This is a genomic window from Bacillus sp. z14 (2026), from assembly GCF_058313575.1.
The window spans coordinates 57,672-173,014 of sequence record NZ_JBZFQK010000005.1 but is presented as its reverse complement, the minus strand read 5'-3'; the positions used below and the strand labels follow the sequence as shown (position 1 = coordinate 173,014).

Here is a 115,343-nt window from a genome sequence, read left to right as displayed (position 1 = left end):
AAGGCAACGAGACCCTCATGAAATTCAAGATTTTCTAATTGATCTCGAGATACCGGGCCCTCGATAACTAACGGCCCACATGGGGTTTGCAATTCCTTCAAATTATACGTTTTTTTATGCTCCATCCATACACCACCCAGGTCACATTTTAAAGCTATTATACAGCACTTTAAATCCATAAATGCTTCATGATATGAACTTTTTAAGTCATATGTAGTGGAAATTAAGAAGCTTACTAGCATAATTATCTTAAACACTTAATGGGGATGTTATCTTAAAAACACTACAATTATAAAAATTGTAACATATTAGTGTAACTTATTAAATATTTTAAAAATTGAGATAAAATGGATTTTGTACTATACTATCAATATATTATCTTTGATCAGGGGGGAATAATTATGAAACTGGAAGCGCTTTCTGTTGTGCAAGGGGATTATAATTTAGCAAACTATGAGGAAATCTACAGATCATTTGACTGGAAGGATGTAGAGCAGGAATTCTCTTGGAATGAAACGGGTAAAGTGAATGCGGCATACGAATGTATTGACAGGCATACTGAAAATTTCAGGCGCAATAAGGTAGCATTATATTATAAGGACCCTAATCGCTATGAGAAGTATACATATAGTGATATGAAAGATTTATCGAATAAAGCAGGAAATGTTCTGAAGGAATATGGGAATGTAACAAAAGGTGACAGGGTATTTATTTTTATGCCGAGATCACCGGAATTGTATTTCACAGTGCTGGGTGCGATAAAATTGGGAGCTATTGTCGGCCCGTTATTTGAGGCATTTATGGAAGGGGCGGTTAAGGATCGATTGGAAGATAGTGAAGCCAGTGTAATCGTCACTACCCCTGAATTATTGTCTAGAATTCCTGCAGATGACCTGCCAGCATTGAAACATATTTTTGTAGTAGGAGATAATGTAGAGGAAACTGGTAAATATATAGATTTTAACAGCAAATATGAAAATGCATCTAAAAAATTAGATATAGAATGGGTAGATCGGGAAGACGGTCTGATTCTACATTATACTTCCGGTTCAACCGGTAAGCCAAAGGGTGTTCTGCATGCGCATAATTCAATGATTCAGCATCTGAAAACCGGACAATGGGTACTCGACCTAAAAGAAGAGGATGTATATTGGTGTACAGCGGATCCAGGCTGGGTCACAGGAACGTCTTATGGGATATTTGCTCCGTGGCTAAATGGAGCCTCTTCTGTGGTCACAGGTGGACGATTTAGCCCGGAAGCTTGGTATCAAACCATTGAAGATTTCCATGTAACCGTGTGGTACAGTGCCCCTACTGCATTCCGTATGCTGATGGGTGCAGGGGATGAGGTAGTAAAACAATTTGATTTATCCAGCCTTCGCCACTTACTAAGTGTAGGTGAACCTTTAAATCCTGAAGTTATTAAATGGGGACAAAAAGTATTCTCCAAACGTATCCATGATACATGGTGGATGACAGAGACCGGTGCACAACTAATCTGTAACTATCCAAGTATGGAGATTAAACCGGGTTCTATGGGTAAGCCAATTCCTGGAGTCGAGGCTGCCATCGTAGATGACCAAGGGAATGAAGTACCGCCTTATCGTATGGGCAATTTAGCAATTAAAAAAGGATGGCCATCCATGATGAGGCAAATCTGGAATAATCCACAAAAGTATGAATCCTATTTTATGCCATCAGGATGGTATGTTTCAGGCGATTCAGCTTATATGGATGAAGATGGGTACTTCTGGTTCCAGGGCAGAATTGATGATGTTATTATGACATCCGGAGAACGGGTAGGACCTTTTGAGGTTGAAAGCAAGCTGGTAGAACATCCGGCGGTTGCTGAAGCGGGTGTAATAGGCAAACCGGATCCTGTACGGGGTGAAATCATTAAAGCATTTATTGCCCTCAGGTCTGGATACGAGCCTTCGGATGAGCTGAAAGAGGATATCAGGCTATTTGTTAAACAAGGGCTTGCTGCACATGCTTCACCAAGAGAGATTGAGTTCAAGGATAAACTGCCGAAAACACGCAGTGGTAAAATTATGCGCAGGGTATTAAAAGCTTGGGAGCTTGAATTGCCAACAGGCGACTTATCAACGATGGAAGATTAAAACAGGGGTGTTTATAAGGTGATTTAACCCTTATAAACACCCCTTTTTTTGGTTTTTACAAAGGATATGAGCAAATGGAATACATATCATTCCATTTAGCAGGAAGAGTGGGGGAAATGAAGAATATTAACCTAATGAAGTTTCAAGAAACCGATTTTAAGGATTATTATAGTTTGGTAAGTAATGAGAAGGTTATGGCCCAAATAACAGAACGGGCTCTGCCTTTAGAGGAGGCAAGGTTGAACTATCAAAAGATATTGCAACGTAATAAGAAACATGAAAACTTTGGGACTTTTAAAATTTTTGATGCTTCCGTTCAGAGATTCATTGGACTCGGATCTTTAATTTTAAATGAAAAACTTACTGACGAAGCTGAAATTGGCTATATGATTCTACCTGAACATTGGGGGCAACGGTATGGGACAGATATTGCCGAAGTATTAATTGGAAAAGTGAGGAAATCGGAATTGAAGAAATTAGTGGCGATAATAGACCCTAATAATATTCCTTCGAGAAAAATATTAGCTAATCTTGGATTCAAATCTGAAAAGGTCTGTGCGATAGATGGGTTACCAGGGGAAATTATGAGTAAACTTTTATAAAAAATCATTTACCAATTACATAAGTTTTTTAATTTTAATAGGATAGTAAAAATAGATAAATTGATAATTGATTAGCCAGAAAAGAAATGGAGTGATGCCGATGAAACTATTGAACAAATTACCTAAAAGCAATTGCATATAAATTGTTGAGTTATCTTTATTAAATGATGAAGAAAAGTAACATCATTTTGCTATATAGAAATTAAAGATTGTAGTTTAAAAGGGGCTTGATAAAGTGAAAGAATGGTTTGGTTCTTCAGGTCTATGTATCAATGACAATGGTCAATTTTTAATGGTTCTGCAGGGGAAACCTGAAGAGAAAAAATTATGGTCTATTCCATCGGGCGGTAAAGAAGTAGATGAAAGTTTTGAACAGTGCTGTATTAGAGAGATGGAAGAAGAAACGGGATATTTAACAGAAATTGTTGAAGAAGTTAAGGTAAAAAGGGTAATATATGAAACACACAATATTACTGCTGAAGTTCGCTACTATATAGTGAGGATTATGGGTGGTGAAAGAAATATTCGGGATCCGGACGGTCTTATTTATGATATTGCCTGGAAAGACCTTGAGGAATTAAAAACACTGAAGTTAACATATCCTGAGGACAGAGATTTTCTTATTCAATATATAAAAAGGGATTCAAGTAATCCTATATATATTGGGGATTGCAAAAAATAGTTGTTTGATAGATATAGAGAAAGGCTGTTCCGATAGTCGAGTGTGATACCGACCTGGAACAGCCTCTTTTTTATTCCTCTGTATTTTCATCATGCTCTTGTTCTTCGGCATGAACTGGTTTTTCATCTTCTTTTGGATCTTTCTTCTCTTCTTTTTTATCTTCTATGTCTTCTTTTTTATCTTCTGCCTTCTCTTTTTTTACTTCTTTAGGCTTAGGTTCCGGCTTAGGAGCTGGTTTATATTCGATAATAGAGGATGGAGCAGATTCATTACCAGCTATATCCACTGCAGTAATGTAGTACTTTCCATTTCCATCTGTTTTAAAGCTGAGTGTATTGTCAGCTTTGATACTGGCTACTTTAGCACCATTTCTATAAACACGATATCCAACTATGTCAGAGTCACCAGAAGATTTCCAGTTGATGACTTTCTCCTTTGAAGTAACTGCCGGTGCTCCAGGTACTTTCCCGTTATCATTCATTTTCGAAGCTCCGATAGCTGCCCCTTCAAATTCAGAGCCTTTTGGCGTAATAGATGATTTATCAATAAGGTATTTTGCTCCTGTAATGTTAGAAAAGTCGGCATTAATCACAAGACCGGTTTCTGTGAATTCCTCTGGAGTAGACCCCAGTGCCACATATTTCTTACCATTTATGAACACATATCTTTCGCTTGATGTTGCCAAATTGCCGTTCTCAGATGAAGGAAGATATTTGGCATTGAAATAATCGGATTTTGCGAGTCCTGCATCTATACATGATTTGGATGCCAGGGAACCGGTCAATGTGCAATAGGATCTGGATACAATACCACCTGGCATTTGGTGTCGCTTCGAAGTCCCGACTAAGTTTGGTGCAACATCATAAGCTGAATTAATTAATTGTGCCCATAATGTTTGATTTCGCTGTGAATAACTCATTCCATATGTATCCACAGATGCATTTGAATCATATCCCATCCAAACTCCAAATGTGACATTTGGATTGGTCGCGACCATCCAGGCATCATGAAAGTTCTGGCTAGTGCCGGTTTTGCCGGCCCAGTCGGCTGAAAACTTCAATTTACTGTTTAAACCTGCTGCTGTTCCAGAGGTGATGACATCCCTCATCATATCAATTGTTAAATAAGCTGTTTGTGGACTGAATACTTCCGTCTTCGCTTTTTTATGTTGGTAAATGGTCTTTCCATTAGAATCTACTATTTTTTCGATCATATAGCTATCTACGAATTGTCCACCATTTGCAAATGTTGCATAGGCATTCGTATTCTCTTCTACGGTTACGCCTCTGGCTAATGCACCCAAAGACGTGGAAAGGTTTGTATAATCTTGCTTTTCTAAAGAGGTGAAGCCCATTTTTTCAAGATATTTTACTGGGTTGCGATTTATAATTTCCGCATATTGAACCGCTGCCGGTATATTATAGGATCTCTTTAATGCTTCACGTGCAGAGGTTATACCGGTAATTCCGCCGCCAGCATAGTTTCCTGGACTCCAACCGCGAATGTTCACAGGTGCATTGATCAAAGTTTTGCCTGGATAGGAAACTCCGTACTCCATTGCTGGTGCATATACAAGTAGTGGCTTCATTGTTGAACCATTTGAACGTACAGCTGATGTAGCATGATTAAGCTGCTCACGTTTAAAATCACGGCCTCCAACGAAGCTGAGTATTTTTCCGGTAGAGTTTTCAATTAGCATGGCGCCAACTTCAATTGGTTCATTCTCTATATAGGTTTCTCCTGTATCCGGATTCTTTTTCTCCACCTGTCGGGTACCCTGATAATAAGGGTAATTTTTAGTGACTTTTTGCATATTGTCATACATTTTTTTGTTGATGGTTGTATGAATTTGATAGCCATTTTGTCGGATGGCCTGATCAGCCAGAGTATAGTATTGCTTATATAGGTCGTCGTCTTTTTCTAAATCCTTGCTTGAAAGCCCATCGTTCTTTGCCAATATTGGCATCATGATTTCAATTGCTCTTTTTTCTACTTCATATGTTAAGTATGGATACTTTTCAGTAGGATATGTTTGTTTCTTTGCAAGGTCTTTCTTAATATCATATTTTAATGCTTTATCATATTCTTCCTTTGTAATGGCATCGTTGGTATACATTCTTTTAAGAACTGTTTTCATACGATTGATACCTGGGGAAAGGTCCTCCTTCACTTCACCGGATTGTGTAAATGGTGTATAAAGGTATGGATTCTTTGGTAATCCCGCAATAAAGGCAGCCTGTGGCAGAGTTAAATCTTTGGCATCTACCCCGAAAATGCCATCCGCTGCAGCCTGGACACCGGCAATATTACGGCCGGAGGAATTTCTGCCAAACGGTGAGACATTCAGATAAGCTTCTAAAATCTCATCTTTTTTCATGAATTTTTCAAGGCGTAATGCCAGCAGGATTTCCTTCGCCTTACGATCAAAGGAAACCTCATTCGTTAAGATTTGTTGTTTTATTAATTGTTGTGTCAGTGTGCTTCCTCCTGATTGGACAGAAGAATTTGTCACTTCCTGAAGTAAAGCTCGAATGATGGCTTTTGGTACAACACCCTTATGCTCATAAAAATAGGAATCTTCTGTGGAAATTAATGCTGTCTTAACGTAATCCGAAACATTTTCCAGTTTCACTGCTTTACGTTCAAGATCAGAACGCATTTTCCCCATATATACATTGCTTGCAAAATAAATCTCAGATGTTTCTTCATAACTGGACACACTTGATTTAAGCTGTTCCTTGCTCCTGATTGGTTCGTCTTTTACCATAGATGCAAAGTAACCAGCTCCAACTCCGCCAGCAAATGCCATCCCGATGACAGATACAATTAAGAAGATTAATAGATTATTCCAGATAACCTGATAGGAAATACGTGCTCTTCGCTGTACAACGGGTTTGTTTACAAAGTCCCACAATGGCGCAAGCCTTTCTTTAAGTTTTATAAAAATATCTTTCATTCATTCACTCCCCCAACAAATCACATACATTATAGCATAAGCAAGTGTTTCAGGTAGGTATAGTTTCTCTATATTAGCGAAACAATACAATTATTGGGTTTGACAAACAGTTTGTTATTATGGTAAAAAAAGCATAACCAATATTATATATTTGATGCGATAACAGGATTTCAGTAGTTAGTTCGCCAATGTTTAAGAGAGCCGGTGGGTGGTGTAAACCGGTACAAGCGGAATGACGAATTACCTCCTCGAGCAGCATTCGGGAATGCTTTATGTAAAGCTGTGTAGCGAATGCCGGAACCTTTCCGTTAAAAGGATAAGCGGCGAGACAGTTATATGTTTCGCAAGTTGGGTGGTACCGCGATAGTAATCGTCCCTTCATTTAGATGAAGGGGCGTTTTTTATTTTAATCTAATCTAAACAGTAAGAGGTGGAGAAGGATGAATATTTTAGATGATTTACGTTTTAGAGGTCTCGTGAATCAATTTACAGATGAAGAGGGATTGGAAAAATTATTACAGGAAGAAAGCGTGAAACTATATGCTGGCTTCGATCCGACTGCCGATAGCTTGCATATTGGTCACTTGTTACCTATTTTAATCCTGAAACGATTCCAGTTAGCAGGACATCAGCCAATCCCATTAGTCGGCGGAGCGACAGGTATGATAGGAGACCCAAGTGGTAAAAAAGCTGAGCGTACGTTAAATACAGAGGATGTTGTTCACCAATGGACTGCACGTATTAAAGATCAGCTTTCCCGTTTCCTCGACTTCGAAACTGGTGAGAATAAAGCAATCATGGCTAATAACTATGACTGGATTGGCAACATGAACTTAATTACGTTCCTTCGGGATATTGGGAAACATTTTGGACTCAACTACATGCTTGCTAAAGATTCTGTACAATCCCGTATTGAGTCTGGTATCTCGTTTACTGAATTCAGTTACATGATCATGCAATCTCTTGATTTCCTGAAGTTATACGAAACTCAAGGCTGCCGTTTACAAATCGGCGGAAGTGATCAATGGGGAAATATTACCGCAGGTCTGGAATTAATTCGTAAAACGAAGGAAGATGCAAAAGCCTTTGGTTTAACGGTTCCATTAGTTACAAAATCAGATGGAACTAAGTTTGGTAAAACAGAAGGCGGAGCGGTATGGTTAGATCGTGAAAAAACGTCTCCATATGAGTTCTACCAGTTCTGGATTAATACAGATGACCGTGATGTTATTAAATACATTAAATACTTTACATTCTTAAGCAAAGAAGAAATCGAAGCGCTTGAGAAAGAGGTTGCTGAAGCTCCGGAAAAACGGGCAGCTCAGAAGGCGCTTGCTGAGGAAGTAACGAAACTTGTTCATGGTAAAGAAGCTTTACAACAAGCAATCAATATTTCTAAAGCTTTATTCAGCGGTGATATTAAGCAATTATCTGTAGAAGAAATTCGCCAGGGCTTCAAGGATGTACCAAGCTTTGAAGTGGGCAGCAATGAGGAACTGCTCTTGGTAGATTTACTAGTAAATGCAAAAATTTCTCCTTCTAAACGTCAGGCGCGTGAGGATATCACAAATGGTGCGATCTACATCAACGGTGAAAGGGTCACAGACCTCGCTCATACGATGACAGAGGATGATAAGCTAGAAGGACAATTCACGGTAATTCGCCGCGGTAAAAAGAAATACACGCTTATTAAGTACGCATGATAGAAAGAAGAAAGGGCTGTCTCGGTTAGGCAGCCCTTTTAATGTATAGTAAGATATTTTTCTTATTGTGCTTTATTATAAATGGTTGAAAGAAATAAAATTGAAATGAATATTAAGTATTTTTACTTACTGTTTTAAAAATAATTGTGTCCAATAATGTTTCCATGAACCACCTTCGGCATACCCAATTCCGATATGGGTATAACGTGCATCGAGAATATTCGCTTTGTGCCCTGGGCTATTCATCCAACTGTTCACTACAGATGCAGGAGTAATTTGTCCAGCTGCAATATTTTCACCAAGCATCGTGAAAGAAATATTGAATTTTTTTACCATTTCTCCCGGAGACCCGTATGTGGGGCTTGTATGATTGAAATAATTGTTATCACGCATATCTTTTGATTTAACTTCGGCAACTTTCGAAAGACTATTTAAATTTTTCAAAGGTGCTATATTTACTTTTGCGCGTTCTTGGTTAACCAATCGAAGAACCTCGGTTGCATAATTAGATGCTTTAGTTTCTTTAGTACCTACTTTAATAATTTGATTCACTGCTTTTTTTGTTACTTTAGACGATATTTTTTTTGTGCTAATTAGCTTTCCATTTTTAAACGTTTTCTTGTATATGATCGTTTGATTTCCGTTGCTTCCTTTTTGGACGACTTTCGTAGTGCCTTTTGCTAAAGTATTGTCATTTTGTTTAATTGTTTTATATTTTATTGCTGCTTTTGAAGTTGTTGTAACTGTCTTCGAATCTTTCACTTTAGATTTTAAAATCCATCCCGTTTTTCCACCGTACTTTGCTTTGGCATATTTATCGGAAGTAGTTGAATAAACAATTATTGTTGCCTCTTTGTTAATCGTTTTCAGCGTGCCGGAGTTATTTTTTGCTAGCTTTTTCAGGGTTGTTTTTTCAGTAGTGTACATTGTTTTATTTGTTACGGGAGCCTTGGATGTTAAATAATTTATTGATACCCATCCATTTTTTTTGTTAACTTTGACATATCCCCAGTTACCGCTCTTTTTAGTTACAATCAATTTTGTATTTTTCTTTACGGCCGTAATAATTTTTGACGATGATGATGCTTTCTCCCTCACATTTAAATTGTCTGCAGTTACGTACATCGTTTTGGAAGCAGCCTCAACCTGATTACTATTCGTTAAAAATAGTACAGTAAAACTTAAGAAAACAGTTAAAATTCCAGCAATATATTTTTTCATCTTAGTTGTTGGTATTCCTCATTAAAATTAAGAAGCCAACAAATTCCCCTCCTCTTTGTTAGTAATAATTTACACAATTAACTATATTATCACAATTTTTGATTAGTTTGTTAATAAAATATTAAATAAACTATTATATTTTTTCTGATTTTTATTTTTTTCATTTTTCATTTTCTCGCCTACTACAATATGTATAGATTGGTATAAGTATCAGTTACTCTAATAGTTGGGATAGTCTTGAAATGAAGGAGGTAACAAACCGTTATTCTACTGTACTGTCTAATAAGTGAATGATAAATTTGATCCACAATATAGTTCTTTTATAATACATCTGAAGAGGTGACTAATTTCTATTTGTAGATAAAGTTAGAGGGGATTTAATTTCCGATTTTTAGTGAGTTTGATGCTGGCTTTTACTTTATGTGATTAAAAAGTATTCCAAAAGAAATTGATTTAATAGATATGTCCACAGCTATGTTAAGTACACCAAAACAGATCTTGTTAGGATGAAAAACCTAAGATCCGTTTTAGGTTTGGAGTCCCGTTTAATGGTGTTTACAGATGATGTCATGGTAAATTTTTAAGGTATTGCCTGGTCTTCGTTTTTCCAAAAACAAAGAGAGAATTAAGTGTCATTTGCTTCATAATTCCTATAAATAATATTTCGAATCTGATTATAAGTTTAGTAATTATATTTTCTACACAAATAAAAACCCTGGAAACAAGGTTTCCAGGGTTTTTGAATACGCTATTTACAAAGCGTATTAATTAACGAGAGTAGAACTCAACGATAAGAGCTTCGTTAATTTCAGCTGGTAATTCAGAACGCTCAGGTAAGCGAGTGAATGTACCTTCTAACTTGTCAGCATCGAAAGTTAGGTAGTCAGGTACGAAGTTGTTTACTTCCATAGCTTCCTTGATGATATCAAGGTTACGGGATTTTTCACGTACTCCGATTACTTGACCAGGAGCTAAACGGTAAGATGGGATGTCAACGCGACGTCCATCAACCAAGATGTGTCCGTGGTTTACAAGCTGACGAGCTTGACGACGAGTACGAGCTAAACCTAAACGGTAAACAATGTTATCAAGGCGAGAATCAAGAAGAATCATGAAGTTTTCACCTTGTTTACCAGGCATTTTAGCAGCACGATCGAACATTGTGCGGAATTGACGTTCGTTCACACCGTACATGTGACGAAGTTTTTGTTTTTCTTGCAATTGCAAACCGTATTCGGAAAGCTTTTTGCGTTGGTTAGGACCGTGTTGTCCTGGTGCGTAAGGACGCTTTTCTAATTCTTTACCTGTACCGCTTAGGGAAATTCCTAAACGACGGGATAGTTTCCAGCTTGGACCTGTATAACGAGCCATAAGAAGACTCCTCCTTGAATGTTTTTATTTTTGTAAAATAAAAACTGATGTTTACAAACATTACTGCCATTTCATTTTCATGTACCTTCGCCCTAGCAGCAGCGGGTTACAAGATACACCTCATGGTAGAGGAATGAAATGAACGAATAAAGATGTGAACATAAGCTGCGATATTTTACACAAAGAATATTGTATAATTTATTGTTACATAAGTCAAGGGATTCTCTTAAATGGAATCGTTACAATATGATGCTTCCTTCACAGGTTTAAATAAAAAATGTAATTATATTGAAAGAAAGTAATGATTATTTTAGCATATATTGGTAAAATGCAGGTATAAAGTATTATTTTTTTAAAAATCAATCTAAATTTATAAAAAATACGAAATAAAATATGACAACAGGTGTTGATTAATGTGATGGTAGATAATCAATTAAATCTGAGCTGGGAAACAAATTTAAAAAGTCTATTTGTTGAATGTATGATTAAAGATGATAATGAACTCTTTTTAGATAGATTTACAGATAAAATGGTCGACTTCTTATTGGAATTATTAAGGGTGGATGAGATTGCCTGTTATTATAATGATCCTTGGAAACAAAAGCTCTATCTGGAAAAAGCGGCTTCGAAAACAGAACTCCAAAATCAGTTTGCTAGCACCATTTCACTTGATGCTTTACTAAACTCCTCAATGAAAGATTTATGTACGGAAGCCTGTGTATCATTAACTGATACATTATACCCCTTGGGAATTCCTTTATATCATGAAGGAGAATTACTGGGACTATTTGTAGTTCTTTCTGAAAATAAAGAGTTGAAAAATGATAATAGAATTGATTTATCTGAATTGAGGACAGTGATAGGAGAATTACTGCACAAGGCAATTGCAATTTCAGAACGAAAAAAGGAAGAGAAACGATATAAACTATTGCAACGGATTACGACAGAGTTTCATTCCTCTATGAATATGCATTCCGTTTTGGCGGAGGTAATAGAAACCCTGCGTGAAGTATATCCGTCCTTTGTTTACTATTTGCTAATGTCTCAGGATAGCGATAACACATTAAATCTTCCAATTAAAAGTTTGGAAATGGATGGGGAAAATTTATCTGCCATGCAGGCATATGTTTCCGGTCGTGTTCAATTTGAGGATTCAATGGAAGTGAAAAATTCTGTGTTGTATGCGCCTTTATTAGGCAAGCAGGGTGTTTATGGGGTTTTACAAGTTATTGCACCTGAAGCAGTCATATTTCCTGATACGGAAATCGAATTCATCTCTCTCCTCGCGAATACGGCAGGCGGGGCACTGGAGAATGCCCAATTATATGAACAATCCAAACGCTTAATTGCGGATTTACGTCTGATTAATGAAACATCGCATCGTCTAAATTCTACCTTGAGGCTTAGTGAAACAGTTAGTTATATGAAGCAACAAATAAATAAATCATTCCTCGCAGACGAAGTAGGCTTTTTTATGATTAGGAATGGACAGACAAAACTTGTCCCGGGAAGTTCACCTTTTTTCACTGAAGAGACATCTAAACACTACATCCAATATGTCAAAGGCAGCTTAGAGCAGGATCGGGAGGCTTTATATATTGGGGATATGGATTCGGATAAAGTCGGGCAGGATGGCCCTTATAAATCCCTTATGGCTTTCCCTATGATACATAGTGGAAAGATGGATGGTTTTTGTATTGTTCTTCATCGAGTACCGTATCATTTTACATTTGATATGTTTAAATTAATGCAGTCTCTTATTCATCATTCTTCGATGGCATTTGTGAACTCAATATTAAGAGAAGAGCTTGAAAAGATGGTCATAACTGATTATTTAACAGGTCTATATTCGAGAAATTATCTTGAAGGAAGAATGCTTGAACTGATAAATTCTGAAACTGAGGGAACGTTTATATTAATAGATATAGATAATTTCAAGCTGACAAATGATACATATGGGCACCAAAAGGGAGACGAGGTCCTTATTCAGGTAGCTGATTTAATTAAAAATAGTATTAGAGACACCGATATAGGTACAAGGTGGGGCGGGGAAGAACTGGCTATTTTCCTTCCAAAGGCACCGATAGAGGCTGGTAAAGCAGTTGCGGAAAGACTTGTTGAAAAAGTAAGAAAAGAAACAAATCCTCCGGTTACCATTTCTTGCGGTGTATCGTATTGGGAATCCAATCAGAAAAATAACAATACGATTAAAAACCTTTTCAAGCGGGCAGATGATGCCCTGTATACAGCTAAGCGATCAGGTAAAAATAAGGTGATTGTATCCTGTTAATACAAAAGGGCTAAGCTCATTTTTGGCTTAGCCTTTTGTTTTTTAAATTGATTGGACAAGTATATCAACAAATTGTTTTAATCCATGTTCATCTTCTTTGTCAAAACGATTCTTTGATGGACTGTCTATATCAAGTACACCAATCAGACGGCCATCCTTCAGAATCGGCAAAACGATTTCTGATTGAGTGGCAGCATCACAGGCGATGTGTCCAGGGAATTGATGTACGTCCATTACCCTGATTATTTCTCTTTTTTCTGCCGCTGTTCCGCATACTCCCTTGCCTAAAGGAATTCGAATGCAGGCTGGGAGACCTTGAAATGGTCCAAGTATCAGTTGCTCCTCTTCATATAGGTAGAATCCTACCCAGTTCACGTCGTCCAAAAATTGATTTAAAAGGGCAGAAGCATTGCTCAAATTGGCAATTAAATTTGTTTCACCATCTATTAGGGCTTCCAGCTGTTTGCTAACCATTTGATAGTTTTCTGGTTTCGTTTTTTTATATTTTCCGACTTGAAACATCATCATTCTCCTTTCATTGTTACCCTCAATAGAGAATAACCTCTAACCATAGTCAGTACTGTCTTTTTTGTCGAGAAGTTATAGAAGGATAAGTCTCTAAAAAGAAGAACTACTTCATGTATAAGAGAAAATCCATGTGAACGCACAGCTTATGCTAGAACGGCTTTTATTCCTTTCAAATTAGCACGAAGACTTCACTTCTATTACGGTTCTGTGTAGGTCTTAGTGCAATATCCCCGATTGGTTCAACGAATACTCGGTGTTGGATGAAAGAACTCCCCGCCGAGCAAGGTTTCACTTTGTCATCTGACATTCCTAGAGAATGTTAATCATAAAGGGGGGAAGATAAATTTATGGATAAACTATCGAATAAAAAAGATGATATTTTTGAAGCTGCTGTCTATTTATTCTATATGAAAGGTTATTCAGCAACTTCAATCAGAGATATCGCTGGCCGTGCCGGAGGTAATTCAGCAAATATAGCTTATCACTTTCAGCATAAGCAAGGTCTCCTTGAATATTGTTTTACAGATTTCTTCGAAGGTTATATAAGCGGTATTGAAAATATCGCTGAACAACTCCCACTCATTGGTCCCAAAGAATGTGTCTTAAAGTATACCAAATTTTGCTTGCATTATTACAGAGAAAAGTTCCTGTTAACACGTCTTGTATTAAGAGAAATATCAGTTGACTCAAGCCTGAACAGAGAAATCTATACAACCTATTTATCGAAAGAAAAATTTTATATTAATTTATTCCTTGATGCTGGTATGGATTGCGGTGAATTAAAAAAGATTAATCCATCTATGTTTGTCATGAAGCTAAAAGCATTACTGAATGAACCCTTTATTCAGGCCCAATACTTCAGTGAGGTTTGGCAATTATTTACGAACGAATTGTATTTTATAAACAAGTATCAGTTAGAGATTGAACGATTTCTTAATGACTGCTTATTTGAGGAGCGTGTTTGCCCTGTCCCCATCTGACTGGATGCTAAGTGATTATTCGTTTGTTAAGATTTTCGTTTTTAGTACATCTAATCCTCTCCCAAGATCTGCCGGATGATGAGCATCAGATCCATAACAGAGAGGGATCCCCATTTTTATGGCTGCCTGAATAAAGGGGATGGGAGGGTAAGTCTCAGCGCACAAGGGTTTAAAAAGGCCGGCCGTGTTTAAATCCAGTTCATACCCACGTTCTTTTATTAATGAAAGTATTGGTAGTAAATAGGATTCTAATGGGGCATTGCTTGGATACTTTTTCTGGAATTTTGTAATTAGAGAAATATGGCCTACCCGTTTGGGCTTAAATGTCCCCAAATCACTTATAATCGATTTTTGAAGGGTATGGTAATAAGCCTTATATAGTTGATCAACAGATTGGTATTGTTCTATCATATGACCGAAATTTGTTTCACTATAATCCAGGCAATACCAGTCGTTTTGATTCTTTAAAAAGTGAACAGACAGAATCGAGTCATCCAAATAAGGGCCAATTTCATTCAGGAATTCTGTTGTTTCCTGTTCCCAGCCATCTATATAATCCACTTCCAAACCAATATTAATAGCAATCTTCGCCTTATACTTCTCTTTACAACACCTTATTTCCTCTATATATGTGAATAACTGATCCATTTGTATGGAACTATCCCGTGTTGGAGCCGGATCAATAAACCCTTTTGGTAAAGGAGCGTGTTCGGTAAAGGTGATTTCTTCGTATCCCAGCGCTATCGCTTTTTCAATATAAGCAAAAACGGGTTCATCCGTTCCGTGCGGACAATATGGGGTATGTACATGTCCGTCCTTGAATTTCATCGAGAAAGCCTCCTTTTCGACAAATATTTTAAATAAAATATATTTTCTGGACTTTAAAAGAGGGCATTGAATAATTTTTTGTAGAAAAAGTAGATTTTATTAGTTAAAAATACTTTATACCATGTTATCATTAAATCATTGATATTGAACTTATTTATATATATTATCTGTCTCGTTTTGAATAGGAGGCTTCATATGGAGTATGTAATAGGGATATTGGTGATTATCTTTATTGCCTTTATTATTGGAATATTGGCAAGGAAGAAACACTACAAAGAAATAGATAGACTTGCAGAGAAAAAAATTGACATCATGAACAGGCCGATAGCAGAAGAATTAGCCAAGGTAAAAAGTTTGAATATGACTGGTCAAACAGAGAGAATGTTTGAAAGATGGCGTAATGAATGGGATACAATCCAGACGGATCGCCTTGCCGATGTTGAGACCCTGCTGTTTGATGCAGAAGAATATGCTGACAAGTACCGATTTAATAAATCAGTGCAGGTTCAAAAGAAGATTGAGCATATTATTGAAGAAATCGAAATTACACTTTCAGCGATGCTGCATGAATTAAATGAATTGGTGGGCAGCGAGGAGCAAAATAAAAAATTAGTTGAAGAGCTTTTATTAGCTTATCGTGAACAGAAGAAACGTTTATTGGCACACCGTCATTCATTTGGTGAAGCTGCGGGTAAATTGGAAGAGGAATTTGATAAGCTTGCTCTGGATTTTGACACATTCAATAACCAAACAGAATCAGGTGATTACTTAGAGGCTAGAGAGCAAGTACTGGGCATCCAGGCTAAATTGCAAAACCTGAAAGAAAAATTGGATTTGATTCCTGATTTAATTGGGCATTGCCAAATACATATACCGGGACTTTTGCATGAACTTAAAATGGGATATGCGGAAATGTGTGAGCAAGGATATCCGTTAAGTCATATGTTTTTTGAAAATGAAATTGAAAAAATGGAAGAAAATCTAGAAAAATATAAGGAATATATTGTTGACATAAACACCGAAGAAGCTGCAAAAGGAATCGAGGAATTAAACGAATCCATTCAATCCTATTATGATTTGTTGGAAAAAGAGGTTGTGGCACGTCAGTATGTTTTATCAGTTAAGGATTTGTATCAGCAAAAGCTAGATAAATCAATTGATCAGCTTGAGAGACTAGATGAAGAGACAGAATTGGTGAAACAAATCTATCAAATGCCGGAGAAGGAACTTGATGCACGTTCTAATCTTGATAAAACACTGATTACATTGAAATCAAAATGGGAAATGCTTAAAGAGAAAATATACGAAAGAGAGACAGCTTATACGGTATTAAAAGAGGACATCGTTGAGCTTGAATCCAAATTGGATGAACTGAAAGACTTACAAAAAGAATTTGAAGAGAAATTAAATACTCTGCGTAAGGATGAATTGGAATCAAGAGAAACGATAAGGAAGTTGCATCAAAGCATGACGGAATCCTTACGAATCATCAAAGGAAGCAATTTACCGGGTCTTCCAACTTCTTATGAATTAATGGTTATACAAGCAAAAGAAAGCATTGAAGAAGTAAAAGAGAAATTGGAAGAAAAACCATTGAATATGAATGCAGTCATGCACCATCTGGATATTGCAAGTGTTGCGGTTAGTCGTGTTCAGGAGGCTACTGTTGAATTGACTGAACAAGTAATGATGGCCGAGAAGGTTATTCAATACGGCAATCGATATAGAAGCAAATTCCCTTCAGTTGCTATTGCCCTGACCGAAGCAGAAAAGCAATTCCGCAATTATCAATACCAAGATGCTTTAGAGCATGCAGCTGAGGCAATTGAAAAAGTTGAACCGGGTTCGTTAAAAAAAATCCAAGAGTATCTTGAACATAGCAATGTATAGACCAGTCTGGACTTACCAGTCTGGTTTTTTTCTTTGTTTAATCCAGCATAAGATAGAGGCATAAGAGAAAATTACTTTATAAACAGGACAGGATATGCTACATTTTCTTATTGATAGGAAGGGGAAAAAGCATGATTTATTTAGATAATAGCGCGACAACAAAACCCTATAAGGAAGTGATTGATTCCTTCACAAAGGTTACTGCCGATTTCTGGGGGAATCCATCCTCTTTACATGGCTTCGGAGGGAAGTCAGAAAAACTGTTAGCACAGGCTAGAGAACAGGTCGCGGGTCTTCTGGGAGTAAAGGCTACAGAGATTATCTTTACTTCAGGAGGGTCTGAAAGCAATAATCTGGCCATAAAAGGAATAGCAGAAAATTATCGAAACAGAGGGAAGCATATTATTACCACCTCAATCGAGCATCCTTCCGTAAAAAGACCGTTTGAACAGCTAAAGGAACTTGGCTATGACGTAACCTACTTGCCTGTTAATCAAGATGGCAGAGTTGAAATTGAGCAAGTTAAGGAAGCAATCCGAGAAGATACAATATTGGTGTCAGTTATGCATGTTAATAACGAAGTGGGAACTGTACAACCAATTTATGAAATAGGACATTTTTTGAAGAGTTATCCTAAAATACATTTTCATGTAGATGGGGTTCAGGGCTTTGGTAAAGTCGAACTCTCTTTACGTGATGCTCATATCGATTTATATTCTTTATCAGGACATAAATTCCATGGATTAAAAGGCACCGGAATTCTATTTGCCAGAGAGGGAATTACACTTTCACCGTTAATTGCCGGGGGAAACCAAGAAAGAGGCATGCGCAGTGGGACGGAAAGCTTGGCTGGGGCCGTATCTTTGGCAAAAGCAATGAGATTGGCAATCGAAAAGAGCAGGGACGGCAGTAGAAGAATGAACGAGTACCGTACTCTGATACGTCAAGAGCTATCCAAAATGGAGAATGTTGTCATCAATTCACCTATAGAACATGCAGCTCCACATATTATTAATTTTTCAATTCCGGGACTTAAATCAGAAACATTCGTTCATACTTTGGGTGAGTTTGGAATCTATGTCTCAACAAACAGTGCTTGTTCATCAAAGAAAAAAACGGTTAGCCAAACACTTCTCGCTATGGGAAAAAATGAGCAAATAGCCGGCAGTTCCATACGAATAAGCTTAGATTATGATCATTCGAAGGAAGAAATAGAGCAGGCACTTAAGGAAATTGAAAGAGCAATCCAAATGTTAAGTGAGGTAAGAAAGAAATGATAAGATTTGATCATATCGTAATCCGCTATGGTGAGATTACATTGAAGAAAAGGAATCGTAAAGGCTTTATTGTTCAATTACGTAAAAATATAAAAAAAGCATTGTCAGATTATCCGGAGGTTCGTATTGAGGCGCAGCATGAGAGAATGTATGTTCACTTACAAGGTGCAGATTACAAGCCGATTATGGATATTCTCAAAAAAATATATGGCATTTCTTCGATAAGTCCGGCTTTAAAGGTTGATAAAGAAATCTCAGCCATTCAGGAATCAGCTTTGTTTTATATAAATCATTTAACAACAAAAATTCGTACGTTTAAAATTGATGCTAAGCGTGCTGATAAAACCTATCCCTATTCAACATATGATTTAAATGGCTTGGTAGGGGGATATTGCTTGCAGCATGTAGACGGTTTAACGGTCGATGTTCACAATCCAGATTTGAAATTGAGAGTCGAAGTACGCCAGGATGCTGCTTATATTACGGGTGAAAAAATTATTGGAGCTGGCGGATTGCCAATAGGAAGCAGCGGCTCAGCAATGCTCATGCTTTCTGGAGGGATTGATAGCCCGGTTGCGGGATATTTAACGATGAAAAGGGGAGTAGAGATTGAATGTGTACATTTCTACAGTCCTCCCTTCACAAGCGAACGCTCGAAACAAAAGGTAATTGATTTAGCGAATAAGCTGGCAGAAGTCAATGGACGTATGGTACTGCATGTTGTGCCATTTACCGAAATTCAAAAATTGATTCAAAAGCAAATACCTGATAACTACACAATGACAACCACACGCAGATTGATGCTGCGAATTACTGATGCAATCAGAGAAAAACAAAATGCGCTCGCGATTGTGACTGGTGAAAGTTTAGGCCAAGTAGCCAGCCAGACGATGGAAAGCATGTTTACAATTAATGAGGTTACAAATACACCAATTCTGAGGCCGCTTATAGCAATGGATAAAACAGATATTATTGAAATTGCAGAGAAAATTGATACTCATGAGATATCCATACGTCCTTTTGAGGATTGCTGTACGGTGTTTACACCAGCTAATCCCAAAACTAAGCCAAAAAGAGAAAAAGTCGGTCATTATGAGAGCTATGTCGATTTTGAACCTTTAATTAAAGAGGCATTGGATAAAACAGAAATGTTAGTTTTCACAGGTAAGGAGAAAGAATCGGAAACAGAGGATTTATTCTAAATTTATTTGTGAACAATTACCATTTTAAATCCGGAATGAAGATATGTGTTTTTACACACTCTATTATCACAAGGAGGTGAAAAACACATGTCAAATAACTCAAACAATCTTTTGGTACCAGGAGTTGAACAAGCTCTTGACCAAATGAAATATGAAATCGCTTCTGAGTTCGGTGTACAACTTGGAGCAGAAACAACTTCTCGTGCTAACGGTTCTGTTGGAGGAGAGATTACTAAGCGTCTTGTTCAAATGGCTGAACAACAATTGGGTGGAGGATTCTCCAGATAATTAAATAACATGGCTACAAGAAAGCGGATTTTTAGTCCGCTTTCTTTTTTTTGTATGTTGAAAGCCATTGTAAGAGCTAATCTTTTTCCACTCTCTTAATCCATTATTTGTAAAACAATGTATAATAGAGTTTGATTAACATTATTTGTTTTAAGGGAGGAGAAGGATATGAATCAACAGAACCTGATCGCACCAGAACAATATAATCTAGTCAGCGAGGTAGAAAATAACAGTAAGAACGAAACCAAAATCGCTTTGATTTGGGAAAATGAATACGGGGAAACACAAAAAATTACGTATGGAGAATTGATTAAAAGGGTGAATAGAGTTGGCAATATTTTGTTAGAGGAAGGGTTGAGGGAGGGGGATAAAATTCTCGTCATGATTCCTCGCTTTATTGAAGCGTATGTGATTTACTTAGCTGCTTTAAAAATAGGTACAGTGGTCATACCATGTTCTGAAATGCTTCGAGAAAAAGATCTTGTTTATCGAAGCAAGCATGCAGAAGCAAAAGCGGTAATTGTTCATAAGCCTCATACCTCTTTATTTACAGAAATTATATCGGAGTATTCACTGAAATCATTTGTTATAAATGGAAATGAAGATGGGTGGATTCAACTGGATGAACGAATGAAAGACGCTTCAGAAGAGTTACAAATGGTGAAAACCATGGGAGATGATATGGCCTTTTTATCCTATACTTCAGGTACAACAGGGCAACCAAAGGGAGTTGTCCACACTCATAGCTGGGCCTATGCACATCTCAGAACAGCTGCCTCAAACTGGTTATCAATAGGTGAAGATGATGTTGTATGGGCTACAGCCGGACCTGGATGGCAAAAGTGGATTTGGAGTCCCTTTTTATCTGTTCTTGGATCGGGAGCTACTGGGTTTGTATATCACGGAAAGTTTGAAGCAGAGAAATATTTAAAATTAATTGATCAGCATTCAATTACTGTTTTATGCTGTACCCCTACGGAATATCGATTGATGGCGAAGGTAGACAGCCTCGATCAATATAGCCTGGGAAGCCTACATAGTGCCGTTTCAGCAGGTGAGCCGCTTAATAGAGAAGTGATCGATACGTTTCAAAACTATTTTGGGGTCACCGTTCGTGATGGATACGGGCAAACAGAAAATACCCTTCTGGTCGGTATCATGAAGGGGATGGATGTGAAGCCGGGTTCCATGGGGAAACCAACCCCTGGAAATAACGTAGAAATTATTAATGAGGAGGGGCAGATTTGCCAACCTGGCGAAGTAGGCGATATAGCTGTCCACATTAAAACTCCCGCGTTGTTTAAAAATTACTATAAGGATCCGGAACGGACAGCAATGCAGTTTAGAGGCGATTTTTATATTACAGGAGATAAAGCTAAAAAAGATGAGGACGGGTATTTTTGGTTTGAAGGACGCGGTGACGATATTATTATCAGTTCGGGTTATACCATTGGGCCATTTGAAGTGGAGGATGCACTTGTTAAACATCCATATGTGAAGGAGTGCGCTGTAGTAGGGAGTCCGGATGAGGTAAGAGGGCAAATCGTAAAAGCGTTCGTAGTCTTACAAGATAGCGTTGATGCCAATGATCCTCAATTGGTGCAAACCTTGCAGAACCATGTTAAAGAGCTTACAGCCCCTTATAAATATCCAAGAAAAATTACTTTTGTGGAAGATTTGCCGAAAACAATCAGCGGCAAAATAATGCGTGTCGAATTAAGAAATAAGGAGAAAGAAGTATATAAGGCGTAAACAAAATCCTCTTTCGTCAAAAAAAGATGATTCCGACCAGCGGAATCATCTTTTTTGTTTCCTTCGTATGAAAATTTAAAGGAATGTCCTGTGGACTTTTTCCCAAAAAGAATTATTACGTAACTTTACCGTCTTGATATATCTTCCGCTCAGTTTAATATCCAATCGTTCGGTAAGATGAATACTCATCGCTTCATTATCCATCCCGATAATCGGGTAATCGTTTTCATTATCTAATACTTGAAGAGAAAGAGTACGATCTGGAGCCAAAATAAATGAAGCACCAAGCGTACGATAATGATTATTATTCATCGATGCTATTTCGCTCACCTGCATACAGTCAAGCAAAGGGTCTACAACTGCACCGTTGACCGATTTGTTGTAGGCAGTACTTCCAGTAGGTGTAGAAATTATCATCCCATCCCCACGGAATGTTTCAAATAATATGTCATCAATGTGAACATCGATAGCCATTGTTTTAATTAAAGCAGAACGGAATGTGCATTCATTTAAGCAATCAAAACTTATTTGGTTATCAACCGTTACTTCAATTGTAGGATATTTTCTTACTTCAATGACGGGCTTTGTGACTGCTTCCACCATATTTTCCGTATCATTTATGTAGAAATCACAATACATATTTAATTGCTTGTTTAATGAAATGCCTGCATACAGGCAATCCTCTCTGAAGCCTGTCTTACGTACTGCCTGAAGAAATGTTCCGTCATCTCCTACACTAACGATAATATTAGCATCTTTATGTTCATCTACAAGTTCGAATCCGTAGTTGCTTGCATTATCCTTTAATTTATTGACCTGATCCACCATTTCTTGACCTTGCTTGTAATAAAAAAAGATATTTCTGCGTTCCCCCATTTTGTTCCCTCCTTGTAGGTTAGTATTGGTACTCCTGATTATAGGTTTACCAAAATAAGGTGCTATAATAATTCTATCATGAATAATAAGAACATTAAAACTACTTAAAGCATGATTGGGGGACAATTTGTATGAGTAAAAAAAGATGGTTGGCACTTGGAATAGCAGCGGTGATATTTTTTGTATCCGTTCTTATGAATGCTATCTCAACATTTTCAAGTGAAGAGTCTGCTATGACAAATTTGTTTGAGGATACATTATTTGAGGAGGATATCATTGAAGAAGGGGATGTGAACAGTCAAATTGTTGTCATGGATGTAGAAGGAGTCATTCAGGACACAGGTGAGGAAGAAAGTTATTTTACGGCTGAAGCCTATAATCACCGATCCTTTATGGAAAGATTGAATGCCATTAAGGACAATGATACGGTCAAAGGAATTATTTTACGCGTCAACAGCCCAGGTGGCGGTGTCGTGGAAAGTGCGGAAATACATAATAAGTTAATGCAAATTAAAAAGGAAACAAAGAAACCAATATATGTATCAATGGGTTCACAGGCTGCATCTGGAGGTTATTATATTTCAACACCGGCCGACAAGATATTTGCCAGTCCGGAAACAATGACAGGGTCACTCGGAGTCATTATGCAAAGCTATAACTTTGAAGGGTTAGCTGAAAAGTATGGAATCGACATGGTCACTATTAAAAGCGGTAAATTTAAGGATCTTATGAATCCATTTAGAGAAGTGACAGAGGATGAAAAGGAAATTCTTCAATCGATGGTTACCAGCTCCTATGATCAATTCGTGAAGGTCATTGCGGAAGGGCGCAGTATGCCTGAGGATGAAGTAAGAAAAATTGCTGATGGACGTATCTACGATGGCCGTCAAGCAAAGGAGATTAATTTAATTGATGAGCTTGGTTATTTAGAGGATGTAATTGCCGATATGAAAAAAAGTGAAAATTTAAAAGGTGCACAAGTGGTTCGTTTAGTTGGATCAGATAGCCTAAGCTCATTATTTTCGATGAAAATGCAGCAATGGGCAGGCGTGAATGATGAGGTAAGCACGATCAAAAGCCTAATGACTGAAAATCAATCGCCACGGATGATGTATCTATATTCTGCGAATTAAGGAGGGTGGAAAATGGAAGATTATCAAGAAGAACTGACTTTAGACGAACAGATACAGCCTCCTGACTCTATTCCAAACCATCTGCGTGCAGGATTTTGGATGAGATTCTGGGCTTATCTCATCGATCTTATAGTAATTGGCAGCATAAGTCGATTATTTATCAATCCGATATTCAGACTGTTTGATATTTCTATGGATAATACGGGTATCTTCTCAGCTTATACCATAGTTGATTCGATAGTATTTTTCGGGTATTTCATTCTTACTTCCAAATTTTTAGCCCAATCTCTAGGAAAAATGATTATGGGTCTTAGAGTGGTATCATTGGATGGAACGCCTTTGGATTGGAAAACAGTAATTTTTAGAGAATGGATTGGCCGATATATCTCCGCTGTACTTATGCTCGGTTATATCGTTATTGCATTTAATCCAAAGAAACAGGGCTTTCATGATATGTTCAGTGATACAGTTGTTGTGTTGGAAGAGCGCGGTAAATAAATACAGGTTATAAAGGACTCCTTCTGTTAGAAGGGGTCTTTTTGCTATCTCGACGTTAAAAAAGTCAATGAGAAGTTTAGATTCAGTTATGATTGACCATACTGTTTGTTTGATGACGTACTCGGGAGGATATAAACGATGAAGCTTTTATTACTGATTTGTATAGTTGTGCTAATCCTTATATCCGTCTTTTTGCTTTCGAAAGTAACGATACATATTGAATATCATCACACTCAGGAAAAGAATAAGGCAATTATAAAGGTTCAATTATGGAGAGGCCTTATCCACTATTCTAAAGTAGTACAGCTGTCTGACGAAAAATATCAGCCTTCTTCTTATCGAGAAAGTACATATCGACAACAAAATCAATCAAACCAAAGTGAATCCTCTGCTGATGAATCTTTATCTATGGATGGTGTTCAAGCTGCCTTTCAGAATCTGAAGGAAATGCTTTCACAATTGAGGAGTTATCAAGAAACTGTAAAAAAATTCACCTCTAAAATACAAATGACAGATTTGCAAATGGAAATTCATTACGGTACAGGTGAAGCATCAACAACAGCAGTGGCAACCGGAGCATTATGGGGGTTAACTGGCGGAGCTATTGGTATCATCAGTCAGTATTTTTCATTAATGATACCTCCTAAAATCGATATTATCCCATATTTCTCAGTCAAGAAACCATTTGAAACGAAAATCGAATGCATAGCCCGTGTCCGAATGGCAAAAACTATAGTTGCAGGTTGGAAGCTGGCACGTTTAATGCTAAGGGAATAGGAAATGAAAATTTGAATAAAGCAAAACTATGCAGGAGGTTATAAAATGTCCAATCATCCAATTGAAGGTCTTATGAATTCAGCAATGGAAAACTTAAAAAGTATGATTGATGTTAATACGATTATTGGTGATCCCGTAGAAACTCCTGATGGCAGTGTGATAATGACTGTGTCAAAGGTTGGATTTGGCTATGCAGCTGGAGGCAGTGACTATCAAATTAGCCGTGGAGGAAGCCAGGGTACTGGCGAGGAGAAGCGTCATCCATTCGGCGGAGGAGCTGCAGGTGGTGTTTCAATCACACCGATTGCGTTTCTAATTGTTAATGCACATGGTGTAAAAATGCTTCATCTTAATGAGAGTACACATCTAATCGAAAAAATTCTTGATTCAGCTCCGATTGCTATGGATAAGGTAGAATCAATGATTTCGAAGGTAGGGAAAAACAATAAAAAAAATAACTCTAATTCTCAGGATGCTTCAGATTCCTCTTCCAATGAATCAGGGAATAGCTTTATGTGATTGTTAGTAAAGTTTTATCATAACCACATTCCATGCGAATGTGGTTATTTTTTTACAAAGAGTATGTATATCTCTATACTTAAGAATGTAGAGAATATATCGGAATATAAGGAGGAATTGGTGTGGCAACAGTAACATTTAAAGGTAATCCGGTTACATTGATTGGTAAGGAAGTAAAAGTAGGTGACACTGCACCTGATTTTACAGTGTTGGCTAATGATTTATCCCCAGTAACATTGAAAGATACAGATGGAAAAGTAAGAATTATTAGTGTCGTACCTTCTTTGGATACAGGCGTTTGTGATACTCAAACAAGAAAATTCAATGAAGAGGCAGCAAAAGCAGCAGGGGATGTTGTTGTAATGACAGTAAGTATGGATCTTCCTTTTGCTCAAAAACGCTGGTGTGCAGCAGCAGGTTTAGAAAACGTCATAACGGTTTCTGATCACCGAGACGCTTCTTTTGGAGAGGCTTACGGAGTACTAATGAAAGAATTACGTTTATTGGCACGTGCTGTTTTTGTAGTTGACAGCAATAATAAAGTGACATATGTGGAATATGTACCGGAAGGCACTACGCATCCGCAATATGAAGCAGCGCTTGAAGCAGCAAAAGCTGCAAAGTAAAAAGCTCTATATAAAGTTTCTGCCCCTTAAAGTTAGACAGGCTTTTCTAACGTTTAAGGGGCGTTTTTAATGAACGTATTTTTTTGAATGATTAGACTTGTCCTTTATGAAACGTAATACTACAATGGGGAAGGTAAAATGCACAAAAGCTGGAGGAACTTAAAATGATCACAACAAATGTTGAATCTATATACGAATTGATAACATCTACCGCAACTATAATACAGGACGAACTAGGGATTACAGAGTTGGAAGCCATCGCTGAAACAGGAGAAAATTGGTTCCATAATGCCGTGCTTCAGGAAGAATTGAGTGAACTGGCAGTCAAACGTTTGAAAAACAGCTATCAGGATAAACCTTTGGAGCAGTTTAGTAAAGAAGATATCCGTAAAGGTTGGCAATTGGCAGTATTGAAATCCAGCAGATCTAATGTTCAGGCAAATCATCAAATGACTCCGGATGCCTTGGGATTTCTATTTGCTTATCTGCTCGAAAAATTCACCAAAAATCAAGATACGTTAACGATTACTGATTTGGCAGTCGGAACAGGTAACCTTCTGTTTTCTATTTTAAATTCACTGGATAAAAAGGAGCTAGATGCTACAGGTGTTGAGGTCGATGAAACTTTAATTCGACTCGCCTATTGTGGAGCTAATCTCATCGGCCATCCTATCCAATTTTTACATCAGGATAGCCTGCAGCCGTTGTTTATTAACCCTGCAGATGCAGTAGTTTGTGATTTACCGGTAGGCTATTATCCAAACGATCAGAGAGCAGCCGATTTTAAAGTGAAATCTGAAAATGGTATGTCATATGCCCATCATTTATTAATTGAACAAAGCTTCACGTATTCAAAAGAAGGGGCATATCTATTTTTCCTGATTCCTAATGATCTTTTCAACACAGTTGAAGCAAAGGCTCTTCATCAATTTATTAACGAAGAGGGATATATTCAGGGGATGATTCAGCTGCCTGAAAGTTTATTCCAATCGAAGCAATCGGCTAAAAGTATTCTTATCCTGCAGAAAAAAGGGAAAGATATAAAAGCACCAAAGCAGGTTTTGCTCGTCAATATGCCGAAGCTATCTGACAGGGCAGCTACAGCTTCCATGTTAAGTAAAATTGATGCATGGATAGAAGAAGAAAAGTAAAAGAAAGTTTTATTACCGTTATATAAATTTTTTGACAAGTTAGAATTGTTTAAATAAAATAATATTATTGTGAAAACGGTAACAAAGTAATTTCGGCTTGCGAGAACGCTTGTTCAATGTTTTAATTGGAATCGAGAACATATAAAATAAGCAGTTACCGTGTAACATCGATGCTATTCATAAATGTAAGGAGCAGAGAATATATGTCAAAAATAATCGCGATTAATGCTGGGAGTTCCTCTTTGAAATTTCAATTATTTGAGATGCCTGAGGAAACTGTAATCACTAAAGGGATTGTAGAAAGAATCGGACTTCAAGACTCCATTTTTACAATTACAGTAAATGGAGAAAAGAAAACGATGGTTACAGAAATACCTGACCATTCCGTTGCTGTAAAGCTTTTGCTTGAAAAGCTTACTGAATATAAAATCATCAATTCCCTTGAAGAAATTGAAGGAATTGGACACAGAATCGTACATGGCGGAGAAATCTTTAAGGATTCTGCTGTTATTACGGATGAAGTATTGGAGCAAATTGAAGACTTGGCTGAATTAGCGCCGCTTCACAATCGTGCGAACGCAACTGGTATCAGAGCTTTTCGTGAAGTATTGCCAAACGTACCAGCGGTTGCTGTTTTCGATACAGCATTCCACCAAACAATGCCTGAAAGCTCTTATCTGTACAGCTTGCCATACGACTATTATAAAGAATACGGAATCCGTAAATATGGTTTCCACGGAACTTCTCATAAATATGTATCCGAGCGTGCAGCTGAGCTATTAAAACGTCCTCTTGAGCAATTGCGTTTAATCTCCTGCCACTTAGGTAATGGAGCAAGTATTACCGCAATTGAAGGCGGAAAATCTATCGATACAACTATGGGATTCACTCCATTGGAAGGTTTAACAATGGGAACAAGATCCGGAAGCTTAGACCCTGCCTTAATCCCATTCTTAATGGCTAAAACAGGTAAAACAGCTGATGATGTAATCAATATTCTTAATAAAAAATCCGGTATGCTTGGTGTTTCCGGTTTCTCCAGCGACTTACGTGATATTGAACAAGCGGCTGAAGAAGGTAACGAGCGCGCTGAATTGGCTATCTCTAAATTTGCTGATGGTATTCACAAATATATTGGATCCTACGCAGCGAAAATGAACGGGGTAGATGCAATTATCTTCACAGCTGGTATTGGTGAAAATAGTTCTGAAATCCGTGCGCGTGTATTAAAAGGTTTAGAATTCATGGGCGTATATTGGGATCCAGCTTTAAACAATGTACGTGGAAAAGAGCAATTTGTGAACCATCCATATTCACCAGTTAAAGTTATCATTATCCCAACTGATGAAGAAGTAATGATTGCCCGTGATGTGGTACGTTTAACACATTAATAACTTGCATAATTTTAGTTTAATGATAAAAGGAATTCGGACTAGAGCTTTATAGCTCCTAGTCTGAATTCCTTTTTTGTGTTTAGTGCTATTAAATTCACTCAGGAGTATTCAAATGGATGATGTTATCTTGCGTTATTCTTATATCTGTTCATTCATAGGACTTCTGTACAGCTATTTTCGAGAATATAGGAATTGGTACGATATGTGATATACTTTTTGTATCAGACCATTTAAAGAGGTGATCATTATATGGCGTTGACGAAACGGGATCAGGAAATTTGGATGGAAATAAAAGAGTGGGAAGCGGAGATGAAGGCAAGTGAGCCAACCGATTTTGAAACATATTATGATCGGTGGATAGAGAATATGTTCACGCTGTTGCCGGAGAGTACACAACAGGAGTTTTTCTCGAAAATGGATAATTGGTTATTTCACCTGCACTCCATGATTCATGAGTCTCAATTCCAACTTGATGCAAGGAATCGTATACTTACAAATGCCCGCGTTTTTGATGAAAATATATCAACACTAAAAGACTTAAAAGAGCTTTCCATTGATCAGTTGGCCTATATCGCTGAACAGCAAGTGGCCAGACATCGGATGTATTCTCTCGTTCAGGGAGGTATTTCGGCTGTAAATGGAGGGGTGGCTTTAGCAGCGGATTTGCCGGCTCAAATGGTGATCAATTTAAGGAGTATTCAGCTGATTGGAATTTCATATGGTTTTGAAATGAACACCCCATATGAAATTATGATTTCACTAAAGGTATTCCATGCTGGTACAATGCCAGAACGTATGCAAAAGTATTTCTGGGAGACCTTAATGGAGGATTTGGATCATTCACCTTCTTATTTCTATGAAGGGGAAGATGAGTTGAGCAATGTTTTTTGGTTTGATCAGCCTATTAAACAAATGATGAAGGTGATGGCTATATATTTCTTTAGGAAAAAGGTATTTAAGGGAATACCAATTCTAAGCATGGCTATCGGTTCAGGTGCTAATTATCGTCTAACAAAAAAAGTTACGGATTTTGCAGATAAATTTTATAAATATCGTTACTTAAGTGAAAAAGAGAACCTTTGATAGATGTATCAACCGTGTGTAGCTACATATAGGGAGTAAGCTCTCGAATGGATATGGTTGTAACTGATATAGGTCTTCAGCAGATTTCAACTGATTTATTTAAAATACCCGGATCTAAAAAAGTTTGTAAATTAGTATTGGAGAAATTAACTTTCCAGAGCATGGACATTTCATCGGGAAGTAAGGGAAGATTAAATTGCATAATTTATGAATATTATCAAAAAAACCGCCCACAATAATGGGCGGTTTTTTTGATAATAGACCACAAATTATAAATGTTTTTTTCCTGTTAAATCCTGTTCAGTTCTGTACCAAATCCATAAATCATTTATGATTGAGGCATGTTCAGCAATTTCGTAATTTAGAGTACATGAAACCTCAAAATCATCTTCATCATTTAACTGATTTAATTTATGATTAATAATCCGTTCAATATCCTGTATACGCTCTGGGATCTCCCCTCTAATTTGTTCCCAACGGTTTAGGATGGCTTTTTGTACAATAGGAGGGTAGACAGCAAAGTCCAATTTCAGGTGAGGAATCGGTATACCCAGACGTTCATCGTATATGAAAAAATCCTCCATTTTAATTCACTCCCAATGTTCATTCATACAAATAGTTTACACAATCTGGCTAATATATACGAATTTCTTTTGTAATTTATAATAGCGGAAAGTTACAATGATTCGGCATAAAATAAATTTTCAGGAAATACTTGAAAAAGTCACATAATGTTGGTAAAGTGAATAACATATTCTAATTGCATAAAAACATTTTTATTTGAATAAATATACATCGGAGGGGAACGTTCATGAATAAAAATAAAGTAGTACTTGCCTATTCAGGAGGATTAGATACATCAGTTGCTATTTCCTGGTTAAAACAAAAGGGGTATGACGTGGTAGCATGCTGCCTGGATGTAGGCGAAGGCAAAGATTTAGATTTTATAAAAGAGAAGGCTATTAAGGTTGGTGCCTGTTCTTCCTATGTTATAGATGCCAGAGAAGAATTTGCTAATGATTATGCGTTAGTAGCTCTTCAGGCGCATGCAATGTATGAGGGGAAATATCCATTGATTTCTGCTTTATCCCGACCATTGATTGCAAAAAAACTTGTTGAAGTAGCGGAAAAAGAAAATGCTGTTGCTGTGGCACATGGCTGTACAGGAAAAGGGAATGATCAAGTACGTTTTGAAGTATCAATTCAAGCTTTGAACCCTAACTTGAAGGTACTTGCACCGGTTAGAGACTGGAGCTGGTCTCGCGAAGAAGAGATTGAATATGCAAAACAAAATAATATTCCTGTACCGATTAATTTAGATAGCCCATACTCAATTGACCAAAATTTATGGGGACGCAGTAATGAATGCGGAGTTCTTGAGGATCCCTGGGCAGCCCCTCCGGAGGGAGCGTATGATTTAACAACAGCTCTTGAACATACTCCTGATACACCAGATATTATTGAGATTACGTTTAAAGAAGGAGTACCTGTTGCATTAAATGGAGTTGAATCTCCTTTAGCCGCATTAATCCAGAATCTTAATAATCTTGCTGGTAAACATGGTGTTGGCAGAATTGATCATGTGGAGAACCGTTTGGTTGGAATTAAGTCAAGGGAAGTATACGAGTGTCCTGGTGCATTAACTTTAATTAAAGCGCACAAAGAACTGGAAGACCTAACAATGGTTAAAGAATTGGCACATTTTAAGCCTGTAATTGAGAAGAAATTAACTGAACTCATTTATGAGGGCCTATGGTTTTCACCGCTGAAAGATGCTTTGATTGCCTTTTTGAAACAATCTCAAAGCTTCGTGACTGGCGTAGTACGTGTGAAATTATTTAAAGGTCATGCTATTGTGGAAGGTAGAAAGTCTGAATACTCTCTTTATAATGAAAATCTGGCAACCTATACTTCAGCTGACGAATTTGACCATGCGAGTGCGGTTGGATTTATCAATCTATGGGGACTGCCTACAAAAGTAAACAGTCAGGTTCACAATCAAAAGAAGGTGACAGTGTGAAAAAACTGTGGGGAGGCAGATTTACGAAAACTGCCGAAGAATGGATTGATTCCTTTGGCGCCTCCATCGCGTTTGATCAAGAATTAGTGATGGAAGACCTCGAAGGAAGCCTTGCTCATGTGACAATGCTTGGAGCCTGTGAGATTCTCTCGAAAGAGGAAGTCGAGTTAATTAAGAATGGATTGTACTCTTTAAAAGAAAAGGCGGAAAAAGGAGAGCTCTCTTTTTCTGTAGATTTTGAAGATATCCATTTAAATTTGGAAAAATTACTTATTGATGAAATTGGGCCGGTTGGAGGTAAATTGCATACTGCCAGAAGCCGTAATGATCAGGTGGCAACGGACATGCATTTATATTTACGTTCCCAGGTCAATGAAATCATCGGCGGAATTACAGAATTCCAAAACACGCTGATTCAGGTGGCCGAAAGGCATATCGAGACAGTTGTTCCGGGATATACTCATTTACAAAGAGCCCAGCCTATTTCATTAGGGCATCACTTTATGGCCTATTTTTGGATGCTTCAGCGAGATAAAGAACGTTTACAGGACAGCCTGAAAAGGATTAATCTCTCGCCTCTTGGAGCAGGCGCGTTGGCTGGTACAACATTCCCAATTAATCGGGAATTGACTGCTCAGCTGATGGGGTTTGATGGAATCTATGAAAATAGCTTAGATGCTGTAAGTGATCGTGACTTCATCGCAGAGTTTTTGAATAATGCATCATTGATCATGATGCATCTATCCAGATTCAGTGAAGAAATTATTTTGTGGTCCAGCCAAGAGTATCGGTTTATCGAATTGGATGATACGTTTTCAACAGGATCAAGTATTATGCCACAAAAGAAAAATCCGGATATGGCAGAGTTGATTCGCGGTAAAACCGGACGTGTGTATGGAAATGCCTTTGGGTTATTAACTCTCTTAAAGGGCTTGCCACTGGCTTACAATAAAGACATGCAAGAGGACAAAGAAGGCATGTTTGACACGGTTATCACACTAAAAGGATCTTTGAAAATTTTTAATGGAATGATAGAGACTATGAAGGTTCATACAAATGTGATGAAGGAAGCAGTTTATAACGATTTTTCAAATGCGACCGAGTTGGCTGATTACTTGGCAGCTAAGGGAATCCCTTTTCGTGAAGCGCATGAAATTGTCGGTAAATTAGTTCTATATTGTATACAAAAGGGGTACTATCTACTCGATCTTCCATTAGAAAAATTAAAAGAAGCATCCAATCTAATTGAGGAAGATATCTATGAAGCTTTGAAACCGGAAGAGGCTGTGAGAAGAAGAAACAGCTCTGGTGGTACTGGCTTTAATCAGGTAAGACTGGCTATTGATAAAGCAAAGAGTTTAGTGGAATAAGAGCCTCATACAATAAAAATCCCATGTGCGCGGCGCATGGGATTTTTATTGTTAATTACGTGTATACTTACTTTGCTGCAGCTTGATCCACAGGTTTATCATCGGAACGAATAACCATTACGTCGCATTTTGCATAACGAATAATATGTTCAGATACGCTTCCGATAAAGAAACGCTCAACAGCATTTAAACCGGTTGCGCCACAAATAATTAAGTCAACATTAAAAGATTTAGCGATATCTTTAGGAATTTTTACTTTTGGAGATCCAAACTCAATAGATAGAGCTACATCTCTAACACCAGCATCAAGAGCAATTTGTTTATATTCCTCTAAAAGGTCTTTTGCATATTGCTCAGCGCTCTCAGAAATAGAAATGCTGTATGCCTCAACTGCAGCAAATGTACGGTTGTCGACAACATGAGCTAAAACTAACCTAGCGTCATTTCTTTTTGCTACGTCAATAGCTTTTTTGAAAGCCCATTCTGCCTCCTGTGAACCGTCAACTGCCACAAGGATATTATTATAGGTTAATGCCATATTAATCTCCTCCTTTAAGTATATTTATATTATACTATAAATTACACGAAAAGTCGGAATATTATATGAACATATTTTGAAATGAATTATAAATATTATAAATAATACAATAACGAATATCTTAATTTATTGAATATTATTTTGAAATACTGAATGATTCAAGAAAGATAATGTCTCTCAATCCGATTAGTATTCTTTTTTAATACATAATAAAAACAGCGAGTTATCCCCGCTGTCTGTTGGTTTATTATATAGTGCTCTTAAATAGTTACTAGTTCTTTCGGGAATTTAGTAAGAATTTCTACCCCGTTTTCAGTCACATATAGATCATCCTCTATGCGAACGCCGGCTTTGCCAGGAACATAAATACCCGGCTCAATCGTAAAGACCATTCCTTCCTGAAGAGACAGTGTATTGATTTCGGTCAAGGAAGGATATTCGTGAACGCTAATTCCAAGGCCATGACCAAGACGATGAGGGAAATAGTCACCATATCCCTTATTTCTAATAATATTACGTGCTGTTAAATCTATTTCGGCACAAGTTTTTCCAGGTCGGCATGCTTCAACTGCAGCAATTTGAGCCTCAAGAACAGTGTTGTAAATTTCCCTTTGTTCTTCATTAATTTGTCCGAAAGCAACTGTACGTGTAATATCAGAACAATATCCATCTACCACAACACCTAAGTCGAATAGAACCAGGTCACCTTTTTTGACTTTCGTTTGTCCAGGAACTCCATGAGGGGAAGCGGCGTTTTCACCAGTTAGCACCATTGTTGCAAAGGACATTTCGGATACGCCTTCTCTTTTCAATTGATACTCCAAAGCAGCCAGGATTTCCATTTCTGTTTTACCCTCTGCAATTTCTTCAGTTCCGATTTTTATGGCATAGTCAGCAAGACGGCAAGCTTCTTTAATGATTTTTAATTCAGATGGACTTTTAATCATACGCAGTTGACGCATTTTTTCTTCCGCCGATATATATGTCGGCTGGTTTAAAATTGAATTAAGTCCTTCAAGTCGTTCCATAGTTAAATGTTCTTTTTCCACTGCCAGAGTTTGAATAGAAATGTTTCTTTTTTTCAGTGTTTCTTTAATAACTTCCCATGGATTTTGGGTATCAGAAATGCCAAGCACTTCATACCCCCAGCCAGCCTGTTTTGCGTCTGAAACCTCCATTTGCGGGCAAATTAAAATAGGTTCTTCAGTAGGGAAAGTAATTACTGCCAATAAGCGTTCATGAGGATCGCTATAGAACCCACTAAGGTAAAAAACATTTTCTGTAGACGTGATAAAAGCAGCATCAGCCTGTTTTTCGGTAAGCCAATTTGCCAAGTGATTTAAGTTACTCATATTGGACCTCCATAATATTTTATGTAAATGTTACTATGAAAGTAGAGTATCAATTATGCAGGATAATGTAAATTGTTAGAAAACTTAATTTAACGGGTATTTATTGAAAAAACAATGAAAGGACTGAAGGAGATGAAAGTATCTTTTCATGGCCATTCCGTAGTGAAAATCGAAACAGAGGGGAAACAATTGCTGATTGATCCATTTATTACGGGAAATGAATTGACAGATTTAACAGTGGAGGATGTAAATCCGGATTATATTTTAATTACACATGGACATGATGATCATTTGGGTGATACGGTTCAGTTGGCCAAAAAACATGATGCGTTGGTAATCTGTAATTTTGAATTAAGTACATACTTGGGATGGAAAGGTGTAAAAACACATGGCATGTCCATCGGTGGAGCTTATGAGTTTGATTTTGGAAAAGTGAAATTAACCCAAGCTTTTCACGGAACGGGGTTTGAGGATAATGGCCAATTAATATATGGAGGGATGCCTGCAGGGTTGTTGATTACAGCGGAAGGTAAAACGATTTACCATGCCGGAGATACAGGCTTATTCTCAGATATGAAGTTGATTGGTGACCGTCATCCGATTGATTTAGCATTCCTGCCGATTGGAGATAATTTCACGATGGGGCCAGAAGATGCTGCGCTGGCTGCAGAATTCCTGCACCCTAAACAAGTTGTTCCAATTCACTATAATACGTTCCCACCGATTAAGCAGGATCCATATTATTTTGCTTCCTTATGTGATTCAGAACTCGTTCGGGTTCTGAATCCGGGAGAATCTATTGAATTATAAAAATAGAGTTTTATGTGAACGGATTGTTTTTTAAGTAGAAAATGCTAAATATCAGAATAATTAATACTAGAATTAGCATTAAAATCTAACCATTTTTCATAGTGTAACCAAGAAAAGCATCGGTACTATGCCGATGCTTTTTAACTTGATTTATTTTAACTAGCGGATTTCTATTACAAAAGCATAACTTGAGTCGCCCTTTTCCCATCTTGCCGATACATCGTAACCATATACGCCTTTTTCTTTTGGCAATACGATCTTATTATCCCTAATATGTACATTCGCTGTTTTTTCATTGGTAAGCCATTGATTTACATTTAATGTATTTTCTTGCGGTGTGTTTTTGAATTCTATGTTCAATTCAGATTCAGGTGATGCAACCACAGGTTTAAATTCGTGATCTTTAATAATTTCTGGAGGAGAAGTCATATCAACACAACCAGCATTTATGAGTCCATTCCAGCAATACGAGCCTTGTGCGACCTCTACATTTTTATCTTCAACAGTTATGGTTGGTGAAGGTGGTGTTACGTTTAATAGTCCAATAACAAAATAGCCACCCATACTTAAAGTAATCAATACAATCAATGTAACCAAGTACTTTTTCATACGCTTCCCTCTTAATGGAATAATTTACTAATCAATCACTAAAATAGTTTAACATAAATTTCTAAAACACTTAGAATTCAACTGAAAAAATCCTTTATTGCACGCAAAAATGAGCAAATTCAATGTGAATTGAATTAACTTCTGCATGTATCCATAATTAATTTTGTTCTTAAAACCGAACCTGTTAGTTTTATGTGTACTTCTTTTTTTTTCGTTTATTCATATATTTATCTTATAGGAGGGATAAATCTATGAAAATTCGTTGTGGTATCAGTTTGGTAATTGGCCTGGCGATGTTATTATGGGCACTTCCATATCTATCATTTGAAGGTAATATGGAAGAAACCATTTTTTCATTCGCATGGCTTGCGCTCGCATTTAGTGTTTTGGGAGGGAACCTTTCAGCTATTTTGTACAGTGTGGGTAATAAACGAACAATTGCGCAGTCAAAAGGTACAAAAAATCCCCATATTTCCAGACAATATAAAAGGTCACATTGATTGATTGGAACGTTTCCCATTATAATAGTAATAATGGATAACGAAAAAGGGTGAATAGTTTGGCTACTAAGCATGAACAAATATTGGCATATATTGATGAACTACCGATTGGCCAAAAAATCTCTGTACGGCAAATTGCAAAAGCACTGACCGTCAGTGAGGGAACCGCCTATCGAGCAATTAAAGAAGCTGAAAATAAAGGGTATGTCAGTACGATTGAAAGAGTTGGAACCATTCGTATTGAACGGAAGAAAAAAGAAAACATAGAAAAACTGACATTTGCTGAGGTTGTTAATATCGTTGATGGACAGGTCCTCGGTGGTAGATCAGGGCTTCATAAAACTCTGAATAAATTTGTCATAGGGGCTATGGAGCTTGAGGCGATGATGCGTTACACAGAGGCAGGCAATCTTTTGATTGTCGGGAACCGTGTGAAAGCACATGAACTTGCATTAACCACAGGGGCAGCTGTGCTCATCACCGGTGGATTTGATACAGCGGATTCAGTTAAAAAACTTGCGGATGAATTGCAAATGCCTGTGATCTCTACGTCTTACGATACCTTTACTGTTGCAACAATGATTAATAGAGCAATCTATGATCAGCTGATTAAAAAAGAGATTTTACTTGTCGAAGATATTCTTATTCCAATTGAGAAAACAGAAGTACTGAAAGCAGGAAATACAGTTGAACGTTGGACTGAACTGAATAAAGCGACAAAGCATAGCCGTTTTCCGGTGGTAGATGATAATTTGCGCCTGCAGGGAATGGTTACATCTAGGGATATTCTTGGGGTTGATGCTTCCGTACAGATTGATAAAGTTATGACTAAAAATCCTATCTTTGTAGGTGAAAAGACGAGTGTAGCATCTGCCGCTCATATGATGGTTTGGGAGGGTATTGAGCTCTTGCCAGTCATTGATAACCGCAATCTTTTAATCGGAATTATAAGCAGACAAGATGTTTTAAAGGCATTGCAAATGAGCCAGCGGCAACCACAGGTCGGTGAGACGATTGATGATGTCATCGCCAATCAAATGACGGCTGTTCAGGGTAATGATAGTTATCAGTGTGAGGTGACACCTCAGATGACTAATTACTTGGGAACGATCTCGTATGGTGTATTTACAGCTATGGTAATTGAAGCAACGAATAGAGTGCTGCGAGGATATAAACGCGGTGATTTAGTTGTAGAGAATATGACGATCTATTTCTTAAAGCCTGTTCAGCTTGAGAGCAAACTCGAAATTGTACCAAAGGTACTGGAAATTGGACGGAAGTTTGGAAAAGTAGATATAGAAGTCTTCAATGAAGGAAAATTGGTCGGTAAGGCCATGATGACCTGCCAGTTATTGGAGCGTAGTTAACGATAAAAAATTGCCTTTATAGGAGCTATAAAGGCAATTTTGCATATTCACGTAATGATTATGATACGATTATTTTAGTGCCGCCTGATATTCTTCCTCAGCAAGGGGAGCATAATATTTATACATTCTTACACCGCCATATATACTCCATCCGCCAACTATGATAAAAATAGCAGCGACGATATAGGTGACAGTTGTATGAAAAAGGAATAGCTGATTAAGACCGAAAAAAGCAACAAATACACCTAAAGAGATGGATGATTTACCGGACAGATATGCTCTTTGCATAGGTAACTTGGTTCTGAAGTATTTTGTCTTATAGTAAATAAAAAACGAAAAAGACATTACAATTAAAAATACAAATATTATCATGCACTGTGCCTCCAATTGGGTTGTATGCCTATATTGTACAAGATATTGAAATATTGTACCAATTTGGAATTCGATTCCTTATCGTTGGTTGCGGGTATCATATGCATGACCATACATAAAAAATACAAAAGATAAAGGGAGAAAAGTGATGAAGGAACAGATTATAGATGCAATCAAAAAATACAATACGATTATTCTGCACAGACATGTTCGGCCAGACCCTGATGCATATGGATCACAATGTGGATTGGGAGAAATCATTAAATATTCCTTTCCAGAAAAACAAGTATTCATGGTTGGTCAAGAAGAGGAATCTTTACATTTTCTAAAGCGACTTGATGTGATTCCGGATGAAGCATATGAAGGAGCATTAGTGATTGTTTGTGATACAGCCAATCAGGAAAGGGTCTGTGATCAACGGTATACGAGGGGGGATCTTTTGATTAAAATAGATCATCATCCAAATGAGGATCCTTACGGAGATTTTTTGTGGGTTGATACATCAGCAAGCTCCTGCAGTGAAATGATTTATGAATTATATGAGTACGGTAAGGATAAAGGTTTACGAATGAATCAGGAGGCAGCGCGGTTATTATATGCAGGAATCGTTGGTGATACGGGTAGATTTCTATATCCAAGTACTACCGATAAAACATTTCTGTATGCCGGCGAGCTTATTCAGTACGGATTTAATCGCTCGGATATATACGATGGTATGTATGATGTTGATGAAGCGGTCGTTCGTTTGAATGGCTATGTTTTTGAAAACTTTAAAATAATTGATTCAGGAGTTGGGGTAGTCGTAATTACGAAGGAAGTCATAGAACGGTTTGGTGTAAAATCCTCCGGAGCATCTTCACTTGTCAGTACTTTGGGATCTGTAAAGGGAATCAAGGCATGGGTATTTTTCATTGAAGAAAATGATGAAATTCGAGTTCGTCTCAGATCAAAAGGCCCCGTTATTAATGGTGTAGCTATGAAATATAATGGAGGCGGGCATCCCTTAGCATCTGGCGCAACCATTTACAATTGGGAGGACATGAATAATGTCCTTGCAGATCTCGTACAGGTTTGTTCCAACTATGGATCCAAATAATTAAGTGGAACAGCCAGGTACCGAGAGGAGTACCCGGCTGTTCTTAAATTTGTTTAAGCGACAATGAAATTTCGATATGCGTGTATAGAATTAATTCCTGGACTTCCAATTGATAGTGCCTGCCGTTTAATTTGATATTCTTATTAATAATTGCTCTTTTAAGGAGTTCTTTTCCATGACTCACACTTTCCAAATCCTTACCTAATAAGCTTTCGAAATCTTTCTTAATACTTTGCTCTACCTCAAAAATACTGAGTGGATCCAATCTGTATTTTTTATAGTTTGTAATATGAACGGTTACTTCCTGTACGAGTAATTTACTCTCATTTTTTTTATTTAAAATTTCGTATTCATTTTGCCATATTTCAAGCTCATCGTGTAAATCTTTAATAGCATCCTGCTGTGTTTCTATTAACTGAATTTGCTTTTCCTGCAGATCACCGAACATATACAAAAAAAGCCCCCAGCTTATGATCGCCCCTATAATAACTCCTGCGAAAAAGCGTTGCCATAAGGGATTTCGATAATATGGAGGGATTCTCATGGATTTAACTGCTCCTGTGTCAGCCATTGGATAATGAGAGCACCGGCTTGAGCTCCTCCAAGGGCTGAAATAATAATCAGGATTTGTTTGAATAAATCTTTTGTCGCACCATGAAAGATTCCTCGTTCAAATGAATAGACCGCATCGAAAGTTCCGCCAATAGCTGCCACAATAGCCCAAATTCTTAAACCCTCGGATAGGCGAAACACTTGAGTTAATGGGGGTTGACCTGTTATGAAAGCAGCCAGTCCACCGATCAAAGATCCGCCAAGCAGTACGCCAAATGAAATGAAGAAACTGTTTATAAATGCTGGTAAGAAAGCCTGGTTCATTTACCTCGTCCTTTTTGTTTTTTTACATATATATGAGGGAGGGATGAGTAATATGTAATTAGGCTAAAAAGTTTTTCAACTTGCATCGAACATATTTTCTTTTTGAGCATTGGACTTCTATAATAGAGAATAAGAGAGAATTTCTCCTAAATACAAAAATGATAACAAGGATGTGACGAAAGAATGTCATTAATCCATCTTCATGTATATAGCGCGTATAGTCTTCTGGAGAGTACGTTATCAATCAGGGATATCGTTACCTCGGCAAAGAATAATGGTTTCAGCAGTATCGCATTAACAGATCGAAATGTTATGTATGGGGCTGTGTCTTTTTACAAGGAATGCATGGAACAGGGAATCAAGCCAATCATAGGTTTGACTGCAGATATATTTGATGATGAAGAGCATAAAAGTTATCCTCTTATTTTGCTGGCTAAAAATAATGAAGGATATCATAACCTAATGAAGATATCGAGTGCAATTCAAACGAAGTCTCCTGATGGTTTGCCATTCAGATGGTTGAAAGGATATGCAAGAGGCCTCATTGCCATTACACCGGGAATAGAAGGTGAAATTGAAAGTACACTTTTCCACAATGAGCAAGCTGCAGAAAAAGTCCTCTTGAAATATAAAACCTTGTTTGGTAATCAATCTTTTTATCTTTCATTGCCTAAACCGTCTACGGAAGGAATGGAGAGGGCGAAGATCAAACAACTGGCTGACAAAACGAACACCCAGCTTGTTGCAGCTCACCATATTTGTTATTTGAAGCCAGAAGATTCACTGGCTTATCAAGCATTGACTTGTTTAAAAGATAATATAAAGATAGAAGAATTGGATAAAATCGAGTTGTCTGAGAATGAAAGGAAGCATTTTGCGAGCCGTTCTGAAATGATGGAGTGGTACTCATCCGATGTGGCTGCTCTTGAAAATACGATTCAAATAGCCAAAGAATGCTGTGTAAACTTAGAGTTTAATCAAAAATTACTTCCAAAGTATCCCGTTCCCAATGATTTGTCCGCACATCAATATTTGATAGAGATTTGCAAAAAAGGATTTGCCAAGCGTTATCCAACTCCCGATAAAAAGCACTTTGAACGATTGGAATATGAATTAACTGTAATTGCTGATATGGGGTTCAGTGACTATTTCCTGATTGTCTGGGACTTTATGAATCATGCTAATAAACAAGGGATATTAACAGGTCCTGGACGTGGATCTGCTGCAGGTTCGATGGTTGCTTATGTGCTTGGAATTACCAATGTCGATCCTATTGAATACAATCTATTGTTTGAAAGGTTTCTGAATCCGGAAAGGATTACGATGCCTGATATAGATATCGACTTTCCAGACAATCGCAGAGAAGAAATGATACGGTACGTAGCAAAGAAATATGGACCCATTCATGTGGCACAAATTATAACCTTTGGTACATTTGGAGCAAAGGCCGCTTTGCGGGATGCGGGCAGAGTTTGTGGATTGAACACGAAGGAGTTGGACCAGCTATCTCGTTCGCTTCCTCCTATTAACGGACTGACCATACAATTGGCGCAATCTGAATCCAGCCGTTTCCGTACATGGATTGCAGAATCTGCACTTCATAAGCGGATTTTTGAAATCGCCAAGAAGTGGGAAGGGCTTCCAAGACATACATCCATACATGCCGCAGGGGTAATTATTACCGATCAACCGCTGACCGATTTAATTCCGATTCAGGAAGGGCATGAGGGTGTTTATTTGACCCAGTTCCCGATGGAAATTTTAGAAGAAATTGGTCTTTTGAAAATGGATTTTCTCGGACTCCGAAATTTAACTTTGCTTGATCAGATTGTGAGACAGGTAAATCGTTCATCGGGTAAGAAGATTCAGTTAAGTCAGATTCCATTGGATGACACGGCCACATTTGAGTTATTAAGTAAGGGACTAACCTCGGGGATTTTTCAGTTTGAATCAGCTGGCATGCAAAATGTCCTTAAAAAGCTAAAACCCACTGTTTTTGAGGATTTGGTAGCGGTCAATGCCCTGTATAGGCCGGGCCCTATGGATAATATCCCGACATTCATAAATCGTAAACATGGAATTGAACCTATTACTTTTCCTATTACTGAATTGGAAACAATTCTGAAGCCTACCTACGGGATCATTGTGTATCAGGAACAAATTATCCAGATTGCTTCGACAATGGCCGGTTTCAGCTTAGGAGAAGCTGATTTGCTGAGAAGAGCTGTAAGTAAGAAGAAAAAAGACGTTCTCGATGAACAAAGAGCTCATTTTGTAAAAGGGGCTATGGCTAGAGGGCACGAACAGCATACGGCAAATGAAGTATATGACTTAATCGTCCGGTTCGCAAATTATGGGTTTAATAGGAGTCATGCAGTCGCTTACAGCCTAATTGCATATCAGTTAGCCTATTTAAAGGCAAATTATTTGCGCAGCTTTATGGCAGGGTTGATGACATCTGTAATTGGCAACGATGATAAAATAGCTCAATACGTTCAGGAATTAAAGTCAAAAGATTATATAGTCTATCCGCCATCAATCAATAAAAGTCATTTCCCGTTTATTCTTGAAGGAGATAAAGGGGTGCGTTACAGTCTGGCAGCTGTGAAGGGCATTGGAGCTTCCGTCTTAAAAGAACTGGTTGCAGCTCGTAAGAATGGCCCATTTGAAGATCTATTTGATGTTTGTATACGTATTCCTTCCCGTATCATAAATAGAAAAGTATTGGAAAATTTATGTTACGCGGGTGCATTTGACGAGTTTAAAATGGATCGTGCAAGTATTTTGGCAAGCATAGATGTGGCACTGGAGCATGCTGAATTGGTTCGTCCTGATTCAGGAGAAGTTGGTTTTTTTGATGCTGATGATATGTTCATTAAACCGAAATATGTAGTAGTCGACCCGATGCCAACGGACAAAAAGTTACAAAAAGAAAAAGAAGTTCTCGGCTTATATTTATCCGACCACCCAATCAGCGGTTCAAGACCTTTATTAAAACATGCAGGAGCACTTCCTCTGTCCAATTTTCCACTGAATTCAACAGGATTTGTTGGTGCTTATATTCAATCTGTTAAACTGATCCGTACAAAGAAAGGCGAAAATATGGCTTTTCTGCTTCTAAGTGATGAAACGGGTGATATGGAAGGGGTTACTTTTCCAAATGTGTACAAGCAATATTCATCCATTTTAAAAGAAGGAAATTTAGTTTTAATAGAAGGAAAGCTGGAGGAGCGCAATGGGAAGAAACAATTTATCACACAAAATCTTTATGATTTAGAGAATGATATACCGAAAATAAAGGAACTTTTTAAATCCGTCTATATTAAGGTTGCTCCAAATGTTCAAACCAATAAAACCTTAACAGCTATTCGTAATGTTTTGATTCAATATCGTGGGAACACAAAGGTGTATATATATTACGAAAAAGATACAAAAACTATTCAATTATCCAAGGAAAACTGGGTGAACCCTACTCCCGCCCTACTGAAGGATTTAGAAAGAATTATAGGAGAAGGAAATGTCCTGATTAAAGAAGATTAACTATGTACAAGACAGAATATTGTGATATATTTACAGTATAATTTTGGTCATACCAGAAGTGGGATAAAATGTATCGTATGATAAAAAGTGGGGTGTGGGTAATTGACTTTAAGAGAAGAAGCGTTGCATATGCACCGTTTAAATAAGGGGAAATTGGAAACAGTGGCCAAGGTACCTCTGCGGAATGCACACGATTTAAGCCTGGCATATTCTCCAGGTGTAGCTGAACCGTGTAAAGCTATACATGATAAACCGGAAACAGTATATGAATATACTTTCAAGGGCAATATGGTAGCCGTAGTATCAGATGGTACAGCAGTGCTTGGACTCGGCAATATTGGTCCGGAAGCTGCCCTCCCTGTGATGGAAGGAAAAGCATTATTATTTAAGGGGTTTGCAGGAGTCGATGCTTTTCCAATCTGTCTAAATACGAACGACGTAGATAAAATTGTGGAGACAGTAAAATTACTTGAACCAACTTTTGGCGGAATTAATTTAGAAGATATTGCGGCTCCAAATTGTTTTGTCATTGAAGAAAGATTGAAAAAAGAAACGAATATCCCTGTTTTCCATGACGATCAGCACGGTACAGCAATTGTAACGGTTGCAGGTCTTGTTAATGCCTTGAAGCTTTCCAATAAGAAAATGTCTGAGATTAAAGTGGTTGCAAATGGCGCTGGTGCTGCCGGTATTGCCATTATTAAGCTACTATATCACTTTGGTGTACGCGATTTAATTATGTGTGATAGCAAGGGTGCGATTTATGAAGAACGCCCATATGGTATGAATGCTGTAAAAGCAGAGGTGGCTAAATATACAAATCGTGATCATTTGGAAGGCAGTCTTGAGGACGTCATTAAAGATGCAGATGTTTTTATCGGTGTTTCGGTTGCAGGCGCGCTAACTCCTGAAATGATTAAATCAATGGCCTCAGATCCAGTCATTTTTGCGATGGCCAATCCAGTTCCCGAAATTATGCCGGAATTGGCTAAAGAAGCAGGTGCGGCAGTCGTAGGAACTGGTAGATCCGATTTCCCCAACCAGGTAAACAATGTTTTAGCCTTTCCGGGAATTTTTCGAGGGGCTCTGGATGTAAGAGCAACTCATATTAATGAGAAAATGAAAGTTGCAGCCGTTGAGGCGATTGCAAATCTAATTACAGATGAAGAGCTGCAAACGGATTATGTAATCCCTGCTCCTTTTGACCCGCGAGTTGCTCCGGCAGTAGCTGCTGCAGTAGCAAAAGCGGCGATGGAAACAGGGGTTGCAAGATTAAAAGTTGATCCGGAAGAAATCAGAAAGAAGACAGAATTACTATCATCCATTGGAAAAAGTGAGTGATGACAGATGGAATTACAAACTGAAGGACAGCCAAAAGTATATTTAGAAATAGTTCGCAAGCTGCAAAGAATGATTGAAGAGGATCATCTTGTTCCAGGTGATAAAATCCCCTCTGAACGGGAGCTGTCTGACCGCTTAAATGTTGGCCGTTCCTCAGTCAGAGAAGCTTTAAGAGCGTTGGAGCTTTTGGGATTGATTGAAACAAGAAGAGGAGAAGGAACATTCATTCATGATTTTCAAGAGCATAAGCTTGTTGAATTACTTGGCTCATTTTTCATTTTAGAAGGTAAAACAAAAGAAGATTTGATTGAAGTGAAATTGTTGTTAGAAAAAGATTGTATACGTATAATGTCCGAATACAACCGTAAAAATCCTGAGACTATTAAAGATCTATATAATTGGGCTAGAACCAACTCATTTACGGACGAGGCTTACTTCTCTCAATTAGCCAGTTTGACTGACAATCGATTGATGGAAAGAATTTGGAAAACGGTAAACAGTTACTGTAAAGCATCTGGCTATGAATTCTCCATTCAAGACCGAAAGCAATATATTATTTTAGCTGCTTTAATGGAAAACGGGGAAAAAGATCAAGCACTTGAAATATATGATACAAAAATCAGAGCTACTGCGAAAAGTGAATAATAGATATCTGTAGTATATTGGCCTTATATAGGTACGTTTTGTAAACTATATAAGGCCAATTTTATAAACTTTCCATTGCTTGCAATTAAGGTTTATAGATTTACTAAGACATAAGGGTTAATGAAGATGCATATGATTTGTCCTATTGGTCGGTAAGGATATGATTTTTCAAAGATGTGTTTCTTGTATGTAGATAAGATAGGACTTCAATAATGTGCAAGTAGTTTGTCCTATTACCATAGTCTGTATATATCTGATGGGATGGCAGGTATAATGGACAAGGTGGTTTCAGTAATCACTGGCTGATGAGAAAATCAGTAAGGTTTATTTATGAACCATTGATGTACTGTATTACGAAAGGGGATCGAGAGTTTTGTTGAAAGACATGTTTTCTCGTACAAAAAAGAAAAAGTATGCAACCATTCCTTCTGATAAAGCAAATCAAGATGTGCCTGAAGGAATTATGATGAAATGTCCGTCTTGTAAAACTATTAAATACTCTAAAGAAATATTAAAAAATGATAAAGTTTGTCCTAAATGTGGTTATCACCACCCGATGAGTGCAGTTGAACGTTTAAGCAATTTAATGGATAAAGGGTCTTTTGAGGAGTACGATCGGGGGATGATATCGGAAAATCCACTGAACTTTCCCGATTATACAGAAAAGCTCGATAGAGATCGAAATAAGACAAAACAAAATGAAGCTGTAGTAACAGGAATAGGTCGAATTAGTGGTCATACCACTGTGATTGCTGTAATGGACTCTACATTTCGTATGGGCAGTATGGGCTCTGTAGTTGGTGAAAAGATAACCCGGGCCATTGAAAAAGCTGATGAATTAAAGGTACCTTTTATTATATTTACCGCATCCGGAGGAGCCAGAATGCAAGAGGGAGTTATAAGTCTCATGCAAATGGCAAAAACAAGTGCAGCCTTAAAACGTTTCAGTGAGCATAGCGGTTTGATTATATCGGTTATGACTCATCCAACTACCGGTGGGGTATCAGCGAGTTTTGCTTCTCTCGGAGATTATAACCTTGCAGAACCTAAAGCTTTAATTGGATTTGCCGGCCGTCGAATAATCGAGCAAACAATCCATGAAAAGTTACCGGAAGATTTTCAAACTGCTGAATTCCTTCTAAAACATGGTCAACTGGATGCAGTAGTGCCGAGAAATAAAATGAAAGATACACTGGCTGCAATTATCGATATTCATACATCAGGGGGGAGTAAATAATGCCGGGTGAATTGTCATTTGAAAAACCAATACAGGATTTACAAAAAAAAATAGATGAATTAAAGAAAATGACTTCACACTCTGATGGAGAGTTTACAGAGGAAATTAATAAGCTGGAGGAACGCTTGGGCCAATTGGAAAAAGAGCTGTATCTAGATATTAAGCCTTGGGATCGAGTTGAAATAGCCCGGCACTCATTACGCCCTACAACCTGCGATTACATAGAACACTTATTTACATCGTTCTTTGAATGTCATGGGGATCGACTTTTTGGTGATGATGAAGCAATAGTGGGCGGCATAGCTAAGTATCATGGGATGCCGGTGACTGTTATTGGTCATCAGCGAGGTAAGGATACAAAGGATAATATACGACGGAATTTTGGCATGCCTCATCCAGAAGGATATAGAAAAGCTTTACGACTCATGAAGCAAGCGGAAAAATTCAGGAGGCCAATTATTTGTTTTATTGATACAAAGGGAGCCTATCCTGGTAAAGCGGCAGAAGAAAGAGGTCAAAGTGAAGCTATTGCTAGAAATTTATTCGAAATGGCCGGTTTAAAGGTGCCAATCGTTTGTATAGTAATTGGAGAAGGAGGAAGTGGCGGAGCTTTAGCACTTGGTGTGGGAGACCATATTCATATGCTTGAAAATTCAACTTACTCAGTTATTTCTCCTGAAGGAGCTGCATCCATCCTCTGGAAAGATGCATCCATGGCAAAGAAGGCAGCGGAATCCATGAAAATTACGGCACCAGATTTAAAAGAGTTAGGCATTATAGATCAAATTATTCCTGAAGTACTTGGCGGTGCTCATCGCTCGGTTAAAGATCAGGCTGAAGAGATTGATAAAATATTAAAAAATTCGCTTGATACATTAAAAAATATGAGTGAGGAAGAGCTAGTCAATAAAAGATATGAAAAATATAAAAATATTGGCAAGTACGGATTTTCGACTCAATTTGTAAAGAATCATTAAACGTACATGAAAATGTACGTTTCTTTTTTGTTCAATAGGGAAAAATACACACGATGTACAATTTTTTTTAATCCCTTGATAATAATGAGAATCTCTCAATGTGATAGCGTTTTCATATAAAATTCCTTGGTACAAAGGGCTTTACGAAAGGATTTTGTTATCATAGAATAAGGATGCGATTATGAATAAACGGAAACAACTATATTTCGTGATTGTGTTTCTGTCTGTCTATATACAGATGCTATAAACAGATGTGTACTCAATGAAGATAATACTAAACTTGGGGTGATATCATGAAAAGAATAGGTGTATTAACAAGTGGGGGAGATTCACCAGGCATGAATGCCGCAGTACGTGCCGTTGTAAGAAAAGCGATTTACCATAATATTGAGGTTTATGGGATTTACAACGGATACCAAGGTCTTTTAAATGGGAACATAAAAAAGCTTGAGATCGGATCTGTAGGAGATATTATACATAGAGGCGGAACGATGCTGTATACGGCTCGTTGTCCGGAATTCAAGGAAAGAGATGTTCAATTGCAAGGTATAGAACAATTGAAGAAATTTGGAATTGAAGGACTTGTTGTTATAGGTGGAGATGGTTCTTATCGTGGAGCCAAAGCTTTAACAGAACATGGATTTCCATGTATAGGTGTACCGGGCACGATTGATAATGATATTCCAGGAACCGAATTCACAATTGGATTCGATACTGCCTTGAATACCGTTATTGATTCTATTGATAAAATCAGAGATACAGCTACTTCACACGAAAGAACATACGTTATTGAGGTAATGGGAAGAAATGCCGGAGATCTTGCACTATGGGCAGGACTTGCAGGCGGAGCGGAATCTATTCTTATCCCCGAAGAAAACTATGATATGAATGATATCATTAATAAGCTGAAGCGTGGGCATGATAGAGGAAAGAAACATAGTATTATTATTGTTGCTGAAGGTGTTGGCAGTGGTATGGAAATCGGTGAAGATATCCAGAAACGCACTGGCTTCGAAACGCGTGTGACAGTTCTAGGACATGTTCAGCGCGGTGGATCACCAACAGCGACAGATCGCGTATTAGCCAGTCGATTGGCTGCTAATGCAGTTGAATTGCTCCTTGATGGAAAAGGCGGCCGCGCAGTAGGGATCGTTAACAATAAATTGGTTGATTATGACATTATTGAGGCATTAAAGATACCTCATGTGGTTGACAAAAAAATGTATGAATTATCTCAGGAGCTTTCAATTTAATTAAGAAATAGTAAATAGGAGGATACAACGTGCGTAAAACAAAAATCGTATGTACAATTGGACCAGCCAGTGAATCATTAGAAAAGTTAAAAGCATTAATGGAAGCAGGAATGAATGTTGCCCGTCTAAACTTTTCTCATGGTAGCCATGAAGAGCACCGTGCAAGAATTCAAACTATTCGCCAGGCTGCAGAAGAAACTGGTAAAACAGTTGGGATTTTACTTGATACAAAAGGACCGGAAATTCGCACTCACAACATGGAAAATGGTGGGTTCGAATTAGTAGCAGGTCAAGATGTTACCATTTCTATGACTGAAGTACTTGGTACTCCGGAGAAATTCTCAATCACTTATGAAGGCTTAATTGATGATGTTCATGAAGGATCCAGAATCCTTGTTGATGATGGTTTAATTGGTCTTGAAGTAACTGGTTTAGATAAAGATAAAAAAGAAATCTATACAAAAGTTCTTAACACAGGAATGATTAAGAATAAAAAAGGTGTTAACGTACCAGGAGTTTCTGTCAAATTACCAGGAATTACACAAAAAGATGCGGAAGATATCGTATTCGGTATTCAAGAAGATGTTGATTTCATTGCAGCTTCCTTTGTAAGAAGAGGAGCGGACGTTCTTGAAATCAGAGAATTGCTTGAAAATCATAATGCAGGTCATATCCAAATCATCCCGAAAATCGAAAACCACGAAGGTGTAGAAAATATTGAAGAGATCTTAGCGGTTTCTGATGGTTTAATGGTTGCGCGTGGGGACCTTGGCGTTGAAATTCCTGCCGAAGATGTACCTCTTGTTCAAAAAGATTTAATTAAACGCTGCAATACAGTGGGTAAACCGGTTATTACAGCAACGCAAATGTTAGATTCAATGCAACGTAATCCTCGTCCAACTCGTGCGGAAGCAAGTGACGTAGCGAATGCAATTTTTGATGGAACAGATGCAATCATGCTTTCAGGTGAAACAGCAGCTGGCCAATATCCAGTTGAAGCTGTTCAAACTATGCACAACATTGCTAGTAAAGCAGAAACAGCTTTAAATTATAAAGCAATTCTTTCTGCCCGCAGTAAAGATCATGATTATAATGTAACTGATGCAATTGGGCAATCTGTAGCACATACAGCATTAAACTTAAATGTTTCAGCTATTATTACACCGACACAAAGTGGATCAACAGCACGTGTAATTTCCCGTTACCGTCCTAAAACACCTATCATCGCAATCACATCTGATGAAAGAGTGATGAGAAGATTAGCGTTGGTATCTGGTGTATATCCAATTCTAGGAACTAGTACTACTACTACAGATGATATGCTTGAAAATGCAGTTCAAGCAGCAACTGAGAAAAACTTAGTAAAACCTGGTGAATTGGTTATTATCACAGCGGGTGTACCAGTGAATGAATCAGGCACAACTAATATTATGAAAATCCACTTGATTGGTTCTGTTTTAGCAAGTGCTCAAGGAATTGGAAGAAAGTCTGCTTCAGGCCGTGTAGTTATTGCTAACAACGCTGAAGAAGCGATTGCTAAAGCAAAAGAAGGTTGTATTTTAGTTACAAATGCAACGGACAAAGATATGATGCCAGCGATTGAAAAATGCGCAGCATTGGTAACTGTAGAAGGCGGTTTAACAAGCCATGCTGCAGTAGTTGGTTTAAGCCAGGGTATTCCGGTTATTGTTGGATTTGAAAATGCTACAACAGTGTTACAGGACAACCAGGTTATTACTGTAGATAGCCGAAGCGGCCGTATTTACGAAGGTAATACAGGAATTCTGTAATAAACATGATGGAGCTGTTTGCTTAGCTGTTTGCTAATTTAAACAGCTCTTTTTTCTATCCACTTCTATCAATTATGCTAAACTAAAGGAAAATGCCAGACACTTTGCAATAAGGAGGTTCCTAATGAAGCTCTCAACCATATTTTTCATTCTGATACCAATTATTGAAATTATTGTTTTGTTGGTGTCGGGTTCTTATTTGGGTATTGGCTGGACGGTTTTCCTCATCTTTTTTACTGGGATCATCGGAGTATTCTTGGCCAAGAAACAAGGCTTGCAGGTCATCCAGCGCGCAAAGGACCAGATGAGTAAAGGATTTATGCCCGGTGAAGAAGTATACAGCGGGATCTGTATTCTAATTGGAGGCTTCCTGTTATTACTGCCTGGTTTTATCAGTGATATAGTGGGGTTCCTGCTGCTAATGCCATTTACAAGGAAAGCCTTTAAGCCAATCCTCTATGCACTGCTTACAAAGTATATGAGTAAATCACGCAAAACGATTACGATTATTCGATAAATGAGGGGCTGCTTCTGACGATGGAAAAATCGTTGGATGCAGCCTCCTCCTTTTATTTAGGAGGAGGGGGCTGAATTCCCATAATATAATCTTTTAAATCATGAAGGATATGCAATTTATATAATGTACTCAATATCACTAAGATAATGGGACCTAAAATAAAACCTAAAAACCCAATTAGCTTAAATCCGACAAAGATAGCAACTAAAGTAGCCAATGGATCCAGACCGATGCTTGAGGAAAGGATTTTCGGTTCCATGAATTGCCTTTGAACAATCACTACCGTATATAAAATACCAAGACCAAGTGCAAATCCGAAGTTGCCGATAATCAACTCGTATATAATCCATGGAACGAAAACTAAACCTGTACCCAGATAGGGCAATAAATCAACAAATCCAATTATAAGGGCGATTGTAATGGCATAATCAACCCGCAGAATTAATAAACCAACCAGAACAATTAAGGCTGTTATTGATATTAACGTCAGCTGTGCTCTTATAAAACCGAATAATGCTTTCTCCAACTCTTTCATGACGTTCTTAAGATTGTACATGGTTTTATTCGGTAGCATTTTTTTACTGTAATTAATAAATCTATCCCATTCCTTCGCAATAAAAAATGTGGCCAGTAAAGTAAAGATAGCCCCTGTTCCTACACTTGGAAGCCAGCCAATAACAACAGGCAAAAAAGCTAAAAACGATTGTAGAATCGACACAATGGTATTACCAGCTTCTTTCCCTAGCTGTTCTATATTTGACAAAATGGTATCCTGTTGCCCTGTATCAAGAGTATTAAAGAAGGATATGATTTTCTCGTAGAATGGGATGAAGTGATTTGTAATGTAATTTTGTGTATATACTACCATCGTATTTAAATGTTCAGGCAATGCTTCTGACAGATAGGTTATCCCGGCAACCATTTCAGCTACAAGAAAGGTAATCAAACCAGCAATAAGCGCAACCGTAACAAGCATAGAGAGAATAACAGATAAACTTTTTGGTATTTTAAGTTTATTCGTTAAGAACGTAACAAAAGGTTTAAGCAAGTAGGCAAACGAAAAACCTATGATAAATGGGTATGTATATTTAGCTATGATAAGCAGTAAATAAACGGATAGATAAATCCCGATAATAACGACTAAGAAGCGTAAAACTCTATAAAGGTGTTCAAGGTTCATATAAGCCTCCTTTATTTGGCTTTCTGAATTTAATTATATTCTTTAAGATCATTAAAAGAAAGTTCATATATTAACCACAAGTGGTATTTTTTGAAATTATCAGTCTTTTTATACTTGATATACATTTTCAACAGGAAGGATGAAACATCATGTATGGTCCATACATATTTTTAGTTATTCTTTTGGCGATAGGGATATTTGCGAAAAACAGTTCCCTTACATTTGCAGTTCTTTTTTTGCTTGTATTTAAAATTGTCGGTTTAGATGGAAAAATGTTCAGTTATATTCAGTCTAAGGGGATTAATTGGGGTGTTACGATTATTACCATTGCTGTATTAGTGCCGATTGCCACAGGCCATATAGGGTTTAAGCAACTGACGGAAGCAATGAAATCGCCGTATGCCTGGATTGCTATGTTATCTGGAATAGCCGTTGCATTAATTGCGAAGAATGGTGTGCAGCTTTTGGTAAGTGATCCTCATATTACGGTGGCACTCGTTTTTGGAACGATCCTAGCTGTCGGTCTTTTTAATGGGGTAGCAGTAGGTCCATTAATCGGAGCTGGGATTGCATATCTTGCCATGCAGCTTATTGATTTTTTCAGATAATTATTAAGATAAAATACTTTTGGATTTTTATAAGGTGTTTTTGTTTCACAAATTTTAAATAATTGTTTATAATTGAAAACAGGGCATAGATTTCACAGATTTGTAAAAAATTTCTTGTGAAATCTATTGTTATTCTGAGCAATCGTTCAACGAGGGAGATGCTGGGTGAAATTTACGCTCTTATGATAACGCTTACTTACAAGTAAGAGATATAAATGTGATGAAAGCATATAGGCAATACATACATTACAGTGAAGCGGTAACCCAATTCGTCAACCAAAATCAGGAACATAGGGGAGATTTCTAGCAAAGGAGAGAAAAACCATGTCTGTTACAAAGGGTCTTGAAGGAGTAGTGGCTACATCATCTTCAATCAGTTCTATTATCGATGACACATTGACATATGTCGGTTATGATATCGATGATTTGGCTGAAAACGCAAGTTTCGAAGAGGTTATTTATTTGTTATGGCATCGCAGATTACCCAACAAGCTAGAATTGGAAGATTTGAAGAATCAACTTGCTGCAAATGCAGGACTTCCTAATGAAATGATTGAACATTTCAAAATGTATCCGATTGATACGATTCATCCAATGGGAGCATTAAGAACAGCTGTATCTTTATTGGGGTTATATGATGAGGAAGCCGATATTATGGATGAAGAAGCAAATTTCAGAAAAGCAATACGTTTGCAAGCTAAAATCCTATCCATTGTGACGGCTTTTTCACGCATTCGTAAAGGCGAAGAACCTATTGCGCCACGTAAAGATTTTGGCTATGCACAGAATTTTCTTTATATGCTGAATGGCAAAGAACCTGAACAGATTGAAATTGAGGCATTTAACAAAGCATTAGTTTTACATGCGGACCATGAATTAAATGCATCTACATTTACTGCGCGTGTATGTGTAGCTACATTGTCGGATATTTATTCGGGTGTCACAGCAGCAATTGGTGCCTTAAAGGGACCATTGCATGGCGGGGCTAATGAAGCAGTTATGAAAATGCTATCTGAAATAGGCTCTGTTGAAAATGTTGATAGCTATATAAGTAATAAATTAGCAAATAAAGAAAAGATAATGGGCTTTGGACATCGTGTCTACAGAAAAGGAGATCCACGTGCAAAGCATCTTCGTGAAATGTCCCAAAGACTCACGAACTTAACGGGTGAACCGAAGTGGTATGAAATATCTTCCAAAATTGAAGAGCTAGTTACTTCAAAAAAACCGCTTCCTCCAAATGTAGATTTTTATTCTGCTTCTGTATACCACAGTCTGGGGATTGATCATGATTTATTTACACCTATCTTTGCGGTTAGCCGTATGTCAGGATGGATTGCCCATATTCTGGAGCAATATGAAAACAACCGATTGATTCGCCCGCGTGCTGAATATGTGGGACCAGGAATGCAAAAATATATACCAGTTAATAATCGTTAATAAGAGGTCAAATTATCTGAAAATTAATAGTAGGATGATTTGTTAATTAACTTCTGGATAGTTATACTTAAATTTATAGATTTAGAGAAAAGGTTAGCTGAAACGGACTGTTTCACTAACCTTGTATATTGATGTTGGAGGGGATTTGAATGAGTATGGGAGAAAAAATCACAGTTGTCGATGGAGTACTGCAAGTGCCAAACCAGGCGATTATACCATTTATTGAAGGGGATGGAACAGGTCCTGATATTTGGGCAGCTGCATCAAGAGTGTTGGAAGCGGCAGTAAACAAAGCATACAATGGGGAAAAAGAAATAGTTTGGAAAGAAGTACTTGCTGGTGAGAAAGCATTTAATCAAACAGGAGAATGGCTTCCTAAAGAAACGCTTGACGTTATTAAAGAATATTTAATCGCGATTAAAGGACCGCTTACAACACCGGTTGGCGGAGGTATTCGTTCTTTAAATGTAGCTTTGCGCCAAGAACTTGATTTATATACTTGCTTGCGCCCGGTTCGTTATTTTAATGGAGTTCCATCACCGGTTAAAAGACCACAGGACACGGATATGGTTATCTTCCGTGAAAATACAGAAGACATTTATGCAGGAATTGAATATGCAAAAGGATCTGATGACGTTAAAAAATTATTAACCTTCCTGCGTGAAGAAATGGGTGTTTCCAAAATCCGTTTCCCTGAGACTTCCGGACTTGGAATCAAGCCGATTTCTGAAGAAGGCACAAAACGTCTTGTCAGAGCTGCACTTAATTATATAATTAAAGAAGGACGTAAATCCCTCACGCTTGTTCATAAAGGAAATATCATGAAGTTTACAGAGGGAGCCTTCAAAAACTGGGGTTATGAAGTTGCTGAAGAAGAATTCGGTGATCAAGTATTCACTTGGGCACAGTATGACCGCATTAAAGAAGCAGAAGGTACAGAGGCTGCAAACAAAGCACAGGCAGATGCAGAGGCAGCTGGTAAAATTATTGTTAAAGATTCCATTGCAGATATCTTCCTGCAGCAAATCTTAACAAGACCAAGAGAATTTGATGTAGTTGCAACCATGAATCTAAATGGAGATTATATCTCTGACGCTCTTGCAGCACAGGTTGGTGGAATAGGTATTGCGCCTGGTGCCAATATCAACTATGTTACAGGCCATGCAATTTTTGAAGCAACACACGGAACAGCACCTAAATATGCTGGTCTTGATAAGGTGAATCCTTCATCAGTAATCCTATCAGGTGTATTGATGCTTGAGCATCTGGGCTGGACTGAAGCTGCTAATTTGATTACACAATCAATGGAAAAAACGATAGAAACAAAAGTGGTTACATATGACTTCGCCCGTTTAATGGATGGAGCGAGTGAAGTGAAATGTTCTGAATTTGCTGATGAGCTCATAAAAAATATGGATTAATAATTCACGAAAGGGGTAATCTCGAAAAAGGTTACCCCTTTTAAAAACTGGGGGTAAATTCGAATGGTATTTAACCGAAAAAAAATATCTGTCATTGGCAGTGGTTTTACAGGAGCAACGACCGCGTTTCTTTTAGCTCAAAAAGAACTTGGGGATGTAGTGTTGGTTGATATTCCGCAATTGGAAAATCCCACAAAGGGCAAAGCTTTAGATATGGCAGAAGCAGGCCCTGTAATGGGATTTGATGCATCCATTACTGGAACATCAAATTACGAGGATACAAAGGATTCTGATCTGGTTATTATTACTGCAGGAATTGCGCGTAAGCCAGGGATGAGCCGGGATGATCTAGTTCAAACGAACCAAAACATTATGCGCTCAGTAGCTAAAGAGATTGTAAAATATTCTCCTGACAGTTATATTATTGTTCTTACTAATCCAGTTGATGCAATGACCTATACGGTATTTAAGGAAACCGGATTCCCCAAAAATCGTGTGATCGGTCAATCGGGTGTATTGGATACGGCTAGATTCCGTACATTTATCGCTCAGGAATTAAATTTGTCAGTTAAGGATATAACAGGTTTTGTGTTGGGTGGACACGGCGATGATATGGTACCACTTGTTCGATATTCATATGCTGGCGGCATTCCTTTAGAAGCTCTTCTGCCAAAGGAACGTCTAGAGCAAATAGTCGAACGGACGAGAAAAGGCGGCGGAGAAATTGTTAGTCTTCTTGGTAATGGAAGTGCATATTATGCCCCTGCTGCTTCACTTGTAGAAATGGCAGAAGCTGTATTAAAGGATCAGCGGAGAGTGATTCCTGCAATAGCCTATTTGGAAGGTGAATATGGATATAGCGGAATATACTTAGGTGTTCCAACTATTTTGGGGGCAAATGGCATAGAGAAAGTAATTGAGCTTGAATTACTTGATGAAGAAAAAGCAGCATTGGATCAATCTGCTGAAGCAGTTCGAAACGTTATGTCTGTACTTGCTTAATAGTCTTATTATATAAATCGGAGAGTATTACTTTCCGATTTTTTTTTGCATTTTCCAGGAGAGACTATATGGGGGTATCCCAAATAATGCAATCGGTTAGTGACGTATCCTAGACTACCCAAAAGCGTATGTTCATATATAATGGTTAGTATAGTGAAAAAATAGCAGGAGGGGCCAATGAGTAAAAAAGTCCTTGTAGTGGAAGACGAACAATCAATTATTACCTTACTAACCTATAATCTGGAACAAGCCGGCTATCAGGTTATTAAAGCAATGGATGGTGAGACAGGTAAAAGAATGGCTATAGCTGAGTCACCAGATATCATTATTCTAGATTTGATGCTGCCTAAACTGGATGGCATTGAGGTATGTAAAATCTTGAGACAAAATAAAATTATGACTCCAATTCTTATGTTAACAGCAAAGGATGAGGAATTTGATAAAGTGCTTGGGCTAGAATTGGGAGCAGATGATTATATGACAAAGCCATTTAGCCCGAGAGAAGTTGTGGCCAGAGTGAAGGCTCTCCTTAGGAGAGCTGGGATGGGAAATTCCGGGCAGGATACTTCTTTAGAAAAACAAGAAACAAGCAATTTGAGAATTGGAGAGTTACAAATATATCCGGACAGATATGAAGCATATATGAGAGAGGAGTTACTTGAGCTAACTCCGAAGGAATTTGAGCTGTTAGAGTATCTTGCGAGGAATAAATCCAGAGTTCTGACAAGAGATCAGCTCCTTAATGTGATATGGAACTATGATTTTGCCGGAGATACTCGAATTGTCGATGTCCATATTAGTCACTTGCGTGAAAAAATTGAACAAGATACGAAAAAGCCTGATTATATTAAAACCGTACGCGGGTTGGGATATAAACTTGAGGAACCAAGGCAATGAAAAAGTTCAAGCTTAAAATAACTGCAGAGATAGCAGCCATCACTATTATTATACTTCTATGCTTTGGTTTGTTAATTGGGAAATTACTTCTTTATTATTATGATAAGTCTGTAATGAATCACCTTAAGGAAGAAGGGCAATTGGTAACTCTATACCTGGGTGATGCTGATAACGGCAATGATTTAGAGATGAAGTCTAATAAGTTGAACAATCATTTGCGCTCATCCTTTCTAATCATGAATAAGGAAGGGCGTATCCTGTATAAAACAGACAAGCCTTCGGGCTGGAAAAACTGGGATGATTCAGCATCCCTTACAGAATATATGGGAGATATAAGAACGGACAAGCAAATAGGAAAGAAATCCGATATCAGAACAGGGCCATCCTATTACTATATGGACGATTATTCGTTGGATACTGGGGAAACAGGCCATTTCATATTGGTTTCAAATGAAGATTCCTCTCTATATACAAAAGTATGGTTTATACTCTTGGGCTGTTTGGGATTCGCCTGTGTGATGATCGTCCTGTTTGTATTTCAGTTAATCAAGAAGTTTGCGATTCCTATAGAAAGTGCTACAAAAGCTGCTCTGGAATTAACGAGAGGTAACTATCGGGCCCGTTCTTATGTCGGTAGAAATAATGAAAATGGAATTCTTAATCATTCTATTAATACTGTTGCCCGAAATTTGCAGGAAATGAAAATTGCTCATGAAATCCAAAAAGACAGATTGAGTACACTGATTGAAAATATGGGTAGCGCCCTGTTATTAATCGATGATAAAGGGTTTATCAGTATGATTAACCATGCCTATATTGATCTTTTCAAGGTAGAGGAAGAAGAATATTTATCTGAACTCTATTATAAAGTGATCAAACATGAAGAAATTAATGCGATTATTGAAGAAATCTTTATGGCTGAACAAAAATTAAAGAAACAAATCGTATTGACGATTGGAATTGAGCGGAAGAATTTTGAGGTATACGGTGCACCAATTATGGGACCTAAGGGAGAATGGAAGGGTATTCTACTTGTTTTCCATGATATCACTGAGCTAAAGAAATTAGAGTCAGTAAGGAAACAATTTGTTGCCAATGTGTCTCATGAACTGAATACACCGGTTACATCTATTAAGGGATTTTCGGAAACGCTCCTTGATGGAGCCATGCATGATCCGCAGGCATTAGAGCACTTCTTATCTATTATTTTAAAGGAAAGCGACAGGCTGCAGGCTTTAATAAAGGAATTACTGGAGCTTTCAAAAGTGGAGCAACAAGGCTTCCGGCTCGATATACAGGAAATTGATATTGTTCCTGTTTTATCCGATACGTATGCCATGCTTGAGAAAAAAGCATCGAAGAAACATATTCAGTTCGAGATCCAGGATTTTAAAAAGCCTATTATGTGTGAAGCAGATACATTCAGGCTTAAACAAGTATGCCTTAATCTTGTTAGTAACGCGATTTCCTATACCCCGTCATATGGGAAAGTACAAATAACTGCAAAAGAAGAATCTGATAAAATTTATATTGCTATCGAGGATACCGGAATTGGCATAGAGGAAAAGGAGTTTCCTCGTATATTTGAAAGATTTTATCGAGTGGATAAAGACCGTAGCCGGGAATCAGGAGGAACGGGATTGGGACTTGCAATAGCTAAGCATATTATGGAGGCACATGAGGGAGAAATAACGGTAGAAAGCCAAAAGAATGTAGGAACCACTTTTACAATCATACTTCCTAAATACCAGGCCAAGCATACATAGGCCTGATGACTTCCAGCTTAAAAGAGTCCTATGACAAATCCAAACCGGTGTAATTGAATAAATAGAACTGAACCGTCATTTTTCTTTCAAACTCTAGTCATGATAAAATAGAGTGGATAAGTGAAGTGACGGTTTTTATCAGGCCTGAATCAGTAAAATGTCTCAAATCCTGATAAAAGCATTTATAAGGCACACCTGTTATGATGAATGATTCGGTGGCCGTATTTAAATTATGCTATATGTTAATGAAAATATATATATGGATACTGGAGGTAACCATGAAGAAAAAATTGATTTTAATCGATGGAAACAGCATTGCCTATCGGGCGTTTTTTGCATTGCCATTACTGAATAACGAGAAGGGTGTACACACAAATGCCATCTATGGTTTTGCGATGATGCTCAACAAAATCATTTCAGAGGAAAATCCTACTCATATATTAGTTGCTTTTGATGCCGGGAAAACAACGTTCAGACACAGTACATATAAAGAATACAAAGGCGGACGTCAAAAGACGCCACCTGAATTATCAGAGCAATTTCCTTTTATTCGAGAATTACTGGATGCATACGGAATCTCTCGCTATGAGTTAACGAATTATGAAGCCGACGATATTATCGGAACACTTGCTCTTGAAGCTGAAAAAGGGGATTATGAAGTACAAATTATCTCCGGCGATAAAGATTTAACCCAGCTTGCTACGGATAAAACGACTGTACGTATTACCCGTAAAGGGATTACGGATATGGAGGATTATACACCGGAGCATATTCGTGAAAAGTATAACTTAACGCCGAATCAAATAATTGATTTAAAAGGATTAATGGGGGATGCTTCAGATAATATTCCTGGAATCCCGGGTGTAGGTGAGAAAACTGCCTTAAAATTGTTGAATCAATTTGGAACAGTTGAGAAGGTAGTGGCTTCCCCTGATGAAATCAGCGGAAAAAAACTAAAAGAAAAAGTGGAAGAATTCAAGGACCAAGCTATTTTAAGTAAGCAGTTGGCAACAATTGAAACAAATGCTCCAATTGAGGTAGAGCTTGAATCAATTGATTATGCGGGTGCAGACCAGGAAAAGCTGCTGTCTATCTATAGGGAGCTTGGATTTGCAACCTTAATTGAAAAAATGGAACCAGCTGCAAAAGAAGAGATGGCCGTCCTTGAAGAGATTGACTATAAGGCAGTGGAAGAAGTGACGGAAGATATGCTGACAGCAGAGTCCTCACTCTATCTAGAACTGCTTGATCCGAATTATCATACTGCAAAAGTAATTGGCATAGCTATTTCAAATGAAAATGGAACATTCTTTATCGATAAGGACAAGGCTGCAGGATCCCCTCTTTTCAAAGAGTGGGCAGAGAATCCTGAATATAAAAAAACAGTGTATGATGCCAAACAAAGTATTGTGGCATTAAGCCATGATGGGATTGCTTTAAAAGGAATTGAATTTGATGTTTATCTGGCATCCTATGTTTTAAATCCAGCTGAACCGGATGTTGATATGGCGGATCTTGCTAAAAAACATAATGCCGGACATATTCAAACAGATGAGAGTTTTTATGGAAAAGGAGCGAAACGTTCAATTCCGCCGGTTGCTGAATTGGGTGAGCATATTGCCCGGAAAGCTTTATCGTTAACACTGATTAAGGAAAGCCTGGAAAGACAGCTGGAGGAATTCAATCAAATAGGATTGCTGCAGGATCTAGAACTGCCGCTTGCTCTTATCCTGGCTGAAATGGAAATTACGGGTGTGAAGGTCGATGAGAACCGTTTGAAAGAAATGGGAGCTGAACTTGCAGGCAGATTAAAGGACATCGAAGCTAAAATTTATGAAATGGCCGGTGAATCCTTTAATATTAATTCACCGAAGCAGCTTGGAGTTATCCTGTTTGAAAAATTAAATTTACCTATTATTAAAAAGACGAAGACAGGCTATTCCACATCAGCAGATATACTTGAAAAATTAGAGAGCAAGCATAGTATTGTCCGGGAAATTCTTCATTATAGACAGCTGGGGAAATTGCAATCAACCTATATTGAGGGACTTTTAAAAGTTATACATGATGATCAGAAGGTTCATACGAGGTTCAATCAGGCATTAACTCAAACTGGACGACTTAGTTCAACAGACCCTAACCTGCAAAATATTCCGATCAGACTTGAAGAAGGCAAAAAAATCAGACAGGCTTTCGTTCCATCTGAAGAAGGCTGGGTCATTTTTGCGGCTGATTATTCTCAAATTGAACTGCGTGTTCTGGCCCATATAGCGGGAGATGAAAACCTGATAGATGCCTTTAACTCAGATATGGACATCCACACAAGAACGGCTATGGATGTATTTCATGTGGATGCTGATCAGGTGACATCAAATATGAGAAGACAGGCTAAAGCGGTGAACTTTGGAATTGTGTATGGTATCAGTGATTATGGACTATCGCAAAGTCTTGGAATTACCAGAAAAGAAGCTGGAATCTTTATTGATCGCTATTTAGAGAGCTTCCCTGGTGTTCAGCAATACATGAAGGATATTGTAGAAGAGGCGAAGGAAAATGGATATGTAAGTACTTTATTGCAGCGCCGAAGATATATACCTGAAATTAATAATCGGAACTTCAATGTTCGTGGTTTTGCAGAAAGAACAGCTATGAATACACCAATTCAGGGCAGTGCTGCAGATATTATCAAATTGGCGATGATTCGAATGAATGCCAGATTAAAGAAAGAAAATTTACAGACTAGAATGCTGCTTCAGGTGCACGATGAATTGATTTTTGAGGCGCCACCTGAAGAGTTGGATATATTAAAGAAAATTGTTCCGGAAGAAATGGAAAATGCAATTGAATTAGCGGTTCCATTAAAAGTGGACTATTCTTTTGGCAACACCTGGTATGATGCTAAATAGGAATAAAAGGGGTGAAAAGGTATGCCTGAATTACCTGAGGTCGAAACAATCAGAAGGACCCTCGAAGTTTTGGTACTTGGAAAAACAATTGATGATGTGGATATACGCTGGGCAAAAATTATAAAAGAGCCGGATGATGCTGAACTGTTTCGTATGCTTTTAAAAGGGCAAACCATTCATGAGATTGGGAGGCGAGGTAAATTCCTGATTTTCCATTTAGATGATTACAGTCTTGTTTCCCATTTACGGATGGAAGGGAAATACGGTCTTTATGATGAAACGGAACCGGCAGATAAGCATACGCATGTTATATTCAAATTTACGGATCAAACGGAATTGAGATACAGAGATGTCCGTAAGTTTGGCACGATGCATCTGCATACAAAGGGGACAGAATTGGAAGTATTGCCACTTTCAAAAGTAGGACCTGAGCCTTTTTCAGATGAATTTACACCAGATTACTTAAGCACAGCACTCAGTAAGACAAATCGTTTTATAAAAACGGTATTATTGGATCAAAGAGTAGTTGCAGGTCTTGGTAATATCTATGTGGATGAAGCATTGTTCCATTCCGGTATCCATCCTGAACGGCCGGCATCCACATTGACAAAAGAGGAAATAGAAAAACTATATACATCCATTAAGGAAACTCTTGCTACCGCCATTGAAAAAGGTGGAAGTACAGTACGATCCTATGTGAATTCACAGGGCCAAATCGGCATGTTTCAGCTCGAGCTGTTTGCATATTCGAGAAAAGGACAGCCTTGTAAAATTTGCGGAACAAACATGGAAAGAATTATTGTTGGAGGCAGAGGGACCATCTACTGTCCTGAATGTCAGCCATTAGCCTAACTGAATATGAACATAAGATGGGCTCCTTTCATATAGTAGGGTATTGATTATGGAAAGGAGTCCCTATGAAATGGAGCACATAGCATCAATAGTATTATTGGCATTGGCAGTGAGTCTGGATAGTTGCGGTGTGGGAATAACCTATGGAATGCGAAAAGTAAGTATACCGATTCGCTCCATCATCATCATTGCCGGTTGCTCTGCATTAAGCCTAGCATTCGGTATGTTAATGGGATCGTTAAGCGAGCATTTGATGGCACATTCCTGGACCGGTAAGCTAGGAGGATTTATCTTGCTGGTGCTTGGAATTTGGACACTTTCAAGTTACTTCAAGCGAAATGAAGATAATTGTCCCTATGTGGATGAAAGAACCTTATTCCAATTAGAAATAAAGTCTATTGGGCTGGTTATTCATATACTTAAAAAGCCATTAAGTGCAGACTTTGACCGTTCCGGGACCATTACTGGATTAGAGGCTTTCTTTCTAGGATTAGCCTTATCATTAGATGGATTTGGAGCTGGAATAGGTGCTGGTATACTTCATTATCCCCTGTTTATTCAGGTGACTCTCTGTTTTGGTATGAGTGCTTTATTAATGACTGTGGGTATAAAAGCGGGAAAATATCTGCAGGATTCCATTATGGCAAAGGTCTTTTCATTTATTCCGGGTTTAGTACTTATTTTTCTTGGGTTAACCAAAATAATTTAATAGGGAATGGAATGCTATGGGGAAAATATTCGGAGTTACAGGAGGGATTGCCAGTGGAAAGAGCAGCGTCAGCAAATGGCTCATTTCCAAGGGTTACCCTGTTATTGATGCAGATATCGCAGCTAGAAAAGTCGTCGAGCCTGGTATGCCAGCATTAGAGGAAATTAAAAATGTATTTGGTCAGGATATTTGTTTACCTGATGGGACATTAGACCGAAAAAAATTAGGTTCCATCGTATTTTCAAACTCTGAAAAACGGCAAATGTTAAATGGAATTGTTCATCCGGCAGTCAGGAAATGGATGATGGAAGAAACGGAGAAAGCGTTACACCAGGGGAAAGAACTCGTTTTCATGGACATTCCCCTATTGTTTGAAAGTAATTTGACGCATATGGTAGAGGGTATTATTCTTGTGTATGTAAAGCCCGAGGTCCAGTTAAAGAGATTAATGGCGCGGGATCATTTTACTGAGGAAGAAGCACTTGCGAGAATACGAGCACAAATGCCAATTGATGATAAGAAAAAATTGGCCGATTATATTGTTGACAATAACGGAGAATTTTTTGAGACGGAAGAGCAACTCATTGATCTAATTAAACAATTGAATGTATAACCAATAGAAAGGCTATCTGAGGGATAACGACCCTGGGATAGTCTTTTTTTGTATAAAGTACCATTTAATTTGGATAATTTGGGTATTTAAACCATGCAGCATTTTATTAAATGTGTTATACTAATTACATCATTTTTATAATAAGTATAACTTATATATAGGAGGAAGTTAAATGAGTGCAAGAGTTGCTATCAATGGGTTTGGCCGAATTGGCAGAATGGTTTTCCGAAAAGCAATATTGGATGAGCATCTTGAAATCGTAGCCATTAATGCTAGCTATCCGCCTGAAACATTAGCACATTTAATTAAATATGATACGAATCATGGTCCATTTAATGGTGATGTACATGCTATGGATGATCATTTATTGATAAATGGTAAAAAAGTTCTTTTGCTAAATAATCGCAATCCTGAATTCCTGCCTTGGAAAAATCTTGGGATTGATATCGTAATCGAAGCAACTGGGAAATTTAATCATCGTGATCAAGCAGCTCTTCATTTAAATGCCGGTGCAAAACGAGTCGTTTTAACAGCTCCCGGGAAGAATGAGGACGTCACGATTGTAATGGGTGTTAACGAGGATACATTGGATATCAATAAACACCTTGTTATTTCTAATGCATCCTGCACAACTAACTGTCTCGCTCCTGTTGTAAAAGTACTCGATGAACAATTTGGAATTGACAATGGTCTTATGACAACCGTTCATGCATATACAAATGATCAAAATAATATCGATAACCCGCACAAAGATTTACGCAGAGCTCGTGCCTGTGCACAAAGTATCATACCTACCACAACTGGAGCAGCCAAAGCACTCTCACTGGTGCTTCCTCATTTAAAAGGAAAACTCCATGGTATTGCGTTGAGAGTACCAACTCCAAACGTCTCTTTAGTTGATTTGGTAGTAGATTTAAAAAGAGAAGTTACTGTTAATGAAATCAATCAAGCGTTTAAAACAGCAGCTGAAGGATCATTGGCCGGTATTATCCAATACAGCACAGAGCCGCTTGTTTCGATTGATTTTAATACGAATCCACATTCGGCTATTGTAGATGCACTCTCAACAATGGTGATTGGTGCAAATAAAGTGAAAGTGCTTGCCTGGTATGACAATGAGTGGGGATACTCATGCAGAGTGGTAGAATTAGTAAACCATGTGGCACGCCTTCTTCAGGAGGATAAGGTGAAAGTAAGTTAATAATAATAAACAATATCTATTACGGTCTGGCTGTCTTTCTGAAAAAAAAGGCGGTTCAGGCCGTTCTTTGATTCATATTCTAGAATAAACTAAGAAAAACAATTAATGTACATTTAGTGGTAATTATTAACTAATATTGAATTGTATGATTGCTTTTGAAATATAAACCATATATACTAAATGTCGTAAACTTCATCATCCTGGCAGTACTACTTAAAGGGTTAGGACCTCTCAGGACTAACTTTCCCCCGTGGTAGTAAAGGCCAGAAACGAAGATAATTATAATTCGTTTAAATGCTAAAGGGGGAATTGAACATGCATACAATAGGTCGTCATGTCATTTCTGAATTATGGGGCTGTGATTTATCTAAATTGAACGATGTTAATCAGATTGAACAAATATTCGTGGACGCTGCTTTACGATCTGGAGCTGAAGTTAGAGAAGTAGCCTTCCATAAGTTTGCGCCACAGGGAGTAAGCGGAGTAGTCATTATATCTGAATCACATTTAACCATTCATAGTTTTCCGGAACATGGTTATGCGAGTATTGATGTATATACATGCGGTGACTTAGATCCTAATGTGGCTGCTGATTTTATAGCTGAAGCCTTAAACGCTCAGGTTAGGGAACACATTGAAATCCCGCGAGGCATGGGTCCTGTTGCTGTCAGCCATGTTCTTGCTAAAGCATTATAAATAAAAAATATTTAAGAGATGTCCTTTTGTGTTGACTCAAAAAAGCTAGATTCAAACTCTAACTTTTAGGGGTGCAGTACATATGCATCTCTTTTTTTTGTGGCAAACGTCTTTACTTGCCCATTATTTACTTTTCTCCGATAGTATTGGCCGTATCATAGATAAAAAATAGCATTTTATGCAAACAGACTTGTCCTATTCGATTTGTTTTAATAAGATAGAACTATAGAAAAGGACGGTGCTAATCTATGATATGTCCAACGTGCCAACATAATGGGACAAGAGTGCTGGATTCCCGCCCTGCGGATGAAGGACGTTCAATACGTAGAAGAAGAGAATGCGAATCCTGTAGTTATCGTTTTACTACATTTGAAAAGGTAGAAGAAATTCCGCTAATTGTGGTAAAAAAAGATGGCGCACGGGAAGAATATAGCAGAGAAAAAATCCTAAGAGGTTTAATCCGAGCTTGTGAAAAGCGTCATGTTGCTCTTAAAGAACTGGAAGAGATTGCAACTGATGTTGAAAAAGAAATAAGAAATCAAGGATTTTCTGAAATAAAAAGTGATTTAATAGGTGAAATGGTTATGGATAGGCTGGCTGAGTTGGATGAAGTGGCCTATGTCCGTTTCGCTTCTGTGTATCGTCAATTTAAGGATATAAATGTCTTTATTGACGAATTGAAAGAATTAATGAAAAAAGAGGATTAAGTAGAGCTGAAGACAGTTTCTTTAGCTCTTTTTTCAACTATAAAAACCCGAAGTACGAAAGGTTTGTAGACAATGCAATTTTCATGGAAGTTTGTAAATCCTAAAGACAGATATGTTGTACTATATAAAGAAAAGCTATCAGAAATGGACCATAAATCGATTCAATATTTATATCAGCCACTTGTAGGAGGATTGGCTGTTTCTTTGTATATGACCTTATTAAACGAAGTCAATACAGGTAACATGTATTCCAGACAAACGACACATCGTTGGTTAATGGATGTACTTGGTTTACCTTTGGATGAGATATTTCAATACCGAAAAAGGCTTGAAGGAATCGGGTTATTAAAAACATATAAAAAAGCAACTCCGGAAGGTAATGTTTTTATTTATGAGATTCTTTGTCCTTTAAGTCCGGATAAATTTTTCCATGATGATTTGCTGCCTATTTATCTGAAGCAAAAACTAGAAGAGAGACATTACGAACGGCTGCTCACGATGTTTGCGGATAAACGTATACCGGATGATTATGAGGAAATAACACAATCGTTCAATGAAGTGTTTGCATCTGAATTTCGCAATCCAAAAGAAATCATCAGCTCGGAAACTGATCAAAACATGCAATTCTTCTCAAAGGACCCACAGGGATATAGCCATAATTTAATGGAGCAATTTGATTTCGAGTTATTATTTGCGACGGCTAAAAATAGCTTTATATCGAGAAAAGCGTTTACTCCAAATGTGATGGAATCCATCGCGATGCTGTCGTATTTATATAAAATTAATGTAATGGATATGAGCAAGTTGATTTTACGCTGTCAAAATCAACATAATGAAATTGATATAGACGAACTCAGAAAATGTGCCAGAGAGTTTTTCCACATCAATCATGGTGAAGAAATGCCGACACTGATTGAACAGAAACAGCCTGAGTATGAACGTACGATCATAGAACCTAAAACACCCGAGGAGCATTTGCTGTATACCTTTGAAACAACCTCTCCATTGGAGTTTTTAGTCAGCCTTTCGCAAGGAGCAATGCCTTCCGACAATGATTTGGCACTTGTAGAAAAGGTCATGGTCAATCAAAAACTTCCTCCTGGAGTCGTTAATGTCCTTCTGCACTATGTCATGTTAAAATCAGATATGAAATTGCAATCAAACTATGTGGAGACAATTGCTTCGCACTGGGCGAGGAAAAATATCACCACCGTACGTGAAGCCTATGAGATGGCTTTGAGTGAGCATAAGAAATACCAAACCTGGGCTAATGAGAAAAAGACGAAAACAAATAAATCAACACGCCGTACATCGGGTAATGCGAGGAAGGAAATCGTTCCTGATTGGCTGGATGAAACAAAGAAGAAAGAGCCAGTTGCCCAATCCACTGAAATTGCTGAGCGGGTAAGAAAGCTCAAGGAAAAATTGCAAAATGAAAATTCTAAATAAACAGGAGGTGTATAAGAATGAAAAATATACAGGATGCACTGAATCAGCTCGGGAAGCGTGAGAACTTTCAACAAAGATTGGATGAAATGAGAAATATTGTTTTAAAAGATCCTGATGTCCGTTTATTTATAAATGAACATAGCAGTCAGCTGACAAGCGACATGATTGAAAAAAGCATGAATAAGCTCTACGAGTTCTCCACTCAAACGAAGACATGTGACGAATGTCCTTCTTTATCTGAATGTAAAAATCTTCTTCAGGGTCATCATCCGCACCTGTTTATTCAGGGGAAACGGATTGATGTTCGGTATGAACCCTGTCATAAAAAACGCAGGCAGGAAGAGAAGAATCGATTACGTAAGCTGATCCGTGCCAGCCATGTACCAAAAGAAATTGTGGAGGCTTCTTTTTCTAATTTGATTTGGGATGAGTATACGACCGAAGCACGTGTGGAGGCAGTCGAAAAGGCAAAGAATTTTGTTGACTCATATATAAATGGTGCTGGTCATAAAGGGCTCTATTTATACGGTGAATTTGGGGTAGGTAAAACCTATTTGCTTGGTGCGATTGCAAATGCACTGTCTGAAGAGGGCGTTTCATCACATATTGTGTACTGGCCTGAATATTTAAGAGAATTAAAAGGGTCCTTCGCGGAAAATTCCTATAACCAAAAGGTGGATGCCTTAAAGGAAGTTCCTATTTTGATGATTGATGATATTGGAGCAGAAACGATGAGTGCCTGGTCGCGTGATGATGTACTGGGACCGATCCTTCAATATCGAATGCATGAAAATCTTCCAACCTTTTTTACCTCCAATTTTAACATGAAACAATTGGAACACCATTTCACGTATTCTCAGCGTGGAGATGAAGAACTGGTTAAAGGTAAAAGGATCATGGAGAGAGTCCGTAATTTAACGGAGCCAATTGAAATGGACGGAAAAAATCGCAGAGATTAAAGAGAATAAAAGGTTTGGCAAAGAGGCAGCTCGCAAAAAAGGGGCTGTCTCTTTTTAGATATTACTATTCCTTAATAAGCTAACAGACCTGGCATGAAATAAATTGACTGGAATTCATATGATATGTAGGCAATAGTACAGCGGCTCTGTACAGTCTGCCATGATGCTTTTATTTTACATCTAATTTTATCCATCCATTCTAAAGGGTTGCCATGTCCCATATACATAAAACTAGGAGTTCCGATAGTCTGGAGGGATAGGGTTGCTTACGATGTATTTTGATTCACAGGAAGAACAGGCTAATTGGCATGTTCGATTTAAGAACAGCGATTTTTTTATCCGACAGGCAATTCATTCTGTTCATAAGGATGGCCAAAAGTCTGTCTCCTTTCTTTGGGACCCGGATCAGGAGGAAATTTTTTGTCACGCACTCATTGATGCTTTATATACATTTTTCTCTACCTATCATCTGGAATGCAAAATTCGGGATGTGATTCGGGAACGCTTTTTATATGAGGATGAAGATGAAATTAGCCAGATTGCAGAAATCGCATTGCTCATGTGGGATGGTGAAGCTGCCTACTGCGGTAGCCATCACCTTTCAGAACAATTAAAAAAACAAGTCAAGTATCTCCTGCAGGAAGTAGTTAAACAAAGAATTGATTTTTCGTTTCGATCCTTATGGAATTTCCGTTTAAGGGATATCCATGAATCGCTTGTTACATTAGTTGGATTTGCGATTGATGAGTATAAGCTTGAGCAGGATTATCAGGAATTTATCTCTGTGCTAAGACGATTGATAGAGGAGCGGAATCCACAGATTGATGAAATTCATTTAGTTTATCATGAAGAATTTCAATTTTATAATCGATATTTTGAGCCAATTTCTAAACAAGATATTCTTAAAGTGATTGACCGTAAATTGATGGCTGAGAATCCTATGTTTATTGATTCAAACACCATTGCACCGCTGGTTTCCTTAGCACCGAAACGAATTCATATTTATGCGGATGATGAAGATAATCGTGTAATCACTACATTGAGGAAAATTTTCGAGGAAAGAATCCTTTTATTCCGAATCAGTTACTTCCATGAACAGGTTAAAAAGGTAGAAGAGCGTTCATAATGATAAAAGAATAGAAAGTGACTTGCTTTTGTCCTCATAAGCTTTTATAATAACCTACATACAAGTTTATAATCGATAGGTTACGATAAGGACATGAGTGTTTTAAAAAGCTGTGAACAGAGAGGGAAGCCAGTGGCTGCAAGCTTCCTCATAGACTTGAAATGCTTACCGCCTTTGAACTTCAGCCAGGAAAACATATTTGGGTGATTATTGGCTGACGGGAACTCCGTTAAAAGATACAAGTGCCGGAAAAGCTGAACCATCAGCACCGGAATTTGGGTGGAACCGCGGGTTTGTTTAGTATACAATAGCTCGTCCCTTAATTTATCAGGGACGGGCTTTTTATTATGTAGAAAAAGGAGTGGCTCACATGGCTGAAATGATCAAAATTACATTTCCAGATGGCGCGGTAAAGGAATTTGAATCTGGAATTACAACTGAGCAAATTGCTTCTTCCATTAGTTCTGGATTAAAGAAAAAAGCAATTGCAGGAAAGGTAAACGGAGCATTATATGATTTGCGCCGACCAATTACAGAGGATGCGTCAGTAGAGATTGTGACTCCGGATCAACCGGAAGCCCTGGAGGTATTGCGCCACAGTACAGCGCATTTATTAGCACAGGCAGTTAAACGTATTTATAAAGATGTTAAATTCGGTGTAGGCCCAGTAATTGAAGGCGGCTTCTATTATGATATGGATTTAGAGAAATCCATTACACCGGAAGACCTTCCTTTAATCGAAAAAGAAATGAAGAAAATCATTAATGCGAATATTGATATTGTCCGTAAAGAAGTCAGCCGTGCTGAAGCGAAGCGTCTATTTGAAGAAATTGGCGATGAGTATAAGCTGGAATTGATTGATGCGATTCCTGAAGAGGAAACTGTAACGATTTATGAACAAGGTGAATTTTTTGACCTTTGCCGAGGTGTTCATGTACCTTCAACTGGCAAAATTAAAGAATTTAAGCTATTGAATATTGCGGGGGCCTACTGGCGTGGAGACAGCGATAATAAAATGCTTCAACGTGTGTATGGAACTGCATTCTTCAAGAAAGAAGATTTGGACGAGCATTTACGTCTGTTAGAAGAAGCGAAAGAACGTGATCACCGTAAAATTGGGAAAGAGCTTGATTTATTCATGAACTCTCAATTAATTGGACAAGGCCTTCCGTTATGGCTTCCAAAAGGTGCAACGATTCGCCGCGTCATTGAACGCTATATTGTGGATAAGGAACAAAAGCTTGGCTATGACCATGTGTATACACCAATCATGGGAAGTGTTGACCTCTATAAAACTTCCGGCCACTGGGATCACTATCAGGAAAATATGTTCCCAGTAATGGATATGGATAATGAACAGCTGGTTCTTCGTCCAATGAACTGCCCGCATCACATGATGATTTATAAAAACGATATTCACAGCTATCGTGAGCTTCCAATTCGGATTGCTGAATTGGGTATGATGCATAGATATGAAATGTCCGGTGCATTGGCAGGCCTGCAACGGGTACGTGGAATGACATTAAATGATGCTCACGTATTTGTACGTCCTGACCAAATAAAAGATGAATTCAAACGTGTTGTTACTTTGATTCTGGAAGTGTATAAAGACTTCGGCATGGAGAACTATTCCTTCCGTCTTTCTTACCGTGATCCGGCGGATAAAGAAAAATACTTTGATGATGATGCAATGTGGGAAAGAGCTCAATCCATGCTGAAAGAAGCAATGGATGAGATGGGTCTTGACTATTTCGAAGCAGAAGGCGAAGCCGCTTTCTACGGACCTAAATTGGATGTTCAAGTTAAAACAGCGCTTGGAAAAGATGAGACTCTTTCCACAGTACAGCTTGACTTCTTGCTGCCTGAACGTTTTGACCTTACGTATGTTGGAGAAGACGGCAAACAGCATCGCCCAGTTGTTATTCACCGTGGGGTTGTTTCAACTATGGAACGTTTCGTTGCGTTCTTAATTGAGGAATACAAAGGAGCTTTCCCTACTTGGTTAGCACCAGTTCAGGTTCAGGTAATTCCAGTATCTCCGGATGTTCATCTTGATTATGCAAAAGAAATTGAAGCGAGCCTTCAACGTGCAGGTTTACGTGTAGAAGTAGACCTACGCGATGAAAAAATGGGCTATAAGATTCGTGAAGCTCAAATGCTAAAAATCCCTTACATGCTTGTGGTGGGAGACCAGGAACAAGAAAATGGTAATGTTAACGTTCGTAAGTATGGAGAACAGAAATCAGAGACTATGCCATTTGATGAGTTCTTGACTTTGATTAAAGGTGAATTGAAATAAAACTCTAGATGATAAGGGGCCTATCCGAATTTGGATAGGCCCTTTTTATTAAGAATCCAGCTTTTGTGGTGGATTATATTATAATTTGCTATAAAGAAGAGCGCCTATGCTCTTCTTTTTTATACTTAAATTTCAAGGTAACTTCATGATTTACCTTCAAACTTGAAAGAGGGTTAAAAGCTGGTTTTCCCCATTATCCTTATCCCCATGATGAACAACTATCTAATAATAATAAGATTACTGCAAACTCAGCCTCTAGGCACTTTTCGCCATTCTATCTAATTTTGTCCTGATTTTTTCTTTAATTCACAGGGTGTTCACTCCTGATTTCCCTCTGTAAAATGGAAGAGAGCTAGTTGATATAAAAAAATGTAAGCGCATTAATTTTGTTCGACAGATGAAAGTTCTAATAATTTAGTAACAGGTAAATGCAATTGGCTCATTCTAATCAGATTACTCAAATTCGATTTTTTGATCTACTTTTTTAAAGAGGTATGCTGCAACTCAATTTTTGAAAAGGGTGATTATATATGAAATTTAGCAATGGGAATTGGCTGGATAAGGAAGGCTATCAGCTTCATTATCCAATGGAAGTCTACGATGTGGAAAAGGATGATAATAAACTATCGATTTTTGCTCCGTTTACAAAAATTCTACATAGAGGAAAAACATTGGACGGAGGGTTAATGACCATTGAGTTATCTTCACCTCTTGAGGATGTTATTTCTGTCAAACTGCTTCATCATATTGGAGCACCGATGAGAGGGCCGGAATTTGAACTGGCAAAACAGAATCCAGACGTTTATATAGAGGAAGCGGATGAAGAGATATCGTATCAGAGCGGAAATCTGCGGGCTTCTATTAGAAAAAAAGGGGATTGGAATATTGATTTCTTTTCTGGGGATGAACGAATTGTATCCAGTCAAAGTATGGGGATGAGCTATATTTTGACTGATAAAAAAGAGCCCTATATGCGAGAACAATTAACATTAGATGTTGGGGAATTAATCTATGGATTAGGAGAAAGGTTTACACCGTTTGTGAAAAATGGACAAACGGTTGATATATGGAATGAAGATGGCGGTACAAGCAGTGAACAAGCTTATAAAAATATACCGCTTTATCTAAGTAATAAAGGCTATGGAGTTTTTGTGAACCATCCAGAGAAAGTATCATTTGAGATTGGATCAGAAAAAGTCTCTAAAGCACAATTTAGTGTACCAGGTGAAAGCCTGGAGTATTTTATTATAAATGGATCGACAATGAAGGATGTACTAGAAAAGTATACAACTTTAACAGGGAAGCCAAGCCTACCACCGGCATGGACATTTGGTCTATGGTTAAGTACGTCATTTACAACAGATTATGACGAAGAGACTGTAAATCATTTTATCGATGGAATGCTGGAAAGAGATATTCCATTGGATGTTTTTCATTTTGATTGCTTTTGGATGAAGGAATTTGAATGGTGTAATTTTGAGTGGGATAAGCGCGTTTTTCCTGAACCGGAAAGCATGTTGAAAAGGCTGAAGGATAAAGGGTTAAAAATCTGTTTGTGGATTAATCCATATATCGGACAGAAATCTCCATTATTTAAAGAGGGACTGGAAAATGGTTATTTCATTAAGCGTAAGGATGGACATGTTTGGCAATGGGATAAGTGGCAGCCGGGGTTGGCGGTTGTAGATTTCACCAATCCTGAAGCATGCAAATGGTTTGAGGAAAAGCTTGAAGCTTTAATTGATATGGGGGTAGATAGCTTTAAAACAGATTTCGGTGAGCGGATTCCTACGGATGTTGTCTATCATGATGGTTCTGACCCGCAGAAAATGCATAATTACTATACGTATTTATATAACAAAATCGTCTATGAGTTATTAGAAAGAAAGCTTGGAAAGGGAGAAGCAGCTGTCTTTGCCCGATCAGCTTCTGTTGGAAGCCAGAAATTCCCTGTCCATTGGGGCGGAGATTGCTGGTCCACTTATCCATCAATGGCAGAATCATTACGAGGGGGCTTGTCTTTCGGCTTATCAGGATTTAGTTACTGGAGCCATGATATTGCGGGCTTTGAACATGGAGCTACACCTGATTTGTATAAGCGTTGGACTCAATTTGGCTTGTTATCCTCTCACAGCCGTTATCATGGTAATACTGAATATAAGGTTCCTTGGATCTATGATGAAGAAGCGGTGGATGTCACACGAACTTTTACAAAATTAAAAAATTCATTAATGCCTTATTTATACAGAATGGCACGTGAGTCAGCGGAAACCGGTGTTCCTATGATGAGGCCTATGATCCTTGAATATATGGAGGATGAATCGTGCCATTATTTAGATCGCCAATATATGTTAGGAGATTCTCTATTAGTTGCTCCAATCTTTAATGAAGATGGAAAAGTAACATACTATTTGCCAAAGGGTAAATGGACAAACTTCCTGACAAATGAGGTCGTCGACGGAGGAACATGGCAGGCGGAGGAACATGGGTATATGACATTACCATTAATGGCAAAACCAAACTCTCTTATTGCGGTAGGCTCTGTTGATTCTACAGCAGTTTATGATTATGCAGAGGAAGTAACTTTTCATTTATTTGAACTGGAAGAAGGTAAAACCGTAAACTCACATATCTATAACCAAAATGGTGAGAATGTGTGCAGGATTACGATTTCCCGCTCAGGTAATACGTTAATCGTAGAAGGGGAGAGAGTTTCCAAACCATATTCACTCGTCATTCGAAATAGAAAAAGCGTCTTAGCTGTTAAGGGCGGGGAAAGTATAGAAACAGAACAGGGTGTATGTATCCATCCAAATGAAAATAGGGTAGTGATTGAACTATGATTCACCAACAAATTAAAAAAATTGTTTATGGCGGAGATTATAATCCTGAACAATGGCCTGAAGAGATTTGGCAGGAGGATATGCGGATTACAAGACTCGCAGATATAGACATCATGACAATTAATGTATTTGCCTGGGCTATGCTGCAGCCTAAAGAGGATGAATACGATTTCTCATTGCTTGATAGAGTGATGGATTTGTTGGCAGAAAATAAGATTTATGCATGTTTAGCAACAAGTACGGCTGTTCATCCAGCTTGGATGGCCAGGAAGTATAATGATTTGTTACGTGTGGATTTTGATGGCAGAAAACGAAAATTTGGATTACGCCATAATTCTTGTCCGAACAGTTCTTCCTACCGCCACTTTTCAGCAAGACTAGTAGAGGAAATTGCTAAGCGTTATCAAAACCATCCTGCTCTCACACTATGGCATGTCTCTAATGAATATGGAGGGGATTGTTATTGTGAAAACTGTGAAAAGGCATTTCGAGTTTGGCTGAGAAGAAAATATAACACGTTGAATGAATTAAATCGGGTCTGGAATACACGATTTTGGGGACATACATTCTATGACTGGGATGAAATTGTCCTGCCAAATAATTTAAGTGAGCATTTAGGAAACTCAGATTACACAGCCTTTCAGGGGATTTCACTCGATTATCGCCGTTTTAACTCTGATAGTATGCTGGAATGCTATAAATTGGAATATGACATTATCAAAAAATACACTCCTGATATAAAGGTAACCACTAATTTAATGGGAACATACAAGCCGTTAGATTATCAAAAGTGGGCGAACTATATGGATATTATCTCGTGGGATAATTATCCTGAGGTAGGATCTCCGGTAAGTAAGGAAGCAATGCGGAATGATTTAATGCGAGGGTTGAAGCAAGGAGAACCGTTCATGTTAATGGAACAAACACCGAGTGTAACAAATTGGCAGCCATATAATGCGCTAAAGCGGCCTGGTGTCATGCGCCTGCAAAGTCTTCAGGCTGTCGCTCATGGAGCAGATAGTGTGATGTTTTTCCAAATTCGTCGCTCTATTGGCGCCTGTGAAAAATTCCATGGAGCCGTAATTGATCATGCCGGACACGAACATACACGTGTATTTAAAGAGTGCGCTGAGCTGGGGAAAGAATTGACTGCACTTGGGGATACAATTATCGATTCAAGAGTGAAAGCGAAAGTCGCGATTGTTTTTGACTGGGATAACTGGTGGGCCGTGGAACTTTCAAGTGGTCCAAGCAGAGATTTGAATTATGAACAAGAGGTATGGAAATTTTATCATGCGTTATTTGAGCAAAATATTCAGGTTGATATCATAGCTGAGAATGATGATTTTAACTCGTATGAGGTTGTCATTGCGCCCGTTCTCTATATGACCAAGGCTGGTTTTAAAGAGAAGGCGGAAGCGTTTACTGAAAATGGGGGTTCCTTTATCACTACTTTTTTCAGCGGCATAGTCGATGAACATGATTTAGTCATAGGAGGAGGATATCCAGGCCATTTGCGTCATTTACTTGGGATTTGGGTGGAAGAAATTGATGCTTTGCCGCCTGGAAAAACGAATCATATTTTAATGGCTTCCTCTCAAAAAGATATATACCAGCCATCCTATTCATGTTCATTGCTTTGTGATCTTCTCCACCTTGAAGGGGCTGAGGCATTAGCTTTCTATGGTGAAGATTTTTATAAAGGAATGCCAGCAGTTACTCGGAATCAATATGGTAATGGGTATGCCTACTATATTGCATCCAGTGTGGATCCTGAGTTTCTTCGTGATTTCCTGGCAAATGTATGTAGAGAGCGAAATGTGAAGCCGGTGCTTACTGCTCCAAAAGGAGTTGAAGTATCAAAACGCGAAAAGAATGGTGAAGAGATCATTTTTATATTGAACCATAATGAAAATGAGGAAATGATTCAGGTGGATGACTCCTATTTTGATTTGATTCATCAACGGGAATACTCCGGTTCAATAGCAATCTCAGGCAGAGATGTTGTTATTTTATCTAAGATTTAATGGAGAGAGGACAGGAAGCTGTCCTCTTCTTAGTAAGAATGGGGTGAAGGAAAGTGGGAAGTGAACCATTGAGAGGCTTCAGGAGGCATTGGACATATAGCGATAAGCCTGCTGATAAGTGGGAATTTGCGAATGTATGTGGAAATGGAGAGCTAGGAGCCATACATTTTGGGCAGCCACACAAGGAAACGATTATTGTGAACCATGCGGAATTATTTCTTCCAACCGGCTCGCCACAGACCATGCCAGATATGTCCTTTTATTTAGAAGATGTGAGAAGAATCAGCAAGAGTGATGGTTATAGAGCATCCCATCAATTCTTTATTGAAAAAGGGGAAGAACTGGGACATACAATCGTGGACACAGACCCATTCCATCCTGGATTCTTTCTAAATATTGAACAAAGCCAAACGGAAGGATTGCGTGAATACTGCCGTTATACAGATTTTGAAAAGGGAGAGATTGGTTCTTCATGGGAGAATGATGGAAATAGGTTTCAGCGCCGCCTTTTTTCCTCAAGAACCGATCAGCTTATAGCATTAAGTATTAAAATGGATGAACATCTGCCGTTAACTTGTTTAACCATAGATGAAAACAATCATCCTTTAATAAAGTCTAGATATGAATGCCTCCCTAATGACGTGTTAGTTGGAACTCATGATTACGTACATGGAAAAGGCGGATACTATACCTTTGTGCACATAAAAAATTGTGATGGAACGATACAGTGCACGCCTACTTCAATTGAAGCAAGGAATGCCAGTAAGTTACTGATATTAATGAAAATTATTCCATTCGCCGAACACAATGAAGATATGGTGAGAGAAGTATCGTCCTTATTTTCCGGTTTTTCCGATACATATGAAGCATTATTCGATTCCCATCAAGTAAAACACTCAGAAGTCTTTAACCGTGTCTCCTTAAATTTAAATGGCGGAGAAAAAAGAGGCTGGAGTACCGATCAACTACTGGCGGATGTTAAGGAAACTTCCAGTGTACCACCGGCATTATTAGAGAGATTATTTGATGCAGGAAGATATATGTTTATCTGCAGTGCCGGTGTACGTCCGCCAAATCTTCAGGGGATATGGACGGGAACATGGGAGCCTTCCTGGTCATCTGATTATACGTTAGATACTAATTTGCAATTGGCCATGGCTTCTGTTTTTAGCTGTAATATGCTTGAAGGCATTCACCCATATACAGCCCTGCTCGATTCTTATATGGAAGATTTTCGTTATAATGCCAGGATGCTCTTTGGATGTAGAGGCATTCTCTCAGGTGTTCGGGCTTCAAGCCATGGAAGGCATTTGCACTGGGGAGAATCTTCCTGGGGAGATCGAGAATGCGATACGTTTTTTGGCGCTTTTTGGACGTGCGGGGGAGGATGGCTTGCTCATTGGCTGTATGACTATTATTTGTATACTGGAAATCAGCAGTTCCTACGAGAACATGCATTACCGTTTATGTTAGAAATCATAGCCTTTTATGAGGATTTTTTATATGAGGAAGAAGGAATATATGTCTTTAATCCCTCTTATTCCGCTGAAAATGGAATCGCGTTTAATAGTACTCAGGATATTGCCGTAGCGAAAGAGGTTTTAAATCATACAATCGAGGCTTGCAGGGAGCTTGGAATTTATCAAGAATCTATACCGCATTGGCAGCAAATGATAGAAAAAATGCCGCCGTACCTGATTAATGAGGATGGGGCATTGAAGGAGTGGGCTGTATGGAATCATGATGATAACTATAACCATCGGCATTTTTCTCACCTATATCCGCTTTTTCAAAGCTATGAATTTTCCGATACCGAGACTCCTGAACTTTGGGAGGCATCCAAACGGGCATTGGAGCTAAAAATGGAACATTGGCTATATAACCCTGACACCGATACCTCGTCTCATGGCCGTATGCATGCAGGATTATCGGCTGCCAGATTAGGAATGGGAGATGTTGTGATTGATATTATCCGGATGATGGCAGCTGGCGGAGCTATCTATCCTAGTTTAATGACAGCTCATTATGACCATTTTAATGTGTTTAATGTTGATGCAAATGGATGTATTCCTGAGCTTCTGGTAAATCTCCTGGTTTTTTCATTGCCTGGGAAACTTGAATTGCTGCCAGCTATCCCTAAGAACTTAACAAAGGGAGCAGTCGAGGGCATTTTATGTCGTAAACGAATGAAGATATCGACTATGGAGTGGGATTTAGAAGAAGGAATTCTTTCCTGTACCTTACTTTCAGATATAAATCAGGAAATCTCTCTTTCAATTGAAGAAGAAAAAGGAAATTGGTTTTTAAACAATAATCAAAGAGATACATGGAAAATAAATTTAAAAGCAGGAGAAAATACTACACTTACATTTAAACAAAAGGAATAAGGAGGGACGGGTAATGAATTCAGGAGTTTTGGGTGGGACATATCGAGTATGCTTATGGGTTGTCAGACTGGCTTGGTCAAATATCATATGGATTTTCTTAAATCTTCCTGTTTTATATTTTTGTTTAAGCTTATTGAATGCTGAATATTTAAATATCACGTATATTCTTCTTTTAATCATGGGGTTAGTGCCAATTTTCTCTTTCCCTTCCACTGTCGCTTTGTTTGGAGTTGTACGGAAATGGGTGATGGGAGAAAGCGATATTCCGATTGCCACTTCCTTTCTTCGTTATTATAAGGAAAACTATTTCAGGAGTTTCATAGGGGGAATCGTGTTTACCCTTATGTGGGCTGGCTGGATTATGAATTATATTAGTTTTGTCAGTCAACAGTCCGTTATATTTCTTGTTCTCTATGCTTTTTTTACGATGATTCTCCTAACATGGACTTTATATTTTTGCTGCTATACCGTTCATATTCACGATCGGCTCTTACAATCTATCAAAAATTCTTTCATCATGTCCGTTGGACGACCGATTTCAACCCTTGGGGTAGTCATGGTCACTGCGATATTAATTTATATTAGCATTGGTTTTACGTTTTTATGGCCATTCTTTACCGGAACGATATTGGCGTTTTTATCCTTTAGCTTTTTCTATCGGATTATTGAGAAAACCATACACTATCAAAATCAAACTAGAGATAGTGGCTTAGACACAATAGAAGAAAAAACAACCTAAATAAAGGCTGGGCTTTTAATCGATTATTTGTTTTTGATAAGAAAAAGAATCTGTTGATGGGAGTTGGAGTTGAAGATGAAGACGGAATATACATATCTCTTTCAGAATATAAAAGCTTTACTAGAGGACAGGGTGAAAGATCTGGTGTCTCAGCTGACATTGGAAGAAAAAATTAATCAAATGTGTCAATACCAAGATGCTGTTCCGAGATTGGGAATAAAAAAATATAAGCATGGAACAGAAGGAGCTCATGGTATTGCTTGGCTGGGGGAAGCTACCGTGTTCCCGCAAAATATCGGCTTGGCCTGTACATGGAATGTAAATCTAATGAAGGAAATTGGCTCTGTCATTGGAGATGAGGCGAGAATTTTTTATCAAAAGGATCCAGAACATAATGGATTAACAATTTGGTCTCCAACGGTTGATATGGAAAGGGATCCAAGATGGGGTAGAACCGAAGAGGCCTATGGGGAAGATCCTTGCTTAACTGGTAAACTGACAACAGAATTAATCAAGGGTATGCAGGGGGAACATCCATTTTATTTGAAGACAGCCGCTACATTAAAGCATTTTCTGGGAAATAATAACGAGGTTAACCGTGGAGAGTGCTCAGTCAGTCTCGATCCCCGTAATTTAAATGAATATTATCTGAAAGCTTTTGAAAGGCAAATTAAAGAAGGAAAAGCACAATCGATCATGACTGCCTATAATGCTGTTAATGGAACTTTATGTAATATGAATCCTGATGTTAACGAGATTATAAAAAAGGAATGGGGAATGGATGGCTTTGTTGTAAGTGATGCTGGAGATGTACTTGGTTCAGTTAATGAGCATCACTATGTTGAATCCTATTCAAAGGCGGTTGCATACTCCATTAAAAATGGAATTGACAATATCACAGATGATAAGGACATAACGGTACGAGCCATCCGTGATGCTTTGGAACAGGAATATCTATTGGAAGAAGATTTGGATAAGGCTCTTTGCAACACCTTTAGGGTGAGATTTCGTCTTGGTGAGTTTGATTCTGATGGGGAGAATCCTTATTCATATGTTTCTGCAGAAAAATTAGCCAGTAAGGAGCATTATGAGCTATCTTTGAAGGCTGCCCGGGAATCTATTGTATTGCTTAAAAATAATGGAATCCTTCCATTGAAAAATAAAAAGGTTGCCGTAATCGGTCCTTTGGCAGATGAAGTGTTAACCGATTGGTACAGCGGTACACCACCTTATTCAATCACACCGCTTGAAGGTATCAAGGGAAAAATCGGTGAAACAATTCCCTACGCTGATGGAAGCAATCGCATAAGGCTCAGTATTACGGAAAGCGGAAAATCGATAGGGGTTAACCCTGATACCGGCTTCTTGCTTGCAAGTGAGAATGAAGGAGATGTATTGATTCATACGGACTGGGGATGGGGGAGTGAGACGCTTCGCTCTGAGAAAAATGGCAAATTCATTACCGTAGATGACGATCTTCATTTAAAGGCTACCGCTGATGAAGCAAAAGGGTGGTTTGTAAAAGAAGTATTTACTTTTTCTCAAAAGGAAGAAAGCATGGAGATTCTTTCCTGGGATAACCAGCCTATCCAATTGTCTGATGATGGATCCATTATTCAGGCCGAAGGTATGCCTGCCGCATTGTTCTCCTATAACATAACCGAGGATGGTATCCAAAAAGCTGTGGAAGAGACAAGCAAAGCAGATACAGCTATCATTTTTGCTGGTAATAATCCTTTTATAAATGGAAAGGAATGCATTGATCGTTCGGATTTGACATTGCCGCCTGCTCAGGAAAGGCTCATCCAAGAAGTACTTAAGGTTAATTCAAATACCGTCGTTGTTATTGTTGGAAGCTATCCTTATGCTGTTAACTGGGTTAATGAACATGTACCTGCCATTATATATACATCTCATGCAGGACCGGAACTAGGCCGCGCAATAGCTGATGTGTTGTTTGGGGATTACAATCCAGCGGGACGTTTACCAATGACATGGTATCAATCTGTCAACCAGCTGCCTGAAATTATGGATTATGACATTATAAAAGGAAAGCGTACCTATCAGTATTTTGATGGGGAAGTATTGTACCCTTTTGGACATGGATTATCTTATTCACAGTTCGAATATAAAAATTTGGAACTATCGAAAGAAAGTGTAACGAAAGAAGAAGTTTTACATGTGACGGCAGAGATCAGCAATAGAAGTGATCTGGATGGTGATGAAGTGGTCCAGTTGTATGTGCGATGTAATCAGTCTAAAGTAATTCGGCCTATTAAAACGTTAAGGGACTTTGAACGGGTGCATATTAAAGGCGGAGAGACTAAAAAAATAATCTTATCAATAGAGGTAAAGGATCTGGCATACTGGGATGTGGCAGAAGAACGTTTTCTATTGGAGGATGGAACATATACAGTCATGCTGGGCAGTTCATCCAAAGCTATTCAGTTGGAAAAAACAGTTGAAATAACAGGAGAAACCCGTACAGAAAGAACATTGAAGGGCAAAGTAAACTCTGTTCATTATGATGATTATTACTCAGTCAAAATGGTTGAGTGCTTAGAAGGACGGCATGCAATTCAAAGTATTGGCTTTAGTGGTTGGATTATGTATAAAGACGTTAAAATAAAAGCAAATAACAGAATGATGAAAATACGGTTGGCCAATGGCGGAAAGCAAACCGATATTGAAGTGAGGACATGTAAGCCGAATGGAAAGCTTTTATGTACCCTTCAGGCTCCAAGTACAGGTGGGTATCAAGCTTGGACTACAGTGGAAAAATCATTCATGGACATCGAAGAGGACAAGGTAGAAGATATCTATCTCTTATTTAAAGATGAAGTGGCTATTCATTGGTTAACAATAGAGTAATAGGAGAAAAAAACACTATAGTCAAATATAGTGTTTTTTTACGTTTATCGATAATTGGTATAGAGTGAGCATATGGATAAATATAAAATAAATAGGAGTTATTACCATTAGGTTTTGCATAATCACTAATTATGACATGAAAAATCATAAAAAATATACCACTTTATTTGGAAAATTCTTTAAAAAATCTCATGTATAATATATTTATATATGTAAGCGCTTACTATTTGTTGGAGGTTCGTTGATGATAGCGTATATTACTCGCAAATTAAATAATATGAAATTAAGAGATAAGTTGATTATATCCCTGGTTATTCTGGTAGCGATTCCGATTAGTATAGTTGGTCTATATTTAACTCAGCAATTGCGAAATGGGGCTATTGAAGACGCCATCAGTGAATCGAAAATGAATATGGAACGAATGAAAAAGAGAACGGCTGAGGTTTTAAAAGTACCAATCTATATATCTGACAACCTTCAGTTTGATCAGCAGCTGGATACGGTCGCAAATACCTCTTATGATTCGCGTTATCAGGTTGTAGAAGCCTATGAAAATTATAAGCTATTTACATATTACCTTGAATACTATAATGAAATCTCGACAATTCGATTTTTCATGGATAATCCAACGATGTTAAATAATTGGGAATTTATACCTATTGATGAAGAGGTAAAAAAAGAAGAATGGTATCAGGAAACAACGAAAAATCCTGATTTAATGAGATGGTATTACGTCAATGATTCAACTAAGGATAATGGGCCCTATTTATCACTTGTGAGACGTATTAATTTTCTTAAGACTAATACATACGGGGCGCTTGTTATAACAGTGAATACTTCAGAGTTGGAATGGATATTGAATCAGGAGACCCTGAGGGCAATGATTGTTGATGAGGAGAATAATATTGTAGCCTCCAATCAGAAAAAGCATATGGGACAAAAGCTTTCCAGTGTCATCCCTTCATTAGAAAAGGTAAGTGAAGAGGATGGATTCAAAGTTTATGAAGGTAAATTAAATGGCAAAAAATCTGTGGTTATGGAGGATTCCTTACTGGAACAAAGTCAAGATCATTTACGGATTATATCAGTTATGACAGAAGACCAAATGATGAAAGATGCCAATAACATCAGTATGATGGGTTTTTTTGTTACCCTGCTTGGATTTACATTAGCTGGCGTATTAATTTCCATTGTATCAATCCTTTATTCTAAGCGGGTTTCTAAATTGAGCAAGCAAATAGATTTGGTTTCAGCCGGTGATTTATCAAGCATGATTGAAGTGGATGGGGAAGATGAAATTGGTACATTATCCAAGCAATTTAATCGAATGGTGGCAAATCTGCGAGAGCTCATTGCCAAGGTGGAGGAAACGAATAGGCAGAAAAGTCTGTTGGAAATTAGGCAAAATGAAATCAAAATTAAAATGATGGCCAGCCAGATAAACCCGCATTTTTTATTTAACACATTAGAGTCTATTCGGATGAAAGCCCATATGGAGGGAGCGAAGGATGTGGCGAATGTTGTAAAAATGCTTGGCAGAATGATGCGCCACAGCTTGGAGATTCAGGGTCAAAAAATTCCTCTGTCAAAAGAATTGGAAATGGTGAATCTCTATTTGCAAATACAGAAATTCCGCTATCAGGACAGGTTGGAATATGAGCTGGATATAGAAGAAGAAGCTTTGACCGTGCTGATTCAGCCATTAATCATTCAGCCCTTGGTTGAAAATGCTGTTATTCATGGATTCGATTTATTAGATAACGGTGGAAAAGTGTGGGTGACAATCGAGAAAAAAGAGTGTGATTTAGAAATCATCGTTTCTGATAATGGGATTGGTATTTCGGAACAGAGGTTAATGGATATTCTTCAATCCATTAACCATCAAGAAGAGGGGAAACATATAGGGCTGAGGAATGTCCATCAAAGGATGGTGCTCATTTATGGAGAAGAATATGGTCTTTCTATTCAAAGTGAGCTTAATAAAGGAACCGTTATACAATTTAGAATTCCAATAGGGAGAGATAGCCATGTTTAATGTATTGATTGTTGACGATGAACCTATGATTCGTGAAGGCTTAAAAACTCTGATCAATTGGGAGGAATACGGTTTTCGAATCATTGCATTGGCTAGAAATGGAAAGGAAGGCTATGAGGAATACTGCCGGTGTAAACCCGATTTAATGATTGTAGATATTCGTATGCCAGAGATGGATGGTATTTCCCTTATTGAGTTAATACGTGCAGAGGATAATGATATTTCTTTTATTGTTCTGAGTGGCTATTCAGATTTTGCTTATGCCAAAAGGGCAATCAAAGCAAAAACAGCGGGTTATTTGCTTAAGCCAATTGACGAGGAGGAGTTGATTCAGTACCTGATTGACTTGCGTCAAAATATTGAGGAAAGGAAACAATGGTCCAGTTTGATTCAGGCTGAGTACTGTCACGAAAGGGATGAATTTCTCGCTTCCTTATGTCTGAATGATTTTAAAGAAATGGCTAATGTTCAAGAAAATCTTCATAAGTTTGAATTGGAGGATAGCGGATGTCAAATTTTATTAATTCAGTGCTATGAGAATGGGCAGAAAAAAATAAAATCAGAGTTAGTATCCTTCTTCGAGGATTGTAAAAAGGGCGTTGTTTTTACGATAAATGGGTATGCAGCTGTTTATTTGAGATCAGATTATTCATTTATTTCTCGGACTGACATGATCAAGCAAAAATTAATGAAACAGATTCATCCGTTTTGTAAAAGTATTGCATTGGGAGAATTTATGCCGAGTGTATACGGTATACAGGCATCCTATCAAACAGCACTTACCTTGATTAAACATCAATTTTATTTTGAAAAAGGACAAATATTAACAAAGAGCCATAGAAAAGAGTTGGATAGCGCCCATGGGATTTTAAAAGAAGAACTACTGCTAGATGAATATTTAAACCGCCTTTATTATGCGATAGATGTTGTTAATATTGATACTTGCAGAACTGTTATAGATGAACTTGGAAGAGAAATGATGCATCGAGATTTTTCGGAACAGCAAATAAAGAAACAGTTTATTTACATCTATACCCATACAATGAATAAGCTGTTGCAATTAAATTCTTCCATTGGTTTAGATTCAATGAAGGTTAATGATTGTGCCACTGATATTTATAAAATCGAAACTATGTCTGACTTAATCGAATATATTTTTCAACAGTTTGAGTCTATTATAAAAAGAATTGATAATGGGTTGACCGGTACACAAATGAAGAAAATGATTGATTTAATTCATAAGAATTATAATCAAAATCTCCGGTTGGAAAGTCTTGCTGGGGTATTCAATTATAATAGTGCCTATCTTGGAAAATTATTTAAAAATTATACCGGTGAATATTTTAATACGTATTTAGATAAGGTCCGTATTGAAAATGGAAAAATATTATTACAAAAAGGTTTAAAGGTTTATGAGGTTGCCGAAAAAATTGGGTATGCCGATGTTGATTATTTTCATAGAAAGTTCAAAAAATATGAAGGGATCTCACCTTCTGCCTACCGAAATCATACTGGGTAATAGTACCTTGCCAAAGCTATGTTGATGAATGCTTTGGCTTTTTTATTTTACCTTGCATATATATGAACTGCATATCTAAAATTTTCACCTGATTTTCTCCTAAATCTGTATGGTATTACCACCTTTTTGATTCGGTTATCATTAATGTAAGAAAAGGGGGAGGTATCAATGCAGATGGCAGAAAAGAAAGCGCATACAATTATGAAGGCAGCTCCTACAAGAACGCAAAGAATGTGGACGTCAATAAAAAATCAAAAGTATTTGTACCTTATGTCATTGCCATTTGTTGCGTGGGTGTTTGTTTTTAACTATATCCCTTTATGGGGTTGGACAATGGCTTTTCAAAATTTCAAGCCAGCCAGATCATTTATGGAACAGGAATGGGTGGGATTTGACCACTTTATTGCACTCTTTCAGGACGAGAGGTTTTTTCTTGCTTTACGTAATACGCTTGCAATGAGCTTAATGGGTCTGATACTTGGATTTGTTATCCCTATTATATTTGCCATTTGTATTAATGAAATACGTAAGAAGGCATTTAAACAAACGATCCAAACTGTATCATACCTTCCTCACTTTGTTTCTTGGGTTGTAGTAGCAGGGATTGTAACAAAAATGCTTTCGGTCGATGGGGGAGCCATCAATCAGTTGTTGACTACAACAGGTATTTTGGATGAACCCTATCAATTTATGACACAGGGAAATTTATTCTGGATCATTGTTACATTATCCGACCTTTGGAAAGAGATGGGCTGGAACTCAATCATCTTTTTAGCGGCCATGGCTGGAATTGACACTCAATTATATGAAGCAGCAAAGGTGGATGGAGCAAGCCGTTTGAGGCAAATATGGCATATTACCTTACCGGGTATTCGGCCGACCATCTTGGTTGTTTTGATTTTATCGATTGGTCATTTGATTTCCATTGGCTTCGAAAAACAATTCTTGCTGGGTAATGCTACTGTTGTTGATTATGCAGAGGTTTTAGATTTATATGCCTTAAACTACGGTATTGGTCTTGGAAGATTCTCGTATGGTACGGCAATTGGGATATTCAATTCTTTAGTCAGCATCATTTTATTATTCTTAGCAAATGGCATTTTCAAGAGATTTACAAACCAAAGTGTAATGTAATGGGGTGAGATAGTGAGTAGCAAAGGAGTTAACGTGAGACCCAGCCGGGACGACCGAATATTCGATATTTGTAATTATATCTTTCTAACACTTGTATTCGTCGTTACCCTATATCCATTTTTGAATGTATTGGCTATATCCTTTAATGAGTCGAATGACACGATTCGAGGGGGAATTACGATATTCCCAAGAGAGTTTACGCTGGAAAACTATAAAACTATTTTTCAGTACGATAATTTGGTAACAGGATTTGTTAATTCAACACTTCGTACCATAATCGGAACTGTACTTGGAGTATTATCATCAGCAATGGTGGCTTTTACTTTAAGTCGTGCTGATTTTAGTGGACGTAAATTTGTTTCAACGATCTTGGTTTTAACCTTGTATTTCTCTGGGGGATTAATTCCTGGATATATGCTTATGAGAGATTTAGGCTTAATCGATACATTCTGGGTGTATGTATTGCCTGGTATGGTTAATGCCTTCAATATCATCATTGTTCGGTCCTTTATGGATGGATTGCCATATGCCTTACAGGAATCAGCAAAAATTGATGGCGCTAATGATTTTACTATTTTTTGGAGAATTGTATTGCCGCTGTGTACGCCCGTTTTAGCGACAATTGCTTTATTTGTAGCAGTTGGTCAATGGAATTCCTGGTTTGATACGTATTTATATAATAGTTCAAATGAGAGTTTAACAACCTTGCAATATGAATTAATGAAAATCTTACAAAATACGACTGTTAGTGCCAGTGATCCTAATGCTTATCGGACTTCGAGCGGTGAAGCAGCTGCTTCATCTGTATCACCGGAATCCATCAAAATGGCGATTTCAGTTGTCACTATTGTTCCTATTCTGCTAGTATACCCGTTCCTACAACGCTTTTTTGTACAGGGTATGACATTAGGTGCCGTAAAAAGCTGATTTAAGTTAAAACAGATCATGATCTGTTTGACAATAAATGATAAGGAGAAAAGAGAATGAAAACAAAAACGAAATCAGTACTAATTCTTTTGATGGCCGTTATGTTGGTGATAACTGGTTGTAAGGATGATAGTGCTTCGAGTCTGAAGGAAGAGACAACTGGGCCTGTTACTTTTTCTTTATTTAGCGCTGATCCGCATTCTCAATGGGATAAAATGGAAAGTCCAGTGAGCAAAGCAATCAAGGATAAAACAGATGTGACAATTGATCCTGAATTTGATGTAAATGGCGGAGATCAGAAAATCTCGCTTATGATTGCAAGCGGGGAGTATCCGGATTTAATTTTACCAAAAGGGAATGCTGGTAATTTGGTTGATGCAGGAGCTTTTATAGACCTGACAGATTTAATTGAAGAACATGCACCTAATTTAAAGAAAATTTATGGTGATTATTTAAATCGATTGAAATGGAGTAATGAAGATGAAGGGATTTATATCCTTCCAACTGCAGCTGTTGATCAGACGTATTTCGAGCCAGGCACTGGGTTTATGCTCCAGCATGATGTTGTTCAAAAATTAGGTTATCCTGAAATCCGCACAGTGGAGGATGTAGAGAAGGCTATTAAGGAATATAAGGCTAAATATCCAACGATTGATGGAAAGCCAACGATAGGTTTATCCCTACTGGCTGATGACTGGCGCATCCAGATATCTACCACAAATCCTGCATTTTATGCAACAGGTGCACCTGATGATGGAGAATTTTATATCGATCCAAAATCACATGAAGCAAAATTACATTATCGCCGGGCTGAAGAAAAAGAATATTTCCGCTGGTTAAACCATATGAATGATATTGATTTATTGGATAAGGAAAGCTTTGTACAAAAATACGACCAATATTTAGCTAAGATTTCTTCTGGCCGTGTTCTTTCCGTAACCGATACGGATTGGCAGATTGGCGATGCAGACCGTGCGCTGCGTGAATCTGGAAAAACAGAGCGTATGTATGGAATGTATCCTGTAACACTTAATGAACAATTCAAACATCATAATTTCCAGGATACTGGCTATCTAGGCGGATGGGGCATCGGGATTACAGTAGATAATGAGGATCCTGTACGTGCCATTAAATTTATTGATTATCTTGCCTCTGAAGAAGGACAGATTCTTCAAAACTGGGGAATTGAAGGGGAGCATTATGAGGTTGTAGATGGTAAACGTGTCATCTCGAAAGAAGAAATGGATCAGCGTAATAGCAATGCCAATTATGTAAAGGAAACTGGTATTGGTGCATTAAAAGGCTTTGCTCCTTATTACGGGGATGGAATAACAGATTCAACTGGACAAACCTTTTCAATTGCCAGTAGAGAGCAAATCAAAGACGGCTATACTGATGTTGAAAAAGAAGTACTTTCTAATTATGGCGTAGAGATGTGGGCCGATTTGTATCCACAAAAAGAAGATTTCCCTGTAAAAGAATGGGGAGCAGCTTTTAATATGGCGGTCCCTTCAGGTTCTGATACGGAGCTTATCATGCAAAAGTGTCTTGATATCGTGAAAAAACGGATTCCAGAAGCTATTCTGGCAGATCCAGATAACTTTGATAAAGTGTGGGATACCTTTATGAAGGATTTGGAAAAAGCGGATGTCGAACAAGCTGAAAAGGAATATACCAAACTAATAAAAGACCGTATTGAGCTATGGAATAAGTGATATTAAATCATAACTGTCCTCCTGAATCTTTATAGGAGGACAGTGTTTTTAACTATCAGGCTATATAAATGAAAGAATAATAAATTATTTACTGGATTGGAGAGTATTCATATGAATCAGATTCCTATAGCGGTTCAAATGTTCAGTCTGCGAGAAGAGGCGGAAAAAGATTTTGCAGGTACGTTGAAAAAAGTAGCTGAGCTTGGTTTTGACGGTGTTGAGTTAGCTGGCCACGGTAATCTTACTGCCCAGGAAGTGAGGAACCTCTTAGATGAGTATGGCTTAAAAGCAGCAGCCAGCCATATCCCAATCGATGAGCTAGAAAGTGAGCTTGAACGAGTAATTGAAGAGCAAATTATATTAGGTTCAAACTATATTGTATGTCCATATTTAGCAGAAGACCGACGCCAGGAAAGTGAGTATCTTGCTTTGCCTTCTCTATTAAATGAAATAGGGGAGACATGTAAGAGGAACGGTCTTACATTGTGCTATCACAATCATGATTTTGAGTTAGAGACCCTATCTGATGGACGGAAAGCGCTAGAGGTTATTTTTGATGGTACAGATCCAGATAAGGTTAAAGCGGAGTTTGATGTATATTGGCTAAAAAAGGCAGGGGAAGATCCTATTTCCTGGTTGGATAAATACCGGAATCGGTCTCCTCTCATCCATTTAAAGGACATGACCTTAGATGATGAACAGTTTTTCGCAGAACTGGGCACAGGTGGGGTTGAGATTGAGAAAATTTTAGAAAAGGGCGAGGAGTTAAACGTCGCCTGGTGGATTGTTGAACAGGATGCTACGAGATTAACTCCGTTTAGGAGTATGGAAATTAGTATGAATTATTTAAAAAGCAACCTGCCTGATTATACAACAAATAAAGGGAGATAGGGTTTCATGACTTTACGGGTAGGGATTGTCGGCTGCGGAAATATCAGCAGCATCTATATCGAGAATAGTAATAGATTTACAGACTATCAAGTAGTAGCCTGTGCGGATTTGGATTATACAAAAGCGATCGAAATGGCTCGAAAGTATAATGTTGGAAAACCGTTGGAGCTTGAAGAAATATTTACATCTCCAGATATCGATTTAATTTTAAATTTAACTGTTCCTCATGCTCATTCATCTGTATCTCTAAAAGCTATTCATAACGGTAAGCATGTTTATACTGAAAAACCTCTTTCAATTTCATATAACGAAGGCAAAAGAATACTGGACGCTGCCCGTGAAAAGGGAGTTATAGTAGGGTCGGCTCCTGATACCTTTCTCGGTGGCAGTCTTCAATTAGCTGGAAAATGGATTGAGGAAGGGTTGATTGGGCGAATTGTAGGGGCAACAGGCAATATGATGTCCAATGGACCTGAATCCTGGCATCCAAACCCCGACTTTTATTACAAGGCTGGCGGTGGCCCTATGTTTGATATGGGTCCATATTATTTAACGGCATTAATCAGTTTACTGGGCAGTGTGAACAGAGTTACTGGTATAGCTAGAACAACCTATACGGAACGATTGATCACAAATCCGAAGCGGTTTGGAGAGTTTATCCCGGTTGAGGTGCCGACACATGTGACTGGAATACTGGAAATGGCGAGTGGAGTGATTACGACGATTACGACAAGCTTTGATGTAGTGGGAGCTAGAACTCCGTTTCTTGAGATATATGGGGAAAAAGGAACACTTAGCTTGCCTGATCCGAACCAATTTAATCATCCTGTTCTTGTAAAAAGAGATGGAGAGATTGAGTGGACTGAATTGAAGACTATGGGAGATCCATATGACAATCTGCGCGGGATTGGTCTTGCCGACATGGCAAAGGCTCTTCAGAACGGCTATCAGCCCCGTGCTAGCTCTGAAATGGCCTTGCATGTACTTGAAATTATGGAAGGAATACATCGGTCCTCGGAATTAGGGACTCATTATGTAATGGAAAGTAAATGCGAGAAGCCATTTTTACTAGACGCTAATTAAGTTCAATAATTTTAAAATGGAGGAACGTAGATGAATAAAATAAGAGTGGGTGTTATTGGATGTGGAAGTATCGCTAAATTCCGCCACTTACCTGAGTATGCTGCAAATGAGACTTCAGAAATCACTGCCGTATGCGATCTAGTTGAAGAAAGGGCAAAGAAGATGGCTGAGCTTTATGGCAGTGAAGTGTATACCGATTATGATGAAATTATAGCAAGAAACGATATTGATGCTGTCAGTATATGCCTTCCGAATTATTTGCACGCTCCCGTTACAATTGCTGCATTAAAATCTGGTAAACATGTATTATGCGAAAAACCAATGGCAACTTCAAAGCAAGAAGCAGAAGAGATGATTCATGCCGCACGTGAGGCCAGTAAAAAATTGATGATTGCCCATAACCAACGATTTGTTGCATCACATCAGACTGCCAAGGGAATTTTGGATAGCGGTAAATTAGGGAAGATTTATAGTTTTCGTACCGCTTTTGGCCATCCCGGACCAGAAGGCTGGAGTGTGGATGGCAAGGAAAGCTGGTTCTTCAATAAGAAACAAGCATTTATAGGTGCTTTAGGTGATTTAGGCGTACATAAGTCAGATTTACTTCGCTATTTATTTGGAGAGTTTTCAGCAGTAAGTGCTTTTGTTGAAACCAATGCAAAGGATTCTACTGAAGTAGATGACAATGCGGTTGTCCTGCTGCGCACGGATAGCGGAATCATTGGCACTTTAGCGGCGAGCTGGGCTTATGTAGCCGGCGGCGGGGATAATTCAACGGTTATTTATGGAGAAAAGGGTATTCTGCGATTGGAGGATGATCCAGAGCATTCATTAATTGAAGAGTATGTTGATGGACGTGTCATTAAACATAAGTTGGATAAAATTCAGACGAATGAAGATGGTGGGCAAACGTCATCTCATGTGATCAATCATTTCATTCAGTCAATTATCGAGGATAAAGAACCGCTAATTACGGGAGAAGAAGGGAAAAAATCATTGGGTATCATTCTTGGTGCTCTTGAATCAGAGCGGACGAAGAAGACCGTTTCCTTAGCTGAGGGGGAAGGTTTTTAATGAAGATGGGAGTTTTTACCGTATTGTTCTCGAAAATGTCATTTGTAGATATGCTCGATTATGTTAAAGAAGCAGGATTATCCACTGTTGAAATTGGAACCGGAGGGTATCCGGGGAACGCTCATTGTCCGTTGGATGAATTGCTTGAGGATGAACAAAAGAGGAATTCGTATCTTGGAGAAGTCAACTCTAGAGGATTATCGATTAGTGCGTTCAGCTGCCATGGCAATCCACTAACACCGGATAAAAAGTTCGCTGAAGAATCAGATTCCATTTTACGTAAGACAATTCAACTTGCATCCTTGTTGGGAGTACCCGTTGTAAATACATTTTCCGGTACACCGGGAGACAGTGAAGAAGCAAAATATCCAAATTGGCCAACTGTTGCTTGGCCGGCGGAATATGCCGATCTATTAGAATGGCAATGGGAAAATAAGTTGATTCCTTATTGGAAAGAGATCGGGACGTTTGCAGAGCAACATGATGTAAAAATAGGTATTGAATTACATGGGGGGTTCCTTGTTCATACACCTTATACATTATTAAAACTAAGGGAAAGAACCTGTACGGCAATCGGAGCTAATTTTGACCCGAGCCATATGTGGTGGCAGGGAATTGATCCGGTGGCAGCGATTAAGATTCTCGGTAAGGCCGGTGCTATTCATCATTTCCATGCGAAGGATACGTATATCGATCAGGATAATGTAAATATGTATGGATTAACAGATATGCAGCCCTATGGTAATGTGGAATCTAGAGCCTGGACATTCAGAAGTGTTGGATGCGGGCATTCTATTCAAGAATGGAGCGATATGATGAGTGCGCTCCGTATTTACAATTATGATTATGCTGTCAGTATTGAACATGAAGATCCATTAATGTCTATTGAAGAAGGTTTTACTCGAGCGGTTAAGAATTTAAATGGTGTGCTTATTCGCGAAAGACCAAGTGAAATATGGTGGTCGTAATGAATGTACACACTTAAGGTTTGAATTCTGTTGCGAAATCAACCGGATTTGGAATTGTTTTGTTGAATGGCCAAACATGTATCCAATTTTGAAATCTATACAGAATCAATAGTATCTGGATTTTAACTTTCCAATCTTTCTTCAAAAACCTCTTGCCACCAGGTACAATTTTTGATAAAATAACTTTTGTTGTCATTACGAATGAGCTTCTATTGACATTATACAGCGAAACATGTTAAAATGATTTTTAGTGAGCAAATCAAATACGACACATTATAAAGCAGAAGCACCCGCTTCTCACCTGTATAACACTCTTCAGAGAGTAGTTAACTGGTTCAATTGATATAATCAGACGGTATGTCTTTTTATGGGCGGGTGTGCATGCACCGGCCTTTTTTATATGTTTAAAAAGCATGTGAAGTAGTATTTGCTAGAAAATCTTGGAGGTGGCTTATTATTAGCAAACAAGACTTAATCTTAAACGAAGGCATTCGTGCCCGAGAAGTACGTCTAGTTGATCAAAATGGTGAGCAGCTTGGAATTAAATCCCGCAATGAGGCATTAGAAATTGCTACACGCGTGAATTTGGATCTTGTGCTGGTTGCACCGAACGCAAAGCCTCCTGTCGCCCGTATTATGGACTATGGTAAGTTCCGTTTCGAGCAACAGAAGAAGGAAAAAGAAGCTAGAAAAAACCAAAAAACAATTAGTTTAAAAGAGGTTCGTTTAAGCCCAACTATCGACGAGCATGACTTTAATACGAAGCTTCGCAACGCTATTAAGTTCCTTGAAAAAGGAGATAAGGTAAAAGCAAGTATTCGATTTAAAGGACGGGCTATTACCCATAAAGAAATCGGGCAGCGCGTGTTAGTTCGCTTTGCAGAGGAATGTAAAGAAGTGGCTACTGTGGAAACAGCGCCAAAAATGGACGGACGCAGCATGTTCTTGATTTTAGCACCGAAAAACGAAAAGTAATGTTTCGAGGAGGAAATTTCCCATGCCAAAAATGAAAACTCACAGAGGCGCTGCAAAGCGATTCAAAAAAACTGGTTCTGGTAAGCTTAAGCGCAGCCATGCTTACACAAGCCACTTATTCGCTAACAAATCCACTAAAGCAAAACGTAAATTACGTAAAAGTGGAATGGTTAGTTCCGGAGATTTCAAACGCATTCGTCATCTATTAGACAATATCAAGTAATTGAGAACGCTCAATTTTAGGAGGAATTAGATATGCCACGTGTTAAAGGCGGTACAGTGACGCGCAAACGTCGTAAAAAAGTATTAAAGCTAGCTAAAGGTTATTTCGGTTCAAAACATACATTATACAAAGTTGCTAATCAACAAGTAATGAAATCCTTGCAATATGCATTCCGCGATCGTCGTCAAAAGAAACGCGACTTCCGTAAATTATGGATTACTCGTATCAATGCAGCAGCTCGCATCAACGGTCTTTCTTACAGCCGTTTAATGCACGGTTTAAAACTTGCTGGTATTGAAGTTAACCGTAAAATGCTTGCTGAACTTGCAGTTAGCGATGCAGCAGCATTTGCTCAATTAGCTGAAACAGCTAAAAAAGAACTTAATAAATAATAATAGAGGCGCTTCTCAAGTGATTGGGGGCGCCTTTTGTTATGGGAGGAGAGGAGAATATGAAAGAGCTTATCATCGGTTATTTTATACTGATCAATTTAACCTTACTTCTTGTTATGAAACTGGATAAAAACAGAGCTCAACATAATCGATACCGCATAAGCGAGAAAACATTGTGGATTCTGGCTCTTGCTGGAGGAGCTATTGGCGGGACAGCAGGTATGAAGCTATTCAGGCATAAAACAAAGCATAAAGCTTTTGTGGCAGGCTTTCCATTATTAGCAATCGTGGACGTAATCATAGCAGCTATTCTTTTATCAACCATACAGTCATAATTAAGCAAGAGAACATATATTAATAAATAAGCCAAGTTTTAACAACGTAGAAAGGCAAAATGGGGTGTGAGTATGGATTATGATTTTACCATGTTGCTCGCTTTTATTGAGGCAGGTGGTTTTTGGTCACCTCTTGTCTTTGTAGTTTTCCATATAGTAAGGCAATATATTTTTATTCCGGTAGCTGTTGTTTGTATGGCGGGCGGGATTATGTTTGGTGCTGTATTCGGTACGTTATTATCTTTATTAGGTCTCTGGCTATCATCGATTATTTTTTACTTTATGATTATTAAAATGCCGAAATTACAGCATAAGCTTGAAAAGTTGGATGAGCGTACATTGAAGTTCGGAGGAAGAATAAATGTAAAGCAGGCGAGTATCCTAAGGCTTATTCCGTTTATACATTTCCATCTCCTAAATTTTTATTTAATCGGCAACAGCAAAACCTTTACGGATTACGCAAAAGCCGTTTTTTGGTCCAATATTCCCTTGGCATTTTTTTATACGGTATTTGGACATTCGATTGCAAAGTTTTCTCCAACGATGATGCTGATTATCATTTCAGCGCTGATTATCTTGCTCTTTTTCCTTAGAGAAAAGAAGGTCATTATTAAGTGGAGTCAGTTTTTTGGTCATACTTAACATTAGTCTGTTAAACTTATTTGTATAGATAAGTTTTGCAGGCTTTTTTAGATGGTTAATAGAATGAAGTTCTATTCAGTTTACTGAAGACTGGTTAGGATACAGGAGGAATGACCATGTTTAATGGAATGAACCAGTTCCATGGTCAGGCTATATTTAGAAGTGAATATTAACGGAAGTCTTTCGGCTGATTCATAATGGTCTTTCGATTATTTGATAGTAAAGGGAAATAATACATATACTATAAAGAATGATATACATAGTTAAGGAGGCTCTTTTTTATGAAACATCTAGATGATACGCTTTCTATGCTGAAGGAGCTAACAGATGTTAACGGCATTGCAGGTAATGAAGGAGAACCGAGAAAAGTTATGAGAAGGCTGATTGAGCCATATGCTGATAGCCTTTCATTTGATGGAATCGGCAGTTTGATTGCTGAGAAAACAGGAGAAGAAAAAGGACCGCGCATTATGATTGCCGGACACCTTGATGAAGTAGGTTTTATGGTTACCCGGATTGATGACAAAGGATTCCTCTTTTTTCAAACGATTGGGGGCTGGTGGTCACAGGTTATGCTTTCTCAGCGTGTTACAGTAACCACTTCGGGGGGCGAGCAAATTACGGGTTTAATCGGATCTTCACCGCCTCATATCCTTACTCCGGAAGCGAGAAAGAAACCGGCAGATGTCAAAAATATGTTCATTGATATCGGAGCCACAAGCCGGGATGAAGTACTTGAATGGGGAATCCGTCCAGGAGATATGGTAACGCCGTACTCCGAATTTACGGTACTTAAAAACGAAAAAATGTTAATGGCTAAAGCATGGGACAACCGAATTGGTTGTGCGGTGGCAATAGAGGTATTAAAACGCCTAAAAGATGAAAACCATCCGAATACCGTATTTGGCGTAGGAACTGTTCAGGAAGAGGTAGGGCTGCGCGGCGCTAAAACAGCGGCTAATTATGTACAGCCTGATATTGCGATTGCTGTAGATGTGGGAGTGGCAATTGATACACCAGGATTATCTGAAAAAGACGGTTTAACAAAAGCGGGAGACGGTCCGGGACTGGTGTTATATGACGCAAGCCTGGTGACTCATAAAGGCTTGAGGGACTTTATTGTCGGTGTGGCAGAAGAAATGAATATACCTTATCAATTTGATCATATACCTGGCGGCGGAACAGATGCTGGATCATTCCATGTCAGCGGTACGGGTGTACCTTCTATCGCGATTACGATTCCAACTCGTTATATCCATTCTAATGCGGGGATATTAAATCGTGATGATTATGAAAATACGGTTAACCTTATTGTAGAATTGGTTAAACGTCTGAACAGGGAAACGGTGGATAAGATTACGTTTGATTGAATACGAAAAAACGATGATGGAGAATAACTCCGTCATCGTTCTTTTGTTATTTGCTGAGTGCACTTTCTAATAGATGGAGCATCTCGTCCTTCTCGCTTTCAGAGGCTTTTTGCCAAATAAGCTCAAATAATACACCAAGGCCCGGCAGCATTTTTTCTTCACCGCTTTGAATGGCATCTACAATAGTGGCTTCAAGTTCATCCTGGGTATTGCCTGTTACATTATGGATAATGGCATTTCTAAGATTTAAATTCATGGATATTCCCTCCAATTTTGGTCTCATACTTAGTTTTGCTTTTCTTTCCTTTTTCTATGTATTAAATTTGGGATATAATGAAAGAACGTTTGATAAGAAGGTGACTTATATTGAAATATATTGAATCAATGCAAAATGCACGTGTAAAGCAATGGAAGAAACTTTTGACAAAGAAGGACAGGGATAAAAGCGGTCTTTTCATAGTGGAAGGTTTTCATTTAGTAGAGGAAGCTCTTATGCATGGATTAGTGGAAGAACTGATTGTAAAGGAAGGTACTGATTTACCTTTAAAGTGGGAGCTAGAAGGCATTGATTTGTTTACTGTACATAAAGACATTTTTAAAGCAATCGCGGATACTGACACACCACAGGGAGTTGCAGCGGCTTGCAGAAAGCCAACTTTCCCTGAGTTAGGAGCGGACATTTCAACTGTATTATTAATTGATCGTGTGCAGGATCCAGGGAATATCGGAACAATGATACGTACAGCAGATGCAGCGGGCTTTGATGCCGTTATACTAGGGGACGGGTGCGCAGATGCATACAGTCCAAAGGTAGTTCGCTCTACACAGGGCAGCCTGTTTCATATCCCAACTTTTAAAGGAAGCCTAGAAACTTGGGTGGATAAATTACAACAATCAGGTATGAAAGTTTATGGGACTGCCTTGCAGGGAGCAAAGCCATATAAGGAGATAAGTAAAGCAGAACGGTTCGCTATACTTGTCGGCAATGAAGGCAGCGGCGTCAGCAAAGAACTGCTAGAACAAACAGATCAAAATGTGTATATTCCTATATACGGAAAAAGTGAATCATTAAATGTGGCAGTAGCTGCCGGCATTTTGATGTATGGCCTTAAATAAAGAGGAAATGAACGTTTGAAACTCGGGGCAATTTAGATTATAATGAGTAAATAAAATTGGATGATGAAAAGCATAGATGGGGACTAAGTAGCTGTTTGACCGCCTTACAGGAAAAAAACGCCTGAGACTGAGAGCGTTTTTATGGAAAAAGGCAAACAAGTGAATTCACCCCCGGAGCTGCAACCGGGACCACAGACAAAACGTTTGTGTAAAGGTTAGCCGGCAGAAATGTCGTTATTGAATGAAGCGAGCGAGCCTATAATGAATAGGACGCTAACAAGGGTGGTACCGCGATGATAACCTCGTCCCTTTTTGGGGACGGGGTTTTTTGTTGTTTTCATTTATTGGTTTTCATCAAAAATCACATAGGAGGATTTAATTATGCAAGAGAAATTACAAGCATTGCAGCAGGAAGCCTTGGAAAAAGTACAGATTGCTGTTGACCTCAAAGGCTTGAATGATGTCCGTGTTGCGTACCTTGGCAAAAAAGGACCGATCACCGAGGTATTGAGAGGAATGGGCAGTCTTTCAGCAGAAGAACGTCCAAAGGTAGGGGCACTTGCCAATGAAGTAAGAGGTGCGATTGCATCTGCAATTGAAGAAAAGCAGCACGCATTAGAGGAAGAAGCTGTTAATCAAAAATTGGCAAAGGAAAAAATTGACGTCACTCTTCCTGGAGCTCCTGTTAATAAAGGGAACCACCATCCTTTAACAAAAATTACGGAACAATTAGAAGACCTATTCCTTGGAATGGGCTACACAGTGGCTGAAGGTCCGGAAGTGGAACAGGATTACTATAATTTCGAAGCATTGAATCTCCCTAAGAGCCATCCTGCCCGTGATATGCAGGATTCCTTCTACATTACTGAGGAAATCTTAATGCGTACCCATACATCCCCTGTACAAGCTCGTACAATGGAAAAGCATGAAGGGAAGGGACCGGTTAAAATTATCTGTCCTGGTAAGGTGTATCGCCGTGATAATGACGATGCCACACACTCTCACCAATTTATGCAAATTGAAGGTCTTGTAGTGGATGAGAACATTACAATGGCTGACTTAAATGGAACTCTTGAAGTATTTGCGAAAAAATTCTTTGGTGAAGATCGTGAAATTCGCCTTCGTCCAAGCTTTTTCCCATTCACAGAGCCTTCAGTTGAAATGGATATTTCCTGTAAAATTTGCGGTGGAAAAGGCTGTTCAGTTTGTAAACAAACAGGTTGGATCGAAATTCTGGGCGGAGGTATGGTTCACCCGAATGTACTTGAAATGGCAGGATTTGATTCCAAGAAGTACACTGGATTTGCATTTGGTATGGGTGTTGAAAGGATTGCCATGCTGAAATACGGTGTTGACGATATCCGTCATTTCTATACAAATGATGTACGTTTCGGAAGCCAGTTTCATCGTCACGAGTAAGAATTAGAGGGAGGAAATAAGATGTTTGTATCATATAGATGGTTACAGGATTATGTTGATTTAGATGGAATCAATGCTAATGAGTTGGCAGAAAAAATTACAAGAAGCGGAATCGAAGTAGAAGGTGTAGAATCTCCTGCTGAGGTGATTCAAAACGTGGTAATCGGACATGTACTTGAAAAAGTACAGCATCCGAATGCTGATAAATTAAGTGTTTGTAAAGTGGATATCGGTGAAGAAGAACCGGTTCAAATCGTGTGCGGTGCGCCGAATGTGGCAGCAGGACAAAAAGTTCCTGTCGCAAAAGTAGGAGCTGTTTTACCGGGGAATTTCAAAATTAAAAAGAGCAAGCTTCGCGGAGAAGCATCCCACGGCATGATCTGTTCCCTGCAGGAATTGGGAATCGAAGCGAAAGTAGTGGCAAAAGAGTTCAGTACAGGTATTTTTGTATTCCCTGAAGATGTTGTTCCTGGCACAAATGCGCTTGAACAACTGGGGCTCGATGACCATATTCTTGAGCTTGGATTGACACCAAACCGTTCTGATTGCCTAAGTATGCTTGGTGTAGCTTATGAAGTAGCAGCTATTTTGGGTAAAGAAGTTAAAGTACCAGAAGTAACTGTAAAATCAGGCTCTGAGAAAGCAGAAGACTATGTAAGCGTAAAAGTGGACGCACCTGAGCAAAATCCTCTTTATATCGCGAAAATCATTAAAGATGTAAAAGTCGGTCCATCTCCATTATGGCTGCAAAGCCGATTAATGAAGAGCGGAATCCGCCCGCATAATAATGTGGTCGATATTACGAATTTCATTTTGCTTGAATATGGTCAGCCATTGCATGCGTTCGATTATGATCGTTTACAATCTAAAGAAATTGTCGTTCGTATGGCGCATGAAGGTGAAAAACTGACTACATTGGATGAAGCTGAACGTACGCTTAGCGGTGATCATTTGGTAATTACAAATGGCAAAGAAGCTATTGCACTTGCTGGTGTTATGGGAGGAGCCAACTCTGAGGTTGTTGATGGAACAACAACTGTATTACTGGAAGCAGCCTATTTTGCAGGCGGTCCTGTTCGCAAAGCTTCCAAAGATTTTGGTCTTCGTTCAGAAGCAAGCGCACGCTTTGAAAAAGGTGTGGATCCAAACCGCGTTCGTGCTGCCGGAGAACGTGCAGCAGAATTAATCGCAGAGCTTGCAGGCGGTACAGTGCTTGAAGGTCAAGCAGAATTTAATGAGATGAAGATTGAAGAAGCCGTAATCAGTATTGGTCTTGGAAAAATCAATAAAGTATTGGGTACGTCATTATCTGTTAACGAAGTGAAGGATATTTTAACGCGCCTTCAATTTGAAGTGAAAGTGGATGGAGAAGACTTTGTAATTACGGTACCGACACGCCGTGGAGATATTACCATTCCAGAAGATATTATTGAAGAAGTAGCAAGACTTTACGGATACGATAATATTCCAAAAACATTGCCGGTTGGTGCTTCTAAGCCAGGTGTACTAACTCCATACCAAATGAAGCGTCGAGTTGTACGTCGTTATCTAGAAGAAGCCGGTTTAATGCAAAACATCACATATTCTCTAACATCTGCTGAAAAAGCAACCATGTATACATTAGAGCAACGTGAAAGCATTCGTTTGGCGATGCCGATGAGTGAAGAAAGAAGCACTCTTCGTATGAGCCTGATTCCTGGCTTGCTGGATGTGTTAAAGCATAATGTAGCTCGCCAAAATGAAAATATGGCTGTTTATGAAACAGGCGCTATTTTCCTTAAAACTTCTGATACAGAGCTTCCAGAAGAAAAAGAGCATCTTGCAGGTGCTGTAACGGGTCTATGGAACACAAACCTATGGCAGGGAGAGAAGAAGAAAGTAGATTTCTTCGTTGTAAAAGGAATCCTTGAAGGGTTATTCCGCAAACTTGGATTAGAAAACCGCATGGAGTGGAAACAAGCGATCGTTGAAGGAATGCATCCAGGACGCACAGCTGAATTGTTCTTAGATGGAGAATTAATTGGTTTCGTAGGTCAAGTTCATCCGAAAGTTGAAAAGAAAGAAGACTTAAAAGAAACCTATGTATTTGAATTGTCTCTAGTAGACCTTTTACATGTAGATCAAGAACCAATTCAATATACAGCTATTCCAAGATTCCCTTCTATTACACGTGATATTGCATTGGTTGTGGACTCTGAAGCAGTAGCGGGAGAAATCAGCACGATTATCAAAGAAGCTGGCGGCAAACTATTAAAAGAAGTTCACTTATTCGACTTATACGAAGGAGAAAAAATGGAAGAAGGCAAAAAATCATTAGCATTCTCCCTAAAATACTTCGACCCTGAAAAAACACTAACAGACGAAGAAGTAACAAAAGCCCACAGCAAAGTCCTAATGGCAGTAGAAGAAAAAGCTGGGGCACAGCTGAGAGGCTAGAAAAGCTGAAGGGCCTTGCTCAGGAGCGAGGAGCATAAGACAAAGGCACGAAGGGGATGGTTTCCCCCGTAGTGGCTTTGCTTATGTCCTGAGCTCCTAGGCCCTGAAGCTAGATCTGGTGAAAAGCTGAAACGACTAAAAAGGAACAAAGTCTAAGAACGCCACATCGTGTGGCAACGACTTTGTGACCAACATCCTGTTGGCCTCCGACAAGCATAAGAGAGAGGCACGAAGGGAGGCGTTTTTTCCTCCCGTAGTGGCTATCCTTATGACTCGAGGGCCTAGGAGTTGAAGCTGGATCTAACGAAAGGCTGAGACGACTCAAAAAGGAACAAAGACTAAGACCACCACATCGTGTGGCAATGTCTTCATCCAACATCCTGTTGGCCTTTGCAGCCACTTATAATTGAATGAGGGAGTGGTGGAAGCCATCTCCCTTAATTAAAGATTATATCTGTATAATTTTAATGCAAAAAAGATTGCTATAATATAAGCAATCTTTTTTTTATGTATGAATTAACTTGTTAATGTATGATGACTGTGTTGGTTTATGATAATTTCTCTTTAATCTGTTTGAATTCTTCTCTTAATTTCGTACTATATTCGTCGATTTTTTCTCGTCTTTCTTTTGAGCGCTGTTCTTTCATTCTGGCTTTTGCTTCGTGTTCTAATTCCTTTTGTATCTTACGCGCATGGTCTAGTTCTTCCTGAATAACGCTGGCACGGTATCTAACGATTACTGTATTAAATTGATTAATGATCTCATTATAGGATGTTTCTGTTTCTTCTTGTATAACAGCTATAAGGGCTATATCTCCGTCTTTCATTCTTGTAGAAACCGTATAAAGCATACCGTCCTCTTCCTTGGCATCATTCATATCTAATAAAGAACCGAAGCCGGCACCTATCCCCATTCCTAAAAGGATACCTATCGGACCGCCAAGTAACCCGAGAGCTCCTCCAATAAGTCCGCCTAATAAAGTGTCATCACTTGTTTGACTGCCAGTGTTGAAGCTATCCTTTGTGATAATCTCCCCATCAACTTTTTTTAGTAAAACTACTTGTGAGAGGACGAAATCTTTCTGGGATGTATGAGTTCTTTTTAGCTCAGATAAAGCCTGATATGCTTCGCTTTCAACCTTGAAAAAACTTAACACAACATTTTCCATTCTCGTTTTACCTCATCTCTTTGAAAAAATTCCGATTATTTTATTCCCCTCAGAAAATGCGGTAAACTGGTAAGTTTTTCATTGCATTTAAACATCATTTTAATTGGCTGAGGATAGCGGCTGGATTTAGGGGTAGTTTGGCTGGATTCCAATCAAACTCGGCTGGATTATTACCAAGATTGGCTGAATTCCTTCTAAGTTCGGCCGGATTTTGAATAAAGTCGGCTTGATTCCCGTAAATACAACCTACGAGGCCCTGTTAAATGGAGAATCTTGTTGAAAACAACTTTACTCCATAATAAAAACACTCAGACCAGATGTGATCTCCCCAATTGTTAGACCGTGTGTCTAACAATTGGGGTGCAGATCAGCTCCCAAGCTGAGTGTTTGATTATAATCCAATTCGTTTTACGAGCTTGCGTGCCTTTTCTGTATTGGCGAAGTGAAGCTTGGCAAAGGCGTTTAATTCACTTTCACCTTTTTTAGCGATAAAGACAGCGGCAGCTTCATCCACTTTTGAACTGGCGCCTTTAGGAATCGTCATCCCTGCCTGTTCGCTGAGTAGATCCATATGTTTTAAGAAAGCGTAGCGGGCAATGACAGAAGCGGCTGCCACCGCTGTGGATATACTTTCAGCTTTTGTGCTGAAATACAAGGGAACTTCACGATTTCCGTTCGTGGCGGTATGGCGAAAATATATATCAGGTTCACAAAATTGGTCTATGAGAATACCATCTGGCTTGGTTCCTTCCAATTTGGCCAGCAAATGATGAATAGCTTGTTCATGCAGCATGGCTTTCATTTTACCCTGGCTCATTCCTTTTTGCTGAACACTATTGTATTTTTCGTTTTTCAGGACAAGCAGACTATACGGGATCATTGCTGTAATCTTTTTGCCAAGAATTAATATTTGCGGATCGCGAATCGTTTTAGAGTCCCGTATGCCCATATTTTCAAGTTCCCGAATATGTTCCTTGCTGACATAGGCTGCCGCAACTGTTATGGGTCCGAAGTAATCGCCCGTTCCCGCTTCATCTGTACCAATGATACTCAACTCATTGATTGTATGAGGAGGACGGTAGATATGGTCTGATACACTTCTTTTTTTAATTGGTGATTTTTTTTGAGGGGCAGCAGCATTGGCTGATCCGCTACTCCATTTTTGAACTTCTGCATCTGAGACGGCTCCCTGGAACAATACTTTTCCAGAATTATAGGCCGTAATCGTCATCCCATTCATTTTCGCTGAGAAAACAGCTCCGGGTGGTGTTTTAGGCAATAAAGAATTCAAGTAATAGGATTTCATTTTAAGAATCGTTTCTTTTGTTACTGTAATAACAGTATTCGCCATTTTTCTACTCTACTCCTCTTTACGCCAAATTTCCGTCCTCTTGTTGATAGGACGGAAATTTGTGTATATGATATTTTACGATTGATAGTAGTTTTTATCTAGGAATACCAAGAAATTGGTTTTCATGTTATGATAGTAGACAGGATTTTTATGATTGGAGGCAACCGCCTTGTCTGATAAAAACAGGATAAACGTTGAGATATATGGACAACAATACACCATTGTAGGCGATGAATCAACTTCTCATTTACGACAAGTTGCCCACTCGGTGGATGATAAAATGCGCGAAATTGGTCAAAAAAACCCGAGTCTGGATACGACTAAATTAGCTGTATTAACTGCAGTTAATACGATGCATGAATACTATAAATTGTTAGAAAAGATAGAAGCCTTGGAAATAGAAATAAATCAACAGAAGAAATGAGGATATTATGGTTACACTATTCATATTAGTAGCTTTACTCATAGGATTTTTAATAGGTTTAAGAAGAGGCTTAATCTTGCAGCTTGTACACTTATTAAGTTTTATTATTGCCTTGATTGTAGCTAAATTATTTTATAAAGACCTCGGTCCTAAGCTTGAAATGTGGGTTCCTTTTCCGTCATCAGCGGATACTGACTCAAGTCTTAATATGCTGTTTAATATTACAGATTTGGATTCTGCTTTTTACAATGCAATTGCATTCTTTATTATTTTTGTTGGCGTAAAAATTGTCCTGCAAATTATTGGGTCCATGCTGGACTTTCTTGCTCAGCTGCCCCTTTTGAAGCAGTTTAATCAATTGGCTGGCGGGGCTTTAGGATTTGTAGAAATGTATTTGGGTATGTTTATTATCCTATTTATTGGTGCTATGCTACCCATTGAGTCACTGCAGGAAATGATACATAACTCATCCTTAGCGAAAACAATCATTATGAACACCCCATTTTTATCTGATTGGGTGACAAATTTGTGGTTCCATCCATTTTCATGACTTCCTCTTCCAATAGGGAAGTCATTCTTTTTTAGTATCCGATTGAGCTTGTATATAATGAAGGATAAAGGTATCTAATAAATGAAATAGGACGGGTAGGTGGCCGGAATGATCGTAAACAAAAAAGATGTCATTAAACTATTGGAAACAATAGCAATATATATGGAATTAAAGGGAGAAAATCAATTTAAGGTTTCTGCCTTTCGCAAAGCTGCACAGGCACTTGAAGTAGATGAACGCAGCCTGTCGGAGATTGATGATTTCACCAAGCTGAGCGGGATCGGCAAAGGAACGGCAGCTGTCATAAATGAATATATCGAAACGGAATCATCAGAGGTCCTTAAAGAATTGCAGGAGGAAGTGCCGAAGGGGTTAATTCCTCTTCTTCGCTTACAAGGACTCGGTGGGAAAAAGATTGCCAAGCTATATAAAGAGTTAGCTATTACGAATGCGGAAGAGCTGCAGAAAGCGTGTGAAGAAGGGAAAGTCAGTAAACTTGCCGGCTTTGGCAAAAAGTCTGAAGAAAACATACTTGATGCCATCAAAGCAATGGGAACAAAACCGGATCGTCTGCCTCTTGCTGTTATGCTGCCGATTGTGGAAGACATTGAGGCAAAACTGCAGGCAATGGAAGATGTTATTCGCTTTTCAAGAGCTGGCAGTGTAAGGCGCGGACGTGAAACGATAAAAGACCTTGATTTCATCATAGCTACTGACAATCCCTTGAGTGTCAAAGAACAAATCTTAGGGTTAACCAATATTGATCATATCGTTGCAGCCGGTGATACAAAAGTATCTCTTGCTTTAGCCTATGATTATGAAATAGCAGTAGATTTCAGGATGGTAAAGCCAGCTGAGTTTGCAACGGCTTTACACTATTTTACTGGATCTAAGGACCATAATGTCCGTTTACGCCAATTGGCTAAGGATCGCGGTGAAAAGGTTAGTGAATATGGCGTTGAAAATTTAGAAACTGGTGAAGTCAAAACATTTGAGAGCGAAGAAGACCTATATAGCCATTTTGGTCTGCCGTATATTCCACCGGAAATTAGGCAGGATGGTACTGAAATCGATAAATATCAAGCTGATTACGGTTTAATTTCCTTGGAGGATATTAAAGGTGATCTTCATATGCATACAACCTGGAGTGACGGCTCCCATACGTTAAAAGAGATGGTAGAAGCTTGCCGTGCCAAGGGGTATCGCTATATGGCCATAACCGATCATTCTCAATATTTAAAAGTGGCAAACGGACTGACACCTGAAAGAGTTTTAAAACAGAAAGAAGAAATCAGGAAGTTAAATAAGGAATATGATGACATCATGATCCTGTCCGGTATCGAAATGGACATCCTTCCGGATGGTACACTTGATTTTGATGATGAAATTCTAGAACAATTAGATCTTGTTATTGCTTCTATTCACTCCTCTTTCTCACAACCGCAGGAAGTGATTATGGAGCGTTTGAAAACAGCATTGACCAATAAACATGTCGATATTATCGCACATCCAACTGGGCGGGTTATTGGGCGAAGAGACGGTTACGCAGTGGATATGGATTTATTGATTCAGCTTGCAAAAGAAACTGATACGGTATTAGAGTTGAATGCCAATCCAAATCGTCTCGATTTAGCAGCGGAAAATGTTAAAAAAGCTCAGGATGCAGGAGTTAAAATCGTTATTAATACAGATGCTCACAGCATTGATATGCTGGAGAATATGGACGTAGGTGTGTCAAACGCCAAGCGTGGCTGGATCAAGAAAGAAACTGTATTAAACGCCCAAAATGAGGACGATTTTTTGGCTTTCCTCAATAGAGACTAACAGAAAAAGTAAGGAGGATTTTTCTCCATGCAAGACAAAGTATTAAAAACACTCGAGTTTACAAAAATCATTGCACAATTGCAAAAACATGCTTCTTCCAGTCTGGGAAAAAGCCTAAGTGAACAGTTAATGCCCAATACCGATTTGGAAGAGGTTAAACGTACTCAATATGAAACAGACGAGGCTGCAACCGTATATCGCTTAAAGGGCAATGTGCCTCTTGGAGGGATATTTGATATTCGCTCCCATATAAAACGAGCTCGGATTGGTGGTGTTCTCAGTCCTGTTGAATTGATGGAAACATCAAGTACACTGAGAGCAGGACGGACTCTACGCAGATTTTTGGAGGATATGCAGGAAAATGAAATCGAACTTCCTATTCTCTATGAATATAAAGACCAATTAGTGAATCTGAGTGATCTGGAAAAAGACATCAATATGGCAATTGGGGACCATGGTGAGGTTCTGGACTCTGCCAGTGATACGCTCCGGACGTTGCGTCAGCAATTGCGCACGAATGAAGCAAGAGTTAGAGAAAAGCTTGAAAGTATGATTCGTTCAAGCAATGCCGCCAAAATGTTATCAGATACGATTGTGACGATTCGGAATGATCGTTTTGTCATACCTGTAAAGCAGGAATATAGAAATCATTATGGCGGTATTATCCATGATCAATCTGCATCAGGGCAAACCTTGTTTATTGAGCCGCAGTCTATTGTTCAATTGAATAATACATTACAGGATATTCGCGTAAAAGAAAGTAGGGAAGTAGAACGTATACTAACAGCACTTTCCAATGCTGTAGGCGAGTATGCAGATGATATTCTACTGAATGTCTCTATTTTGGCTAAGCTCGATTTTGCCTTTGCAAAAGCAAAATATGCAAAAGCTATTCATGCATCCATGCCGATTATGAATAATCAGGGAATCATTAAGCTTAAGAAGGCAAGACATCCGCTCATTCCAAAAGAAGAGGTTGTTGCCAACGACATCATTCTTGGAGAGACCTATGGGACGATGGTCATTACAGGACCGAATACAGGCGGTAAAACCGTCACATTAAAAACGGTCGGTCTTTGTACATTAATGGCTATGGCAGGTTTGCAGGTACCGGCAATGGATGGATCAGAATTAGCAGTTTTTAAATCTGTATATGCAGATATCGGTGACGAACAATCGATTGAGCAAAGCTTGAGTACATTTTCATCTCATATGGTGAATATAGTGGAAATCCTAGAAACCTTGGACTTTGAATCACTCGTATTATTTGATGAGCTTGGAGCTGGAACAGATCCTCAGGAAGGAGCGGCACTAGCGATTTCAATTCTGGATGAAGCACATTCACGTGGAGCTAAGGTTATTGCTACAACCCATTATCCTGAGCTGAAAGCCTATGGATATAATAAAGAAGGCGTCATGAATGCAAGTGTGGAATTTGATGTAGAAACGCTCAGTCCAACCTATCGACTGCTTATCGGTGTGCCTGGTCGAAGTAATGCGTTCGAAATCTCTACGAAGCTGGGTTTAACTGAACGGATTATTCGCAACGCTCGTGGAATGATTGGAGCCGATTCCAATAAGGTTGAAAACATGATTGCATCTTTGGAAACTTCACGAAAGGAAGCTGAAAAAGACTGGCAGGAAGCGGAAGAATATTTGAGGGATGCTGAAATCCTTCATCAAGATTTACAAAAACAATTAATGGAGTACGAGGATAAAAAAGATACGCTAATCGAAAAAGCCAAGCAGGAAGCAAGGCAACTCGTAGAAAAGGCTCAAAAAGAAGCGGAGGAAATTATCCGTGAGCTGAGACAGATGCGAATCGAAAAGAGTGCTGAAGTCAAAGAGCATGAATTGATAGAGGCGAAGAGAAGGCTTAATGAAGCAAAACCTGAGGAATCCAAAAAAATAAGAAAAGCCGCTGTATCGTCAGCCAAAAGGACGCTTAAGCCTGGCGATGAAGTTAAGGTTCTCACTTGGGGACAAATTGGTCAATTAATAGAAAAGATATCCGATCATGAGTGGAATGTTCAAATGGGAATCATGAAAATGAAAGTGGATGAGAAAGATCTCGAATTTAAGAAAAGTCCAAAGCCAGTCGAGACGAAAACGATCACCAAGATTAAAGGTAAAAATTTTCATGTTAATCTAGAGCTTGATCTCCGTGGTGAGCGTTACGAAAATGCATTGTCTAGAGTGGAGAAATATATTGATGATGCCTTGCTTGCCGGTTATCCGCGTGTTTCCATCATTCATGGGAAAGGAACAGGGGCACTGAGACAAGGAGTCAGAGAGTATTTGAAGAATCATCGTTCAGTCAAATCAATGAGGTTTGGGGAAGCTTCTGAAGGTGGAATTGGCGTGACGATTGTTGAATTGAAATAAGGGAGAACACAGGAGGAGACCATGGAAACACTGGGGAAGATTTTGTTGGTGGTATCTGCTTTATTTATCATTGTCGGGATCATATATATGGCCTTCTACGCGTGAGTGCGTGAGTGAAAGAGTTTAAATGGTGGGGGGTCCCGCTGTTTAGGCTCTTTTTTATATCCTGCCGGCAAGTTAAGTACACATTGAAAGCAAAAAAGTGATTATTGGATATTCAGGACTTCCAAAATCATTCTTTAGGAGTTAAGAACTAGATAATTCAAATAAAGTTAACAGAATATTAGTAAAATATTGTCACATAAAATTCATTATACTATAATTAACTAGGAGAAATAGCTTTTTAAGGGAGGTTTTTACATTGTTAGAAGAAAAACCATGGTTTAAGCATTATCCAGAAGAAATCCCGAAAAGCATCGAGTATGGACATAATTTAATACAGGATTATTTAAAACAGTCTGCTTACAAATACCCAACTAAAAACGCCATTCATTTTATGGGAACATCAATTACGTACAAGAAACTGTATGAGTATGCATTGCAATTTGCCCATTATTTGAAAAAGCTAGGCGTTGAAAAAGGTGACCGAGTAGCTATCATGCTACCAAATTCGCCGCAGGGAGTCATTGGTTATTATGGATCATTGATAGCAGGTGCTATAGTGGTTCAAACGAACCCTCTGTATATGGAAAGAGAAATCGAATACCAAATGCAGGATTCAGGTGCCAAAGTTATCCTGACTTTAGATATTTTGTTCCCCCGTGTCATGAGTGTCATGAAAAAAACAGATTTACAGCATATCATCGTTGCTCCCATCAAAGATTTTTTACCTTTTCCAAAGAACTTAATTTATCCATTTATCCAGAAAAAGCAATATGGCATTGTCGTCAATGTTGAGCATAAAGGCAATCATCATCTCATGTCTGAAATCCTAAAAACATCACCGAAAACCGAGGTCGAGTATGAAGGCAACCCGGAAGAAGATCTTGCCTTACTGCAATATACCGGTGGAACAACTGGTTTTCCTAAGGGAGTTATGCTGACACATAATAACCTGGTAGCCAATACAAAAATGTGTGATGCCTGGCTCTATAAATATAAAGAAGCAGAAGAAAAAGTCCTCGCAATATTGCCTTTTTTCCATGTCTATGGGATGACTACCGTTCTTATCCTTTCTATCATGAAGGGCCATGAGATGATTATATTGCCAAAGTTTGATGCCGTTACGACCTTGAAGACTATACAGAAACAGAAGCCAACTCTATTTCCAGGAGCTCCTACCATGTATATTGGCTTATTAAATCATCCCGATATATCGAAGTATGATTTATCATCCATTGATGCCTGTATAAGTGGTTCAGCAGCACTCCCAGTGGAGGTTCAGGAGAAATTTGAAAAACTCACTGGAGGTAAATTGGTCGAGGGCTACGGTTTGACAGAAACATCACCGGTAACTCATGCTAATCTTTTATGGAATGACAAGCGTGTGAAGGGAAGTATTGGTTTGCCATGGCCAAGTACGGAAGCAGCAATTCTATCTTCTGAAACCTTAGAGCCGTTACCTCCAGGCGAGGTCGGTGAACTAGCAATAAAGGGACCGCAAGTTATGAGAGGTTATTGGAATCGTCCTGAGGAAACAGAAAGCGCTTTCTCTGGTGAATGGTTATTAACGGGAGATATGGGCTATATGGATGCAGAAGGATACTTCTACATCGTGGATCGTAAAAAAGATATTATTATTGCAGGTGGGTTCAATATTTATCCGAGGGAAATTGAAGAGGTATTATATGAGCATGAGGCTGTTCAGGAAGCCGTGGTGGCGGGTGTGCCTGATCCATATCGCGGAGAAACCGTGAAAGCGTATGTAGTATTGAAAGATCAAGCAAAAGTGACCGAGCAGGAATTAAATGCATTTTGCCGTAAGCATTTGGCTGCCTTTAAAGTACCTCGTCTATATGAATTCCGCGATGAGCTTCCGAAAACCGCGATTGGTAAAATTCTACGACGTGTATTGGTTGATGAAGAGAAACAAAAACAACAAACAATTGATAAAAGAGAGGCTTAATGGATTCTGAAGAAAGCTCTTCGCAAAACCATTTGATTGAAAAGGGATTTAGCTTGACTTTATTATTTTTCCCCTCTAATATGAAATTATGAATGACTATTCATTCATTTTTAGAGGAGGAAGAATGATAATGAAAAAAGACCGCCCAAAATACAAACAGATTATTGATGCAGCCGTGATTGTTATTGCAGAAAACGGCTACCATCAAGCACAAGTCTCCAAGATAGCAAAGCAGGCGGGTGTAGCGGATGGTACGATTTACTTGTATTTCAAAAATAAAGAAGATATTTTGATTTCCATGTTCCAGGATAAACTGGGAAGTTTCATATCCAGTATTGAAGAAGAGATGGAACGGGTATCCAGTGCAACTGAAAAAATGCTGGTGCTGGTGCGCAAGCATTTTGAGATTCTTTCTGAGGATAAGCATTTGGCTATCGTTACACAGTTGGAATTACGGCAATCCAATAAAGAGATACGTTATAAAATTAATGATGTTCTTAAAGGATATTTAAAGCTTGTTGATTCCATTTTAGTTACAGGAATTGAACAAGGGGAATTCCAAGATAAACTTGATGTTCGTCTGGCTCGTCATATGGTATTTGGTACGCTGGATGAAATCGTTACGACTTGGGTGATGAACGAGCAAAAATATGATCTTAATAAGCA

98 protein-coding genes and 2 other annotated features (2 of these 100 cut by a window edge) are annotated in these 115,343 nt (G+C 38.4%); of the genes, 80 read left to right on the top strand and 18 right to left on the bottom strand.

Annotated elements, in window-relative coordinates; all coding sequences use genetic code 11:
* Nucleotides 1–125 carry the start of a GNAT family N-acetyltransferase gene (locus tag AC4G3O_RS15975; protein ID WP_066109036.1) on the bottom strand. The gene continues 508 nt to the left of window position 1, outside the view, so only the first 125 of its 633 coding nucleotides appear in the window; the start codon lies at nt 123–125; its stop codon lies beyond the left edge, outside the window.
* Between the two features lie 276 nt (nt 126–401).
* On the opposite strand from AC4G3O_RS15975, the gene acsA reads away from it, so the two are divergent.
* The 3 genes from acsA (at nt 402) to AC4G3O_RS15960 (ending at nt 3,404) form a co-directional block, all read left to right on the top strand.
* On the top strand, nt 402–2,120 hold the full coding sequence (gene acsA / locus AC4G3O_RS15970) for an acetate--CoA ligase (RefSeq protein ID WP_066109033.1): 1,719 nt from the start codon (nt 402–404) through the stop codon (nt 2,118–2,120).
* Between the two features lie 116 nt (nt 2,121–2,236).
* The gene (locus AC4G3O_RS15965) at nt 2,237–2,722 is read left to right on the top strand and encodes a GNAT family N-acetyltransferase (RefSeq protein ID WP_139892788.1); all 486 of its coding nucleotides are present in this window, start codon (nt 2,237–2,239) and stop codon (nt 2,720–2,722) included.
* A 235-nt stretch (nt 2,723–2,957) separates the two neighbouring features.
* Nucleotides 2,958–3,404 (top strand): NUDIX hydrolase, encoded by a 447-nt coding sequence (locus AC4G3O_RS15960; protein ID WP_491136444.1) that lies wholly within the window; start codon nt 2,958–2,960, stop codon nt 3,402–3,404.
* Between the two features lie 70 nt (nt 3,405–3,474).
* On the opposite strand, the gene AC4G3O_RS15955 is transcribed toward AC4G3O_RS15960, so the two are convergent.
* Nucleotides 3,475–6,360, bottom strand: coding sequence for a transglycosylase domain-containing protein (locus AC4G3O_RS15955; RefSeq protein ID WP_491136443.1), 2,886 nt, complete (start codon nt 6,358–6,360; stop codon nt 3,475–3,477).
* A gap of 150 nt (nt 6,361–6,510) precedes the next feature.
* Nucleotides 6,511–6,741 (top strand) — a binding site (T-box leader).
* Between the two features lie 59 nt (nt 6,742–6,800).
* Here AC4G3O_RS15955 and tyrS point away from each other — a divergent pair.
* Nucleotides 6,801–8,063, top strand: a complete 1,263-nt coding sequence (gene tyrS / locus AC4G3O_RS15950; RefSeq protein ID WP_139892790.1) for a tyrosine--tRNA ligase — start codon at nt 6,801–6,803, stop codon at nt 8,061–8,063.
* Between the two features lie 126 nt (nt 8,064–8,189).
* Here the strand turns inward: tyrS and AC4G3O_RS15945 are convergent, their stop codons facing one another.
* The gene (locus AC4G3O_RS15945) at nt 8,190–9,284 is read right to left on the bottom strand and encodes a CAP domain-containing protein (protein ID WP_148631014.1); all 1,095 of its coding nucleotides are present in this window, start codon (nt 9,282–9,284) and stop codon (nt 8,190–8,192) included.
* A gap of 768 nt (nt 9,285–10,052) precedes the next feature.
* A complete protein-coding gene (gene rpsD, locus AC4G3O_RS15940) occupies nt 10,053–10,655 on the bottom strand; it encodes a 30S ribosomal protein S4 (protein WP_066109019.1) in 603 nt (200 codons plus the stop codon).
* Nucleotides 10,656–11,073: 418 nt separating this feature from the next.
* Here rpsD and AC4G3O_RS15935 point away from each other — a divergent pair, with 418 nt between their 5' ends.
* On the top strand, nt 11,074–12,945 hold the full coding sequence (locus AC4G3O_RS15935; RefSeq protein ID WP_491136463.1) for a sensor domain-containing diguanylate cyclase: 1,872 nt from the start codon (nt 11,074–11,076) through the stop codon (nt 12,943–12,945).
* Between the two features lie 42 nt (nt 12,946–12,987).
* Here the strand turns inward: AC4G3O_RS15935 and AC4G3O_RS15930 are convergent, their stop codons facing one another.
* Entirely contained in the window at nt 12,988–13,467 is a 480-nt protein-coding gene (locus AC4G3O_RS15930; protein WP_066109018.1) for a GAF domain-containing protein, read from the bottom strand.
* A gap of 353 nt (nt 13,468–13,820) precedes the next feature.
* Here AC4G3O_RS15930 and refZ point away from each other — a divergent pair, with 353 nt between their 5' ends.
* A complete protein-coding gene (gene refZ, locus AC4G3O_RS15925; RefSeq protein ID WP_066109013.1) occupies nt 13,821–14,453 on the top strand; it encodes a forespore capture DNA-binding protein RefZ in 633 nt (210 codons plus the stop codon).
* A gap of 15 nt (nt 14,454–14,468) precedes the next feature.
* On the opposite strand, the gene hisJ is transcribed toward refZ, so the two are convergent.
* On the bottom strand, nt 14,469–15,281 hold the full coding sequence (gene hisJ, locus AC4G3O_RS15920) for a histidinol-phosphatase HisJ (protein WP_491136442.1): 813 nt from the start codon (nt 15,279–15,281) through the stop codon (nt 14,469–14,471).
* Between the two features lie 195 nt (nt 15,282–15,476).
* On the opposite strand from hisJ, the gene ezrA reads away from it, so the two are divergent.
* The 5 genes from ezrA (at nt 15,477) to mbcS (ending at nt 21,690) form a co-directional block, all read left to right on the top strand.
* Nucleotides 15,477–17,171, top strand: coding sequence for a septation ring formation regulator EzrA (gene ezrA / locus AC4G3O_RS15915; protein ID WP_491136441.1), 1,695 nt, complete (start codon nt 15,477–15,479; stop codon nt 17,169–17,171).
* 131 nt (nt 17,172–17,302) lie between these two features.
* Entirely contained in the window at nt 17,303–18,448 is a 1,146-nt protein-coding gene (locus AC4G3O_RS15910) for a cysteine desulfurase family protein (protein ID WP_148631010.1), read from the top strand.
* Nucleotides 18,448–19,650, top strand: coding sequence for a tRNA uracil 4-sulfurtransferase ThiI (thiI, locus tag AC4G3O_RS15905; RefSeq protein ID WP_066109256.1), 1,203 nt, complete (start codon nt 18,448–18,450; stop codon nt 19,648–19,650). Before AC4G3O_RS15910 ends, thiI begins: the two co-directional genes overlap by 1 nt.
* Nucleotides 19,651–19,737: 87 nt before the next feature.
* Nucleotides 19,738–19,938 (top strand): alpha/beta-type small acid-soluble spore protein, encoded by a 201-nt coding sequence (locus AC4G3O_RS15900; RefSeq protein ID WP_066109002.1) that lies wholly within the window; start codon nt 19,738–19,740, stop codon nt 19,936–19,938.
* Nucleotides 19,939–20,106: 168 nt separating this feature from the next.
* Nucleotides 20,107–21,690: an acyl-CoA synthetase MbcS gene (gene mbcS / locus AC4G3O_RS15895; protein WP_148631007.1), complete on the top strand. Its 1,584-nt coding sequence runs from the start codon at nt 20,107–20,109 to the stop codon at nt 21,688–21,690.
* A 75-nt stretch (nt 21,691–21,765) separates the two neighbouring features.
* Here mbcS and AC4G3O_RS15890 read toward each other — a convergent pair whose 3' ends face one another.
* Nucleotides 21,766–22,566, bottom strand: a complete 801-nt coding sequence (locus tag AC4G3O_RS15890; RefSeq protein WP_066108994.1) for an NAD kinase — start codon at nt 22,564–22,566, stop codon at nt 21,766–21,768.
* Between the two features lie 131 nt (nt 22,567–22,697).
* On the opposite strand from AC4G3O_RS15890, the gene sppA reads away from it, so the two are divergent.
* From sppA to AC4G3O_RS15845, 9 genes are all read left to right on the top strand, one after another.
* The gene (gene sppA, locus AC4G3O_RS15885) at nt 22,698–23,699 is read left to right on the top strand and encodes a signal peptide peptidase SppA (RefSeq protein ID WP_066108993.1); all 1,002 of its coding nucleotides are present in this window, start codon (nt 22,698–22,700) and stop codon (nt 23,697–23,699) included.
* 12 nt (nt 23,700–23,711) lie between these two features.
* Nucleotides 23,712–24,197, top strand: coding sequence for an RDD family protein (locus AC4G3O_RS15880; RefSeq protein ID WP_077248180.1), 486 nt, complete (start codon nt 23,712–23,714; stop codon nt 24,195–24,197).
* Nucleotides 24,198–24,335: 138 nt separating this feature from the next.
* The gene (locus tag AC4G3O_RS15875) at nt 24,336–24,974 is read left to right on the top strand and encodes a DUF2953 domain-containing protein (RefSeq protein WP_066108988.1); all 639 of its coding nucleotides are present in this window, start codon (nt 24,336–24,338) and stop codon (nt 24,972–24,974) included.
* Between the two features lie 45 nt (nt 24,975–25,019).
* Nucleotides 25,020–25,493 carry a GerW family sporulation protein gene (ytfJ, locus tag AC4G3O_RS15870; RefSeq protein WP_066108985.1) on the top strand — a complete coding sequence of 158 codons (474 nt, stop codon included), beginning with the start codon at nt 25,020–25,022 and terminating at the stop codon, nt 25,491–25,493.
* Nucleotides 25,494–25,615: 122 nt separating this feature from the next.
* Nucleotides 25,616–26,119, top strand: a complete 504-nt coding sequence (tpx, locus tag AC4G3O_RS15865; protein ID WP_491136440.1) for a thiol peroxidase — start codon at nt 25,616–25,618, stop codon at nt 26,117–26,119.
* A 164-nt stretch (nt 26,120–26,283) separates the two neighbouring features.
* Nucleotides 26,284–27,270 carry a class I SAM-dependent methyltransferase gene (locus tag AC4G3O_RS15860; protein WP_139892796.1) on the top strand — a complete coding sequence of 329 codons (987 nt, stop codon included), beginning with the start codon at nt 26,284–26,286 and terminating at the stop codon, nt 27,268–27,270.
* A gap of 203 nt (nt 27,271–27,473) precedes the next feature.
* On the top strand, nt 27,474–28,661 hold the full coding sequence (locus AC4G3O_RS15855) for an acetate kinase (protein WP_066108974.1): 1,188 nt from the start codon (nt 27,474–27,476) through the stop codon (nt 28,659–28,661).
* Nucleotides 28,662–28,913: 252 nt separating this feature from the next.
* Complete coding sequence (locus AC4G3O_RS15850) at nt 28,914–29,747, top strand: EcsC family protein (protein WP_139892797.1); 834 nt, start codon at nt 28,914–28,916, stop codon at nt 29,745–29,747.
* 47 nt (nt 29,748–29,794) lie between these two features.
* Nucleotides 29,795–29,986 carry a hypothetical protein gene (locus tag AC4G3O_RS15845; RefSeq protein WP_139892798.1) on the top strand — a complete coding sequence of 64 codons (192 nt, stop codon included), beginning with the start codon at nt 29,795–29,797 and terminating at the stop codon, nt 29,984–29,986.
* A gap of 30 nt (nt 29,987–30,016) precedes the next feature.
* Here AC4G3O_RS15845 and AC4G3O_RS15840 read toward each other — a convergent pair whose 3' ends face one another.
* Nucleotides 30,017–30,331 carry a hypothetical protein gene (locus AC4G3O_RS15840; protein ID WP_066108968.1) on the bottom strand — a complete coding sequence of 105 codons (315 nt, stop codon included), beginning with the start codon at nt 30,329–30,331 and terminating at the stop codon, nt 30,017–30,019.
* A 227-nt stretch (nt 30,332–30,558) separates the two neighbouring features.
* Between AC4G3O_RS15840 and AC4G3O_RS15835 the strand changes: the two genes are divergently transcribed.
* Both AC4G3O_RS15835 and argH read left to right on the top strand, forming a co-directional pair.
* Nucleotides 30,559–31,767, top strand: a complete 1,209-nt coding sequence (locus AC4G3O_RS15835) for an argininosuccinate synthase (protein ID WP_066108966.1) — start codon at nt 30,559–30,561, stop codon at nt 31,765–31,767.
* Nucleotides 31,764–33,137, top strand: coding sequence for an argininosuccinate lyase (gene argH, locus AC4G3O_RS15830; RefSeq protein ID WP_139892799.1), 1,374 nt, complete (start codon nt 31,764–31,766; stop codon nt 33,135–33,137). Before AC4G3O_RS15835 ends, argH begins: the two co-directional genes overlap by 4 nt.
* Nucleotides 33,138–33,204: 67 nt before the next feature.
* On the opposite strand, the gene AC4G3O_RS15825 is transcribed toward argH, so the two are convergent.
* Both AC4G3O_RS15825 and AC4G3O_RS15820 read right to left on the bottom strand, forming a co-directional pair.
* On the bottom strand, nt 33,205–33,675 hold the full coding sequence (locus tag AC4G3O_RS15825; RefSeq protein WP_066108961.1) for a universal stress protein: 471 nt from the start codon (nt 33,673–33,675) through the stop codon (nt 33,205–33,207).
* Nucleotides 33,676–33,935: 260 nt separating this feature from the next.
* A complete protein-coding gene (locus AC4G3O_RS15820; RefSeq protein WP_066108958.1) occupies nt 33,936–35,027 on the bottom strand; it encodes a M24 family metallopeptidase in 1,092 nt (363 codons plus the stop codon).
* A 132-nt stretch (nt 35,028–35,159) separates the two neighbouring features.
* On the opposite strand from AC4G3O_RS15820, the gene AC4G3O_RS15815 reads away from it, so the two are divergent.
* Entirely contained in the window at nt 35,160–35,837 is a 678-nt protein-coding gene (locus AC4G3O_RS15815) for a metal-dependent hydrolase (protein ID WP_490551051.1), read from the top strand.
* Between the two features lie 159 nt (nt 35,838–35,996).
* On the opposite strand, the gene AC4G3O_RS15810 is transcribed toward AC4G3O_RS15815, so the two are convergent.
* Complete coding sequence (locus AC4G3O_RS15810) at nt 35,997–36,446, bottom strand: hypothetical protein (RefSeq protein WP_140462224.1); 450 nt, start codon at nt 36,444–36,446, stop codon at nt 35,997–35,999.
* Between the two features lie 251 nt (nt 36,447–36,697).
* Between AC4G3O_RS15810 and AC4G3O_RS15805 the strand changes: the two genes are divergently transcribed.
* Both AC4G3O_RS15805 and AC4G3O_RS15800 read left to right on the top strand, forming a co-directional pair.
* Nucleotides 36,698–36,946: a hypothetical protein gene (locus AC4G3O_RS15805; protein ID WP_066108949.1), complete on the top strand. Its 249-nt coding sequence runs from the start codon at nt 36,698–36,700 to the stop codon at nt 36,944–36,946.
* Between the two features lie 59 nt (nt 36,947–37,005).
* A complete protein-coding gene (locus AC4G3O_RS15800) occupies nt 37,006–38,313 on the top strand; it encodes a CBS domain-containing protein (protein ID WP_066108946.1) in 1,308 nt (435 codons plus the stop codon).
* A 69-nt stretch (nt 38,314–38,382) separates the two neighbouring features.
* On the opposite strand, the gene AC4G3O_RS15795 is transcribed toward AC4G3O_RS15800, so the two are convergent.
* A complete protein-coding gene (locus AC4G3O_RS15795) occupies nt 38,383–38,685 on the bottom strand; it encodes a YtpI family protein (RefSeq protein WP_491136439.1) in 303 nt (100 codons plus the stop codon).
* Between the two features lie 148 nt (nt 38,686–38,833).
* Here AC4G3O_RS15795 and AC4G3O_RS15790 point away from each other — a divergent pair, with 148 nt between their 5' ends.
* On the top strand, nt 38,834–39,781 hold the full coding sequence (locus AC4G3O_RS15790) for a DHH family phosphoesterase (RefSeq protein WP_491136438.1): 948 nt from the start codon (nt 38,834–38,836) through the stop codon (nt 39,779–39,781).
* A gap of 43 nt (nt 39,782–39,824) precedes the next feature.
* Here the strand turns inward: AC4G3O_RS15790 and ytrI are convergent, their stop codons facing one another.
* Nucleotides 39,825–40,325 (bottom strand): sporulation membrane protein YtrI, encoded by a 501-nt coding sequence (ytrI, locus tag AC4G3O_RS15785; protein WP_066108937.1) that lies wholly within the window; start codon nt 40,323–40,325, stop codon nt 39,825–39,827.
* Nucleotides 40,322–40,657 (bottom strand): sporulation membrane protein YtrH, encoded by a 336-nt coding sequence (gene ytrH / locus AC4G3O_RS15780; RefSeq protein WP_066108934.1) that lies wholly within the window; start codon nt 40,655–40,657, stop codon nt 40,322–40,324. The genes ytrI and ytrH overlap by 4 nt, the downstream gene beginning before the upstream one ends.
* Nucleotides 40,658–40,840: 183 nt before the next feature.
* Between ytrH and dnaE the strand changes: the two genes are divergently transcribed.
* From dnaE to AC4G3O_RS15740, 8 genes are all read left to right on the top strand, one after another.
* Nucleotides 40,841–44,197: a DNA polymerase III subunit alpha gene (gene dnaE, locus AC4G3O_RS15775; RefSeq protein ID WP_491136437.1), complete on the top strand. Its 3,357-nt coding sequence runs from the start codon at nt 40,841–40,843 to the stop codon at nt 44,195–44,197.
* Nucleotides 44,198–44,299: 102 nt separating this feature from the next.
* On the top strand, nt 44,300–45,538 hold the full coding sequence (gene ystJ, locus AC4G3O_RS15770) for an NADP-dependent malic enzyme (RefSeq protein ID WP_066108928.1): 1,239 nt from the start codon (nt 44,300–44,302) through the stop codon (nt 45,536–45,538).
* A 6-nt stretch (nt 45,539–45,544) separates the two neighbouring features.
* Nucleotides 45,545–46,183 carry a FadR/GntR family transcriptional regulator gene (locus tag AC4G3O_RS15765; protein WP_066108923.1) on the top strand — a complete coding sequence of 213 codons (639 nt, stop codon included), beginning with the start codon at nt 45,545–45,547 and terminating at the stop codon, nt 46,181–46,183.
* Nucleotides 46,184–46,556: 373 nt separating this feature from the next.
* Complete coding sequence (gene accD / locus AC4G3O_RS15760; protein WP_066108920.1) at nt 46,557–47,420, top strand: acetyl-CoA carboxylase, carboxyltransferase subunit beta; 864 nt, start codon at nt 46,557–46,559, stop codon at nt 47,418–47,420.
* Nucleotides 47,420–48,397, top strand: coding sequence for an acetyl-CoA carboxylase carboxyl transferase subunit alpha (gene accA / locus AC4G3O_RS15755; RefSeq protein ID WP_066108919.1), 978 nt, complete (start codon nt 47,420–47,422; stop codon nt 48,395–48,397). The genes accD and accA overlap by 1 nt, the downstream gene beginning before the upstream one ends.
* A 293-nt stretch (nt 48,398–48,690) precedes the next feature.
* Complete coding sequence (pfkA, locus tag AC4G3O_RS15750) at nt 48,691–49,650, top strand: 6-phosphofructokinase (RefSeq protein ID WP_066108917.1); 960 nt, start codon at nt 48,691–48,693, stop codon at nt 49,648–49,650.
* A 29-nt stretch (nt 49,651–49,679) separates the two neighbouring features.
* Nucleotides 49,680–51,440, top strand: coding sequence for a pyruvate kinase (pyk, locus tag AC4G3O_RS15745; protein WP_066108914.1), 1,761 nt, complete (start codon nt 49,680–49,682; stop codon nt 51,438–51,440).
* Nucleotides 51,441–51,564: 124 nt separating this feature from the next.
* Nucleotides 51,565–51,957, top strand: a complete 393-nt coding sequence (locus tag AC4G3O_RS15740) for an FxsA family protein (protein ID WP_139892802.1) — start codon at nt 51,565–51,567, stop codon at nt 51,955–51,957.
* Nucleotides 51,958–52,009: 52 nt separating this feature from the next.
* Here AC4G3O_RS15740 and ytvI read toward each other — a convergent pair whose 3' ends face one another.
* Nucleotides 52,010–53,137: a sporulation integral membrane protein YtvI gene (gene ytvI / locus AC4G3O_RS15735; protein WP_066108908.1), complete on the bottom strand. Its 1,128-nt coding sequence runs from the start codon at nt 53,135–53,137 to the stop codon at nt 52,010–52,012.
* Between the two features lie 149 nt (nt 53,138–53,286).
* Here ytvI and AC4G3O_RS15730 point away from each other — a divergent pair, with 149 nt between their 5' ends.
* The 37 genes from AC4G3O_RS15730 to AC4G3O_RS15550 all read left to right on the top strand — a co-directional run bounded on the left by AC4G3O_RS15730 (nt 53,287) and on the right by AC4G3O_RS15550 (nt 99,938).
* Nucleotides 53,287–53,745, top strand: coding sequence for a DUF441 domain-containing protein (locus AC4G3O_RS15730; RefSeq protein WP_066108905.1), 459 nt, complete (start codon nt 53,287–53,289; stop codon nt 53,743–53,745).
* 324 nt (nt 53,746–54,069) lie between these two features.
* Nucleotides 54,070–55,185: a citrate synthase gene (gene citZ, locus AC4G3O_RS15725; RefSeq protein ID WP_066108903.1), complete on the top strand. Its 1,116-nt coding sequence runs from the start codon at nt 54,070–54,072 to the stop codon at nt 55,183–55,185.
* A 149-nt stretch (nt 55,186–55,334) separates the two neighbouring features.
* Nucleotides 55,335–56,606, top strand: a complete 1,272-nt coding sequence (gene icd, locus AC4G3O_RS15720; protein WP_066108900.1) for an NADP-dependent isocitrate dehydrogenase — start codon at nt 55,335–55,337, stop codon at nt 56,604–56,606.
* Nucleotides 56,607–56,669: 63 nt separating this feature from the next.
* Nucleotides 56,670–57,608: a malate dehydrogenase gene (gene mdh / locus AC4G3O_RS15715; RefSeq protein WP_066108897.1), complete on the top strand. Its 939-nt coding sequence runs from the start codon at nt 56,670–56,672 to the stop codon at nt 57,606–57,608.
* A 177-nt stretch (nt 57,609–57,785) separates the two neighbouring features.
* Nucleotides 57,786–58,505 (top strand): response regulator transcription factor, encoded by a 720-nt coding sequence (locus tag AC4G3O_RS15710; protein WP_066108894.1) that lies wholly within the window; start codon nt 57,786–57,788, stop codon nt 58,503–58,505.
* Nucleotides 58,502–60,271: a two-component system histidine kinase PnpS gene (gene pnpS / locus AC4G3O_RS15705; protein ID WP_066108890.1), complete on the top strand. Its 1,770-nt coding sequence runs from the start codon at nt 58,502–58,504 to the stop codon at nt 60,269–60,271. The genes AC4G3O_RS15710 and pnpS overlap by 4 nt, the downstream gene beginning before the upstream one ends.
* Before the next feature lie 278 nt (nt 60,272–60,549).
* Entirely contained in the window at nt 60,550–63,177 is a 2,628-nt protein-coding gene (gene polA, locus AC4G3O_RS15700) for a DNA polymerase I (RefSeq protein WP_139892804.1), read from the top strand.
* A 21-nt stretch (nt 63,178–63,198) separates the two neighbouring features.
* The gene (mutM, locus tag AC4G3O_RS15695; RefSeq protein ID WP_066108883.1) at nt 63,199–64,029 is read left to right on the top strand and encodes a DNA-formamidopyrimidine glycosylase; all 831 of its coding nucleotides are present in this window, start codon (nt 63,199–63,201) and stop codon (nt 64,027–64,029) included.
* Nucleotides 64,030–64,099: 70 nt separating this feature from the next.
* Nucleotides 64,100–64,738 (top strand): sporulation membrane protein YtaF, encoded by a 639-nt coding sequence (gene ytaF / locus AC4G3O_RS15690; RefSeq protein WP_066108879.1) that lies wholly within the window; start codon nt 64,100–64,102, stop codon nt 64,736–64,738.
* Between the two features lie 16 nt (nt 64,739–64,754).
* On the top strand, nt 64,755–65,351 hold the full coding sequence (gene coaE, locus AC4G3O_RS15685; protein WP_066108877.1) for a dephospho-CoA kinase: 597 nt from the start codon (nt 64,755–64,757) through the stop codon (nt 65,349–65,351).
* Between the two features lie 172 nt (nt 65,352–65,523).
* Nucleotides 65,524–66,552: a glyceraldehyde-3-phosphate dehydrogenase gene (locus AC4G3O_RS15680; protein WP_066108875.1), complete on the top strand. Its 1,029-nt coding sequence runs from the start codon at nt 65,524–65,526 to the stop codon at nt 66,550–66,552.
* A gap of 315 nt (nt 66,553–66,867) precedes the next feature.
* Entirely contained in the window at nt 66,868–67,248 is a 381-nt protein-coding gene (gene speD / locus AC4G3O_RS15675; protein ID WP_066108871.1) for an adenosylmethionine decarboxylase, read from the top strand.
* A gap of 248 nt (nt 67,249–67,496) precedes the next feature.
* Nucleotides 67,497–67,955: a transcriptional regulator NrdR gene (nrdR, locus tag AC4G3O_RS15670; RefSeq protein WP_066108869.1), complete on the top strand. Its 459-nt coding sequence runs from the start codon at nt 67,497–67,499 to the stop codon at nt 67,953–67,955.
* Nucleotides 67,956–68,027: 72 nt separating this feature from the next.
* Nucleotides 68,028–69,404, top strand: a complete 1,377-nt coding sequence (locus AC4G3O_RS15665) for a replication initiation and membrane attachment family protein (protein WP_066108866.1) — start codon at nt 68,028–68,030, stop codon at nt 69,402–69,404.
* Between the two features lie 17 nt (nt 69,405–69,421).
* Complete coding sequence (dnaI, locus tag AC4G3O_RS15660) at nt 69,422–70,363, top strand: primosomal protein DnaI (RefSeq protein WP_066108861.1); 942 nt, start codon at nt 69,422–69,424, stop codon at nt 70,361–70,363.
* A 271-nt stretch (nt 70,364–70,634) separates the two neighbouring features.
* Entirely contained in the window at nt 70,635–71,489 is an 855-nt protein-coding gene (locus tag AC4G3O_RS15655; protein ID WP_254654738.1) for a putative sporulation protein YtxC, read from the top strand.
* Between the two features lie 370 nt (nt 71,490–71,859).
* Complete coding sequence (gene thrS / locus AC4G3O_RS15650) at nt 71,860–73,788, top strand: threonine--tRNA ligase (RefSeq protein WP_066108853.1); 1,929 nt, start codon at nt 71,860–71,862, stop codon at nt 73,786–73,788.
* 530 nt (nt 73,789–74,318) lie between these two features.
* Nucleotides 74,319–76,631 carry an alpha-xylosidase gene (gene yicI, locus AC4G3O_RS15645; RefSeq protein WP_066108851.1) on the top strand — a complete coding sequence of 771 codons (2,313 nt, stop codon included), beginning with the start codon at nt 74,319–74,321 and terminating at the stop codon, nt 76,629–76,631.
* Entirely contained in the window at nt 76,628–78,658 is a 2,031-nt protein-coding gene (locus AC4G3O_RS15640; protein ID WP_066108847.1) for a beta-galactosidase, read from the top strand. Before yicI ends, AC4G3O_RS15640 begins: the two co-directional genes overlap by 4 nt.
* A 53-nt stretch (nt 78,659–78,711) precedes the next feature.
* A complete protein-coding gene (locus AC4G3O_RS15635; RefSeq protein WP_077248179.1) occupies nt 78,712–81,045 on the top strand; it encodes a glycosyl hydrolase family 95 catalytic domain-containing protein in 2,334 nt (777 codons plus the stop codon).
* 13 nt (nt 81,046–81,058) lie between these two features.
* The gene (locus tag AC4G3O_RS15630) at nt 81,059–81,784 is read left to right on the top strand and encodes a YesL family protein (RefSeq protein ID WP_066108846.1); all 726 of its coding nucleotides are present in this window, start codon (nt 81,059–81,061) and stop codon (nt 81,782–81,784) included.
* A gap of 75 nt (nt 81,785–81,859) precedes the next feature.
* Nucleotides 81,860–84,655 (top strand): glycoside hydrolase family 3 C-terminal domain-containing protein, encoded by a 2,796-nt coding sequence (locus AC4G3O_RS15625; protein ID WP_491136462.1) that lies wholly within the window; start codon nt 81,860–81,862, stop codon nt 84,653–84,655.
* A gap of 244 nt (nt 84,656–84,899) precedes the next feature.
* Nucleotides 84,900–86,690: a sensor histidine kinase gene (locus AC4G3O_RS15620; protein WP_066108840.1), complete on the top strand. Its 1,791-nt coding sequence runs from the start codon at nt 84,900–84,902 to the stop codon at nt 86,688–86,690.
* Entirely contained in the window at nt 86,683–88,209 is a 1,527-nt protein-coding gene (locus AC4G3O_RS15615; RefSeq protein WP_066108837.1) for a response regulator transcription factor, read from the top strand. Before AC4G3O_RS15620 ends, AC4G3O_RS15615 begins: the two co-directional genes overlap by 8 nt.
* Before the next feature lie 174 nt (nt 88,210–88,383).
* Complete coding sequence (locus AC4G3O_RS15610; protein ID WP_491136461.1) at nt 88,384–89,343, top strand: ABC transporter permease; 960 nt, start codon at nt 88,384–88,386, stop codon at nt 89,341–89,343.
* A gap of 12 nt (nt 89,344–89,355) precedes the next feature.
* Nucleotides 89,356–90,270 (top strand): carbohydrate ABC transporter permease, encoded by a 915-nt coding sequence (locus AC4G3O_RS15605; protein WP_066108832.1) that lies wholly within the window; start codon nt 89,356–89,358, stop codon nt 90,268–90,270.
* 56 nt (nt 90,271–90,326) lie between these two features.
* Nucleotides 90,327–91,985, top strand: a complete 1,659-nt coding sequence (locus tag AC4G3O_RS15600) for an ABC transporter substrate-binding protein (protein WP_139892809.1) — start codon at nt 90,327–90,329, stop codon at nt 91,983–91,985.
* Between the two features lie 111 nt (nt 91,986–92,096).
* The gene (locus AC4G3O_RS15595; RefSeq protein ID WP_066108826.1) at nt 92,097–92,876 is read left to right on the top strand and encodes a sugar phosphate isomerase/epimerase family protein; all 780 of its coding nucleotides are present in this window, start codon (nt 92,097–92,099) and stop codon (nt 92,874–92,876) included.
* 6 nt (nt 92,877–92,882) lie between these two features.
* On the top strand, nt 92,883–93,959 hold the full coding sequence (locus AC4G3O_RS15590) for a Gfo/Idh/MocA family protein (protein WP_066108824.1): 1,077 nt from the start codon (nt 92,883–92,885) through the stop codon (nt 93,957–93,959).
* A gap of 30 nt (nt 93,960–93,989) precedes the next feature.
* The gene (locus tag AC4G3O_RS15585) at nt 93,990–95,033 is read left to right on the top strand and encodes a Gfo/Idh/MocA family protein (protein ID WP_066108822.1); all 1,044 of its coding nucleotides are present in this window, start codon (nt 93,990–93,992) and stop codon (nt 95,031–95,033) included.
* The gene (locus tag AC4G3O_RS15580; RefSeq protein WP_066108818.1) at nt 95,033–96,001 is read left to right on the top strand and encodes a sugar phosphate isomerase/epimerase family protein; all 969 of its coding nucleotides are present in this window, start codon (nt 95,033–95,035) and stop codon (nt 95,999–96,001) included. The genes AC4G3O_RS15585 and AC4G3O_RS15580 overlap by 1 nt, the downstream gene beginning before the upstream one ends.
* Before the next feature lie 272 nt (nt 96,002–96,273).
* Nucleotides 96,274–96,406 (top strand) — a sequence feature (ribosomal protein L20 leader region).
* A gap of 48 nt (nt 96,407–96,454) precedes the next feature.
* The gene (gene infC, locus AC4G3O_RS15575; RefSeq protein ID WP_077248178.1) at nt 96,455–96,976 is read left to right on the top strand and encodes a translation initiation factor IF-3; all 522 of its coding nucleotides are present in this window, start codon (nt 96,455–96,457) and stop codon (nt 96,974–96,976) included.
* A 22-nt stretch (nt 96,977–96,998) separates the two neighbouring features.
* Nucleotides 96,999–97,199, top strand: coding sequence for a 50S ribosomal protein L35 (rpmI, locus tag AC4G3O_RS15570; RefSeq protein WP_049669916.1), 201 nt, complete (start codon nt 96,999–97,001; stop codon nt 97,197–97,199).
* Between the two features lie 32 nt (nt 97,200–97,231).
* Nucleotides 97,232–97,591, top strand: coding sequence for a 50S ribosomal protein L20 (gene rplT, locus AC4G3O_RS15565; protein ID WP_066108802.1), 360 nt, complete (start codon nt 97,232–97,234; stop codon nt 97,589–97,591).
* Between the two features lie 59 nt (nt 97,592–97,650).
* Entirely contained in the window at nt 97,651–97,926 is a 276-nt protein-coding gene (locus AC4G3O_RS15560) for a DUF1294 domain-containing protein (RefSeq protein WP_066109248.1), read from the top strand.
* Between the two features lie 72 nt (nt 97,927–97,998).
* Nucleotides 97,999–98,568: a VTT domain-containing protein gene (locus AC4G3O_RS15555; RefSeq protein ID WP_066108799.1), complete on the top strand. Its 570-nt coding sequence runs from the start codon at nt 97,999–98,001 to the stop codon at nt 98,566–98,568.
* Nucleotides 98,569–98,849: 281 nt separating this feature from the next.
* Nucleotides 98,850–99,938 (top strand): M42 family metallopeptidase, encoded by a 1,089-nt coding sequence (locus AC4G3O_RS15550; RefSeq protein WP_066108797.1) that lies wholly within the window; start codon nt 98,850–98,852, stop codon nt 99,936–99,938.
* A gap of 46 nt (nt 99,939–99,984) precedes the next feature.
* Here the strand turns inward: AC4G3O_RS15550 and sspI are convergent, their stop codons facing one another.
* The gene (gene sspI, locus AC4G3O_RS15545) at nt 99,985–100,194 is read right to left on the bottom strand and encodes a small acid-soluble spore protein SspI (RefSeq protein ID WP_066108794.1); all 210 of its coding nucleotides are present in this window, start codon (nt 100,192–100,194) and stop codon (nt 99,985–99,987) included.
* Between the two features lie 128 nt (nt 100,195–100,322).
* Here sspI and AC4G3O_RS15540 point away from each other — a divergent pair, with 128 nt between their 5' ends.
* The 3 genes from AC4G3O_RS15540 to pheT all read left to right on the top strand — a co-directional run bounded on the left by AC4G3O_RS15540 (nt 100,323) and on the right by pheT (nt 104,909).
* Entirely contained in the window at nt 100,323–101,054 is a 732-nt protein-coding gene (locus AC4G3O_RS15540) for a TrmH family RNA methyltransferase (RefSeq protein WP_175354319.1), read from the top strand.
* Nucleotides 101,055–101,435: 381 nt separating this feature from the next.
* Entirely contained in the window at nt 101,436–102,473 is a 1,038-nt protein-coding gene (pheS, locus tag AC4G3O_RS15535; protein ID WP_066108785.1) for a phenylalanine--tRNA ligase subunit alpha, read from the top strand.
* A gap of 21 nt (nt 102,474–102,494) precedes the next feature.
* The gene (gene pheT / locus AC4G3O_RS15530) at nt 102,495–104,909 is read left to right on the top strand and encodes a phenylalanine--tRNA ligase subunit beta (protein ID WP_066108783.1); all 2,415 of its coding nucleotides are present in this window, start codon (nt 102,495–102,497) and stop codon (nt 104,907–104,909) included.
* 548 nt (nt 104,910–105,457) lie between these two features.
* Here the strand turns inward: pheT and AC4G3O_RS15525 are convergent.
* Both AC4G3O_RS15525 and rnhC read right to left on the bottom strand, forming a co-directional pair.
* Entirely contained in the window at nt 105,458–106,078 is a 621-nt protein-coding gene (locus AC4G3O_RS15525; protein ID WP_066108777.1) for a DUF1269 domain-containing protein, read from the bottom strand.
* Between the two features lie 391 nt (nt 106,079–106,469).
* Nucleotides 106,470–107,429: a ribonuclease HIII gene (gene rnhC, locus AC4G3O_RS15520; RefSeq protein ID WP_139892810.1), complete on the bottom strand. Its 960-nt coding sequence runs from the start codon at nt 107,427–107,429 to the stop codon at nt 106,470–106,472.
* Between the two features lie 154 nt (nt 107,430–107,583).
* Between rnhC and zapA the strand changes: the two genes are divergently transcribed.
* The 6 genes from zapA to fadR form a co-directional block, all read left to right on the top strand.
* Nucleotides 107,584–107,853 carry a cell division protein ZapA gene (gene zapA, locus AC4G3O_RS15515; protein ID WP_373925507.1) on the top strand — a complete coding sequence of 90 codons (270 nt, stop codon included), beginning with the start codon at nt 107,584–107,586 and terminating at the stop codon, nt 107,851–107,853.
* 7 nt (nt 107,854–107,860) lie between these two features.
* The gene (locus tag AC4G3O_RS15510) at nt 107,861–108,403 is read left to right on the top strand and encodes a CvpA family protein (protein WP_066108772.1); all 543 of its coding nucleotides are present in this window, start codon (nt 107,861–107,863) and stop codon (nt 108,401–108,403) included.
* A gap of 108 nt (nt 108,404–108,511) precedes the next feature.
* Nucleotides 108,512–110,227 (top strand): DNA polymerase/3'-5' exonuclease PolX, encoded by a 1,716-nt coding sequence (polX, locus tag AC4G3O_RS15505; protein ID WP_139892811.1) that lies wholly within the window; start codon nt 108,512–108,514, stop codon nt 110,225–110,227.
* A 27-nt stretch (nt 110,228–110,254) separates the two neighbouring features.
* Nucleotides 110,255–112,612: an endonuclease MutS2 gene (locus AC4G3O_RS15500; protein ID WP_140462243.1), complete on the top strand. Its 2,358-nt coding sequence runs from the start codon at nt 110,255–110,257 to the stop codon at nt 112,610–112,612.
* A 361-nt stretch (nt 112,613–112,973) separates the two neighbouring features.
* Nucleotides 112,974–114,677 (top strand): long-chain-fatty-acid--CoA ligase, encoded by a 1,704-nt coding sequence (locus tag AC4G3O_RS15495; protein ID WP_139892813.1) that lies wholly within the window; start codon nt 112,974–112,976, stop codon nt 114,675–114,677.
* A gap of 130 nt (nt 114,678–114,807) precedes the next feature.
* Nucleotides 114,808–115,343, top strand: partial view of a fatty acid metabolism transcriptional regulator FadR gene (fadR, locus tag AC4G3O_RS15490; RefSeq protein ID WP_066108759.1) — the 5' portion only. It continues 46 nt past the right edge of the window; 536 of the gene's 582 nt are visible here — the first part of the coding sequence; the start codon lies at nt 114,808–114,810; its stop codon lies beyond the right edge, outside the window.

Bases quoted from the DNA above. Each gene is read 5' to 3' on its own strand.
- ytaF (WP_066108879.1), top strand. From the start codon at position 64,100: ATGGAGCACATAGCATCAATAGTATTATTGGCATTGGCAGTGAGTCTG.
- ytfJ (WP_066108985.1), top strand. From the start codon at position 25,020: ATGTCCAATCATCCAATTGAAGGTCTTATGAATTCAGCAATGGAAAAC.
- AC4G3O_RS15945 (WP_148631014.1), bottom strand. From the start codon at position 9,284: ATGAAAAAATATATTGCTGGAATTTTAACTGTTTTCTTAAGTTTTACT.
- AC4G3O_RS15595 (WP_066108826.1), top strand. From the start codon at position 92,097: ATGAATCAGATTCCTATAGCGGTTCAAATGTTCAGTCTGCGAGAAGAG.
- speD (WP_066108871.1), top strand. From the start codon at position 66,868: ATGCATACAATAGGTCGTCATGTCATTTCTGAATTATGGGGCTGTGAT.
- AC4G3O_RS15835 (WP_066108966.1), top strand. From the start codon at position 30,559: ATGAATAAAAATAAAGTAGTACTTGCCTATTCAGGAGGATTAGATACA.
- AC4G3O_RS15680 (WP_066108875.1), top strand. From the start codon at position 65,524: ATGAGTGCAAGAGTTGCTATCAATGGGTTTGGCCGAATTGGCAGAATG.
- dnaE (WP_491136437.1), top strand. From the start codon at position 40,841: ATGTCATTAATCCATCTTCATGTATATAGCGCGTATAGTCTTCTGGAG.
- AC4G3O_RS15640 (WP_066108847.1), top strand. From the start codon at position 76,628: ATGATTCACCAACAAATTAAAAAAATTGTTTATGGCGGAGATTATAAT.
- ezrA (WP_491136441.1), top strand. From the start codon at position 15,477: ATGGAGTATGTAATAGGGATATTGGTGATTATCTTTATTGCCTTTATT.
- rplT (WP_066108802.1), top strand. From the start codon at position 97,232: ATGCCACGTGTTAAAGGCGGTACAGTGACGCGCAAACGTCGTAAAAAA.
- AC4G3O_RS15525 (WP_066108777.1), bottom strand. From the start codon at position 106,078: ATGGAAAATGTTGTGTTAAGTTTTTTCAAGGTTGAAAGCGAAGCATAT.
- mdh (WP_066108897.1), top strand. From the start codon at position 56,670: ATGGTATTTAACCGAAAAAAAATATCTGTCATTGGCAGTGGTTTTACA.
- ytrH (WP_066108934.1), bottom strand. From the start codon at position 40,657: ATGAACCAGGCTTTCTTACCAGCATTTATAAACAGTTTCTTCATTTCA.
- AC4G3O_RS15930 (WP_066109018.1), bottom strand. From the start codon at position 13,467: ATGTTTCAAGTCGGAAAATATAAAAAAACGAAACCAGAAAACTATCAA.
- polX (WP_139892811.1), top strand. From the start codon at position 108,512: ATGATCGTAAACAAAAAAGATGTCATTAAACTATTGGAAACAATAGCA.
- AC4G3O_RS15630 (WP_066108846.1), top strand. From the start codon at position 81,059: ATGAATTCAGGAGTTTTGGGTGGGACATATCGAGTATGCTTATGGGTT.
- AC4G3O_RS15655 (WP_254654738.1), top strand. From the start codon at position 70,635: ATGTATTTTGATTCACAGGAAGAACAGGCTAATTGGCATGTTCGATTT.
- rpmI (WP_049669916.1), top strand. From the start codon at position 96,999: ATGCCAAAAATGAAAACTCACAGAGGCGCTGCAAAGCGATTCAAAAAA.
- sppA (WP_066108993.1), top strand. From the start codon at position 22,698: ATGAGTAAAAAAAGATGGTTGGCACTTGGAATAGCAGCGGTGATATTT.
- mbcS (WP_148631007.1), top strand. From the start codon at position 20,107: ATGAATCAACAGAACCTGATCGCACCAGAACAATATAATCTAGTCAGC.
- acsA (WP_066109033.1), top strand. From the start codon at position 402: ATGAAACTGGAAGCGCTTTCTGTTGTGCAAGGGGATTATAATTTAGCA.
- AC4G3O_RS15560 (WP_066109248.1), top strand. From the start codon at position 97,651: ATGAAAGAGCTTATCATCGGTTATTTTATACTGATCAATTTAACCTTA.
- icd (WP_066108900.1), top strand. From the start codon at position 55,335: ATGAGTATGGGAGAAAAAATCACAGTTGTCGATGGAGTACTGCAAGTG.
- AC4G3O_RS15790 (WP_491136438.1), top strand. From the start codon at position 38,834: ATGAAGGAACAGATTATAGATGCAATCAAAAAATACAATACGATTATT.
- AC4G3O_RS15810 (WP_140462224.1), bottom strand. From the start codon at position 36,446: ATGAAAAAGTACTTGGTTACATTGATTGTATTGATTACTTTAAGTATG.
- AC4G3O_RS15935 (WP_491136463.1), top strand. From the start codon at position 11,074: ATGGTAGATAATCAATTAAATCTGAGCTGGGAAACAAATTTAAAAAGT.
- AC4G3O_RS15890 (WP_066108994.1), bottom strand. From the start codon at position 22,566: ATGGGGGAACGCAGAAATATCTTTTTTTATTACAAGCAAGGTCAAGAA.
- ytrI (WP_066108937.1), bottom strand. From the start codon at position 40,325: ATGAGAATCCCTCCATATTATCGAAATCCCTTATGGCAACGCTTTTTC.
- rnhC (WP_139892810.1), bottom strand. From the start codon at position 107,429: ATGGCGAATACTGTTATTACAGTAACAAAAGAAACGATTCTTAAAATG.
- AC4G3O_RS15965 (WP_139892788.1), top strand. From the start codon at position 2,237: ATGAAGAATATTAACCTAATGAAGTTTCAAGAAACCGATTTTAAGGAT.
- AC4G3O_RS15600 (WP_139892809.1), top strand. From the start codon at position 90,327: ATGAAAACAAAAACGAAATCAGTACTAATTCTTTTGATGGCCGTTATG.
- dnaI (WP_066108861.1), top strand. From the start codon at position 69,422: ATGAAAAATATACAGGATGCACTGAATCAGCTCGGGAAGCGTGAGAAC.
- sspI (WP_066108794.1), bottom strand. From the start codon at position 100,194: ATGAATTTAAATCTTAGAAATGCCATTATCCATAATGTAACAGGCAAT.
- AC4G3O_RS15740 (WP_139892802.1), top strand. From the start codon at position 51,565: ATGAAGCTCTCAACCATATTTTTCATTCTGATACCAATTATTGAAATT.
- AC4G3O_RS15840 (WP_066108968.1), bottom strand. From the start codon at position 30,331: ATGGAGGATTTTTTCATATACGATGAACGTCTGGGTATACCGATTCCT.
- AC4G3O_RS15500 (WP_140462243.1), top strand. From the start codon at position 110,255: ATGCAAGACAAAGTATTAAAAACACTCGAGTTTACAAAAATCATTGCA.
- AC4G3O_RS15875 (WP_066108988.1), top strand. From the start codon at position 24,336: ATGAAGCTTTTATTACTGATTTGTATAGTTGTGCTAATCCTTATATCC.
- yicI (WP_066108851.1), top strand. From the start codon at position 74,319: ATGAAATTTAGCAATGGGAATTGGCTGGATAAGGAAGGCTATCAGCTT.
- AC4G3O_RS15860 (WP_139892796.1), top strand. From the start codon at position 26,284: ATGATCACAACAAATGTTGAATCTATATACGAATTGATAACATCTACC.
- AC4G3O_RS15665 (WP_066108866.1), top strand. From the start codon at position 68,028: ATGCAATTTTCATGGAAGTTTGTAAATCCTAAAGACAGATATGTTGTA.
- AC4G3O_RS15585 (WP_066108822.1), top strand. From the start codon at position 93,990: ATGAATAAAATAAGAGTGGGTGTTATTGGATGTGGAAGTATCGCTAAA.
- thrS (WP_066108853.1), top strand. From the start codon at position 71,860: ATGGCTGAAATGATCAAAATTACATTTCCAGATGGCGCGGTAAAGGAA.
- AC4G3O_RS15765 (WP_066108923.1), top strand. From the start codon at position 45,545: ATGGAATTACAAACTGAAGGACAGCCAAAAGTATATTTAGAAATAGTT.
- AC4G3O_RS15955 (WP_491136443.1), bottom strand. From the start codon at position 6,360: ATGAAAGATATTTTTATAAAACTTAAAGAAAGGCTTGCGCCATTGTGG.
- ytvI (WP_066108908.1), bottom strand. From the start codon at position 53,137: ATGAACCTTGAACACCTTTATAGAGTTTTACGCTTCTTAGTCGTTATT.
- AC4G3O_RS15610 (WP_491136461.1), top strand. From the start codon at position 88,384: ATGGCAGAAAAGAAAGCGCATACAATTATGAAGGCAGCTCCTACAAGA.
- AC4G3O_RS15540 (WP_175354319.1), top strand. From the start codon at position 100,323: ATGCAAAATGCACGTGTAAAGCAATGGAAGAAACTTTTGACAAAGAAG.
- AC4G3O_RS15910 (WP_148631010.1), top strand. From the start codon at position 17,303: ATGATTTATTTAGATAATAGCGCGACAACAAAACCCTATAAGGAAGTG.
- nrdR (WP_066108869.1), top strand. From the start codon at position 67,497: ATGATATGTCCAACGTGCCAACATAATGGGACAAGAGTGCTGGATTCC.
- AC4G3O_RS15580 (WP_066108818.1), top strand. From the start codon at position 95,033: ATGAAGATGGGAGTTTTTACCGTATTGTTCTCGAAAATGTCATTTGTA.
- AC4G3O_RS15845 (WP_139892798.1), top strand. From the start codon at position 29,795: ATGGATATGGTTGTAACTGATATAGGTCTTCAGCAGATTTCAACTGAT.
- AC4G3O_RS15620 (WP_066108840.1), top strand. From the start codon at position 84,900: ATGATAGCGTATATTACTCGCAAATTAAATAATATGAAATTAAGAGAT.
- pnpS (WP_066108890.1), top strand. From the start codon at position 58,502: ATGAAAAAGTTCAAGCTTAAAATAACTGCAGAGATAGCAGCCATCACT.
- AC4G3O_RS15855 (WP_066108974.1), top strand. From the start codon at position 27,474: ATGTCAAAAATAATCGCGATTAATGCTGGGAGTTCCTCTTTGAAATTT.
- pheS (WP_066108785.1), top strand. From the start codon at position 101,436: ATGCAAGAGAAATTACAAGCATTGCAGCAGGAAGCCTTGGAAAAAGTA.
- AC4G3O_RS15625 (WP_491136462.1), top strand. From the start codon at position 81,860: ATGAAGACGGAATATACATATCTCTTTCAGAATATAAAAGCTTTACTA.
- AC4G3O_RS15555 (WP_066108799.1), top strand. From the start codon at position 97,999: ATGGATTATGATTTTACCATGTTGCTCGCTTTTATTGAGGCAGGTGGT.
- rpsD (WP_066109019.1), bottom strand. From the start codon at position 10,655: ATGGCTCGTTATACAGGTCCAAGCTGGAAACTATCCCGTCGTTTAGGA.
- pfkA (WP_066108917.1), top strand. From the start codon at position 48,691: ATGAAAAGAATAGGTGTATTAACAAGTGGGGGAGATTCACCAGGCATG.
- AC4G3O_RS15805 (WP_066108949.1), top strand. From the start codon at position 36,698: ATGAAAATTCGTTGTGGTATCAGTTTGGTAATTGGCCTGGCGATGTTA.
- AC4G3O_RS15590 (WP_066108824.1), top strand. From the start codon at position 92,883: ATGACTTTACGGGTAGGGATTGTCGGCTGCGGAAATATCAGCAGCATC.
- accA (WP_066108919.1), top strand. From the start codon at position 47,420: ATGCCGGGTGAATTGTCATTTGAAAAACCAATACAGGATTTACAAAAA.
- AC4G3O_RS15815 (WP_490551051.1), top strand. From the start codon at position 35,160: ATGAAAGTATCTTTTCATGGCCATTCCGTAGTGAAAATCGAAACAGAG.
- AC4G3O_RS15730 (WP_066108905.1), top strand. From the start codon at position 53,287: ATGTATGGTCCATACATATTTTTAGTTATTCTTTTGGCGATAGGGATA.
- AC4G3O_RS15850 (WP_139892797.1), top strand. From the start codon at position 28,914: ATGGCGTTGACGAAACGGGATCAGGAAATTTGGATGGAAATAAAAGAG.
- mutM (WP_066108883.1), top strand. From the start codon at position 63,199: ATGCCTGAATTACCTGAGGTCGAAACAATCAGAAGGACCCTCGAAGTT.
- AC4G3O_RS15900 (WP_066109002.1), top strand. From the start codon at position 19,738: ATGTCAAATAACTCAAACAATCTTTTGGTACCAGGAGTTGAACAAGCT.
- AC4G3O_RS15710 (WP_066108894.1), top strand. From the start codon at position 57,786: ATGAGTAAAAAAGTCCTTGTAGTGGAAGACGAACAATCAATTATTACC.
- citZ (WP_066108903.1), top strand. From the start codon at position 54,070: ATGTCTGTTACAAAGGGTCTTGAAGGAGTAGTGGCTACATCATCTTCA.
- AC4G3O_RS15825 (WP_066108961.1), bottom strand. From the start codon at position 33,675: ATGGCATTAACCTATAATAATATCCTTGTGGCAGTTGACGGTTCACAG.
- AC4G3O_RS15795 (WP_491136439.1), bottom strand. From the start codon at position 38,685: ATGATAATATTTGTATTTTTAATTGTAATGTCTTTTTCGTTTTTTATT.
- refZ (WP_066109013.1), top strand. From the start codon at position 13,821: ATGGATAAACTATCGAATAAAAAAGATGATATTTTTGAAGCTGCTGTC.
- tyrS (WP_139892790.1), top strand. From the start codon at position 6,801: ATGAATATTTTAGATGATTTACGTTTTAGAGGTCTCGTGAATCAATTT.
- AC4G3O_RS15615 (WP_066108837.1), top strand. From the start codon at position 86,683: ATGTTTAATGTATTGATTGTTGACGATGAACCTATGATTCGTGAAGGC.
- AC4G3O_RS15880 (WP_077248180.1), top strand. From the start codon at position 23,712: ATGGAAGATTATCAAGAAGAACTGACTTTAGACGAACAGATACAGCCT.
- AC4G3O_RS15510 (WP_066108772.1), top strand. From the start codon at position 107,861: ATGGTTACACTATTCATATTAGTAGCTTTACTCATAGGATTTTTAATA.
- coaE (WP_066108877.1), top strand. From the start codon at position 64,755: ATGGGGAAAATATTCGGAGTTACAGGAGGGATTGCCAGTGGAAAGAGC.
- hisJ (WP_491136442.1), bottom strand. From the start codon at position 15,281: ATGAAATTCAAGGACGGACATGTACATACCCCATATTGTCCGCACGGA.
- pheT (WP_066108783.1), top strand. From the start codon at position 102,495: ATGTTTGTATCATATAGATGGTTACAGGATTATGTTGATTTAGATGGA.
- polA (WP_139892804.1), top strand. From the start codon at position 60,550: ATGAAGAAAAAATTGATTTTAATCGATGGAAACAGCATTGCCTATCGG.
- AC4G3O_RS15550 (WP_066108797.1), top strand. From the start codon at position 98,850: ATGAAACATCTAGATGATACGCTTTCTATGCTGAAGGAGCTAACAGAT.
- AC4G3O_RS15820 (WP_066108958.1), bottom strand. From the start codon at position 35,027: ATGAGTAACTTAAATCACTTGGCAAATTGGCTTACCGAAAAACAGGCT.